The sequence below is a fragment of the uncultured Tateyamaria sp. genome, from assembly GCF_947504105.1.
In the GTDB taxonomy this organism is placed as follows: domain Bacteria; phylum Pseudomonadota; class Alphaproteobacteria; order Rhodobacterales; family Rhodobacteraceae; genus Tateyamaria.
The window spans coordinates 1-110,603 of record NZ_CANNGP010000009.1; the positions used below are offsets into that span (position 1 = coordinate 1).

General features: G+C 58.8%; 114 protein-coding genes, 2 tRNA genes and 2 pseudogenes (1 of these 118 running past the window's edge). 68 read left to right on the forward strand and 50 right to left on the reverse strand.

What is annotated here, in order from left to right; all coding sequences use genetic code 11:
- Positions 1–168 precede the first annotated feature (168 nt).
- Positions 169–1,902 (forward strand): thiamine pyrophosphate-binding protein, encoded by a 1,734-nt coding sequence (locus Q1A75_RS07975; RefSeq protein WP_299592058.1) that lies wholly within the window; start codon positions 169–171, stop codon positions 1,900–1,902.
- Between the two features lie 1,096 nt (positions 1,903–2,998).
- Here the strand turns inward: Q1A75_RS07975 and Q1A75_RS07980 are convergent.
- Together Q1A75_RS07980 and Q1A75_RS07985 are read right to left on the reverse strand one after the other, a co-directional pair.
- Positions 2,999–3,754: an aspartate/glutamate racemase family protein gene (locus Q1A75_RS07980; RefSeq protein WP_299592056.1), complete on the reverse strand. Its 756-nt coding sequence runs from the start codon at positions 3,752–3,754 to the stop codon at positions 2,999–3,001.
- Between the two features lie 25 nt (positions 3,755–3,779).
- Positions 3,780–4,442 carry a GntR family transcriptional regulator gene (locus tag Q1A75_RS07985; RefSeq protein ID WP_299592054.1) on the reverse strand — a complete coding sequence of 221 codons (663 nt, stop codon included), beginning with the start codon at positions 4,440–4,442 and terminating at the stop codon, positions 3,780–3,782.
- Between the two features lie 49 nt (positions 4,443–4,491).
- Between Q1A75_RS07985 and Q1A75_RS07990 the strand changes: the two genes are divergently transcribed.
- From Q1A75_RS07990 to Q1A75_RS08030, 9 genes and pseudogenes are all read left to right on the forward strand, one after another.
- Positions 4,492–5,832: an FAD-binding oxidoreductase gene (locus Q1A75_RS07990; RefSeq protein ID WP_366142187.1), complete on the forward strand. Its 1,341-nt coding sequence runs from the start codon at positions 4,492–4,494 to the stop codon at positions 5,830–5,832.
- Positions 5,833–5,876: 44 nt separating this feature from the next.
- Positions 5,877–6,857, forward strand: a complete 981-nt coding sequence (locus Q1A75_RS07995) for a TRAP transporter substrate-binding protein (protein WP_299592050.1) — start codon at positions 5,877–5,879, stop codon at positions 6,855–6,857.
- 121 nt (positions 6,858–6,978) lie between these two features.
- A complete protein-coding gene (locus tag Q1A75_RS08000) occupies positions 6,979–7,431 on the forward strand; it encodes a TRAP transporter small permease (RefSeq protein WP_366142188.1) in 453 nt (150 codons plus the stop codon).
- Positions 7,432–7,434: 3 nt separating this feature from the next.
- The gene (locus Q1A75_RS08005) at positions 7,435–8,763 is read left to right on the forward strand and encodes a TRAP transporter large permease subunit (protein WP_299592046.1); all 1,329 of its coding nucleotides are present in this window, start codon (positions 7,435–7,437) and stop codon (positions 8,761–8,763) included.
- A 74-nt stretch (positions 8,764–8,837) separates the two neighbouring features.
- A complete protein-coding gene (gene proC, locus Q1A75_RS08010; RefSeq protein ID WP_299592044.1) occupies positions 8,838–9,665 on the forward strand; it encodes a pyrroline-5-carboxylate reductase in 828 nt (275 codons plus the stop codon).
- A gap of 27 nt (positions 9,666–9,692) precedes the next feature.
- Complete coding sequence (locus Q1A75_RS08015; protein WP_299592042.1) at positions 9,693–10,103, forward strand: universal stress protein; 411 nt, start codon at positions 9,693–9,695, stop codon at positions 10,101–10,103.
- A gap of 367 nt (positions 10,104–10,470) precedes the next feature.
- Positions 10,471–10,643: pseudogene (locus tag Q1A75_RS08020) on the forward strand (transposase); the annotation flags it as partial.
- 57 nt (positions 10,644–10,700) lie between these two features.
- A pseudogene (locus tag Q1A75_RS08025) lies at positions 10,701–11,069 on the forward strand (transposase); the annotation flags it as partial.
- A 63-nt stretch (positions 11,070–11,132) separates the two neighbouring features.
- Positions 11,133–11,285 (forward strand): transposase domain-containing protein, encoded by a 153-nt coding sequence (locus Q1A75_RS08030; RefSeq protein ID WP_299592063.1) that lies wholly within the window; start codon positions 11,133–11,135, stop codon positions 11,283–11,285.
- A 217-nt stretch (positions 11,286–11,502) separates the two neighbouring features.
- On the opposite strand, the gene Q1A75_RS08035 is transcribed toward Q1A75_RS08030, so the two are convergent.
- The 4 genes from Q1A75_RS08035 to Q1A75_RS08050 form a co-directional block, all read right to left on the reverse strand.
- Positions 11,503–12,126 (reverse strand): LysE family translocator, encoded by a 624-nt coding sequence (locus Q1A75_RS08035; RefSeq protein WP_299592040.1) that lies wholly within the window; start codon positions 12,124–12,126, stop codon positions 11,503–11,505.
- A gap of 69 nt (positions 12,127–12,195) precedes the next feature.
- A complete protein-coding gene (locus Q1A75_RS08040; protein ID WP_299592038.1) occupies positions 12,196–13,665 on the reverse strand; it encodes a M17 family metallopeptidase in 1,470 nt (489 codons plus the stop codon).
- Entirely contained in the window at positions 13,665–14,687 is a 1,023-nt protein-coding gene (locus Q1A75_RS08045) for a hypothetical protein (RefSeq protein ID WP_299592036.1), read from the reverse strand. The genes Q1A75_RS08040 and Q1A75_RS08045 overlap by 1 nt, the downstream gene beginning before the upstream one ends.
- Positions 14,641–15,789, reverse strand: coding sequence for a radical SAM protein (locus tag Q1A75_RS08050; protein WP_299592034.1), 1,149 nt, complete (start codon positions 15,787–15,789; stop codon positions 14,641–14,643). The genes Q1A75_RS08045 and Q1A75_RS08050 overlap by 47 nt, the downstream gene beginning before the upstream one ends.
- 616 nt (positions 15,790–16,405) lie before the next feature.
- Here Q1A75_RS08050 and Q1A75_RS08055 point away from each other — a divergent pair.
- From Q1A75_RS08055 to Q1A75_RS08110, 12 genes are all read left to right on the forward strand, one after another.
- Entirely contained in the window at positions 16,406–16,804 is a 399-nt protein-coding gene (locus Q1A75_RS08055; protein ID WP_299592032.1) for a DDE-type integrase/transposase/recombinase, read from the forward strand.
- 347 nt (positions 16,805–17,151) lie between these two features.
- Positions 17,152–17,397 (forward strand): hypothetical protein, encoded by a 246-nt coding sequence (locus Q1A75_RS08060; RefSeq protein WP_299553192.1) that lies wholly within the window; start codon positions 17,152–17,154, stop codon positions 17,395–17,397.
- Positions 17,397–17,891 carry a hypothetical protein gene (locus Q1A75_RS08065; RefSeq protein WP_299553194.1) on the forward strand — a complete coding sequence of 165 codons (495 nt, stop codon included), beginning with the start codon at positions 17,397–17,399 and terminating at the stop codon, positions 17,889–17,891. Before Q1A75_RS08060 ends, Q1A75_RS08065 begins: the two co-directional genes overlap by 1 nt.
- 379 nt (positions 17,892–18,270) lie before the next feature.
- A complete protein-coding gene (locus tag Q1A75_RS08070; protein WP_299553195.1) occupies positions 18,271–19,803 on the forward strand; it encodes a terminase large subunit in 1,533 nt (510 codons plus the stop codon).
- The gene (locus tag Q1A75_RS08075; protein ID WP_299553196.1) at positions 19,794–20,153 is read left to right on the forward strand and encodes a hypothetical protein; all 360 of its coding nucleotides are present in this window, start codon (positions 19,794–19,796) and stop codon (positions 20,151–20,153) included. Before Q1A75_RS08070 ends, Q1A75_RS08075 begins: the two co-directional genes overlap by 10 nt.
- A 13-nt stretch (positions 20,154–20,166) precedes the next feature.
- Positions 20,167–20,505, forward strand: coding sequence for an HNH endonuclease signature motif containing protein (locus tag Q1A75_RS08080; protein ID WP_299553483.1), 339 nt, complete (start codon positions 20,167–20,169; stop codon positions 20,503–20,505).
- Entirely contained in the window at positions 20,483–21,772 is a 1,290-nt protein-coding gene (locus Q1A75_RS08085) for a phage major capsid protein (protein ID WP_299553197.1), read from the forward strand. The genes Q1A75_RS08080 and Q1A75_RS08085 overlap by 23 nt, the downstream gene beginning before the upstream one ends.
- On the forward strand, positions 21,772–22,350 hold the full coding sequence (locus Q1A75_RS08090) for an HK97 family phage prohead protease (protein WP_299553199.1): 579 nt from the start codon (positions 21,772–21,774) through the stop codon (positions 22,348–22,350). Before Q1A75_RS08085 ends, Q1A75_RS08090 begins: the two co-directional genes overlap by 1 nt.
- A 1-nt stretch (position 22,351) precedes the next feature.
- Positions 22,352–22,894, forward strand: a complete 543-nt coding sequence (locus tag Q1A75_RS08095) for a hypothetical protein (protein WP_299553202.1) — start codon at positions 22,352–22,354, stop codon at positions 22,892–22,894.
- Positions 22,891–23,940 (forward strand): hypothetical protein, encoded by a 1,050-nt coding sequence (locus tag Q1A75_RS08100; protein ID WP_299553205.1) that lies wholly within the window; start codon positions 22,891–22,893, stop codon positions 23,938–23,940. The genes Q1A75_RS08095 and Q1A75_RS08100 overlap by 4 nt, the downstream gene beginning before the upstream one ends.
- A gap of 3 nt (positions 23,941–23,943) precedes the next feature.
- The gene (locus Q1A75_RS08105) at positions 23,944–24,273 is read left to right on the forward strand and encodes a hypothetical protein (RefSeq protein WP_299553207.1); all 330 of its coding nucleotides are present in this window, start codon (positions 23,944–23,946) and stop codon (positions 24,271–24,273) included.
- A gap of 299 nt (positions 24,274–24,572) precedes the next feature.
- Positions 24,573–24,710, forward strand: coding sequence for a hypothetical protein (locus tag Q1A75_RS08110; RefSeq protein ID WP_299553210.1), 138 nt, complete (start codon positions 24,573–24,575; stop codon positions 24,708–24,710).
- A 53-nt stretch (positions 24,711–24,763) separates the two neighbouring features.
- Here the strand turns inward: Q1A75_RS08110 and Q1A75_RS08115 are convergent, their stop codons facing one another.
- A complete protein-coding gene (locus Q1A75_RS08115; RefSeq protein WP_299639482.1) occupies positions 24,764–24,973 on the reverse strand; it encodes a hypothetical protein in 210 nt (69 codons plus the stop codon).
- Between the two features lie 14 nt (positions 24,974–24,987).
- Between Q1A75_RS08115 and Q1A75_RS08120 the strand changes: the two genes are divergently transcribed.
- The 4 genes from Q1A75_RS08120 (at position 24,988) to Q1A75_RS08135 (ending at position 27,487) form a co-directional block, all read left to right on the forward strand.
- Positions 24,988–25,377, forward strand: a complete 390-nt coding sequence (locus Q1A75_RS08120; protein ID WP_299553213.1) for a hypothetical protein — start codon at positions 24,988–24,990, stop codon at positions 25,375–25,377.
- Between the two features lie 72 nt (positions 25,378–25,449).
- Positions 25,450–26,274 carry a hypothetical protein gene (locus Q1A75_RS08125; RefSeq protein ID WP_299553216.1) on the forward strand — a complete coding sequence of 275 codons (825 nt, stop codon included), beginning with the start codon at positions 25,450–25,452 and terminating at the stop codon, positions 26,272–26,274.
- Positions 26,274–26,477, forward strand: a complete 204-nt coding sequence (locus tag Q1A75_RS08130; protein ID WP_299553219.1) for a hypothetical protein — start codon at positions 26,274–26,276, stop codon at positions 26,475–26,477. Before Q1A75_RS08125 ends, Q1A75_RS08130 begins: the two co-directional genes overlap by 1 nt.
- A complete protein-coding gene (locus Q1A75_RS08135) occupies positions 26,471–27,487 on the forward strand; it encodes a tyrosine-type recombinase/integrase (protein ID WP_299553222.1) in 1,017 nt (338 codons plus the stop codon). The genes Q1A75_RS08130 and Q1A75_RS08135 overlap by 7 nt, the downstream gene beginning before the upstream one ends.
- Positions 27,488–27,574: 87 nt before the next feature.
- On the opposite strand, the gene Q1A75_RS08140 is transcribed toward Q1A75_RS08135, so the two are convergent.
- Positions 27,575–27,648 (reverse strand) — tRNA-Cys (locus Q1A75_RS08140).
- A gap of 164 nt (positions 27,649–27,812) precedes the next feature.
- On the opposite strand from Q1A75_RS08140, the gene Q1A75_RS08145 reads away from it, so the two are divergent.
- The 4 genes from Q1A75_RS08145 to Q1A75_RS08160 all read left to right on the forward strand — a co-directional run bounded on the left by Q1A75_RS08145 (position 27,813) and on the right by Q1A75_RS08160 (position 31,534).
- Entirely contained in the window at positions 27,813–28,466 is a 654-nt protein-coding gene (locus tag Q1A75_RS08145; protein ID WP_299553486.1) for a protein-L-isoaspartate O-methyltransferase, read from the forward strand.
- Between the two features lie 5 nt (positions 28,467–28,471).
- Positions 28,472–29,932 carry a TolC family outer membrane protein gene (locus Q1A75_RS08150; RefSeq protein WP_299553489.1) on the forward strand — a complete coding sequence of 487 codons (1,461 nt, stop codon included), beginning with the start codon at positions 28,472–28,474 and terminating at the stop codon, positions 29,930–29,932.
- A gap of 86 nt (positions 29,933–30,018) precedes the next feature.
- The gene (locus tag Q1A75_RS08155) at positions 30,019–30,915 is read left to right on the forward strand and encodes a hypothetical protein (protein WP_299553225.1); all 897 of its coding nucleotides are present in this window, start codon (positions 30,019–30,021) and stop codon (positions 30,913–30,915) included.
- An 88-nt stretch (positions 30,916–31,003) separates the two neighbouring features.
- Entirely contained in the window at positions 31,004–31,534 is a 531-nt protein-coding gene (locus tag Q1A75_RS08160; protein WP_366142189.1) for a cobalamin biosynthesis protein CobQ, read from the forward strand.
- Positions 31,535–31,589: 55 nt separating this feature from the next.
- Here Q1A75_RS08160 and Q1A75_RS08165 read toward each other — a convergent pair whose 3' ends face one another.
- Complete coding sequence (locus Q1A75_RS08165) at positions 31,590–31,910, reverse strand: DUF6280 family protein (RefSeq protein WP_039684470.1); 321 nt, start codon at positions 31,908–31,910, stop codon at positions 31,590–31,592.
- A 219-nt stretch (positions 31,911–32,129) separates the two neighbouring features.
- Between Q1A75_RS08165 and efp the strand changes: the two genes are divergently transcribed.
- The 5 genes from efp (at position 32,130) to Q1A75_RS08190 (ending at position 38,168) form a co-directional block, all read left to right on the forward strand.
- On the forward strand, positions 32,130–32,693 hold the full coding sequence (gene efp, locus Q1A75_RS08170) for an elongation factor P (protein ID WP_299553231.1): 564 nt from the start codon (positions 32,130–32,132) through the stop codon (positions 32,691–32,693).
- Between the two features lie 234 nt (positions 32,694–32,927).
- Positions 32,928–34,115, forward strand: a complete 1,188-nt coding sequence (locus Q1A75_RS08175) for an aminotransferase class I/II-fold pyridoxal phosphate-dependent enzyme (protein WP_299553233.1) — start codon at positions 32,928–32,930, stop codon at positions 34,113–34,115.
- Between the two features lie 10 nt (positions 34,116–34,125).
- Complete coding sequence (locus tag Q1A75_RS08180) at positions 34,126–35,088, forward strand: hypothetical protein (protein WP_299553236.1); 963 nt, start codon at positions 34,126–34,128, stop codon at positions 35,086–35,088.
- A 502-nt stretch (positions 35,089–35,590) separates the two neighbouring features.
- Positions 35,591–37,348, forward strand: a complete 1,758-nt coding sequence (locus Q1A75_RS08185; protein WP_299553238.1) for an ABC transporter ATP-binding protein — start codon at positions 35,591–35,593, stop codon at positions 37,346–37,348.
- A gap of 121 nt (positions 37,349–37,469) precedes the next feature.
- Complete coding sequence (locus Q1A75_RS08190; protein WP_299553240.1) at positions 37,470–38,168, forward strand: alpha/beta hydrolase; 699 nt, start codon at positions 37,470–37,472, stop codon at positions 38,166–38,168.
- A gap of 25 nt (positions 38,169–38,193) precedes the next feature.
- Here the strand turns inward: Q1A75_RS08190 and Q1A75_RS08195 are convergent, their stop codons facing one another.
- The gene (locus tag Q1A75_RS08195; protein WP_299553243.1) at positions 38,194–38,934 is read right to left on the reverse strand and encodes a folate-binding protein; all 741 of its coding nucleotides are present in this window, start codon (positions 38,932–38,934) and stop codon (positions 38,194–38,196) included.
- Between the two features lie 65 nt (positions 38,935–38,999).
- Here Q1A75_RS08195 and Q1A75_RS08200 point away from each other — a divergent pair, with 65 nt between their 5' ends.
- Positions 39,000–39,668: a TIGR04283 family arsenosugar biosynthesis glycosyltransferase gene (locus tag Q1A75_RS08200; RefSeq protein WP_299553246.1), complete on the forward strand. Its 669-nt coding sequence runs from the start codon at positions 39,000–39,002 to the stop codon at positions 39,666–39,668.
- Here the strand turns inward: Q1A75_RS08200 and Q1A75_RS08205 are convergent.
- The gene (locus Q1A75_RS08205; RefSeq protein ID WP_299553249.1) at positions 39,665–41,533 is read right to left on the reverse strand and encodes an ABC transporter ATP-binding protein; all 1,869 of its coding nucleotides are present in this window, start codon (positions 41,531–41,533) and stop codon (positions 39,665–39,667) included. The genes Q1A75_RS08200 and Q1A75_RS08205 overlap by 4 nt on opposite strands.
- 155 nt (positions 41,534–41,688) lie before the next feature.
- Between Q1A75_RS08205 and Q1A75_RS08210 the strand changes: the two genes are divergently transcribed.
- The gene (locus Q1A75_RS08210) at positions 41,689–42,897 is read left to right on the forward strand and encodes an aminotransferase class V-fold PLP-dependent enzyme (protein WP_299553252.1); all 1,209 of its coding nucleotides are present in this window, start codon (positions 41,689–41,691) and stop codon (positions 42,895–42,897) included.
- 58 nt (positions 42,898–42,955) lie between these two features.
- Entirely contained in the window at positions 42,956–43,696 is a 741-nt protein-coding gene (locus Q1A75_RS08215; RefSeq protein ID WP_299553255.1) for a methyltransferase domain-containing protein, read from the forward strand.
- Positions 43,697–43,733: 37 nt separating this feature from the next.
- Here the strand turns inward: Q1A75_RS08215 and Q1A75_RS08220 are convergent, their stop codons facing one another.
- Entirely contained in the window at positions 43,734–43,952 is a 219-nt protein-coding gene (locus Q1A75_RS08220; RefSeq protein ID WP_299553258.1) for a hypothetical protein, read from the reverse strand.
- A gap of 49 nt (positions 43,953–44,001) precedes the next feature.
- A complete protein-coding gene (locus Q1A75_RS08225; protein ID WP_299553260.1) occupies positions 44,002–45,105 on the reverse strand; it encodes a pyridoxal phosphate-dependent aminotransferase in 1,104 nt (367 codons plus the stop codon).
- A 102-nt stretch (positions 45,106–45,207) separates the two neighbouring features.
- Here Q1A75_RS08225 and Q1A75_RS08230 point away from each other — a divergent pair, with 102 nt between their 5' ends.
- Complete coding sequence (locus Q1A75_RS08230) at positions 45,208–46,002, forward strand: crotonase/enoyl-CoA hydratase family protein (protein WP_299553262.1); 795 nt, start codon at positions 45,208–45,210, stop codon at positions 46,000–46,002.
- 119 nt (positions 46,003–46,121) lie between these two features.
- On the opposite strand, the gene Q1A75_RS08235 is transcribed toward Q1A75_RS08230, so the two are convergent.
- Positions 46,122–49,256: a valine--tRNA ligase gene (locus Q1A75_RS08235; protein ID WP_299553265.1), complete on the reverse strand. Its 3,135-nt coding sequence runs from the start codon at positions 49,254–49,256 to the stop codon at positions 46,122–46,124.
- Between the two features lie 100 nt (positions 49,257–49,356).
- Between Q1A75_RS08235 and Q1A75_RS08240 the strand changes: the two genes are divergently transcribed.
- The 3 genes from Q1A75_RS08240 (at position 49,357) to Q1A75_RS08250 (ending at position 53,584) form a co-directional block, all read left to right on the forward strand.
- On the forward strand, positions 49,357–50,142 hold the full coding sequence (locus Q1A75_RS08240) for a DUF3592 domain-containing protein (RefSeq protein ID WP_299553268.1): 786 nt from the start codon (positions 49,357–49,359) through the stop codon (positions 50,140–50,142).
- A 75-nt stretch (positions 50,143–50,217) separates the two neighbouring features.
- Complete coding sequence (locus tag Q1A75_RS08245) at positions 50,218–52,515, forward strand: xanthine dehydrogenase family protein molybdopterin-binding subunit (RefSeq protein ID WP_299553271.1); 2,298 nt, start codon at positions 50,218–50,220, stop codon at positions 52,513–52,515.
- Positions 52,493–53,584, forward strand: coding sequence for a DUF2235 domain-containing protein (locus Q1A75_RS08250; RefSeq protein ID WP_299553274.1), 1,092 nt, complete (start codon positions 52,493–52,495; stop codon positions 53,582–53,584). Before Q1A75_RS08245 ends, Q1A75_RS08250 begins: the two co-directional genes overlap by 23 nt.
- Before the next feature lie 43 nt (positions 53,585–53,627).
- Here Q1A75_RS08250 and Q1A75_RS08255 read toward each other — a convergent pair whose 3' ends face one another.
- Together Q1A75_RS08255 and Q1A75_RS08260 are read right to left on the reverse strand one after the other, a co-directional pair.
- Positions 53,628–54,110 carry a PaaI family thioesterase gene (locus tag Q1A75_RS08255; protein WP_299553277.1) on the reverse strand — a complete coding sequence of 161 codons (483 nt, stop codon included), beginning with the start codon at positions 54,108–54,110 and terminating at the stop codon, positions 53,628–53,630.
- Positions 54,111–54,220: 110 nt separating this feature from the next.
- A complete protein-coding gene (locus Q1A75_RS08260) occupies positions 54,221–55,084 on the reverse strand; it encodes a methylenetetrahydrofolate reductase (RefSeq protein WP_299553491.1) in 864 nt (287 codons plus the stop codon).
- A gap of 94 nt (positions 55,085–55,178) precedes the next feature.
- On the opposite strand from Q1A75_RS08260, the gene Q1A75_RS08265 reads away from it, so the two are divergent.
- The gene (locus Q1A75_RS08265) at positions 55,179–56,084 is read left to right on the forward strand and encodes a LysR family transcriptional regulator (protein ID WP_299210506.1); all 906 of its coding nucleotides are present in this window, start codon (positions 55,179–55,181) and stop codon (positions 56,082–56,084) included.
- 60 nt (positions 56,085–56,144) lie between these two features.
- On the opposite strand, the gene Q1A75_RS08270 is transcribed toward Q1A75_RS08265, so the two are convergent.
- Complete coding sequence (locus Q1A75_RS08270; protein ID WP_299553280.1) at positions 56,145–57,182, reverse strand: NADP-dependent oxidoreductase; 1,038 nt, start codon at positions 57,180–57,182, stop codon at positions 56,145–56,147.
- 110 nt (positions 57,183–57,292) lie between these two features.
- Here Q1A75_RS08270 and Q1A75_RS08275 point away from each other — a divergent pair, with 110 nt between their 5' ends.
- Positions 57,293–58,078: an inositol monophosphatase family protein gene (locus tag Q1A75_RS08275; RefSeq protein ID WP_299553283.1), complete on the forward strand. Its 786-nt coding sequence runs from the start codon at positions 57,293–57,295 to the stop codon at positions 58,076–58,078.
- Positions 58,079–58,111: 33 nt separating this feature from the next.
- Here the strand turns inward: Q1A75_RS08275 and Q1A75_RS08280 are convergent, their stop codons facing one another.
- On the reverse strand, positions 58,112–58,495 hold the full coding sequence (locus Q1A75_RS08280) for a GFA family protein (RefSeq protein ID WP_299210500.1): 384 nt from the start codon (positions 58,493–58,495) through the stop codon (positions 58,112–58,114).
- The gene (locus Q1A75_RS08285; protein ID WP_299553286.1) at positions 58,492–59,226 is read right to left on the reverse strand and encodes a rhomboid family intramembrane serine protease; all 735 of its coding nucleotides are present in this window, start codon (positions 59,224–59,226) and stop codon (positions 58,492–58,494) included. Before Q1A75_RS08285 ends, Q1A75_RS08280 begins: the two co-directional genes overlap by 4 nt.
- A gap of 118 nt (positions 59,227–59,344) precedes the next feature.
- On the opposite strand from Q1A75_RS08285, the gene Q1A75_RS08290 reads away from it, so the two are divergent.
- Positions 59,345–59,731, forward strand: coding sequence for a DUF4345 domain-containing protein (locus Q1A75_RS08290; RefSeq protein ID WP_299553289.1), 387 nt, complete (start codon positions 59,345–59,347; stop codon positions 59,729–59,731).
- Between the two features lie 65 nt (positions 59,732–59,796).
- On the opposite strand, the gene putA is transcribed toward Q1A75_RS08290, so the two are convergent.
- Positions 59,797–63,210 carry a bifunctional proline dehydrogenase/L-glutamate gamma-semialdehyde dehydrogenase PutA gene (putA, locus tag Q1A75_RS08295; RefSeq protein WP_299553292.1) on the reverse strand — a complete coding sequence of 1,138 codons (3,414 nt, stop codon included), beginning with the start codon at positions 63,208–63,210 and terminating at the stop codon, positions 59,797–59,799.
- Positions 63,211–63,337: 127 nt separating this feature from the next.
- On the opposite strand from putA, the gene Q1A75_RS08300 reads away from it, so the two are divergent.
- The 3 genes from Q1A75_RS08300 (at position 63,338) to Q1A75_RS08310 (ending at position 67,767) form a co-directional block, all read left to right on the forward strand.
- Positions 63,338–63,793 carry an Lrp/AsnC ligand binding domain-containing protein gene (locus Q1A75_RS08300; RefSeq protein ID WP_299553295.1) on the forward strand — a complete coding sequence of 152 codons (456 nt, stop codon included), beginning with the start codon at positions 63,338–63,340 and terminating at the stop codon, positions 63,791–63,793.
- Between the two features lie 44 nt (positions 63,794–63,837).
- Entirely contained in the window at positions 63,838–64,392 is a 555-nt protein-coding gene (locus tag Q1A75_RS08305; RefSeq protein ID WP_299553298.1) for a tetratricopeptide repeat protein, read from the forward strand.
- A 798-nt stretch (positions 64,393–65,190) separates the two neighbouring features.
- The gene (locus Q1A75_RS08310) at positions 65,191–67,767 is read left to right on the forward strand and encodes a methyl-accepting chemotaxis protein (protein WP_299553301.1); all 2,577 of its coding nucleotides are present in this window, start codon (positions 65,191–65,193) and stop codon (positions 67,765–67,767) included.
- A gap of 227 nt (positions 67,768–67,994) precedes the next feature.
- On the opposite strand, the gene metG is transcribed toward Q1A75_RS08310, so the two are convergent.
- The 4 genes from metG to Q1A75_RS08330 form a co-directional block, all read right to left on the reverse strand.
- Positions 67,995–69,707: a methionine--tRNA ligase gene (gene metG / locus Q1A75_RS08315; protein WP_299553494.1), complete on the reverse strand. Its 1,713-nt coding sequence runs from the start codon at positions 69,705–69,707 to the stop codon at positions 67,995–67,997.
- A 60-nt stretch (positions 69,708–69,767) separates the two neighbouring features.
- Positions 69,768–70,991: an MFS transporter gene (locus Q1A75_RS08320; protein ID WP_299553304.1), complete on the reverse strand. Its 1,224-nt coding sequence runs from the start codon at positions 70,989–70,991 to the stop codon at positions 69,768–69,770.
- 67 nt (positions 70,992–71,058) lie between these two features.
- Complete coding sequence (locus tag Q1A75_RS08325; RefSeq protein ID WP_299553307.1) at positions 71,059–71,646, reverse strand: YceI family protein; 588 nt, start codon at positions 71,644–71,646, stop codon at positions 71,059–71,061.
- A 63-nt stretch (positions 71,647–71,709) separates the two neighbouring features.
- The gene (locus tag Q1A75_RS08330) at positions 71,710–72,351 is read right to left on the reverse strand and encodes a hypothetical protein (RefSeq protein WP_299553310.1); all 642 of its coding nucleotides are present in this window, start codon (positions 72,349–72,351) and stop codon (positions 71,710–71,712) included.
- Between the two features lie 124 nt (positions 72,352–72,475).
- Here Q1A75_RS08330 and Q1A75_RS08335 point away from each other — a divergent pair, with 124 nt between their 5' ends.
- Positions 72,476–73,519: an aldo/keto reductase gene (locus tag Q1A75_RS08335; RefSeq protein WP_299553312.1), complete on the forward strand. Its 1,044-nt coding sequence runs from the start codon at positions 72,476–72,478 to the stop codon at positions 73,517–73,519.
- Between the two features lie 117 nt (positions 73,520–73,636).
- On the opposite strand, the gene Q1A75_RS08340 is transcribed toward Q1A75_RS08335, so the two are convergent.
- Positions 73,637–74,578 (reverse strand): helix-turn-helix domain-containing protein, encoded by a 942-nt coding sequence (locus Q1A75_RS08340; protein ID WP_299553314.1) that lies wholly within the window; start codon positions 74,576–74,578, stop codon positions 73,637–73,639.
- A gap of 70 nt (positions 74,579–74,648) precedes the next feature.
- Between Q1A75_RS08340 and Q1A75_RS08345 the strand changes: the two genes are divergently transcribed.
- The 3 genes from Q1A75_RS08345 (at position 74,649) to Q1A75_RS08355 (ending at position 77,583) form a co-directional block, all read left to right on the forward strand.
- Positions 74,649–75,563 carry a 3-keto-5-aminohexanoate cleavage protein gene (locus Q1A75_RS08345; RefSeq protein WP_299553317.1) on the forward strand — a complete coding sequence of 305 codons (915 nt, stop codon included), beginning with the start codon at positions 74,649–74,651 and terminating at the stop codon, positions 75,561–75,563.
- Positions 75,564–75,700: 137 nt separating this feature from the next.
- Positions 75,701–76,114, forward strand: a complete 414-nt coding sequence (locus tag Q1A75_RS08350) for a lipocalin family protein (protein WP_299553320.1) — start codon at positions 75,701–75,703, stop codon at positions 76,112–76,114.
- Positions 76,096–77,583, forward strand: coding sequence for a carnitine 3-dehydrogenase (locus tag Q1A75_RS08355; RefSeq protein ID WP_299553323.1), 1,488 nt, complete (start codon positions 76,096–76,098; stop codon positions 77,581–77,583). The genes Q1A75_RS08350 and Q1A75_RS08355 overlap by 19 nt, the downstream gene beginning before the upstream one ends.
- 70 nt (positions 77,584–77,653) lie before the next feature.
- On the opposite strand, the gene Q1A75_RS08360 is transcribed toward Q1A75_RS08355, so the two are convergent.
- On the reverse strand, positions 77,654–78,514 hold the full coding sequence (locus Q1A75_RS08360) for a helix-turn-helix transcriptional regulator (protein WP_299553326.1): 861 nt from the start codon (positions 78,512–78,514) through the stop codon (positions 77,654–77,656).
- Positions 78,515–78,619: 105 nt separating this feature from the next.
- Here Q1A75_RS08360 and Q1A75_RS08365 point away from each other — a divergent pair, with 105 nt between their 5' ends.
- Both Q1A75_RS08365 and Q1A75_RS08370 read left to right on the forward strand, forming a co-directional pair.
- A complete protein-coding gene (locus Q1A75_RS08365) occupies positions 78,620–79,540 on the forward strand; it encodes a fatty acid desaturase (protein WP_299553329.1) in 921 nt (306 codons plus the stop codon).
- Positions 79,541–79,556: 16 nt separating this feature from the next.
- Complete coding sequence (locus tag Q1A75_RS08370; protein WP_299553331.1) at positions 79,557–80,459, forward strand: DMT family transporter; 903 nt, start codon at positions 79,557–79,559, stop codon at positions 80,457–80,459.
- On the opposite strand, the gene Q1A75_RS08375 is transcribed toward Q1A75_RS08370, so the two are convergent.
- Positions 80,456–81,151 (reverse strand): NUDIX hydrolase, encoded by a 696-nt coding sequence (locus Q1A75_RS08375; protein WP_299553334.1) that lies wholly within the window; start codon positions 81,149–81,151, stop codon positions 80,456–80,458. The two genes, Q1A75_RS08370 and Q1A75_RS08375, sit on opposite strands and share 4 nt — an antisense overlap.
- 39 nt (positions 81,152–81,190) lie before the next feature.
- On the reverse strand, positions 81,191–81,589 hold the full coding sequence (locus Q1A75_RS08380) for a DUF983 domain-containing protein (RefSeq protein ID WP_299553337.1): 399 nt from the start codon (positions 81,587–81,589) through the stop codon (positions 81,191–81,193).
- A 215-nt stretch (positions 81,590–81,804) separates the two neighbouring features.
- Between Q1A75_RS08380 and Q1A75_RS08385 the strand changes: the two genes are divergently transcribed.
- The 4 genes from Q1A75_RS08385 to Q1A75_RS08400 are packed head-to-tail and all read left to right on the forward strand — an operon-like array spanning position 81,805 to position 83,818.
- A complete protein-coding gene (locus Q1A75_RS08385; protein WP_299553340.1) occupies positions 81,805–82,251 on the forward strand; it encodes an EF-hand domain-containing protein in 447 nt (148 codons plus the stop codon).
- A gap of 57 nt (positions 82,252–82,308) precedes the next feature.
- Positions 82,309–82,896: an RNA polymerase sigma factor gene (locus Q1A75_RS08390; RefSeq protein WP_299553343.1), complete on the forward strand. Its 588-nt coding sequence runs from the start codon at positions 82,309–82,311 to the stop codon at positions 82,894–82,896.
- Positions 82,897–82,901: 5 nt separating this feature from the next.
- On the forward strand, positions 82,902–83,330 hold the full coding sequence (locus Q1A75_RS08395; RefSeq protein WP_299592021.1) for a hypothetical protein: 429 nt from the start codon (positions 82,902–82,904) through the stop codon (positions 83,328–83,330).
- 2 nt (positions 83,331–83,332) lie between these two features.
- Positions 83,333–83,818, forward strand: coding sequence for a periplasmic heavy metal sensor (locus Q1A75_RS08400; RefSeq protein WP_299553348.1), 486 nt, complete (start codon positions 83,333–83,335; stop codon positions 83,816–83,818).
- A gap of 138 nt (positions 83,819–83,956) precedes the next feature.
- On the opposite strand, the gene Q1A75_RS08405 is transcribed toward Q1A75_RS08400, so the two are convergent.
- Positions 83,957–85,372, reverse strand: coding sequence for a diguanylate cyclase (locus Q1A75_RS08405; protein ID WP_299553351.1), 1,416 nt, complete (start codon positions 85,370–85,372; stop codon positions 83,957–83,959).
- A 77-nt stretch (positions 85,373–85,449) separates the two neighbouring features.
- On the opposite strand from Q1A75_RS08405, the gene Q1A75_RS08410 reads away from it, so the two are divergent.
- The 5 genes from Q1A75_RS08410 (at position 85,450) to Q1A75_RS08430 (ending at position 89,847) form a co-directional block, all read left to right on the forward strand.
- A complete protein-coding gene (locus tag Q1A75_RS08410; protein WP_299553354.1) occupies positions 85,450–85,734 on the forward strand; it encodes a DUF3572 domain-containing protein in 285 nt (94 codons plus the stop codon).
- Positions 85,725–86,447: an HAD family hydrolase gene (locus Q1A75_RS08415; protein WP_299553357.1), complete on the forward strand. Its 723-nt coding sequence runs from the start codon at positions 85,725–85,727 to the stop codon at positions 86,445–86,447. Before Q1A75_RS08410 ends, Q1A75_RS08415 begins: the two co-directional genes overlap by 10 nt.
- Before the next feature lie 117 nt (positions 86,448–86,564).
- Complete coding sequence (locus Q1A75_RS08420) at positions 86,565–88,127, forward strand: trimethylamine methyltransferase family protein (RefSeq protein WP_299553361.1); 1,563 nt, start codon at positions 86,565–86,567, stop codon at positions 88,125–88,127.
- 98 nt (positions 88,128–88,225) lie between these two features.
- Entirely contained in the window at positions 88,226–88,813 is a 588-nt protein-coding gene (locus Q1A75_RS08425; protein WP_299553363.1) for a heme NO-binding domain-containing protein, read from the forward strand.
- Positions 88,810–89,847: a GGDEF domain-containing protein gene (locus tag Q1A75_RS08430; RefSeq protein ID WP_299553365.1), complete on the forward strand. Its 1,038-nt coding sequence runs from the start codon at positions 88,810–88,812 to the stop codon at positions 89,845–89,847. The genes Q1A75_RS08425 and Q1A75_RS08430 overlap by 4 nt, the downstream gene beginning before the upstream one ends.
- 228 nt (positions 89,848–90,075) lie before the next feature.
- Here the strand turns inward: Q1A75_RS08430 and Q1A75_RS08435 are convergent.
- From Q1A75_RS08435 to Q1A75_RS08455, 5 genes are all read right to left on the reverse strand, one after another.
- Positions 90,076–90,150: transfer RNA gene (locus Q1A75_RS08435), tRNA-Glu, on the reverse strand.
- Positions 90,151–90,252: 102 nt separating this feature from the next.
- Positions 90,253–91,992, reverse strand: coding sequence for a single-stranded-DNA-specific exonuclease RecJ (gene recJ / locus Q1A75_RS08440; protein ID WP_299553367.1), 1,740 nt, complete (start codon positions 91,990–91,992; stop codon positions 90,253–90,255).
- A gap of 96 nt (positions 91,993–92,088) precedes the next feature.
- Positions 92,089–93,057, reverse strand: a complete 969-nt coding sequence (gene glpX / locus Q1A75_RS08445) for a class II fructose-bisphosphatase (RefSeq protein WP_299553369.1) — start codon at positions 93,055–93,057, stop codon at positions 92,089–92,091.
- 34 nt (positions 93,058–93,091) lie between these two features.
- Complete coding sequence (locus Q1A75_RS08450) at positions 93,092–94,378, reverse strand: homoserine dehydrogenase (RefSeq protein ID WP_299553372.1); 1,287 nt, start codon at positions 94,376–94,378, stop codon at positions 93,092–93,094.
- Positions 94,379–94,459: 81 nt separating this feature from the next.
- Entirely contained in the window at positions 94,460–94,828 is a 369-nt protein-coding gene (locus Q1A75_RS08455; protein WP_299553375.1) for a hypothetical protein, read from the reverse strand.
- 21 nt (positions 94,829–94,849) lie between these two features.
- On the opposite strand from Q1A75_RS08455, the gene Q1A75_RS08460 reads away from it, so the two are divergent.
- Positions 94,850–95,434 (forward strand): TetR/AcrR family transcriptional regulator, encoded by a 585-nt coding sequence (locus Q1A75_RS08460; protein ID WP_299553378.1) that lies wholly within the window; start codon positions 94,850–94,852, stop codon positions 95,432–95,434.
- 60 nt (positions 95,435–95,494) lie between these two features.
- Here the strand turns inward: Q1A75_RS08460 and Q1A75_RS08465 are convergent, their stop codons facing one another.
- The 7 genes from Q1A75_RS08465 to Q1A75_RS08495 all read right to left on the reverse strand — a co-directional run bounded on the left by Q1A75_RS08465 (position 95,495) and on the right by Q1A75_RS08495 (position 100,730).
- Positions 95,495–96,406 carry a pirin family protein gene (locus tag Q1A75_RS08465; RefSeq protein ID WP_299553380.1) on the reverse strand — a complete coding sequence of 304 codons (912 nt, stop codon included), beginning with the start codon at positions 96,404–96,406 and terminating at the stop codon, positions 95,495–95,497.
- Positions 96,407–97,020: 614 nt separating this feature from the next.
- The gene (locus tag Q1A75_RS08470) at positions 97,021–97,461 is read right to left on the reverse strand and encodes a hypothetical protein (RefSeq protein ID WP_299553383.1); all 441 of its coding nucleotides are present in this window, start codon (positions 97,459–97,461) and stop codon (positions 97,021–97,023) included.
- Complete coding sequence (locus Q1A75_RS08475; protein ID WP_299553386.1) at positions 97,461–97,880, reverse strand: SRPBCC domain-containing protein; 420 nt, start codon at positions 97,878–97,880, stop codon at positions 97,461–97,463. The genes Q1A75_RS08470 and Q1A75_RS08475 overlap by 1 nt, the downstream gene beginning before the upstream one ends.
- A complete protein-coding gene (locus tag Q1A75_RS08480; RefSeq protein WP_299553389.1) occupies positions 97,877–98,197 on the reverse strand; it encodes a metalloregulator ArsR/SmtB family transcription factor in 321 nt (106 codons plus the stop codon). The genes Q1A75_RS08475 and Q1A75_RS08480 overlap by 4 nt, the downstream gene beginning before the upstream one ends.
- A complete protein-coding gene (locus tag Q1A75_RS08485; protein WP_299553392.1) occupies positions 98,194–98,601 on the reverse strand; it encodes a cupin domain-containing protein in 408 nt (135 codons plus the stop codon). Before Q1A75_RS08485 ends, Q1A75_RS08480 begins: the two co-directional genes overlap by 4 nt.
- Before the next feature lie 99 nt (positions 98,602–98,700).
- Complete coding sequence (locus Q1A75_RS08490) at positions 98,701–99,456, reverse strand: hypothetical protein (protein WP_299553395.1); 756 nt, start codon at positions 99,454–99,456, stop codon at positions 98,701–98,703.
- Positions 99,453–100,730, reverse strand: a complete 1,278-nt coding sequence (locus tag Q1A75_RS08495) for a hypothetical protein (protein WP_299553397.1) — start codon at positions 100,728–100,730, stop codon at positions 99,453–99,455. Before Q1A75_RS08495 ends, Q1A75_RS08490 begins: the two co-directional genes overlap by 4 nt.
- Positions 100,731–100,837: 107 nt before the next feature.
- Between Q1A75_RS08495 and Q1A75_RS08500 the strand changes: the two genes are divergently transcribed.
- From Q1A75_RS08500 to Q1A75_RS08510, 3 genes are all read left to right on the forward strand, one after another.
- Positions 100,838–101,296, forward strand: coding sequence for an MmcB family DNA repair protein (locus Q1A75_RS08500; RefSeq protein ID WP_299553400.1), 459 nt, complete (start codon positions 100,838–100,840; stop codon positions 101,294–101,296).
- A gap of 146 nt (positions 101,297–101,442) precedes the next feature.
- Positions 101,443–102,144, forward strand: coding sequence for a DUF6058 family natural product biosynthesis protein (locus Q1A75_RS08505; protein WP_299553403.1), 702 nt, complete (start codon positions 101,443–101,445; stop codon positions 102,142–102,144).
- Positions 102,141–102,278, forward strand: a complete 138-nt coding sequence (locus Q1A75_RS08510; RefSeq protein WP_299553406.1) for a hypothetical protein — start codon at positions 102,141–102,143, stop codon at positions 102,276–102,278. Before Q1A75_RS08505 ends, Q1A75_RS08510 begins: the two co-directional genes overlap by 4 nt.
- A 601-nt stretch (positions 102,279–102,879) precedes the next feature.
- Here the strand turns inward: Q1A75_RS08510 and dtd are convergent.
- From dtd to Q1A75_RS08535, 5 genes are all read right to left on the reverse strand, one after another.
- Positions 102,880–103,326, reverse strand: coding sequence for a D-aminoacyl-tRNA deacylase (dtd, locus tag Q1A75_RS08515; protein WP_299553408.1), 447 nt, complete (start codon positions 103,324–103,326; stop codon positions 102,880–102,882).
- Entirely contained in the window at positions 103,323–103,994 is a 672-nt protein-coding gene (locus Q1A75_RS08520; protein ID WP_299553411.1) for a nitroreductase, read from the reverse strand. The genes dtd and Q1A75_RS08520 overlap by 4 nt, the downstream gene beginning before the upstream one ends.
- Entirely contained in the window at positions 103,991–105,112 is a 1,122-nt protein-coding gene (locus Q1A75_RS08525) for a TFIIB-type zinc finger domain-containing protein (RefSeq protein WP_299553414.1), read from the reverse strand. The genes Q1A75_RS08520 and Q1A75_RS08525 overlap by 4 nt, the downstream gene beginning before the upstream one ends.
- A complete protein-coding gene (locus Q1A75_RS08530; protein ID WP_299553417.1) occupies positions 105,109–105,528 on the reverse strand; it encodes a hypothetical protein in 420 nt (139 codons plus the stop codon). The genes Q1A75_RS08525 and Q1A75_RS08530 overlap by 4 nt, the downstream gene beginning before the upstream one ends.
- Positions 105,529–105,688: 160 nt before the next feature.
- Entirely contained in the window at positions 105,689–106,231 is a 543-nt protein-coding gene (locus Q1A75_RS08535) for a hypothetical protein (protein WP_366142190.1), read from the reverse strand.
- Positions 106,232–106,252: 21 nt separating this feature from the next.
- Between Q1A75_RS08535 and Q1A75_RS08540 the strand changes: the two genes are divergently transcribed.
- Positions 106,253–106,849, forward strand: coding sequence for an L-rhamnose isomerase (locus Q1A75_RS08540; protein ID WP_299553423.1), 597 nt, complete (start codon positions 106,253–106,255; stop codon positions 106,847–106,849).
- A gap of 9 nt (positions 106,850–106,858) precedes the next feature.
- Here the strand turns inward: Q1A75_RS08540 and Q1A75_RS08545 are convergent, their stop codons facing one another.
- The 4 genes in view from Q1A75_RS08545 to Q1A75_RS08560 are tightly spaced (at most 20 nt apart) and all read right to left on the reverse strand, a layout consistent with a single transcriptional unit that may run on beyond the window.
- The gene (locus tag Q1A75_RS08545) at positions 106,859–107,962 is read right to left on the reverse strand and encodes an SPFH domain-containing protein (RefSeq protein WP_299553426.1); all 1,104 of its coding nucleotides are present in this window, start codon (positions 107,960–107,962) and stop codon (positions 106,859–106,861) included.
- Between the two features lie 20 nt (positions 107,963–107,982).
- Positions 107,983–108,996 carry a DUF2927 domain-containing protein gene (locus tag Q1A75_RS08550; protein ID WP_299639531.1) on the reverse strand — a complete coding sequence of 338 codons (1,014 nt, stop codon included), beginning with the start codon at positions 108,994–108,996 and terminating at the stop codon, positions 107,983–107,985.
- Positions 108,959–110,155 (reverse strand): toxic anion resistance protein, encoded by a 1,197-nt coding sequence (locus Q1A75_RS08555; RefSeq protein ID WP_299553432.1) that lies wholly within the window; start codon positions 110,153–110,155, stop codon positions 108,959–108,961. The genes Q1A75_RS08550 and Q1A75_RS08555 overlap by 38 nt, the downstream gene beginning before the upstream one ends.
- A 17-nt stretch (positions 110,156–110,172) precedes the next feature.
- A protein-coding gene (locus Q1A75_RS08560) for a 5-bromo-4-chloroindolyl phosphate hydrolysis family protein (protein ID WP_299553435.1) crosses the window boundary here: on the reverse strand, positions 110,173–110,603 show its 3' portion. It continues 469 nt past the right edge of the window; only the last 431 of its 900 coding nucleotides appear in the window; its start codon lies beyond the right edge, outside the window; its stop codon occupies positions 110,173–110,175.

Below are 110,603 nucleotides of genomic sequence, written 5' to 3' on the forward strand. Positions count from 1 at the left end.
CATCGAACTCGCAAATGCATTGGTCAAAGCAGACAGGCTATGGATGCAAAACCGTACTTGAACAAGACGGATACTCACTAAATTTTGCATATTGACCTGTCGAAAAGATTGAATATTGTGCTGTATACAATTTTGGCAGCAGTGTTTATCCATAGCAAGGGAAAGAGCGTGAGCGATTCAACCAAGGTGACCATGAACGGCGCGCAGATCATTTTGAAAATGCTTGAGCTCCATGGTGTAAGACACGTCTTTGGACTCCCTGGTGAAACCACGATCGGTTGGTACAAGGAATGGCGGGAGCATTCTGACATCGAATACGTGCTTACGCGGGATGAGCGTACGGCATCTTATGCCGCTGAGTCATATGCCAAGATATCCGGGCGGCCTTGTGTTTTGGAAGCCCCGAGCCCCGGGGTCACGCATTGTACGCCGGGGATCACCGAAGCCTATCTGAGTTCTGTTCCGGTCATCTATTTCAGCTCGGACATTCCGATCAATCAAGACAAAAAGCATGGCCTCACCGGTGTCGACCAGACGGCGCTCTACGCGAGTATCTGTAAGGAATCCTTTGTCCTGACGAATGCAAAGGAGATCCCTTTCCTGATGCGCCGCGCCTTCCGTGTTGCCACGTCTGGACGTCCCGCCCCGGTCCATATTCGGGTCCCGATCAATGTGTTCCTCGAAGAGGCAAAGATCGCGGACCTCTATGCAGAGAGTGATTATCAGAGATACCCTGCACACCGGCCGGTCGCGGATCACGGAAAGATCAGACAGGCCATCGACGCGCTTCTGAAAGCCAAAAAACCCGTGATCGTGTGCGGTCAGGGTGGATTGATCTCTGGGGCCTCGCAAATCCTGGTCGAATTGGCAGAGCTTTTTCAGATCCCGGTGGGCACGACGACGCCCGGTAAGGGCACCATTCCCGAGAACCACCCGCTGGCATTGCGGGTGATCGGGGGGCGCGGTGGAATGGAATATTCCAACAGTTATGTCCATGCGGCAGACACGGTCTTTTTCGTTGGGTCTAACACGGACAGCGCGGCAACAGACCATTGGAAGCTCTATGGGGATCCGGCGGCAACGACATTCCTTCATCTGGACATTGCCGAGGCCCATATCGGCAATAATTATCCTCTCAAGGTCGGCATGGTCGGGGACGCGCGTGCAACGCTGGAATACATGGTCGAGATCATCAAAGCGGAGCATCCCGATCTGACACGAGAGAAGGTGGACCTCAACCCGATCAAGAAGTCGGCGTTGGACAAGGTGTTCAAGTCGAATATTCCGATGCCCGAGGGCACGATCTCTCCTGTGAAGCTCACGCAGGCGCTGGACAGGATTCTGCCCCCAGATGCGATTGTCACGTCCGAACCGGGGGTGAGTGCCATCTACCCGTCGGCACTCCTTACCATCAAAGAGCCGGGGCGGCGCTACATCACCAATTACTCCATGGGCGCATTGGGGTATTCCGTACCCGCTGGCCTTGGCGCATCTTATGCGTCCGACGGCCCGATCATCTCCTTCACGGGCGACGGCTCCTTCGGGTTTGTCATCGGTGATATGGAGACCATTCGGCGGAGCGGGAAGAACGTGACAATCATCCTGACACGGAACGATACGTTCGGGTGGATCCGAGGCGAGGCGATCCTGCTTGATGATGTGGACGAACCTTGGTCAACAGATTTCGGGGCAGTCGACTATGTCAAGGTTGCCGAAGCGTTCGGTTTTAGCACGGCGCGCATCACGTCTGAGGATGATATCGATACAGTTCTATCCCAGGCGATCAACCATCAGGGCGCGAGTTTCATCGAAATGATGGTGCCGTCCCAGGATAAGATTGTCCCTTTCGTTCCCTCATGGGTGCGCGCGGCGAAGGCCAAGAATCTACCTTACTTCGAATAACTCTGGAGCTGATAGGACCATGGTGCGCGGTTCATTGGTCCCAAATGAGTTTCTTCTCGGGATCAAGGGAGGCGTGCGCGGTCGGGGTGCCACAAGCCTTGCGGGCGAGGGGACCAACGCTCGTAACTCTGACGGTCCGGAGCGTTCTGACCAACTTCAGCGATCATGCCCCTTTATCGGGCAATCATGCTGAATGTCTTGGAAGTATATCCAATTTTAATGGTTAAGATGTGTCTCAATGACTTGCCCGAGTGGGTCCGGCGCGGCAAGAGCTTTTGACCCTCGCGAGTAGGCAGATCACCCCCTTCTTTGAAGCCGTCTGTCTCCCTGATTATGATGACAAGGATATATCTTGAACGGGGAAGCACAATCTCGTGCTGGAGTATTCAAGGTGAGTGCTGAACTTCCACCCATCCCTTCGTCGAAGTTCAGCAATCGCCTGAGAGCAGGTTACCATTTTACATTGTAACTCAGTTCACATGAACCAACGTAGCCATTTTATGTACTGTCTGATTGACCCGGGGCCTGGGCCGGGTTCGAGGCGTCTTTGAAGAATTTCGCTGCTTTCGTCGAAGGTTACGTTACTCGCTTCAATAATCTGCGCTCCATCGCTTGAATATGTGGATGCGTTGATAGCGACGGACGAAAGGGCGAAACACCCAATTGTCAGAAGTGTCAGCGCGGCGGTGTTTGATCGTCTCTGCTTCTTCATAAAGAAGTTCCTTTCAATTTCGTGGCTTAGTTGCTGAGTAATGATCATTCATCACTTAATACATCTAGTGCACTGGCCTTATTTCCTGATACCCTGTTGATCAATGTCGTAAGTGAGATTGCTAAGAACAGGCGATTTACCGCCCAGGTTCACCCTAAGTTGGTTGTGCGTTACAAGTACGGTGCAACAAAACGCGAAGCGGACAACCAATAAAGTCACTGATGAATTGTGAACTGCGGCCACGGCATGGATAAATGGGGGGGCGACGTTGATTGCAGGCAGATGCGCCGCGTCAATCGGCGGTGCCGGACGTTCCAATGTCAATTGATCGACCATCAGAAATCGGGACGGTCGGGATATGTGAGCGTCGCTTAGGTCGATCGATCAGAGAAGGCCCGCTCTGGGATCATCCAGTTCAAGATTGAAGCGATCCGGGATCAGGCTCTCGTGGAACCATTTCAGGAAGGAGTAGATCGAGAAGACCGGTAATCCTGTCGCCTTTCGAACGTCATGGGCATACGGTGTCATATTGGTGCATTCCAACACGATGGCACCAACATCTCTATCGGTTGTGACGATCTCCTGCGCTGCATCAAGCATATCCTGCCGGCAATCCGCGAAATCTATGGATTCATGATCGTCCAGGATACAGCGCGTGAATGCACGCCCGCCATCGGTTCCATATATTGGAACACGGGTAGGGTCGGAAATGCCCGCTGCAAACAGATGCTCAGGTGTCAACGTCGCCTTGGAAATGGTAAGAATTGCGACCTTCTTCCCGGCCGGTAGAAGGGCTTGCACCATTGGTACCTGCATCAAAGACGAAGTCGCGACCGGAACAGGAACGGCATTTGATATCCTGTCTTGAGTCAGGGCGAGGAAGCCACAATTCGTGGTGATACCGTCACATCCCGCCGCAACAAGATCCTGAGCCGCATCGATAAATCTGTCTACCAACTCCATGGGATCGTGACGAACAACTCTATCAGGGCTTGCCCCTCGCACGACACGGTATTGCACGGGAAACGGCCACGTCGTCGCGTTACCGATATCACCTTGGATACGGGGGAACCTCGCTTCGAGCATCAGGATTCCAAGCGCGGCTCCGTAGACTGACTTTCCACCGTGTTCAACTGACATCCTAACTCTCTCTAATCAGTTCGGTTCAATGTCGTGGGACATAAATCTGTGAATAGGCTTTTTCGACGGTCTCGGTTGCCTCATCGACGCTGGTCTTGATGTGGGCGCGCATCCTGTGAGCCGCCCCCTCTGCGTCTCGCGCAGCGATTGCCTCGAAGATATGCATGTGAGCCGCGTGGGTGATGTCGATTTTCTCACGCATCGCAATCCAGCGAACATAGCGGATCCGCTCATATGTCAGCTCGATCATATTAAGCAATTCCGGGTTTTTTGCGAGCCTAGCGATCATCAGATGGAACTCTTCGTCGAGGGAAACGATGTCACGAGCTGGCGTCCCATCCGTGTAGTTCACGCCGGTCTCGATCAAAAATTGACGTAATCCCTCAAGCTCGTCATCCGTCGCCCGTTCGACAGCGGCCCGGACCGCTCCGATTTCCAGTGAACCACGAAGCTCATAAAGGTTTACCACGAGCTCGGGGTTCAGCGGTTGACAAAAAAACCCCCGCCCACCTTCAAATTTGAGCAAGCCTTCGGCAATCAGACGGTTCATCGCTTCACGCAATGGTGTCCGACTGGCACCGAGCTTACGTGACAGTTCACTCTCGTTAATACGTTCCGCCGGTTTGAACTCGAAATTCGCCGCCATGTGGCGCACCTGCTCATAGACCTGATCAACGCTTGTGTTCATTTTTGGTGACGCTCTCCCGTGGCCCTCTTCTTTATATACCACTCACGAATTGTCAATTATTTTGTGGACAGATTTAGATACTTATCTGTATACAGAATATGAAACCGCCCGGAATGCAGCGCCGAATTCGATTAAGGTACATATGTCCGCGAAAGAAAACATCGTCGTCGTAGGGGCAGGGATTGTTGGGGTATCAGCTGCGATCTGGCTCTTGAGAGCAGGCAAGGATGTGACGTTGTTGGACAGAACGGCACCGGGCGAGGGTACCTCCTATGGGAGTGCGGGCGTTCTGGCGAGTTGCTCCGTTGCGCCGGTCACCGCCCCCGGAATGATCACCAAAGCTCCAGGGATGCTGCTCAATCCGAATTTCCCACTGTTCTTGCGCTGGTCGTACTTACCGAAACTGGCTCCATGGCTACTGAAATACCTAAGTCATGCTAACGCACCTGAAACGCGCCGAATTGCGGCGGGGCTGGCGCCACTGACGACCGACAGCGTCGAACAACACGAAAGTTTGACAGAAGGCACCGATGCGGTACGCTGGCTGACAAGAACGGACTACTCATTCGCCTACAAAAACCGTTCCGCATTCGAAGGCGATGCGTTCACATGGGGTCTGCGTCGCGACGCAGGGTTCGAACCGGATATTATCGAGGGGCCCGCCGTTCAGGAGTTCGAACCGCTGCTTAGTAGCGATATGCAGCTTTTGGCTGTGATGCGACAGCACGGTGTGATCAGCGCTCCGGGGGCTTATGTGAAGGCCTTGGCCGACGAAGCGGAGAGACTCGGGGCACGGCTGGTTCGCGGCGAGATGCGTGACGTCGTGCTGATGGATAATAAGGTCGAGGCGATTATCACGGAGGACGAGACGATCCTTTGCGACAATGTCGTGATCGCCACCGGGGTTTGGTCAAAGCCTCTGGCTAAGAAGCTCGGTATCGACGTACCTCTCGAGACCGAACGTGGCTATCACATAGAGTTTGAGCCTGAGGATCGCGTGCTGCGTTCACCTATCATGGTGACCACCGGGAAGTTCGTTGCAACGCCGATGTTGGACGGCCTGCGTTGTGCAGGTGTCGTAGAATTTGGCGGCCTCGCAGCTCCCGCATCGAACAAACCACTCGCACTTCTGGAACGCACAGTGCGTGCGACGTTCCCTAGCCTGAGGTTGAAGAGGCGCGACACATGGCTCGGCCACCGTCCAGCCCCGTCCGATAGTCTTCCATTAATCGGTGAAATTCGGGGCAGCGGCGTATTCGCGGCGTTTGGACATCATCATATTGGTCTGACCGGTGGCCCGAAGACCGGCAGAATTATTGCAGATGTGATCGCTCATGGAGGGATCAATATGGATCTCACTCCCTACGACCCTAACCGGTTTGGAGGCTGATCCCCATGCAAATAGCAAACCTTAAACCCCAACAGGAGAGAATTATGACTTTCAAATTCAGAACATTGGTGGCGTCGGCCGCGATCATAGCCGCTGGGGCCGGTACCGCCCTGGCAACTGATTGGGATATGCCGATGGCCTATCCAGAAAGTAACTTTCACACACAGTACGGACATCGGTTCGCCGATGCGGTTCGCACGTGTACCGGTGGGTCCCTCAACATAACGATCCATTCCGGTGGCTCGTTGTTCAAGGGGAACGAAATTAAACGTGCCGTCCAAATCGGCCAGGCCCCTATAGGCGAGCGATTCCTGTCGGCTCATCAGGCGGAAAACCCGGTTTACGGCGTCGACTCTATCCCTTTTCTTGCGACATCTTACGAAGATAGCGACCGTCTTTGGGACGCATCGAAAGATGCGGTTGGTGCAGCGCTCGAGAAAGACGGGTTAGTATTGATCTATTCGGCACCCTGGCCAGCACAGGGGCTGTATTTCAAGCAGGAGATCAATTCCGTCGCGGATATGAAAGGTATCAAGTTTCGCGCCTACAACGCGGCGACATCTCGTCTTGCTGAGCTCGCTGGCATGAACCCTGTACAGATCGAGGCCGCTGACCTTGCGCAAGCGCTTGCCACGGGTGTTGCAGCATCCTTTATTTCATCTGGTTCCACCGGATATGACACCAAGATCTGGGAGCTGCTGACCCATTTTTATGACACACAGGCGTGGTTGCCGCGCAACGCTGTCTTCGCGAACAAGCCCGCCTATGACGCCTTGACCGAACAGGAGCAAAACTGCCTTCAGGCAGCAGGGGAGCTCACATCTGCGGCTGCAACGGCCCGTTCTGAACAGTTGGCAGGATGGTACTTGCAGCAGTTTGTCGACAACGGGATGACTGTGGCGGCTCCGAGCGACACGTTGCGTGACGAGCTGAAGGCCTTCGGCGCGACGATGACAGAAGAATGGTTGGCGTCGGCGGGGGAGACCGGGACTGCGATCATCGAAGCATATCAAGCTTCAGAGTAGACATGTCCGGGGTTCGAGCGATCGAACCCCGAACCAACATTAAAGGAGGGCTCTCATGGGTATGATCAGAAAATTGCTTGATGGTCTCTATTTTCTAGGCGGGGTTCTGGGAGGAATCTCCATGATCGCCATCTTGATACTGATCTGTGTTCAAATGGTGTCGAGGTGGTTGGGAACCTCCTTTCCGGGTGCTGCAAACTACGCTGGATACTGTATGGCTGCGTCTATCTTTTTCGCGCTCGCCTACGCGCTCAATCATGGCGCGCATATCCGTGTGACATTGATCCTCTCCGGACTTGGCCGAAGCCGGAAACTTGCTGAGATCTGGTGTTACGGATTCAGTGCCATATTGATCACGTTTTTCTTTTACGCCGCTTTCGAGCGTAACCATCAATCGCAAAAGTTCAACTTTCTGAGCCAGGGCCAGGACGAGATGCCGCTCTGGATTCCAGAACTTTCGATGACAATCGGCGCGGGCATTCTTGCCATCGCGCTCTGGGATCACGTCATCCGGCTGCTCTTCACGAGCTACGCAGGGATCGAAGACTTGCCACCGGAAGAGAGGACGGAATAGGCCATGGACCATTTTACACTCACCGCGATTTTCCTGATCGTCTTATTCTTTCTGTTAGGATCTGGGATCTGGATCGGGCTCTCGCTGATGGGCGTTGGTGCGATCGGGATCATGCTTTTTGACAAAGGGTTTGTTGGCGCAAACCTCACCGACAAGGCCTGGGAGAGCGCGTCCAGTTGGACGCTGACAGCACTTCCTCTGTTCATCTGGATGGGTGAGATTCTCTATCGAACCCGATTATCGGAGGATATGTTCAAAGGTCTTGCACCATGGATGGCACGTCTGCCGGGCGGACTTTTGCATACGAACGTCGTCGGCTGTACAATTTTTGCAGCTGTTTCAGGCTCTTCAGCAGCTACGCTCACGACTGTAGGCAAGATGTCGATCCCCGAATTACGCAAACGCGGCTATCCGGAGTTCATGACAATCGGCACATTGGCGGGTTCAGCCACACTCGGTCTGATGATACCACCCTCGCTCACTCTTATCGTCTATGGTGTGACCGTTAATGAAAGCATCACACAGCTGTTCATGGCTGGTATATTACCTGGCATTGTGCTCGCATCGATGTTTTCGCTCTACATAGTGTTCTGGTACTTTTTAAAGCGCGACCAGCGTCCTGAACCCGAGCCCACGATGACGTTCAGCGAGAAGGTTTGGAATTCTCGGTTCCTGGCCCCGGTGATCCTGTTGGTCCTGACCGTAATTGGTTCGATGTATTCCGGCATAGCGACGGCAACTGAGGCCGCCGCCTTTGGTGTGATCGGCGCGCTTGTTTTGGCGGCGTTTCAAAGGTCGTTAACTTTTGAAACGTTCTTTGAAAGTCTGATGGGTGCAACGCGTACGTCTGCCATGATCGCACTCATTTTGATGGGTGCTGCGTTTCTCAGCCTTTCGATGGGCTTTACCGGGCTGCCAAGGACGATTGCGGAATGGATCGGTTCGCTGAACCTGTCACCGACCGTGCTGATCCTGGCGCTGATGGTGTTCTACGTTCTGATAGGAATGTTTCTGGACGGCATTTCATCTGTGGTTCTGACGATGGCTGTCATTCTGCCGATGATCACCACTCCGGCGTTTGCGGAACTTGGGTTTGATCTGGTCTGGTTCGGTATCTTCATCGTCGTGGTAGTCGAGATGGCACAAATCACTCCCCCCGTCGGGTTCAACCTGTTTGTTCTCCAGGGCATGACAAAACACGAGATGGGCTACATCGCGCGTACCGCCGTTCCGATGTTTCTAATCATGGTCTTAATGGTCGTCATACTCATCTTGTTCCCGGAGCTAGCGACCTGGATGCCGGAAAACATGCGTGCGCGTGGTGGCGGGTAATGAATGAAATGCCTCGGCCAAACGCAGTCTTGCTGGCCGGGGCCACGATCCAATCAACTCTGAAAGCGTAGGCCGTGAGCGGAGAAAAAAGACTTGCTAAACTGAGCTTGTTACTCGTCGGTTGCGGCAAGATGGGATCGGCCCTCCTACACGGTTGGTTCGATCAGGAACTTCGACCCAGCCATGTCGATGTGCTCGACCCGAACCCTCCAGATTGGGTCGAAGAGATGGTTCCACTTGGGTTGCGTGTTAATCCACCCGACAGGCGTCTTTACGACGTTATCGTCGTTGCGACGAAGCCTCAGTATTTTCTCTCTGCAATTGAGTCGCTTGGTGACGTATCTCTTGAGAAGACACTGGTGGTCTCCGTTGCCGCGGGTGTTTCGATTCCACAGATAGAAGAGATGCTTGGCAAACGCGCCGCAATTGTACGCGCAATGCCAAACACTCCAGCCGAGATTGGGTGCGGGATGACCTGCGTTGTCGCGAACCGAAGAGGGGCGGGGACGCCTCTAAGTGTCGCCAAGCGCTTGATGGGGGCGGTTGGTGAGATCGCAGTCTTGAAGAATGAAGAACAGATGCACGCGGTCACAGGCGTCTCTGGGTCTGGGCCGGCGTATATCTTTGCAGTGGCCGAAGCGATGGAGGCAGGAGCGGTCGCCCAAGGGTTACCTAATGCGTTGGCCCGTAAGTTGGTCATTGAGACCATCCGAGGGGCGGGTCAGTTGATGGCTACATCAAAATCCACACCACCCTCCCTTCGCGAAGCTGTGACCTCACCAGGCGGCACAACTGAAGCAGCTTTAAGAACATTGCAGAGACCGCGTGACGGGCTCACCACCTTGTTCTGCGACGGTATCGAAGCCGCCACGGATAGGAGTCGTGAGCTTGCAAATACCTGATCAATTGATGCGTAGGAGGAAATCCAAATGAAACGAAATTCGATTCTGGTGCCGGTCTCAGTAAACCAGTTGGACATGGCCTCGAAAGCATTGAACGAGGCTCGTGAGATGCTGGCTGACGGTGGGACGATAACCGTTCTTAACTCACATGAACCGATCCCCGGACCGGCACGTCACTATCTTGAGAAAGACGCACTCAAGGATCGGGACGCAGAAATCCTAAGCACACTCCAAGCATTTGTCGGAGAGGATCCCAGATGCAAGATAGAGTTGGTCAGCGGTCGCGCCGGTGTGACGATCGTTGAATTCGCGCGCACGCACAGCACCGATTGTATTATTATTTCGTCACACCGGCCTGATCTGTCTGACTATCTGTTGGGTTCGACCGCATCACGTGTCGTCAGACATGCGCAGTGTTCGGTCTTTGTCCTCCGGTGATAGCTGGTGCACCGGCGTATCTGATCTGATCCATACCGTTCAACCGTTGATGCCATGGGTATCTAGTCGCGTTCGAGAAACAGCGCGATGCCCATGTGGAGTAGCCCCCTGAAAGTGGTCCAACAACTGGGATAGAACCACGAGATATGCCAATGGAGCAATACCACGCGCTCTACAATCTGGCAGAACTCGTTGAGCCGGTCAGGCGGCACTGTTCTACGAGTTCTCGCTGGAAGATCATGTGCCCCAAGATCACCTGCTGCGCTCGATTGATCGGTTCGTTGATCTGGAAGGTATTCGGGCGTATCTCGCAGACTTCTACAGCCACACGAGCCGTTCCGGCTGTGAGGCGATTGTCCAATCGCCATTGCCATCACATCCGATTGAACGCGGCAGGCCAGGACCAGGCCTGTTGGCTCATGTGTTGGTCAGCAAATATGCCGATCACCTGCCGCTCTATCGCCAAAGCCAAATCTATGACCGTGAAGGCATTGATCTGGATCGTTCCACGATGGCCGATGGGGTTGGCCGTTCAACGGCACTTCTTGAACCTTTAGGGGCTGGGCGCATGCGGATGAATGCTCTGGCTTCAACGGATTGTTCGGTGAGGACGAGGCGGATGAGATGGCCTGCATGGCACATGTGCGCCGCAAATTCGTTGATGTCTTCGCGTCCCAGAGCAACGCGACCGTCGAGCAAGCCATCCGCCGGATCGCGGAACTCTATGCTGTAGAGAAAGAGGCACGCGGCAAACAACCCGAGGAACACATTGCATTGCGCCAAGCGAGGGCCAAGCCCGTCTTCGATGAGCTCGAAGTCTGGTTGCACGCGCAACTGCCAAAAATATCAGGCAAGTCACCATTGGCTTAGGCCATCCGCTACGCCCTTGGCCGGATGCCGAAAGCGCGGCCATACCTTAAGCATGGCTATCTGGAACTCGACAACAACACAGCCGAACGTGCCGTGAAACCTGTAGCCACCAGCCGGAAAAACTGGACGTTCGCAGGTTCCGAAGGTGGTGGAAAAGCCATGGCCATCGCATTCACCCTGATCGAAACCGCCAAACTGAACGACGTTGATCCCCAAGCCTGGCTCACGTGGGTCCTGGGCCAAATCGCCGATCACAAGATCACACGTTTCGACGAACTCCTCCCCTGGCGTTACGCTGCAAAAGCAGCGTAACAAGACCACTTCCGGGACGATAGGGCGGGTTCAACGGACGGGCACCCTTAATCCGTGCGTTTGACTGATATTCTGAGCCTGTTGCCGAAGTCTCCCGGATCATGTACTCAGGCTGATTGATTTTGGATCGGTAGCCCACCGGGCTGCGGCGGGCCATAAGCCCCCGCCCGGTATAAGCGTAAGTGTGCCATGCAGTATGAGCAAAAGCGAATTTGCGTCAGCTCGTGCCGCTGAGGAGCATGTAAACTGCAGCGGCTCCAAAGAAAGACGCAAAGACTGCTTCAAAGCCTCGACGACCCTTCAGATACATGCCGGTCATTGTCTGACTAGAAAAGAGCAGTGCGTAGGTCGTAACAATCGTGAAGTTAATGGCGACACAGGTGCCAATGATCCAAAGGATCGAATGCACGTTACCGCCGGGTCTCATACCTATGGCAATAATGGAACCCCAAAATATCACAGCTTTGGGGTTTGTGAGGTGTATAAATGCACCCAAGCTCCAAGCCGCCACATGGGAGGCGACACCAGTATCTTTGACTTCTATTTCCTTTGCACGGGTCGCAGATCGTGCGGATTTAGAACTGAGCCAGAGCAAGTAACCTGCGCCAGCGTAACGAATAATTTCCACTAACCATTGGTTGGTGGCAAGGATCGCACCGAAGCCTAATGCCGCGAAAATTGCCCAAGACATTGAGCCTGTGGTGACACCCCATGCGAGTGCGAGGCCCAAGCTTCGGGTTCTCTGCATCGAGGTGCCTGCGATCGCGAGCGTCGCTGGTCCGGGTGTTAATCCTCCCAAAAGCGAAGCACCTATAACAATCCAGAAGTTCACGTATTCCATCGGGCACCTTCAAATCTGGTACATACGACATCAGTGATGCTATGGATGATATAGTCGACTTTCATTGCACTAAGCCGGTTTTTCCGTTCGCATAAGATCTAATAGCGTTAAAACGCCAGCGCCGCTCGCCCAACCGGGGCTTTCAGCAGTGCGTCTTGTGTTCATGCCGTTAGACCCAATGTCCATATGGATCCACGGTATCGAGCCAGCGAACTCTCGCAGAAACAACGCTGCTGTGATCGCTCCTGGCCCTTCGTAGCTGAAGTGCTTTAAGTCAGCACTTTCACTCTTCAGATGGGTCAGATAGCAGTCATCCAAGGGCATTTCCCAGACTTTCTCGCCTGCCACATGAGCACTCGCACGCAGAGATTCGCTCAACGCACGATCGTTTGAGAAGAAACCGGCGATATCATTGCCAAGGGCGGACAGCATCGTTCCCGTCAGGGTGCCAATGTCGATCATCGCTCGTGGCGGACTGTTGGCTGAGACCCAACTCATGATATCTGCCAAGATCAAGCGACCCTCGGCGTCCGTATTAGTGACCTCAACAGTCGTGCCATTACACATAGTCAAAACGTCAGCTGGTCGAAACGCATTCGATCCAACAACATTTTCTGCGACACCGATATAGGCGGATACGTTCCCCTTGGATTCGGTGATCGCAGCCGCCAAGACTGCGCCAACTGCAATAGCCCCGCCTGCCATGTCGCCCTTCATCTCATCCATCCCTTTCCCGGGTTGGATGCATAGGCCACCCGCATCAAATGTGACTGCCTTGCCAATAAGTGAGATTAGGTCGGGTTTTTCGCCTTCTGGCTTCCAGCGGAGCACGATCATACGCGAGGGCTCACAGGAAGCCCGGCCTACTGCGACAAACGCTCTAAGACCGAGTTCAGTTAGCTGCCTCTCGTTGTAGACCTGAATATCGAGATCAGGGATAGCAGCTGCCTTCTCTGCAACAGCTCTCTCAAAACCGGCAGGTGACAGGATATTTGGCGGCGCAGAAATGAGGTCTCGGACAAAGTGAACAATTTCAGCGATGAGACAGGCGCGCTTAACAGCGTTACGGTCAACATTGGAATGATGGGGGAGTGCGACGCTAATGCAAGGAATGGATCCATCATCCATCGAAGTAACCTTGGTCTGCCTGTACAAACCAAGAAAGAGACCAAGGAAGAAGGAAAATGTGCCATCATGATGATGTTCAAACTCGTTGACCAGTCCTGAGTTCAAGGCGATCTCGCAATCCTCAACCCTCTTTAGGATGGTTTCTGCACAGTTAGCCCCGAGACGACGCAACATGTCCGTGTCATCGTCACCTGCGATTGTGACAAAGGTATAAGTTGAAAGGCACGTTTCGTCGGGAACAGAAATGTCTTTCGCCGTTGTTTGACTAAAGTTCAGATTTGCTAACGGAAGAATTTCTGCGATTGATGAGCCATTATGAAGGTCTGCAAACTCATGTCCAGATGACGGCATGTGCAGCGGTACAATAGTTGTATGTGCGACGTCGCAAGGTGCGAACGAAATGTTCATCATTATTGTATTACTCCATATGCTCGAGGGTTAGTGTACCGCGACGTCTGCCCATACCCTGGTGTGAACATTGCTGGGTCGAACCCTGGTGATGGCTCCGCAGCGTCCACGACAGAAATGACGAGAATGTCGCGGTGGCGACTTGGCGCGGGAAGGCCGGCGCGATGCAAGCAAAGCTGCGTGTTTCCTACAAGTATACTACCTACTGGACCAACATGTTGTATCCAACGCGCATCTGGAAAATTGTCTTGAACCTCAAAATCTGCGTCCTCCCGTCCGTTAAATTCTTCTGACGAGAGCGCTTGTGCAGTATCTTTTCTTGAAAGGATCGAGAAGGGCCCATCGTCAAGTGTGACATCGCTGATATTGATAAATACCTTATGCAAATCACTGCGTCGTTGATCGCAATGCCACCAATTCGCATATACCTCGAAGTTGGCTTTCGGGGGTGGAGCAATCGTGCGGTAGCATTCGATGTCGACAATACGGACGCTGTTGCCAACACAACCTTCAATGACCGGCCAGAACTTCGCGTTCAAAATTTTCGGCAGTCCCGGCAGGTTTTCGGGATTTTCTATCCTTCTCCCAACTTCGCAGCATGGGAAGCGTTCACCAAGTAAATCCAGGTTGTCCCCGTGAGGTTCGGATAACGAAGGGTCCGCAACTGCAGACTGAAAGCCCGCTTGTAGCTCCTTCAAAGACCTTGCATCATGCTCAACGCACACGGTGCCATAGCCCAAACGTTTGTAATGCCTTGCTTGGTCAAGCTCAGCAGGTTTTTGACGGAGGCGAACGTATGACCCGTTCAGCCTCCCCAATATGTTCAGGGTTGCCGGTGTCGTGTTGCCGAAAACCTGGCGTCCAAGCTTGACGTCTTGATACCCCAGCCAGTTTGCCAACTTGGCTCCTAGGTACTTATCAAGTCCCGTGCGGTAATATTCGTTTCCAGAGCTGTGTTGTTTGAATCTTCCCATAGCCTTATGTTGAAGCTTCCAAAACTTGTTGCCGCCTGCGAACCGCGTCATCAACGTGCGTTACCAGCTTGAGAATGTCGCGACAGTAGACATTCGGGTTACGGAAACCCTTGGACAAAGAAAACCGTCCCGCCAAATCTCCACCGTTACACACGTGTGAGATCGCGCAACTTTCACAGACTGGCGCGATACTATCTGCTCCAAGGTCGACGAGGTAGGAATTGACGAGATCATAAGCGTCGTCTAAGCTATCCGTCGTGATGTTCAAACCAAGGTTGGTCAAACCATCTGCTGTCACTTTCAGCGCGTCGCCTATTTCGAGCGCGCCGTCTGTCTCAACTACAACTATGTTGCGCCCACTTTCCCCAAAGCTTTCTGTCGATGAGGCTCCACCATTCAAAAGATGAATAAGGGATTCAAAAACGACGACACGTACAGATGCCTCACTCTGGCTCCAACGCTTGAATGCCTCAATCAGCCAATCGCCCACTGATGTCTCTGGAGAGTCGGGCTCTTTCCAAGGCGGGTGATCATCGTGGGTGTATAGAGGAAATAAGAAATTGAGTGCAGGAGGATGAAATTTCGTTAGGTAGTCGAATGTGGCTGTTGCATCAGATGCCGGATCGAGAACACACAAGAACCCACTAAATGCGTCTGGGTGATGATCCATCAGGATCCCCACCCCTTCTTCAACGCGGCTTGCTGAGCCCAAACCTCTATGGTCCAGCCGAGCCTTGTCATTGACATCAGGTGTTCCATCGAGGCTAACGCCCACCCCGACGCCGTATTCCGCCAGAATGCCGCAGTTTACCTTGTTGAGCAGAGTTCCATTGGTCTGAATAGTGAGAGAGACATCGATACCGGTTTCCGCAAATGTCGCTCTGATAAGCGAACAAAAACGCCGGAGTACTTCATTGCCGATCAAAAGCGGTTCCCCGCCATGAAGGGCGATGTGTATCCTAGGAAGCTGCTTCTTCTCAGCGTACGCCCTTATTTCCTCGATGGTGCGTTCGAATGTGTAAAGATCCATCTTTTTTGGCTTTTTACGCCACGTGGTGTCTGACTTGTTGTACATGTAGCAGTACGTACAATTCAGGTTGCACCGGCTATGTATCTTGAGGACGAATCCATTGAATGCTTTGACGGGAGTCATGGCTTACATATCTCCGCTACAGTTAAATTAAAGAAGGGGAGATGCTTCCACCTCCCCGACCATCTTTTAGTCTAACGAACGTGCATGCCCTTCAGTTTGCAGCGAAAAAGCATGTCCGGCGAGCGAACGCGCATGGCCAGCTTCAATTAACCGTGCGGATCCCGCTTCGAGAGAGCGCGCGTGCGCTTCCGGTTTACTCAGACTGCGGGCATGTCCGGTGTCGGAAAATCCGGTTCCCGCAATAGCAGTGTCAAGGTTTGTGTACATTGTATTACTCCTTATTGGGAAGAAAAGGAGCCATCGATGACACAACCAAAGATAGCATTCAAGCATTCGATTCTCTACGTTTGGCTTCTTTGGTCGCAACTTTTCGCCGGTTTTTTGCGAAACTGTCTAGTTTGCCTGGCATTTAATCATGTTTCACTGATTGACACTCTTTGGTGTCCATCAATTAAGCAGTTCTTAGAAAAAACGTGTAATGACTGTCGAATGGTAAAGCTATTCGACCGTCAATCACAAGAAGGTCGAGCGGCTCTGGCGGGAAGAGGGATTACAGCTTCCGCAGCGCCACAAGAAGCGCAAGCGGCTCTACCACAAGGACAGCTCGATCATCCGATTGAGGCCAACGCATCCGAACCACGTCTGGGCCATCGACTTCGTCCACGACAAGCTCAGCAATGGGCGCAGTTACAAGATGCTGACGGTTCTCGATGAGTTCACGCGGCAGGCCTTGGCTGTTGTGGTCCGCACAAAGATGGGTGCCGACGATGTTCTCGAAGCACTCTATCCGCTCCTGCTGCGCCACGGTTCCCCAGAGTATACACGCGGAACCGCCGCAACTCGTTTGCTTAACGCAGGCCTGACACTTGCTGAGATCGCCAATTACATGGGGTGGTCTGTCCGCTATGCCGCTCAGGTCATCGAGTACTACGCGACTGTTTCGCCAAGTGAATCTGAGGCGGTTTTGGCCAAGCTAGAAGCCGCAGTGGAGCGAGAAAATGCGCTTTACTTGTAAACGCTATTGTAAATGCCCCCGAGGGGGCAAAGAGAGGAGACAGCTAAGTGCTTGAAATTAAATGGAGGCGAGTACCGGAATCGAACCGGTGTACACGGATTTGCAATCCGGCCTGCTATCCAAGGAAATCAACGGGCTACTGTTTCAAAAGAGGCCCCGACAAACCGTGAACTTTCCGCGAAAGTTTCAAGAGTCGAACTGACCGGCGCAAACGAAAACCCCGGCGCGACGGCAATCGCAACCGGGGCTAAAGATGTTGTAGAAGCTAGCTCACTTCCCCCTGTTGATAGCCCGGAATGGGCCGGAGCGCCAGCGATTATCCTGCGCCATTTCTGCGGGGTGGCGGCATGACTGACCAACCCAAAGCCCTTTCCCGGCAACAGCGGTGGCGCAAGCGCAACCCTAAATCCTACATCGCCCACTTGGCCGTGGGTGCTGCGCTGCGTCATGGCGTGATCGAGCGCCAACCCTGCGAACAATGCGGGGCGTCAAAGGCTGAGGCACACCACCCCGACTATGAGCGGCCCTATGACGTGGTGTGGCTTTGCCGCAAACATCACAAGGCTGTCCACGCGGCGGAGGTATCCGCATAATGGGACGCGATAAGCGCAACGAAAACCGGGCGGAGCATTGGACCAAGATGGTCCGCCCCACCATGCAGACGGACGCATGGCGCGCGCTGTCCAGCACGGCGCAGGCGCTTTATCCGTGGATCAAGTTTGAATGGCACGGTCCTAAGGCGAACAACAACGGCAAGCTGCGCCTATCGGTGCGGCAAGCTGCTGAGTGCCTTGGGTGCAATCCTAAGACCGCTGGACGTGCGTTCCATGATCTACAGGCCAAGGGCTTCATTGTGCAGACTGAGGGCGCTTGCCTGAGTGCAGGCGGTGACGCGCAATCCCCCAGCTATGAAGTGACAGAGATAGCGTTGCCCACGTCCAACACGGGGCGGCGTCTATACCGTGACTGGCAGGCAGGCCATGACTTCCCGGTCAAGATGGCAACTACCAACAACCCGGCGGGTGTGAACGGGCAGATGGTCACTGGCGTCACCAACGTGGTGTCTCTCGCGGGGGGCAAGCCATGACATATAAATCTAAAACCCCAACCCCATTTTGGGGACGGTCCTGTCCCCATTTTGGGGACGGTTATGGTATCCCCTGTCCCCATTTTGGGGACGCCCTGTCCCTATTTTGGGGACGGTTTAGCGGGTTTTTTGCCCCCCCCCGTGCCCATTTTGGGGACATCCTTAATAACCATACACCTAACAACCTGTCGCGCGGCCTTGGCGCTAAGCAGGCTGGACGGCAGGTAGGCCCCACACACCGGACGGACGGCCAGCCTGCGTGGTTGCAATATGTGCAAGGTCTGGGATTGGTCCCAATGCCCGCTTTTCAGAGTGGGGGTGTGACCCGGCGCTTAACTGTTCCTTTCTCTCTCCCGAAAAAAACTGGGGAGGAATTTGCATGGTAAGAGCATCGAAAGAGGCAACGGCGGCACTGCGTTTCCTTCCCAAGCTGGTGGTGCCTGAGGGGCGGCTTGCCGGTAAGCGGGTGAAGCTGGCAACGTATCAGAAGGAATTTGTGCGCGGTGCCTTTGCAAAGGAAATCGAGGCGGGTTGTCTTAGTATTGGCAGGGGGAACGCAAAAACGGCCCTGTCTGCGGGTTTGGCCTTGGGTCATTTGATGGGCGAAATTGCCCCCCAGCCCAAGCGCGAAATCATCTTTGCAGCACGCAACCGCGACCAAGCAAAAACGGCCTTTGGTTTTCTTCTGGGCTTTATCGAGGGTTTGCCCGAAGACGAACAAGAGCAATTCACGATCCGACGCGGGTCTAAGCTGGAAGTCGAAACGGACGGCAACGGCGGCGGGCTTGCCCGTGTTATCGCTGCGGACGGCAAGTCAATCCTTGGCGGTGCGCCAACGCTGGCAATCCTTGACGAACGGGCGGCATGGGAACGCGAAAAAGGCGATGCGCTTGAAAACGCAATCTTGTCTGGTCTGGGCAAGCGCGATGGGCGCGCGCTGATTATCAGCACCTCGGCACCGGATGACGCGAACACCTTTTCGCGGTGGTTGGACGAACCGCCCCCCGGCACCTATGTGCAGGAACACCGCCCGGACCCCGGATTGCCCCCGGATGATCTGGCATCCCTTCTCATTGCAAATCCCGGTGCGTCTGAGGGCATTGGCCCTTCTGCTGAGTGGCTGGTGGCGCAGGCACGGCGGGCGATTGCGCGCGGCGGGTCAGCCCTGTCCAGCTTCAGAAACCTTAACCGCAATGAACGGGTGGCGTCTGATGATCGGTCTGTGCTGCTGACGGTGGATGAATGGCTGTCGTGTGAAGTATCACCCGACGATCTGCCCCCGCGTGACGGCCCCGTCGTTCTGGGCATCGACCTTGGCGGGTCGCGTTCTATGTCGGCGGCGGCGCTTTATTGGCCCGACACCGGGCGGCTGGAATGTGTTGGTGCTTTCCCATGCAATCCGGGCCTTGCGGATCGTGGGCAAGCTGACGGCGTGTCTGGGCGATATGTTGAAATGCGCGACCGGGGCGAACTGGTGACGATGGGTGACGCGACCGTGCCTGTTGCCCGTTTCATGGCTGACGTAGTGGACAAGCTGGACGGCCAAGCGCCTGCGGCAATCGTGGGCGATAGATTCCGCCATGCTGAATTTATCGAGGCGTTGCGTGACGCCGGCCTTGAACGGGTGCCTTTCATCTGGCGCGGCTTTGGCTGGAAAGATGGCTCGGAGGACTGCGAACGCCTACGCCGTGCGGTGTTTGAAGGCGACGTTAAGGCCATGCCGTCGCTGCTGCTGCGTTCTGCATTTTCCGATGCAATTACGCTGGTGGACCCTGCGGGCAATCACAAATTGGCGGCGGGGCGTTCAACGGGCCGGATCGACCCGGTTGCGGCAACGGTCCTGGCCGTGGCGCAGGGCGTCCGTATGCGACGCGCACCCACACAAACCAAGGGGAGGCTGGCATGGGGCTAAAGCAAATTGCATCCCGGCTGATTAAGCAACACGGGCAAGCGGCAACATTGCTGCGCCCCGGTGAAGGCACGGACGATGGTTATGGCAACGTTATTCCCGGCCCTGATGCGCCTCATCCCGTCACCCTGTTGTCCGCGACATATGCAACCGAGTTACAGCTTATCGCGGGCGGTTTTTTGGACGTTGGCGATCAAAGGGTGCTGGTGTCAGTCGAAGGTCTGACGGTTGAACCCGCGACCACGGATAAGCTGTTGATCGACGGCACCGAATTTGAGGTGCGGCGGGTTGCCCCGCTTTCCCCGGCTGGTGAGGTCATTTTCTGGGAAATGCAGGTGCGCGACGATGACTAGGCGCAAGGAACATATGCGGCATTCTGCGAAGGTGACGCGCGGCCCCCGGTGGCGTGCATTGCGCTTGCAAGCGTTGGACCGTGACGGCTGGGCCTGCGTTCAATGTGGCACCCACAAGCGTCTTGAGTGCGACCATATCAAGCCCGTTAGGACGCACCCCGAACTCGCTTACACCTTGAGCAATTTACAAATGCTGTGCGGCCCCTGTCACACGCGCAAAACTCGAATTGAGGTCGGTTCAAAGGAACTGCCCCCAAAGCGCCGCGAATGGCGAAACCTGCTGCGACAAATGCAGCTCAACCCTGAAGTAGGAAAGGAGGGCCGCAGCGATGCTCCTCTCAAAGAAACTTGAACTGCGCCGGTCAGAAATCCGGCAATCCTTGGCTGAATTGGCAAACATCGAAAGCCCCTCTGCCGATGAAACCCGCAAGATGACCGAACTGGACGCGGAGTATCGCGCCAAAGAGGTTCAATATCGTGCGGCGCTGATCGCGGAGGATGAAGAACGCCGCGAGGCTGGTGCCGAACTTGAAACGCGCTCCGATAACGAATGGTCAACGCTGATCGGCGGCTTTGAAATGCGTCAGGTTGCATTGGCCTTGAAAGAAGGTCGGGCACTGGATGGTCAGACTGCGGAGGTTGTCACAGAACTTCGTTCGCAAGGCGGATTTACCGGCGTGCCGGTGCCTATCGAGGCGCTTGAAGTCCGCAACACCGTCGCCGCAGGCACGCCTGATCCGATTGCGACCCGGCCTATCATTGACCGATTGTTCCCTGACAGCGTTGCATCGCGCATTGGTGCGCAGATGATCAACGTCGGTTTCGGCGCAATCGAATGGCCGGTGGTCACGTCCAACGTGACGGTTGGATGGGCTGCAACTGAAAATGGCAATGTGGCGGACCCGACACCGTTTGAGACGACTGACCGCCCCTTGAAACCTGATCACTGCATGGGCGTGCAAATGCGGATCAGCCGCAATGCCATGCAGCAAAGCGGTGCTGCGCTGGAACAAGCAATCCGGCGCGACATGAACGCGGCGATGGGTCAGGAAATGGATCGGGCAATCTTGCAGGGTTCCGGTGCAGGTGGTCAGCCCTTGGGCATGATGACGGGCGCGGCCACCTACGGCGTCAACGTCAACGATCTGGGTGCTGCGCCAACATACGCTATGTTCCTGCAAGAGATCGTTGCTTTTATGACGGCGAACACAATCACGTCGCCTAATCAGGTGCAATTGCTGATCCGGCCTGAGTTGTTTGGCTGGCTGGAAGGTCAGGTGAACGCCGATCTGCATATGTCGGAATATATTCGCTGGGCCATGCTTGTGGCGGGCCGCAATGTGTCGGGGCCGTTCCCGAACAACATTACCACCACATCCAACGGCATTCCGGCACCTTCCGGTGATCCATTGTCAACATCGATGCTGATGACCACGCGCACAGGCGGCGTTGCACCTCTGTTCGTGGGGCTTTGGAATAACGGTGCCCTTGATCTGATCCGTGATCCATACACCGACGCACAAAGCGGTGGCCTGCGCATCACAGCACTGGCGAACATGGACGTGACGGTCGCGCGCCCGGTGCAGAGCCGGATCGTGACCAACATGCAGTTGTCGTAATGCTTTGGGGCGGTCATCAAGGCGGGCTTGAAGTCCGCACCTCTGCGGACGGGTCAACCGTCCTCAGGGGCCGCTTTCCCTATGCAATCCCGACCGTCCTTAGCGATGGTCGGGAAAAGCGCAGGGAAGTTTTCGAGGCGCGGGCGTTTGGCGCGTCTGTTGCCAATGGTGGCGACGTTCACTTGCTGGTGCATCACGACATGAACAAGCCTCTGGCATCCCGTGGGGCGGGTTCTTTGACCCTTGAGGACACCGACGACGCTTTGACGTTTGAGGCAACCCTTGCGCCTGAAATGCGGTCTGTTGGCTATGTCCAAGACTTTCTTGGCACTTTGGCGGCGGGTCTGGTGGGCGGTATTTCCCCCGGCTTTCGCGTCCCCCAGGGCGGCGACCGGGTTAAGCGTTCCGGCGCTGGCATTATGCGCGTTGTGCGGTCTGCTGACCTGATCGAGATTAGCGCAGTGACAAAGCCCGCTTATCCGGCGGCGCAGATTGAGGCCCGCAACTGGACGCCTGATCTGCAACCCGATGGGCTGGGCACCGGCTATCAGCGCACCTTGAACCGCTGGAGGGCCTGACATGACGGACCTATTGCAAGAACGTGAAGCGACCCCGGCAAGCTATCCGGCCACCCCGTCCGGGCTTTCCACCCCGGCGGCGGCGCTTGATGTTGAAATGATCTGGGAACGGATCGAGGCTTACACCCGGACCCGCTACACGGCCCGCGAATTGGTGTGGACTGTCGAGGGTGGCGAGGGTGAAAACTGGACGCCCCCACTATCGCCTGTCGTGTCACATTCAACTGAGAAATGGGAAAGCGGTGCTTGGGTATCCACGTCGTTACCTGACGGCCCCTTGGGGCTTTGCTTGCCGTCTGACGGCGTGTTCAAGGTCACGGCCCAAGTGGGCGCTGGCGACCCGCCTAAAGCCGTCTCTGAGGCGTTCCGGCGGCTTGCTGAATACATGGCCGACGACACCGACCGGGCGGGCGTGTCCAGCTATTCCGTCAACATGGGCGGGGCGATCCAAGAAAGCTATCAGCGCAGCGCGGCCCACGCGGCCCGTGCGCTTCAAAACAGTGGGGCGGCTGATCTGCTGCGCCCATATCGGAGGCAGAAATGATCTGGCCCTTTAAGAACAAGACCGAAAAACGTGCGGCATCCGACGCAGGATACACCGCACAGATGATCCAAGCCCGAACCGCTTACATCACGGGCACCAACGGGCGGGCCGAATTGACAGCAACGGTTCAAGGGGCGGTCACGCTCTGGGAAAATGGACTGTCTGTCGCTGATGTGGACGGCACCGACCTGTTGACCCGGCGAACGCTGGCAATCGCGGGCCGGATGCTGGCACTGCGGGGTGAGGTGCTTTTCTACATCACTGACGACACGCTTATTCCCGTGTCAGATTGGGATTTGTCCACCCGGCTTTCCCGTCCAACGGCCTATCGCCTGACCGTGCCCGAAGTGGGCGGCGGCAAGACCATGACGGCGCTGGCGGGCGAGGTGCTGCACTTTTGGATTGGTGCGGATGCAATTCAGCCTTGGTATGGGACGGCCCCCTTGCGACGGTCCAGCCTATCCGCTGACCTGTTGGAAATCATCGAGCGGGCGCTTGTCGAGGTCTATGGTGACGCGCCTTTGGGATCGTCCATTGTGCCTATGCCTGAGACGCCGGAAACCGACCTTGCGGACATTGCGCGGGGCTTTCGTGGTTCACGCGGCAAGGTGCTGGTGAGGGAATCGGTGCAGGTGCAAGCGGCAGGCGGTCCAGCTCCAGCACAAGATTGGCGGGCAAATGATCTGACGCCCGATATGTCCAAGGCGATGCTGGACAAGACCCTTGACCAAGCCCGCGACCAGATTAACGCGGCCTATGGTATCCTGCCCGGTCTGAACAACAAAGCGACCACGGGTCCGATGGTGAGGGAAGCGCAACGCCACCTTGCCCAATGGACCTTGCAACCGATGGCCGAACAAATGGCAGAGGAAGCCACAGATAAGCTGGGATCGGCGGTCACGCTGGACGTTATGCGACCCCTACAGGCGTTTGACATTGGCGGACGCGCAAGGGCGGCGGCGGGTATCGTGCAAGCCTTGACACAAGCCAAAGAGGCGGGCGTTGATCCGGCAACCGCTTTGAAATTTGTAGACCTGAAGGAGTAAGCCATGACCGAACAAGTAAACATCACTGGCCTGACCCGCGTTGCGAAACCTAAGGCGAACCGGGGCGGGTCGACTATCCTGGCGTACTTCGATTGTCAGGCGCGTGGCTTAAAATTGCGCGGTTGCGCTCTGGTGCGAACTAAGGGCGGCGGGCTAGTGGCATGGCCCCCAAACCTTGAGACTGAGGACAATCGGCGGTCAATTCGTATCTCTGACGACGCTTTGCGCCACGGTATGATGATGTATGCGCGGGAAGCCTATAGGGCGCTTGGTGGAACGGATGCTGAAACAATCGGCAAGTCTGTCCCCATGCGGCCCGTCGCGGTGTCTTAGGGCACCCACAAGGGCGCTCTTGATCCGACAACGGTTTAGAGGCATTATGTCGATGGGCCTAGAAACCCGGACGATGATAGCTGCAACACCTGACTAAGGTTTAATCCGTTGGCGCGGATGGCAGCGAATACGTGGACGCTTGGCGGCGCTTCACACCGGCACACTATGCCGGGGTGTTGGCGCTACATACAAGACCGCTTGCGGGAAAACGTCATGCCTCTCTCATCGGAGGTTTCTAGCCCCCGGCTCCAGCCCGTCGCTGGGAATGGCCCTAGAAAGCCCAAAAGATGAGAACTAACATGACAAGCAACAATGCCTTATTGGCTCACATTCAAGACTGTCAGGACAAAGCCTGCATTCTTGACGGCCTGATCCATGCGATTGAACGCCTTGAAGCCGATGCGCAAAACCGAAAGCAGGTAGGAAAGTCGAACTGACTTTGAACATCGGGGGCCACGCCTGCGGAGCTGGCCCCCGGATAGCTGCTAGGTTAAGCCCAAGGCCAGTGAGATACTGCCTTTTTCACCTCAAGGACGCAGTGACGGCACGAATATTCGAAATGACGGGCGATGACCTCATAAGTGGTGCCCGTTTCGTCCCACCTGAGTTTATCGCCCACCATTGGAATGAAAGTGTCGGTCTCTTCGTCAAACTCATGAAGCGGGGCAGGATCATAGGCACCGCCTGGGTTTTCAGGCAAGCTATGAGGCACACATGCGAGAAGCTGATCGCAAGTCCAAATTCAAATCGCAGCGGGGTATGAAATCTGAACTGCTATGGGCAGAACGTGAAAAATCCCGGATTGAACCGGCCCGCGCCTACTGGTCTGAGGTGGAACGCATTACGGCCCTATCAGGTATCGAGGACGCGCAAGCGACTGAGACAGCGGCACGGGACGCCTTGCGTGAATTAGTGGGGGCTATTCTGATCTTTGAGGAACAAAGCCCGATGGGTCTAGCGATCAAAGCACAAGCCCTTACCGCCTTCATTGAATTGCCGCCTTTCTGGCAAATGGCAAACCCTGACGCGCCTAAGTGGATGGCAGGATTAACTGCTACGTTGGCAAGGCAGGTAAACGCGACGCAAGTAGTGCAAAAACCGTAACCCCGCAACATGGGGCTTTACAAACCCCGCGCCGTGGTGTTTAAGGATAGCACCACGGCAAGGGACTTCGATATGACGGAAGATGAATTTCACGAACTGAATGGCGATCCGGTAATGCAAATGCTGGAAGCCAATCGCATTTGGACCCACCCGCAATTCCTTGTCGCTGACGTGTGCAAGATCACCGGCACCACGCCCAAGGCCCTTGAACATTTTGTCAGCCCCAAGCGCGATCTGGTTCGCTTGATCGGCCCACACGTCAATCCCGGCACCGGACGCCGCCGTGTGTTCACGGGTGGTCAGGTGCTTATGATTGCCGCCGCGTTCGCTATGACGCGGATCGGCTTCCCCCAACGGTGGACACGGTCGCTTGCTGACACCGTAGAGAGGCGCGCAATCGCCCGTGAAAATCCCTTCGGATATGGTCAGACTGGTTTGATGTTTGCGACCTTTCCGATGAACGAAGGGGACGACTGGAACGTCGTTTATCTCCACGATCAAATGGAAAAAGAGCCGGTGTTGCCTGTGGCCGTTCACCTTCTGGACGTGGACCGCCTCATTGACCAAGTGAAAGCGCAGCTTGAGGCCATGATTGCGGATGAAGAGGTGCCGGACTTCACGGTGCCGGACCCTAAGCCTGAGCCAAATCCATACAGCCCCGCGTCCAATTTCTTTCGTGCGTGGGATAAGTCAGAATCCGGGCGCTGGGTTTACGTTGGCCTGACCGAAGAAGAAACCGACGAACTGCTGGAAATGCAGGGCAGCGAAATCCAAGGCGACGATCTGGTTATCGTGAGCGAAGGGCGGCGCGGTGGTGAGCGTTTCCTTGAACTGCACGACAAGCACGAGCGCGAACGTCTCAAGCGTTGCGGGATGGGCTTGGAGGGCGACGACTAATGCCCGCGCCCACGATCCTCTTTGCCGGTGACAAGAAAGCCGCTGCGCTTCTGGATATGAAGCCTACGGAGTTTCGTGGGCTGGTGGACGAAGGTGTTTTGCCCAAGCCGACCAAGATCGGCGGCTTTGAGCGGTGGGACGTGGAACAACTGCAATCCATCGCGCGCGGCGATGCGGCTGAGGGTGGGCCTATCCAATGGTGAGCCGCAAGAAACTTCTTTGGCAGCACCCGGCGGGCCGCTGGTATGTCCGTAAGTATGTGAACGGCAAGATGATCTATCTGGGCCGGATCAAAGCTGAGGAAGGCACCGCCGAATTTGACCGCCAGTATTGGGAGATCGTGAGCGGCAAGAAAGCCGCCGCGAAAACGTCATGGGGCGCTCTGATCGAGGCGATGCGCGAGACGGACAAATGGGCGAATTTCTCGCCCCGCTACCGCAAAGACCTTGAGCCTGTTTTTGAATACCTCAAGGACAAGATCGGCCACCAAGACGTTGCGCGGCTGACCCAAGCTGACATTTACGACGCGATGGAAAAGAACCGGCACCGTGTCCGGTTTGCCAATTACATCCCGACCGCGATTAGCATGTTGTCCAAGCTGGCGATCCGCAAACGGTGGCGCAAGGACAACCCGGCAATCGACATTGAACCGCTCAAGGTTCCCAAGGCGCGTCAGAAACCGCACCTGCCGTGGGCAGATTGGGCGGTGGAGAAAATGCGCGACGAGGGCGAGCCGTTGCCGCTGCTAATCTTCGAGATCGGCGTGGGCAGCGTCCAGCGTCCCGGTGATTGGGTAGACTTCCAATGGGGCGACTATGACGGGGAAAACCTCAAGCTGCGCCAGAACAAGACCGGCAACGCGCTGGTTTTGCCCTGCACAAAGGCGCTCAAGGCCGCACTCGGCCGCGCCAAGGCTGATCTGGGTTTCGCACCTCACCCGTCGCGCCACATCCTGACCCGCGCTGATGGCTCTGCGATGGACTATCACGCGATGGCCCGCGTCATGGTGCGCGAGCGCAAACGGCTGGGCCTGATGGCCTACGATCAACACGCGCTGCGCTATCGCGGTGTGATGGAACTGGCGTGGGAAGGCTGCGACGACGACGAAATCGCCAGCTACAGCGGCCACACGTCCAAGGCGATGATCATCAAATATGCAGGGGAGGCGAGACAAATCATGCGCGCGCGCCAAGCGGCGGCAAAGCGCAAGTGACGACGAACAGAACGAGACCAGAACGAGAAACTGATACCTGAGGTGATACCCCAATGAGCAGCCACTTTGCTAACCCATTGAAAACATTGGAGGCGAGTACCGGAATCGAACCGGTGTACACGGATTTGCAATCCGCTGCGTCACCACTCCGCCAACTCGCCATCCGTGGTGTTTGAGCGGCGATAGACCATTAAAACGGGTCACGCAAGACCGTCCGGCAACGGTGCGCCGGAATATTGCCTCATGAGCCACGTGCCGCGTTGCCCACCCGCGCTGACTGTGGCACATGTATGCGAAAGAACCTGAACGAATGAGTTTAGCTGCAATGCCCGACTTCTCGACACGGCGCATCATGATGGTGGACACGCAAGTTCGCCCGTCAGATGTTACGAAATTCCCGATCATTGATGCAATGCTGACCGTCAAGCGCGAAGACTTTGTTCCTGTTGCGCAACGCGAAACGGCATATATGGGCGAAAACCTCGATCTTGGAGAAGGGCGGGTCATTCTTGACCCGCGCACGCTTGCCAAGATGCTTGATGCACTGGACATTGCGCCGGACGAGTTGGTGCTGGATGTTGGGGCTGCTCATGGCTATTCGGCGGCTGTCATTGCGCACTTGGCGCAGGCGGTCGTTGCTTTGGAAGACAACGATGCCATGGCAGCGGAGGCGCAGGATGCGTTGATGTCAGCAGGCATGGATAATGTCATTACTCATGTTGAAACGTTGAAAGCAGGTGCGGCAGAACATGGTCCTTATGACGTCATTGTCGTCGAGGGTGGTGTGACCCAAGTGCCCGAAGCACTATTATCGCAACTCAAGGACGGTGGACGCATCGCGGCGCTTTTCATGGACGGTGCATTGGGAGAGGTCCGGATCGGTTACAAGATCGATGGCATGATGTCTTGGCGTCGTGCTTTTAATGCAGGTGCCCCAGTGTTGCCGGGGTTTGAAAAACACGACGCATTCACGCTTTGACCGGAGTGGTACTGGGCGGATGGATCATCAAGAGGCAGGTTAAAATGATGGGCAAGTTGGCGCGCAGATTTCTGAGTACTACGGCAATGACTGCAACCTTGGTGTTGGGTATGGGTACGTCGCAGGCTACCGCAGACACTCTCGCGGATGCCATGATCGGCGCGTATACGCACAGCGGCTTGCTTGATCAGAACCGGGCCTTGTTGCGCGCAGCAGACGAAGATGTGCCGATCGCGCTGGCTGCATTGCGTCCGATCGTCAACTGGACTGGCAGCATCACACAGGACTTTGGGGACGTCACTACACAGACAGGTATTTCGACCAGCGCAGAGTCCACGGATGTCCTTTTGGGTCTGAATGCGTCACTGCAATTGTACGACGGTGGTGCCGATCGGGCGCGGGTCGAGGCAACAAAAGAGACGGTGCTCGCCACCAGAGCGACGTTGCTGAATGTTGAGCAGGCGCTGCTTTTGCGCGCGGCGGCGGCCTTCATCAATGTGGGGCGGCAGCAGAATTTTGTCGCTCTGAGCCAGAACAACTTGCGTCTTTTGCAACAAGAACTGCGTGCCGCCAATGACCGCTTCGAAGTGGGGGAGGTGACCCGCACGGATGTGTCCTTGGCAGAGGCCGCTGTTGCGCAGGCGCGCAGTAATCTGGCAGATTCGCAGCGCAACCTGATCCAGGCGCAGGCGGAATATACAAATGTTGTAGGCCGACGCCCTGGACGCCTGTCTGCGCTGCCGACGTTGCCTCTTACCGAAACGCGCGTTGCCGAAGCTCAGGCCGTCGCGGTGCGCAACCACCCTGATATGGAAGCCGCACGTCGCCAGGTGTCGGCGAATGAATTGCTGGTTACAGCAGCCGTGAAGGACACGTTGCCCGTTGTCACTCTGGATGGGTCATTGGCGGTTCAGGAAGATTTTGGTGACGAAGATGATGCCAGGACCGGGTCGGTTGGTATCAGTGTAACTGGGCCAATCTACCAGGGTGGTCGTCTTTCGGCGCTTGAACGCCAGGCAATGGCATCACGGGATGCATCACGTGGGAACCTGCACAATGTGCGTCACGGCGTGCAGCAAGACGTTGTGAATGCCATTTCGGATCTTGAGGCGGCGCGTGCCAGCCTGGCCGCATCCGAACGCCAGATTCGCGCGGCCCGCATCGCATTCCAAGGGGTGCGGGAAGAGGCAACCTTGGGTGCGCGGACGACGCTGGACGTTCTGGATGCCGAGCAGGATTTGCTGGATGCCGAAACCAACCGCATCGCAGCGCAAGCTGATCAATATATTGCCGCCTATTCGGTCCTTGAAGCCATGGGCCTGCTGACCGCGCAGCGGCTAAAGCTGCCGGTACAGCTGTATGACCCGGCGGCCTATTACAACTTGGTAAAAGACGGACCCGCCAAGCGGTCAAGGCAAGGTAAGCAATTGGACCGCGTGCTGCGCGCCCTTCAAGTAGACGATTAAGGTTTTCAGCACAGTATTGTGCGACCCTCACCCTCGGGGTAAGCTGAGGCCGAGGTTGAGAGTGGTACTTTGACATGTCTGATCCAATGACCAACACCGAGGTGGAGGACGTTTTGGCGTCTATTCGTCGTCTGGTGTCCGACGACAATCGCCCGGAAGCAGAGGATAAAACTGCGGCGTCGCCTGACAGACTGGTTTTAACTCCAGCGTTGCGCGTGATGGATGAACCAGATTTAGACGGTAGCGCGGATATTGTTGCTTCTGCGTCGGAAGACGATGCAGAAGATGTCGCGGACGAAGCCGTCTTGGGAGAACAGCAGGATTCGGTGGCTGAAAGTGCAGCGCCTTCATATGAAGAGGAACAGTGCGGGTCTGTTCCGGTTGATGACGAAACTGAACACCCAATGCCAGATGAGTCCGAGGCTGAACGCGACGTTGGAGATGATACCAGTGAGTTCGAAGAGCGGCCCATAGATCTGGATGCAGTGGATTTGGATCAGGATACACTCATGTCGATCCAGGATGCGTTTGCTGACGCCGATGAAGCTGAGCATATTGAGGACACCGCATCAGTAAACACCGATGCCAATGATGATGCGACCACGCTGAGCGCCAAGATTGCAGCGCTTGAGACATTGATTGCCGGTCAGACCGACGAGTTTGAACCGGACATGGCGGGGGATGGAGAGAATGCGGGCACGGAACCACCGGCGCTGGCATGGGAAGATGCGGACGGCGATGTGAGCGCTGCACCACAGCCATCGCTAGATGTCGAACGGGACGTGGACGACCCCGCACAAGATGGTGCGCAGGTATTCTCGAATGACGAGGATGTGTTGGATGAAGACGCACTTCGTGATCTGGTCAGCGATATTGTGCGGGAAGAGCTGCAGGGCGCGCTGGGCGAACGTATTACACGCAATGTCCGCAAGCTGGTTCGGCGCGAAATTCATCGGGCCCTCGCTGCGCAAGACCTTGAATAGGGGCGCAATCATTCACGCAATGCTCCGATCCTGATTGTCCGTGAACACGCCGGCTCACTTATTGGTTGGAGCTGCCGTATTCGGTAGATTGTCAGGTGCTCGGCTTCTTGCTGCTGCCTTCGCAGGAGCTGCCCTGCCGGATCTGTCACTCTATGTGATGTCAGGTGTATCCTTGTTTTTGCTGGGCATACCGCCCGACGTGGTCTTTGACGATCTTTACTTCTCGGACACATGGCAAACAGTATTCGCCATCGACAACTCATTTTTTGTGTGGGGTGCACTGTGCGGATTGGCCTGCTGGCATCGGTCGCCTTGGGCGGTTGCGCTGACCGGAGCGGCGTTACTGCACTTGCTTCTGGATTTCCCACTGCACCATGACGACGGACGCCCGCATTTCTGGCCGTTCAGTTGGTGGGTGTTTGAAAGTCCGGTTAGCTATTGGGATCGCGGGCACGGTGCTGCGTGGGTTGGACCGATTGAGGCGGTACTTGCAACGTCGGCGGCTGTGGTTCTGTGGCGCCGTAGGCTGCCAATGTGGGGTGGTGCCGCTGTTGCGTTTCTATTGCTTGCCGAACTATGGGTCGTACGCCAGTGGCTGTTTTTCTTTTCCAGCGGATGAACAAAAGAAAACGCGCCTCGTGGGGCGCGTTTTCCTTGTAGCAGCAATGTTTCGATCAGGCCGCTTCAGCCTGCTGTGCCGCATTGCGGCGTTCTGACTCTTCCCGGCTCAGCGCGACAGATGTGCGGACGCCTTTGCCCACAAATTCCATCAGGCCTTCTACAACCCGTTCGTTTGGGTCGATACCTGCGCAGCTCAGCACTTCACGACCATCGCGTGAACGAGCCCAGCGGGCAATCTGCTCTGGCCCGTTGCCATACTTTTTGTCATCGGCGATAGCATCGTCGAGTGCAGCCAACACAACGGCTGCGAATAGTTTGCGTGCACGGTTGCCTTGTTCATTGTTAAAGGCAGTGCCGTCAACGAAGTCTTTCATTCGTCGTCCTTCCTTTATTCTTGCTCTTGTCTTTCCGGCGTGACGCCCGTTATGGACGAACTGCTCCGATTCGGATACCCCGTTATTGCATGGCTGCCCTGCAAAAAATGCATAGCGCGCTGATGGTACAGCACAGCATTTCGTTGTCTTGCCGGGACCCTCTACGCGAGATATAGGGAGCATCAAATTTTCATCAACCTTTCGTCAAGGTTTTGCCACATGCCAAAAATCAATGGAAACGAGATCCGCCCCGGTAACGTGCTTGAGCACAACGACGGCCTTTGGGCCGCTGTGAAGGTGGATCATGTAAAGCCCGGCAAGGGCGGTGCCTTTGCGCAGGTTGAGCTGCGCAACCTGCGCAACGGATCAAAGCTGAACGAACGCTTCCGTAGCGCGGACAAGGTTGAGCGCGTGCGGCTCGAGCAAAAGGACCAGCAGTTCTTGTATGAGAACGACGGGATGCTCGTGTTTATGGACGCCGACACATACGAACAGATCGAACTGCCTGCAGAGCTGCTCGGCGATCGACGCCCGTTCCTGCAGGACGGCATGACAATCGTTGTCGAATTCTACGACGAAGAGGCCTTGAACGCGACCGTGCCGCAGAAGGTTACCTGCAAGATCGTCGAGACAGAGCCAGTGGTGAAGGGCCAGACAGCGGCGAACTCCTTCAAACCCGCGATCCTTGACAACGGGGTCAAGGTGATGGTGCCGCCTTTTGTCGGACAGGACGAAGACATTATCGTCAATACAGAGACGATGGAGTATGCTGAACGCGCGTGACGCCTCGTATGAAATAGCCTTTTGCCAAGGGTATTGCGCAGCGCTTCGCGTCCCGTTTTACATCACAATGATGTGCATCAACCTGCGTATAGAAGTCGTCCAGCGGCTGCGTGCGGAACAATTATCGTAAGCGCTCGGCGCAAACGACTGCGTCACTCATGCTTTAGGAATTTCGCGGACAAGCTGTTACGGACTACTCCGTGATGTGAAATCGAATGAAGTTGAGACTGCGAGATGGCCAAGCCGGTGTCGCCCCGAAAAATCCGTGACTTCGGCCTAGAGGTCTATTTCTCGAAGTGGGAGTTCAACGCCAAACACCATATGACGGCCTCAGACTTTGAGAGCATGCCGCTATCAGGTTTGCTGGCGCTGGCGTCAGACGAAGATCGGGTCGCGTTCGAAAATCTGTGGCTTGGCTACACCGAGACTTGGGGCGCCCCCGCGCTACGGCGCGAGATTGCCGCGACCTACGACACCATGAAGGACGAAAATGTCCTGTGTCACGCCGGCGCGGGCGAAGCGCTCTATGCGGTCCCGCGTGTGCTCCTGGGCAAGGATGATCATGTCATCGTGCCGACACCGAACTATCAGGGCGCCGAGAGCATACCCCTTTCCATATGTGACGTGACTGGCGTGCCCATGGACCACACCCCGGATCGAAACGTTAAAGGTGGCTGGCGTCTGGATATTGAACGGATCAAGCAAGCGATCCAGCCGAACACGAAGCTGATTTCGATCAACTTCCCCCACAATCCAACGGGCTTTCTTTTGGCACGGGATGATCTGGACGCGCTGATCTTAATGTGCCGCGAACATGGCATCTACCTACTAAGCGACGAGGTCTATCGTGGGGTAGAGATGGACCCGGCAGATCAGATGCCCCAAGTCGCCGACCTGTATGAAAAGGGAATCTCGCTGAATGTGATGTCCAAGGCATACGGTCTTCCAGGTCTGCGGATCGGTTGGATCGCATCGCAGGACACCGAACTTCTGCAGAAGGTTGAGCGGTACAAACATTACCTTTCAATCTGCAACTCCGGGCCATCCGAGATGCTGGCACTTATTGCGCTGCGTGCTCGAGACACGATCCTGACCCGGAACAGAGCAATCGTGATGGACAACCTTCTTTCCCTTGAAAACACGCTTCTTGAGTTTCCGGGGCTTTTTGAATGGTCGCGCCCGATGGGCGGCTGTGTTGCCTTCCCAAAGTACCTTGGCCCTGATGGTGGGGAAGAGTTCTGCCGCAAGCTTATCGAAGAAAGCGGCGTTTTGCTGCTTCCATCGTCGATTTATGCCAGTGATCTGAATGAGGTCCCAGCGGATCACTTCCGTATCGGCATCGGACGAGACACCGTGTTCAAAGACGGGTTTGTCGCATTTCATGAACACCTCAACAAATACTACTGCGACTACCGCAAATAAGGATCGCATCATGAAGATCATCCCGCTCGACGCCATCCAACGTGTCGTAACAGGACCGGATGCGATCGACGCGGTGCGCAAAGGGTATATCGCCTTTTCGGATGGGCTAATCGAACAGCCGGATCCGCTGCAAATCCTGTTCAAAGAAGCGGACGGCAGCTTTTTTGGTGACTGCCATGCAAAGGCGGCACAGGGGAGGGGGTTGCCATACTTCGTGATTAAGGTGGCTTCCGGGTTTTATCGTAATATAGAGAAACGTCTGTTACCCAACAGCGGGCTTGTGCTTGTGATGTCCTCAGAAACCGGCCATCCGGTTGCCGTCCTTCAGGATGACGGATGGCTGACCCAAATGCGTACGGCTGCGGCGGGCGCATTAGCTGCATCGATAAAACCCGTCCTCCCAACTGCAGCCCTAGGGGTCATCGGCACCGGCACACAGGCATTCCTGCAGGCGCAAATGATTACAGCCTTCACAGGCATCAAACCCGTCTTTGTCAAAGGACGGGGTGAGTTGGAAAGCGCTGCGTTCGCGGAGCGTCTGCAGACCGCCGGTATCGATGCGACACCGACAACGTCAGCGCATGAGATATGCGACAACGCGGCAATCGTGGTCACTGCGACGCCATCCTCCGAACCGGTGTTGATGTCAGACGATGTCATCGGTTCGATTCATATCATTGCCGTGGGGGCCGACAGCCCGGGCAAGCTGGAGATTGATCCACATCTGACCGCTCGAGCATCGCTGATTGCAACCGATAGCCATGTCCAATGTGTGCATCATGGCGATTTCGGTGCCGCCGTTCGCGAGGGGCTTCTTTCGGAAGACGCGGATGTATCATTTTGCGATGTTCTTGCTGGCAAACATCCCGACCTGGACTTCGCTGGGGCCGAAATTTCAATGGTCGACTTGACCGGCGTCGGCGTGCAAGACCTTGCGATCGCATCGTTGGTTGTAAACCAACTCAACGTGTGACCGCGCCAGATTTCCGCTTCACGAGGCACCGCGGGCTGAAATTTTCCGGCCTCCACCATAGATAAAAATGCTCATCCATTGGTTTGAAATCGGCGTTTGCGGTTCGCAAGACAGGACAAGCATGCAGTTCTCCGGAACTCGGCATCGGCGACTGTTCTTGAAAGGCAGGTTTTCCAGGACAGCACCAAGCAGGATTGCTGCGGAGGGGACGCAGCTTGCACGGGGCATGTATTGGCCGAAACTCGCTAAGGGCACGTGGTACTGAAGCATGACGCTTGACTTGAGCGTGTCACCGACCTTACGTGCTAATCAGGACACACATTGCAAGGAGGACGAACATGATTATCGCGACTCGTTACCTCCCGGGCAGCTTCCGTTTCGGAGTTCCCGTATCCTGACATTATTGGGCGAAATTCGCCCCTGACGTCAGCCGCAACAGTCCAATATCCGGACATTTCTACATTTAAAACCAAGGCACGGCGTATCTGCCCGTGATCGTTCCATGTCCCGTCTGTCCACCAAAGGCGCCTTTGCGCGCGTTCTCGCTTTCGCCATACGTCTCTGGGTCCGCAGGCCGGGTCTTGTTGCTGCGCTATTGCTGCTCGTATTGACGTCGACGGCTGCCGATATCACGATCCCTGTCGTTACCGGACGCCTTGTGACGGCTGTCTCCGAAGCCGCGTCTCCTTGGGGGGCGTTTGGCTTGCTCCTTGGTCTTGGGGCAGTGTCCATAGGCGCAAAGATCCTGAGCTACTTTACGATCATCGCACTTACCGTTCCGACCATGCAGATAGCCGAGGCCGAAGCATTCGCGCGCGTTCAGCGCCTGCCCGCTGACTGGCACGCCAATGCCTTCGCAGGATCGACTGTTCGGCAGATCACCCGTGGTGCATGGGCGCTTGATGACATGGCGGACGTATTGCTGCTCGCTCTCCTGCCATCGACGTTCGTTTTATTGGGAACGATCGGCACGCTCACGGCGTTCCGGTTGGAGGTCGGCCTTGTGGCTGCTTTGGGGGCCGCGCTCTTTCTCGGGCTGTCGCTGACGCTAACGCTGTTCTGGGTTGCGCCCGCCGCACGGCTGTCAAATGCACAGGACAGCCGCGTTTCCGGTGCGTTGGCCGACACGATCACGTCAAACGCCGTGGTGCGGGCGCATGCGGGTGAGGCGCGCGAGGATGAAAGGCTGGGGCAAGTCTTGTCAAAGTGGGCGCATCGGACGCGGCGCACGTGGCGGCGCGGTACGTGGTCCGGGCTGGCACAAGACGTGTCACTCTGGTGTCTGCGGGCTGCCGTATTGGGCGGCGCGTTGTTGGCATTTGCCCAAGGTTTGGCTGGCGCGGGCGAGATTGCTTACGTTGTCTCCGCCCTCGGGATGCTGGATGGCTATTTGCGACAGATCGGCAATCACGTAAGGACGCTTCAGAAATCAGTTAATGATGCCGAAGAGCTTGTGGAATTGATGTCTACCACTCCAGAGCGCGAGGTGGTTCGTCCTCCGGCACGTGCTTTGCCAGCACGCGCGGCTGCTTTGACCTTTGATCATGTCGATTATCGTTACACTGGGGCGTCGACGCCCCTTTTCACGGATTTGCACGTCACAATACCGGCAGGTCAAAAAGTGGGTTTGGTGGGGCGTTCGGGGTCTGGCAAGACAACTTTCGTCAAGCTGATCCAACGCATCCATGAAGCGACAGACGGTGCGATCACGTTGGGCGGTGTCGATATCGCACAGGTTCCGCTTTCTGAATTGCGCCGTCAAATTGCACTCGTTCCACAAGAGCCGATCCTGTTCCATCGTTCACTGGCCGAGAACATTGCCTATGCGCGCCCCGGTGCCACCCTAGCCGAAGTGCGCGAGGCCGCGGCGCGGGCAGGTGCTGCCGGCTTCATTGAACAATTGCCGAAGGGTTATGGCACTGAAGTTGGCGAACGTGGCGTGAAGCTGTCTGGCGGCGAGCGCCAGCGGGTGGCCATTGCGCGTGCCTTCCTCTCGGATGCGCCGGTTCTGGTCATGGATGAGGCGACATCATCGCTCGATTCCGAGGCTGAAGCGCGAGTTGCGGAAGCGGCTGAGCGGTTGATGGAGGGGCGCACGACGTTGGTCATCGCACATCGGCTGGCGACCGTCGAAAGGATGGACCGCATCTTGGTTTTTGACCAAGGCAGGATTGTCGAGGATGGTACACCCGCCGACTTGATGGCGCGCAAGGATGGTCTCTACCGTGCACTGCGGCAGCGTCAAACACTTGCAGCCTGAGGCTTTGCACGCAGTATACTACAATCAAGGAAGGCGCGGTCAAAGACGCTTAAAGCAACGGCCAAACACACGTAACGAGCATACTTCCAGCCATGTCTAAGCTATGCCACTCAAACTGTTCATGACGAGCAAAACGCATTCCACACTTACGTTGCTGCCAAGTCTTTGGCTGCACGGTGCCGGTCTGACTGACGCAACATGGCGGGATGTTGTCGTTGATATGCCGCTTGCCAAAACGCCTAACCTGCCCGGTACCGGAAACCCTGCGCGAGTAGAAAGATATGCAGACGCGCTTCAACACCTTGCGCCGGACGGAGCGGTGCTGGTTGGGCATTCTCTTGGTGGTATGGTTGCTTTGGAGCTGGCGGCCCGTACAAGGCCCGCGGCACTGGTTCTGATCGAGGCTGTGCCTACGGTTGTCGATACGTTCTTCGGGCGCATTGCAGGGCGTTTGCTTCCGGCTGTTCTAAGACGCATCTCTCCGGGTCGCCTTGCTGGCCTTGTCGGCCTCGGCGAACCCGAGATCGTCGCGAAGGAATTACGCGCGCAAATCCCTTGTTGGAGTGCCGAGGCGATTGCCGACCAGATGTGCGCCGCTGCAGTCTATGACGGGCGGTATCTGCTTAGCGCTATCGCAGCTCCGACGCTTTTGGTGGACGGGCAGCGTAACCGTGCGACGCGTCGCGGTATGGAAGCCTTTGAAATAGGAATCATCGGTTCGGAACTGCTGCGCCTTGATGGCGGGCACAACCTGCCACTGGAAATGCCTGATGCTTTGCGTGAGCATATCGATGACTTCCTGAAACGCAGACTTAATTAGCTTTCACCCCGACGGTAATGACACTTCAGCCTTCGCTGCGCGTCACGGTGGCATTCCCGGCCTGCATGCTTCCCACGGCGCGGTCAAAGCGCAGGTAAGCGATGGCCCGATCTCCCGCACGGGACAAAAGAGTGCCAGCGGCTTTGCCGTCGGCAACAATCTCAGTTCCCGTTTCGGCATCGCCGAGCACGTCGACCTGAGCCAGTCCCTTGCGCAAGGTCGTCTTGTGCTTCATCCGTGCGGTCACCTCTTGTCCCACATAGCAGCCTTTGCGAAAGTCGACGCCGTGCAAGGCCTCGAAGCCCACTTCAAGGATAAAGGTGTTGGGGGTGAGCTCTACACCGGTTTCCGGGATCAAGTGCTTAACACGCAAAGCTGTCCAATCTGTGTCATCGTCCGCTTGTGGTGTGTCGCGATAGGCACGCCAACCCAATTCAGTATGGCGTGGATCAGCAAACCCATCCTCGGGCGGATGTCCAAGCCCCCTGTGCATATGTCGGGCCGAATCCTCGAGCGTTACGTTGGCGCGCAGTTTGTACATACTAAGTCGTTGCCGCAGCATGTCGGCATGGTCAGCATGGGCATCCAGAAGAACCGCATCTCCATCAGGTGCCAGGAAGAAATCCGAGATGTACTTGCCCTGCGGGGTCAACAGAGCGGCATAAACCAGACCGTGGGCAAGCCCATCCACATCATTGGTCACAAGCCCTTGCAAGAAGCTATATGTATCAGACCCCGACAGCCGAAAGATATGACGATTGGACATTGGTGTTCCTTTTCGATCTTCCCCTTGTCATATAACAGCGCGAAGTCCATCCGAAAGGGCCCCAAGTGCCTGCGCCAATCTCTGTCATCGTCCCGACGCTGAATGCTGAAGCTGCACTTGGCTCCACCCTTGCAGCACTGATGGAGGGCGTTGAAGCGGGGCTGATCGCTGAACTGATCGTAAGCGATGGCGGTTCGACCGATGAGACACTTAGGCTAGCAGAGGCGTGGGGTGCTAATGTCATAGGCGGGGCCCCTTCGCGTGGCGGGCAATTGCGCCGCGGATGCAAAGCTGCGCGGGCGGAATGGTTTCTGGTTCTCCATGCAGATACCGTGTTGTCAGCCGGTTGGTCAGAGGCAGTGGCCGCGCATATGGGGCAGAGCGATGCGGCTTACTTCAAGCTGAGGTTTGATCGCGGTGGGCGCTTGGTTGCAGCATGGGCCAACTGTCGCGCAAGGCTGTTTGGTCTTCCATATGGTGATCAGGGTCTACTGATCCGTCGCGATCTTTATTCTCGAGTGGGTGGGTACCAGGATATTCCGCTCATGGAAGATGTTGCGTTGGTCCGCGCGGTTCGTGGACAGCTTGCCTTGCTGGATGCGATTGCCGTGACGAGTGCTGAAAAGTATCGGCGTCAGGGTTGGATGCGCCGAGGGTGGCGCAACCTGTGGACACTGATACGGTACCTCGTCGGAGTTGATCCCAAAGTACTCGCCGCTGATTATCGGAGCTAGCCGAACAGCCGGGATCTAAATCGCGTAAACAGGCCTCGCGACGAATTGTCTTCATCCCGGTCGCGTAGCACGTCTGATAGCGGCGCATCGATGATCGTTTTACCATCTTTGAACTGAAGACGGTACAGATCGGCGTAAATACCACCCCGATCCAGCAGTTCTTCGTGCGTGCCTGTATCCTTGACCTCACCCCGATCCATGACAATGATCTGGTCCGCGCCGCGAATGGTGGAAAGGCGGTGCGCAATCACAAGCGTGGTACGTCCTGCGGACAACCTATCAAGCGCGTCTTGCACGACCTTTTCCGACTGCGCATCAAGGGCCGATGTCGCCTCATCCAGCAGCAGAATGGGAGTGTTCCGCAGAAGGGCACGCGCAATGACCACGCGCTGCCGTTGACCGCCCGACAGGGCAGAACCGCGGGGCCCGACGGGCGTTTGCAGCCCTTCGGGCAGCGTTTTTACAAAGTCGGTAACGTGGGCGGCATCCAGCACTTCCTTCAGTTGTTCGTCACTGACGTCCGTGCGGCCAAGAAGGATATTTTCCCGCAAGGTTTCGTCGAACAGCAGGGCCTCTTGTGTCACGACGGAATACAGACCGCGCAGTGCCACAAGGTCCATTTCAGTCGTTGGGGTGTCGCCGATGAATACGGTGCCTGATTGTGGGTCGATGAGACGCGTCAGCACGTTGAAGATTGTGGACTTGCCCGCACCGGATGCGCCCACAAGGGCAGTGGTATGTCCCGGCCGCGCTGTCAACGATACACCTCGCAAAACCGGCGCATCACCATAGGACAGTTCCACGTTGTCCAAGCGGACTTCAGGCACACCGACGGGTGCAGGCCTGGCATTCGGTGGTGATGTCAGCGCGAGTGGTATGTCCATCAACTCCTTCACGCGTTCTATGGACGCCGCGGCCGACTGCCAAAGCCCGGAAATTGCACCGAGCCGCCGCATCGGGTCAAAGGCAAACCCCATTGCCGTAAAGAATGTCATGAACTGGCCGATAGTCTTGTCGCCCGAGATGATCTCGGACCCGCCGTACAGGATCACAGCCATGAACCCGACGCCCGAAATGATGTCAATCATCGCAGGGATGGCGGCCCCGCCAAATGCAGTCTTTGTCTGTGTCTTGATGAACCGACGTGTAAGCCCGCGATATTGCCGTGCCTGATATGCTTCAAGCGCGTTCAGCTTGACTTGAACGATCCCATGGAAAACTTCGTCCAGACGGGTCGAAAGACCGGCGCCCAGATCGCGCGACTTGCGGGCCTGTTTGCGGACGTAGCGCTGGGCCATGCCTGCCGGAAGCACCAGAACTGGAATGCCAATCAGCGCCAGCATGGCCCAGATCGGGTCGACGCTGATCGCTACGCCAAGAAGAACGATCAGTCCCAGGAAATCACGCCCCGCGCCGGTGATGATCGCGCGCCAGACATTACCTACAGCCCCAACATCACCTTGTACCCGCTGGATCAGATAGCCGGGTGGATGGGATTGGTGAAATGCGCCGTCTTGCAGCATGATCCTGTCCAGGAGGTCCATACGCAGAGCGGCCGATGTTTTCAGCGCGACCTGCGTCAGGATCAGCTTTTGGATAACCGATGACGTGGCCCGCACTATAAAGATGCCGACGACTAGAGCGCCGACCCAGACAAGCATGGCTGAATCACCCTCAACAAATACCTGATCGAACATGGGCTGCATCAGGTAGCTCAGGGCACCCAACATGGATCCTTCGATCAGCATGAACATAACCGCCACACTCATCAGGCCGCTGTGTTTCTTCAGATAGCCGCGCCAGATCCAGCGCAGAAGCTCGCGGGAATCCTCGGTCGGGGTGAAGGGGGCTTTGGGCTCTGTCACGCGTGGTGTCTGTCGGCGTTACGCCGTGCTCCGGTAAGGGACGTTGGGAGGAAGCTCTAGCGCGGCGCGCGCTGGGGGGCAAGCGCAGCAGACCGATTGACGCCGGGACGCTGCACGCTACGGTGCGCCGGTCAATTACATGGCGGAGAGCATTCATGACATCACCATTCAAAGGTCGTTCGGGGCGCGAATATCTGGCCATTCCCGGCCCTTCGGTGATGCCTGATGCGGTCTTGCAGGCCATGCACCGCGCTGCGCCGAACATTTACGCGGGCGAGATCGTGGATATCGCGGCCAGTCTGGTCCCTGACCTCAAAGCCGTGGCGCGGACCCAGGGGCACCTGGCCATGTATATCGGCAATGGCCACGCCGCATGGGAGGCGGCCCTGGCCAACGTGATTGCGCCCGGCGACACCGTGCTGGTGCCCGCGACGGGCCGTTTTGCGCATGGATGGGCTGAAATGGCCGAGGGACTGGGCGCAACCGTGCAAATCCTCGATTTCGGCAAGCGCGCACCGTGGAACATGGATCAGATTGCCGAGGCGCTGCGCGCAGACACAGCGCACAAGATCAAGGCGGTCCTGGCCGTGCATGTCGATACCTCGACCTCGGTGCGCAACGATGTTGCCGCCTTGCGGGGGGTGATGGATGAGGTCGGGCATCCCGCCCTGTTGATGGCCGACTGCATTGCGTCACTGGGGTGCGACGCATTCGAGATGGACGCCTGGGGCGCTGACGTGATGGTCGCGGGGTGTCAAAAGGGGCTCATGGTCCCGCCGGGCATGGCCTTCGTATTCTTCAATGATAAGGCTGACGCGGTGCGCCGCGCGATGCCACGTGTCAGCAAATACTGGGATTGGTCACCCCGGGCCAATCCCGAAGAATTCTACATGTATTGGAATGGCACCGCGCCCACGCATCACCTCTATGGTCTGCGCACCGCTTTGGACATGATCCATGCCGAGGGGATGGAGGCGATATGGGCGCGCCATACCAAACTGGCCCGCGCAATCTGGGCCGCATGCGAGGCGTGGGGCGAGGACGGCCTGCTTGAGCTGAACGTCGTGGATCGCGCGCACCGCAGCTGTGCCGTCACGGCCCTGCGGCTGGAAAGCCCACATGCCACCGCGCTGCGTGATTGGACCGAACAAAACCTTGGGCTGACACTTGGGATCGGGCTGGGCATGGCACCTCCCGGTGACCCGGCGTGGCACGGCTTTTTCCGCTTGGGCCACATGGGGCATGTGAACGGACACATGATCATGGGCCTGCTCGGCGGGATCGAGGCCGGGTTGTCGGCTCTGGGCGTTCCACATGGGCGCGGCGCATTGGACGCTGCGGCTGGAGTGATCGCTGACGTCTGAATGCGGACGCCCCGAGCAAAGTGTACAACAGCAACAGGCCGATGGTCAGGCAAAGCATATGGATGAACACTACAAGGAACAGACGCTCGTAGAGCTTTATGACACCGTGAACGCGTCGCGGAATGATTTTGATTTCTACCGCGCGCGGTTGCCCGCCCCGCCAAGCCGCATTCTTGACGTCGGATGCGGCACAGGGACGTTCGCGATCGAACTGTCGGCTGCGGGCTATGCTGTCATTGGCATCGATCCAGCTGGCGCGATGATTGCGGCCGCACGGACCAAACCGGGCGGTGACGATGTGCGTTGGGTGGTCGGTGAGGTGTCCGATCTGGATCCAGACATGCGCTTTGATGCCGCCGTCATGACCGGGCACGCGTTCCAGTGTCTGCTGCGCGACGATCAGATCATGGGCCTGTTTCAAAACATGGCGCAACGTCTGACACCGGGTGCTTCGTTTTGGTTTGAAACCCGCAACCCGGCGGCCAAGCCCTGGCTACGCTGGACCCCGGAAAATGCCGGGCCACCCAAGACACTTGCGGACGGGCGTATTCTGCAAGTTACCCATGATGTCCAATCGGTCGAAGGTGAGTTCGTCACCTTTTCCGAGAGCTACGCGTTCCAAAACGGGCACGAGGCGCTTTCCACGCAAAGCTGCCTGCGGTTTCTGTCCCTTTCCGCCATCAAGCGGCTGGCAGCGCGCGCGGGCCTGTCCGTTCATTCGGTCAGCGGGGATTGGAATGGGGGCACATTTGGCGACCGCAGCCCCGAGATCATTTTAGAACTAAAAAGGCTGGACTAGCCGACCCGGACAGCACGGCGCATGCGCTGCGCGGTCTTCAGATCTGTTTGCCTCTGCGGATGGACGCCGACTGTCGCTGCGCGGCCCAGACTTTGCCACGCTCAATCAGATGGTTCACACCCAGACCAAGCAGCATTGCCGCAATCAGGCCCCAGATCGCCCAGATCGCAACCAGGATCCACGTAATGTTCACCCCGAACATCACGATGCAGGCGTTTTTATAGTTGGGCGCGGTTCCGATGTTGTGATCGTCCATTGCGGCCTCCGGGTTCTCCCCGTCGATTATAATGCGGCAAACAGCCCTGTCAGCCCTTTCTCGCGTCATTGAGAGCGGCCGGGAGCGCCTTGGCAAAGGCATCAAGGTTTTCAGCCGTGCCGCAACTGACCCGGATGCAGCGGTTCTGGGGCGCGGCAAAGGGCATGCGAACAAAGATGCCGCGCGCGATCAGCCCGTCCAGAACGGCCTTGGCAAAAGCGCCATCCGCACCGCAATCAATGGCGACAAAGTTGGTGGCCGAGGGCAGAGTGGTCAGCCCGTTGTCGCTTGCGATCCGGGCAATGCGGTCGCGCGCTTCGCCAATCCGCTCCTGAACATGGCCCAAATGGGATTGATCCTGCAGCGCGGCCAGCGCTCCGGCCTGTGCGGCGCGGTTCATGCCAAAATGGTTGCGCACCTTGTTGAACGCATCAATCAGGGGGGCTGCCCCGATGGCATAGCCGACGCGCGCACCCGCAAGGCCATAGACCTTGGAAAAGGTGCGCATGCGGATCACGCGCGTGTCACCTGGATCGATCTCCGGCGCTGTGCCCGGTGGGGCGCATTCGATATAGGCTTCGTCCAGAACAAGAACACAGCCATCGGGCAATCGATCCAGCGCCCGTTCCAGCGTCTTGCCATCATGCCACGTGCCCATGGGATTGTCCGGATTGGCAAGGTAAACCAGCTTCGCGCCGGTCTCTGCCGCCTTGGAAAACAGCGCCCCGGGGCCTTCATGGTCGTCGCTGTAGGGGACGGTGTGCAACGTGCCGCCATAGCCCGCAACGTGGTAGTTGAAGGTCGGGTAGGCGCCCAGCGATGTCACGACATGGTCACCCGGCCCAACAAAAAGGCGCACGAGGTAACCCAGCAGGCCATCGATCCCTTCGCCCACCATGATATGCTGCGCATCGATCCCGTGACGTACAGCAAGTGCTTGACGCAGATCGTGATTTTCCGGGTCGCCGTATTTCCAGAGGTCCACTGCCGCCATGGCTTCGGCCACCTTGGGTGAGGGGCCAAAGACGCTTTCATTGGCGCCCAGCCGCGCCTCGAACGCGGCACTGCGTGCGCGCTCCTGCGCTTCGGGGCCGACAAAGGGCACGGTAGAGGGCAGGCTGGCGGCGAGCGGGGTCAGGCGAAGATCGGTCATATCGAGAGGGGTAGCGCGGCACGCCATGGCGGGCAATGCCCTTACGTTCTGCTGGTATGGGATGCCGGTTTGCGCTTCTCTCGCTGTCAAAGGAGATTGCCCATGTCAGATCGTGTATCCGTTACCTACGAAAACCACATCGCCCATGTGCGCCTGACCCGCGCGGACAAGATGAACGCGGTGGATCAGGCCATGATTGACGGGATCATCGCCGCCGGGAACGAGGTGGCGGCCAGCAACGCCCGCGTCTGCGTGATCTCGGGCGAGGGCAAAGGGTTCTGCGCAGGCATCGACATCGGCGGCTTGGGGGCCATGATCGGCAAGGACCCGGTTGACTTGATGATGCCGCGCACCCACGGGGACGGAACCACCAACCAGTGGCAAGAGGTGTCCATGGTCTGGACCCGCGTGCCCGTGCCCGTCATTGCGGCTGTGCACGGCGTGTGTTTCGGTGCCGGGATGCAGCTGGCGCTGGGCGCGGATATTCGGATCGCGGCACCTGATGCGCGGTTCGCGGTGATGGAGATGAAATGGGGCATTGTGCCGGATATGGGCGGCATGGTGTTGATGCCACGGCTGTTACGGTCGGATGTGATGCGCAAGCTGACCTACACGGCAGAGCCGGTTCCTGCCGAAAAAGCAGAGGCTTGGGGTCTGGTTACCGAGTTGGCCGATGATCCGTTAGCCGCCGCGATGGCGCTGGCCGAGACGCTCACGTTGAAATCGCCTGCGGCGTTGCGGGCCGCGAAGGCCCTGATCGGATATTCCGAGACCCATCAAGCGGATGACGTGCTGTTGGAAGAGAGCCGGATGCAGGCTGGTTTGATCGGCACGCCCGAGCAAATGGAAGTTATCGCGGCGCAGATGCAGAAGCGGGCGCCTGTATTCAAGGGGTGAGGCGCGTCTTAACGCAGCGCGCGTGATCTGGCGGACGCGCTTGCGCGCGACACCATTTACTTGTGGGTGGGGGCTCTGCCCCCAGACCCCCGAAGTTTAATTGGCAAGATGAAGACGGATCAAAGTTCCTTAAGGCGGGTGAGGGCCTCTTGGAGCTTGCTTTCTTCTTCTTCGCGTAAGCGGAGGTTGGCTTTGGTTTCCTCGACCACCTCTGCGGGGGCGCTTTCTGCGAATTTGGGATTCTTGAGCCGTCCGCGCAGTCCGCCCAGTTCCTTGGCGAGCTTGCCGAGGGTCTTTTCGAGCCGCGCGATTTCTTCGCCCACGTCGATGACATCTGCGAGGGGCAGGCCGAACGTACCGCCTGAGACAGCCAATGCGACGGTGCCTTTGGGGAAGTCATCGACGTCCGTGAGGCTTTCGAGCCGGGCGAAGCGGTGGATGAGAGCCTTGTTGCGCTCATAGGCGGCTTTGGCCCGCGGCTCGAACCCTTTGACCACGCACGGTACATAGGCGCCAGCGGGCACATGCATCTGGGCGCGGGCGGAGCGGATGGCTTCGATGAGACGGATCACCCAGTTGAGTTCGGCGTCGGCCTCTGCGTCGACCAGATCGGTGGTGTAGGTGGGCCAGTCGGCGTGGATCAGGCGTTTGGAGCGCTGTTTCTGCTGCCATAGCTCTTCGGTGATGAAGGGCATGATCGGGTGCAAAAGGATCAGGCATTGGTCGAGCGCCCAGGCGTAGGTGGCCTTGGTTTCCTCGATTTCTTCTGCCGTGCCTTCGTCGAAGATTGGCTTGGTGAATTCCAGATACCAGTCGCAGAACGTGTTCCAGGTAAAGGCGTAGAGGGCGCTGGCCGCGTCGTTGAAGCGGTAGTCGGTCAGGGCCTGGTCGACCGTTTCGCGGGTTTTTGAAAGTTCGCCTTTGATCCAACGGTTGAGGGGGTGCTTAGTGTCTGGCACTTCGGCGGAGTGGGGCAGGTCGAAGATGCCCCGCATCTCGCCGTAGCTGGCAGCGTTCCACAGCTTGGTGCCGAAGTTGCGGTAGCCCGCGATGCGTTGGGTGTCGAGTTTGAGCGTGCCGCCCAAGCTTGCCATGGCCGCAGACGAGAACCGCAGCGCGTCGGCGCCGTACTCTTCGATCAGGTCCAGCGGGTCCATGACGTTGCCGGTGGATTTCGACATCTTCTTGCCCTTGGCGTCGCGGACGAGGCCATGGAGGTAGACGGTGTCGAAGGGAATTTTGTCGGTGATCGCCAGTTGCATCATCATCATGCGGGCGACCCAGAAGAACAGGATGTCCTGGCCAGTGATGAGGTCGGAGGTGGGCAAGTATTTTTGTAGTTCGGGCGTGTCCTCGGGCCAGCCGAGGGTGCCGATGGGCCAGAGGCCGGAGGAGAACCAGGTGTCGAGGACGTCGGGGTCGCGGTAGAGCACAACTGCTTCCTCCTTGGGAAAGCGATTTTGATCGACGAGGTCTTCCGCAAACTCAATCGCCAAGTCATCCAGAGCCATGTTTTCTGGGAACGGGGTGACTGGCCAGCCTTTATTTTCCCGGCGCGCTTCCCAGTCGGCTTTGTATTCATCCCTTTTCAGTTCGACAAAGGTATGTTCATACCCTTGCTCAGAACCAGCGTAGTACTCTGCCGCCTGTTGAGCCGCCTGTTGGAAAGTTGCGCCACAGAATGCCACGGGCGACTTGTAGTCATGTGGCCCATTGTCGTTTCGTTCTGGCCCATACCAAACCGGGATCTGATGCCCCCACCACAACTGGCGCGAAATGCACCAGGGTTCGATGTTTTCGAGCCAGTGGAAATAGACCTTCTCGCCGCTCTCGGGCAGGATTTTGACGTCGCCGTTTTTGACCGCATCGAGCGCAGGGCCGACGATCTTGGCCGAGTCCACGAACCATTGGTCGGTAAGCAGGGGTTCGATGACCACGCGTGAACGGTCGCCGAAGGGCTGCATGATGGGTTTGTTTTCGACATAAGGGCGGGTTTCGGTGACGTCGTTGCCATCCTCGTCCTTTGCCGTCACGGTCTCCATTACCGCGTTGCCCTCTGCCGTGATGTCGGCGACGACGACCTTGCGCGCGTTCTCGCGCGACATACCGCGATAGTCGTCGGGGACGAGGTTCATGGCGGCGATCACGGACTCGTCCGGTAGTGACACGTCGCCATTGGCGATGGCTTGGGCGGCGGCGGCCTCTTCGGCGTAGGGTTTGCCGTCGGCGCGCATGTTCGCCTTGCTGTCCATCAGGTTGTACATCGGTATGCCGCCGCGCTTGGCGACCTGATAGTCGTTGAAGTCGTGCGCGCCCGTGATCTTGACCGCGCCCGAGCCGAAAGTGGGGTCGGGGTATTCGTCGGTGATGATCGGGATCAGGCGGCGGTGTTCTTTTGGTCCGACCGGGATTTCGCAAAGCGTTCGTTTGCCGTTTTCCCAGAGCGCTGTGTACCTTTCATCGGACGGATTAACCGCAACCGCGCCGTCGCCCAACATGGTTTCGGGGCGCGTGGTGGCGATGGAAATGTAGTCGCGCTCCTCTTCCAGCGTGACGTTCCCGTCCTCGTCCTTTTCGACATAGGTGTAGGTTTCGCCGCCTGCGAGTGGGTACTTGAAGTGCCACATGTGGCCGGGCACTTCGATGTTTTCGACTTCGAGGTCGGAAATCGCCGTCTCGAAATGTGGGTCCCAGTTCACCAGCCGCTTGCCGCGGTAGATCAGGCCCTGATTGAACATCTCGACAAAGACCTTGATGACGGCGTCGTGGAAGTTGCCTTCCTCACCCTCGGGTGCGCCGGGTGCGCCAGACATTGTGAAGGCCTCGCGCGACCAGTCGCAGGAGGCGCCGAGGCGCTTAAGCTGGTCACGGATGGTGCCGCCGGATTCCGCCTTCCATTCCCAGATTTTTTGGGTGAACGCCTCGCGTCCCAGTTCCGTGCGCGACGGTTGTTGGGTTTCCGCGAGCCGCCGTTCGACGACCATCTGCGTGGCGATGCCTGCGTGGTCCGTTCCGGGCTGCCAGAGCGTGTCGAAGCCGCGCATGCGGTGCCAGCGCGTGAGGATGTCCTGCAGCGTGTTGTTGAAGGCGTGCCCCATGTGCAGGACGCCGGTGACGTTGGGGGGCGGGATCATCACGCAATAGGTGGCCGCATCGGTGCGCGCGTTGGCCCCAGCCTTGAAACAACCCGCAGCTTCCCAGTCCGCATAGATGCGGGCTTCGGCCTCTTTTGCGTTGAATTTGCCCAGTGCCATGGTGGTGGCCCCCTTGATTGCTTGGCGCGTGAGATAGCGGGGTGGGGGTGTGAAGGGAAGGGGGTTTTGGTAACGCAATGTGTGGATTAGAGTTTCGCTTATGAAAGACTATTCAAACGGGCCAGCGCCGGGGTTTTGGCGGCTCTGGTGGAATGCGGGAGCATTCCTGCCTTTACTCTTCCTGCTTAGTTTTGGTGTCCTCGGCGTTGAGAGTGCGCGCGCCTTTTTTGCCCATCGTGACTTTGATGCGCATGGTGTCGAGACAGAGGCAGAAGTCATGTTCCGATGGGTGATGGGACAAGACGTCAAGGGCGAAGGGAGCGAACTCGATCTGCATTCCTCGGAAAACTTGTATGTTGTCCTCCGTTATCGGGTAGGCGACAGAGAGTTTCGTGAAGCAAGGAATGTATCGCCCGCTTTTTTCGAACGTTCGCTGCCGGGTAGCACCCACAGAGTGCGCTACATGCCAGGAGATCCAAGCGATTTACAGTTTGCGATTGGCGAGACTTGGGACAAGGTTGAAAACACGCAGTGGCTTGTACTGTTGGCCGGGGTGGCGTCGCTTGCCACTTTTGTTCCAACAGTTGTGCTCGCTATGGCTGCATTGCGAGCGCGGCGTTTTGGGCAGGTGGAACTTGCGCGCGTCGGCGGCGTCCAGACGTTTACCTTTAGAGGACTAACTATGTTTACGCTCGCGTTTTGTGGTGCGGACGGTAGGGATCACAGATCCCTTTCATCAATGAACCGTTCCCGTTACGCCTCCTATCCTCCCGGCGTTGAAGTCGAGGTCTATCGGGGTGCCAAAGGGCGCTTATGGTGGGTTGGCGACGTCGGCCCACGCGCGGCAGCCCCCACGGTGCCGGATGCAGGCAAATCCCGGTCGTAACTGGCGCTGGACACTGCGCGTTTACACGATAGGTTCGCGCATAACGATGCCCTTTGGCTGACAGGAGTTTCCCCCATGGACAAGTTCGGCAAATCCCAGCCCGTGAAACGCCGCGAGGATGTGCGGTTTCTGACCGGAGAGGGGCGCTATGTGGATGACATTGCCCCGGCGAATGCGTTGCAGACCTTCGTGTTCCGGTCGCCGGTCGCGCATGCTGTGATTACCGAACTGGATGTGAGCGACGCGCGCGACGCTGACGGAGTACATGCCGTCTATGTTCTGGCAGACCTCGAAGCGGCAGGCATGAACGTTGGAATGCAGGGTGCGACGGTCAAGAATCGCAACGGCACGGATGGTGCGGCACCTGAGCGGCCCATTCTGGCGCGCGGCCATTTGCGCTTTGTGGGCGAGCCCATTGCCGTTGTCGTGGCCGAAACACTGGCGCAGGCCCGTGACGCGGCCGAGATGATCATGCTCGACTATGACGATCTGCCCGCCAAGATGGATATGGCGTCAGGTGGCGAGGTGGTGCACGCCGAAGCGCCGGACAATGTGGCCTATGACTGGCATATGGGTGACGAGGCGGCGACCCAGGCGGCCTTTGACGCAGCGGCGCGCATCGTGTCGCTGGATGTGGGGGACAACCGCGTCATCGTGAACTCGATGGAGCCGCGCGGCTGCTACGCAGAGCCCGAAGGGAACCGCGTGCATGTGGCCATCAACGGGCAGGGCGTGTGGGGGCCGAAAGACCAATTGGCCAAGGCGCTGAACGTTCCAGCAGACGATATCCGCGTGACCAACCCGGACACCGGCGGCGGTTTCGGGATGAAGGGGATGATGTACCCGGAATATTTCGTCGTGGCCCATGCCGCCCGCGCCCTGAAGCGTCCCGTGCGCTGGATGTCCGAGCGGACCGAGGCGATGCTGTCGGACAATGCGGGCCGCGATCTGACTTCGCTGACCGAACTGGCCTTTGACGAAAACCATCGCATCATCGGCTACCGCGTGTTCACCGAAGCGAATATGGGCGCCTATAACTCGCAATATGCGCAAGCCATTCAGACGCAGCTGTTCAGCCGCGTGCTGACCGGGGTTTATGACATGCCCGCCGCGTATCTGCGCTCTGTCGGCTACTACACCAACACCACACAGGTCGACGCCTACCGGGGCGCGGGGCGGCCCGAAGCGATCTATATTCTTGAGCGTGCCATGGACCGGGCAGCGCGTGAATTGGGTGTGGACCCGCTTGAACTGCGCCGCATCAACTTCATCAAGCCCGCGCAGTTCCCCTATGACACGCTGGTCGGTGAAACCTATGACGTGGGCGATTTCGACAAGGTGCTGACCCGCGCCGAGGCAGAGGCGGATATCCCCGGCTTTGCCGCGCGCAAAGCTGCCGATGCGGCAGGGGGGCGCCTGCGCGGTCTGGGCCTGTGTTACTATATCGAAAGCATTCTGGGTGATCCTGCCGAAAGTGCGAAGGTTGAATTCACAGAAGAGGGCCGTGTGAACATTTATGTCGGCACCCAATCGAACGGGCAGGGGCACGAGACGGTCTATGCCCAGTTCCTTGCTGATCAGACCGGAATCCCGGTGGACATGATCGACGTGGTGCAAGGGGACAGTGACCGGATCAAGCAGGGTGGCGGCACGGGTGGGTCCCGGTCCGTGACCGTGCAGAACACCGCGACACTGGCGACGGTGGATGTGATGCGCGAGGCGTTTGTCGCGTTCCTGAGCGAGGAAGAGGGGGTGCCTGCCTCCGATATCTCCTTTGATGATGAGCAGTTCCGGATGGAGGGGTCGAACATGACGCCGACCATGCTCGAGGTGGCCGAGATGGCCCGCGAGAAGGGGCGCGAGGACCTGCTGGTGCATGAACAGCGCACCAAGCTCGAGGCGCGCAGCTTCCCCAACGGCTGTCATGTTACAGAGGTTGTTGTGGATCCCGACACGGGTGTCGTGGCCGTGGACCGTTATGCTGTCGTTGACGATTTTGGCAATCTTATCAACCCGATGCTGGCCGAAGGTCAGGTGCATGGCGGGGTTGTTCAAGGCATCGGACAGGCGCTGACAGAGCATGTTCAGTTCGATGAGGACGGCCAATTGCTCACGGCAACGTTCATGGATTATGCCTTGCCCCGCGCCGATGACGTTCCTTACATCGGGTTTACGTCAGAGCCGGTTCCGTCAACCGCGAATGTCATGGGCATGAAAGGATGTGGCGAGGCTGGCACGGTCGGTGCGTTGGCTGCGGTGTCCAACGCGGTGCAGGACGCGCTGTGGGAGCACGGCGTGCGGCAGGCGGATATGCCATTCACACCGATGAAGGTTTGGGACTTGATGAAAGATGCTCGGATCGCGGCTGAATAATGCCATCTCGAACTGGTTGAAGAACCGGTTCGGGGCAGGCTTGCCAAAAGTGGCCCCGCCGACGCGGGGCCGGACGATCCATGTTATCATCATTGATGGCACCATGTCGACGCTGGAACCCGGCGATGAAACCAATGCCGGGCTGACGGCCAAGCTGCTCGGAGAGATGGGCAGCGAGGTGTCGCTCTATTACGAGCCGGGCCTGCAATGGTCGCATTGGCGCAAGGCGGGTGACGTGATCTTCGGTCGCGGGATCAATCGGCAAATCCGGCGCGCCTATGGCTATCTTTCGTCGCGCTACCGGCCCGGGGACAAGGTATTCCTGCTTGGATATTCTCGCGGGGCTTATGCCGTGCGGTCGTTGGCGGGCATCATTGATCGTGTGGGGTTGCTGACGCCAGAGGCGGCAACGGAGCGCAACATTCGCGACGTCTACCGCCATTACGAGTGCAGCCCTGACGGCGATGCCGCGCGTATTTTCGCGCGAAACAATTGCCATGCGCAGGTCGAGATCGAGATGATCGGGGTGTGGGATACCGTGAAATCCCTTGGGCTGAACATGCCGTTCCTGTGGCGGCTGAGTGCGCCGCGCCATGCGTTTCACAACCATCAACTGGGCAGGTCCGTGAAACACGGGTTTCACGCGGTGGCCCGGAACGAAACCCGCGTCGCCTATGCCCCCGTGATGTGGGACACCACCCAGGATTGGGACGGGCATCTGATCCAGATGTGGTTTCGCGGTGTGCATGGCGACATTGGCGGGCATCTCTCGGGGCGGCGCGCATCGCGCCCGCTGGCCAATATCCCGCTGGTCTGGATGCTGGAACAGGCGGACGCCTGTGGCTTGCCCTTGCCCGAAGGGTGGGCCACGCGGTTCCCGCAAGATGCCGAAGCGCCATCCATGGGGACCTTTGCGGGCTTCGGCAAATGGTTTGTCACCCGAAAACCGCGCCGCGCTGGGCTGGACCCGTCAGAGCGTGTTCACCCCTCTTTGACGCAGGCCCCACCACCACGATCCTGGTCGGAATGGGTGGCCGATCTGCGTGGAACGGGGGCCGACGCTCTTTGATCCTGAGCGGATCAAATTCGCCCCGCCCACCGTCCCAGGTGGGTCAGCGCATTTTCATGATGATGCAGGTTGTGGAGCCCGTGGCATAAAGCTTGCCATCGTCGACACCGCGAATTTCGCCCGTCGCGACACCTGTGCTGCGCCCCGCGTGATCGACACGCCCAATACACGCGATTTCCATGCCCAATGGGATGCCGCGCGTCAGATTGATCTTGTATTCAAGCGTTGTGTAGACCGATCCGGCGGGCACCTTGGTCATCACGGCGCAAGCCATCGCACTGTCCAAAAGCGTGCCGTACCAACCGCCATGGACAGTTCCCATCGGGTTGGTCACGTCGAATTCCGGCGTGCCGCGGAAGGTGACCAGGCCGTCCTGTACTTCATGTAGGGCATATCCCAACGTGTGGCCGATGGGTGGTCCGGGAACGGTGCCGTCCAGAATGCCCTGCATGAAGTCGAGGCCAGACATCGACAGGAGCTCGTCCTGGCTGGGCAGGTCCGTGATGCTTTGGGCGAGGCGGGGCATGTCTGTCTCCGGCTTGTTTGCCGGGACGGTAGTGCGATCAGACCGATTGGTCTAGTGACAAATGAGCGAGGCGGTCAGCCTCCGGGGTTTACTTGGCAATATGAAGTCGATCAGGCGACGTTGCGCATTTGCCTGGGCCGAACGAGGCCAAGGGCGCGACAGACTTTGAGCGTGAGGTCGGGACGATTGAGCGTGTAGAAATGGAGCTTGTCCACACCTTCGGTGATGAGCGTATCGCACAGATCGGCGCAGTGGGTCAGGGCAAAGAGTTGTGCCCGGTCTTCGCGGTCGGCCCGGTCAAACGCGGTTGCAGTCGCCACCGGAATGGGCGTGCCGCATCTTTCTGCAAAGCTGCGCGCGCGCGTCCAGTTGGCCACGGGGAAGATACCCGGCGTGATGGGCGCGGTGATGCCGGCAGCCGCGCAGGCATCACGGAAGCGCAGGAAGCTGTCGGCCTCAAAGAAGAACTGGGTGATCGCTTCGGACGCGCCTGCCTCAATCTTGGCCTTCAGCCAGTCAATGTTTTGCTGGGCCGAGGCCGCGTCCGGGTGGCTATCGGGGTAGGCGCCCACGCGGATGGTGAACTGGCCCATATCCGACAAGGCGCGGATCAGATCGACACTGTCCGTAAAGCCGTCTGGGTGCGGTGCGAAGGCGCCGCCGCCCTGTGCATCGCCGCGCAGGGCCACGATGTCCTTAACCCCGCTGGCCGCATATTTCTCTGCGGTACGCAGAACGTCGTCGCGGCTTTGACCCGTGCAGGTCAGGTGCGCTGCAACCGGCAGGCCGGATGTCTTGCGCAGGGTCCGGGCGGCTTCCTGTGTCAGCGACTGTGTCGTTCCACCCGCGCCATAGGTCACGGATACAAAGCGCGGGTTCAGGGGGGTGAGCGCCTGCACCGTGTCCCACAGGTGGAATGAAGCGTCGAGGGATTTGGGCGGAAACGTCTCGAACGACAAGGCGACATTGGGCATGGGCATGCGGCAGGCTCCTTTGGGCTTGTTGTACAATGCCCTGACGCGTATCTTGAGGCAAATTCATAACTCTCAAGATAAACATGAGTTCCGTATGCATATCGAGTTTCGCCATCTGCGCACGATCAAGGCCATTCACGAAGCCGGTGGCTTGGCACGTGCCGCGGATCAGTTGCACATCACCCAGTCGGCGCTGAGCCATCAGATCAAGGGGCTGGAGGATCAGGCCGGTGTGGAGCTGTTCGTGCGCCGCTCGAAGCCATTGAAACTGTCAGCGGCCGGACTGCGCTTGCTGCGGTTGGCCGAACAAGTCTTGCCGCAGGTCGAGGCAGCGGCAGCGGAGTTTTCCTCCTTGCGCGACGGGTCGTCGGGTCGCTTGCATATCGCCATCGAATGTCACGCCTGTTTCGAGTGGCTGTTCCCGGTGCTCGAAATGTTTCGCAAAAGCTGGCCGGATGTGGATGTCGATATTCGCCCGGGCCTTGCCTTTGATGCACTGCCCGCGCTGATGAAGGAGGAGGTGGATCTGGTGGTGTCTTCGGACCCTGAAAATCTGCCTGGGGTGACCTTTGTCGAACTCTTTGATTACGCGCCGGTTTTTGTAGCTGCATCATCCCACCCGCTGGCACAGAAACCATATGTTGATGCGGCGGATTTTCGGGATCAGACCTTGATCACCTATCCGGTGGAACGCACCCGGCTGGACGTGTTCAGCCAATTGCTGATCCCGGCCAAGGTGGAACCTGCGGCGGTGCGGCAGGCCGAGTTGACGGCGGTGATTTTGCTGTTGGTGGCGTCAAATCGCGGTGTTTCTGTATTGCCCGATTGGGTGGTGCGCGAGGTGAAGTATTCGAGCGACTACGTTACTCGTCCGCTGACCAAGGAGGGGTTGACCCGGCGGCTGTATGCGGCGGTGCGGGATGATGATCTGGGCAAACCGTATATGGGTAAGTTGCTTGATCTGGCGCGCGTTGAAGCGCGGAAGCTTCAGGCGGCGTGAGGTCGGGGCTGGCACTGTTTGCTGCGCAAATGCGCCCACCCACCAACCCAACAATCCGTGTCACACAAGTTTGACGATCTGTTTGCCGACATTTTTTCCTTCGAGCAGACCGATGAAAGCCGCAGGCGCGTTTTCCAGCCCCTCGGCGATGTCTTCAACAACTTTGATCTCGCCATTCAGGACTTTGGGGGTGACTTCTTTCAAAAAGCTTGGCAGCCGGTCCCAATGGTTTGAGATGATGAAGCCGTTGACGGACAGGAATTTGACAAGGATGGGCCGCCAGAGTGCGGGTGCGGACAGCGGTGTGTCGGCCCCGGCGCCCAAGCCCCCGGCGTTGTACCACGAGATCATGCCGCAGACCGGGATGCGCCCATGTGGGTTCATCAATGGCATGACTGCTTCCAGAACCTTGCCGCCCACGTTTTCGAAGTAGATGTCGATGCCCTTGGGTGCTGCGTCTTTGATCGCGGCGCGGAGCGAGCGGGCATCTGCGTGACCGCGGTGATCGATGCAGGCGTCGAAGCCGAACGTGTCAGTTGCGAGTGCGCATTTACCTGCGCCACCTGCAATGCCGACGGTCCGAAGGCCAAGAGATTTGGCAAGCTGGCCGACCATGGAGCCGACGGGGCCTGTGGCGGCAGCGACCACGAGCGTTTCGCCCTGTTTGGGTCGCCCGTATTCCATCAGTCCGTGCCATCCGGTGAAGCCCGGCATGCCAAGGACACCGAGGGCTGCGGTGACCGGGCCCATGTTCGGATCCAACTTGCGCAGCATCTTGGCGTCAGCCACCGCATGGGTGGCCCAGCCGAACATGCCCAAGACCATGTCGCCGGGCGTAAAGCCGTCAGCGTTGGACGTCAGCACTTCGCCCACGCCGCCGCCTTCCATCGTGCCGCCGATCGGTACAGGCGCCGCGTAGGACTGGGCGTCGTCCATGCGACCACGCATGTATGGGTCCAGTGACATGTAGTGGACGCGGACAAGAACCTCGCCTTGCGCAGGCTCCGGGATGGGGGCAGTTTCGAGGGCGAAGTTGTCTGGTGTCGGGGCACCTGTGGGGCGGCTGGTGAGTGTGATGTGCTGCATTTGGTCGGGCATTGTGTATCCTTTCCTGTTGGCATCAGTCGATCAGTCCCGTGCCCCCTTGGCAACCGTGTATCCGCGGCGTATAGCGCGCCCTTGATCTTTCCCATCTCCGGAGCATCCCGATGCAAGGCAGCGCAAATCTCAACATCATGATGAAGGCCGGGCGCAAGGCAGGCCGTTCGCTGGTCAAGGACTTCCGCGAGGTGGAAAACCTGCAGGTGTCGATGAAGGGCGCGGGCGATTTTGTGTCCAAGGCCGACCTCGCCGCCGAAGAGATCCTGAAGGAAGAGCTGCGCACCGCACGTCCGAACTATGGCTGGTTGGCCGAAGAGGGCGGCGAGGAAGACGGTGAAGACCCCACGCGCCGCTGGATCGTGGACCCGCTGGATGGCACCACGAACTTTCTGCACGGTCTGCCGCATTGGGCCGTATCCATCGCGCTTGAACACAAGGGACAGGTCGTGGCGGGCGTTGTCTATGACGCCGCCAAGGACGAGATGTTCTTTGCCGAAAAGGGCAACGGTGCCTTCATGAACGACAGCCGGTTGCGCGTGTCGGGGCGGCGACAGCTGATCGAGAGCGTGTTTGCCACCGGGCTACCCTTTGGCGGGCGGTCCGATCTGCCCGAGACACTGAAGGAACTGGCACGCCTGATGCCCACTTGCGCCGGGGTCCGTCGCTTTGGCTCGGCAGCGCTGGATTTGGCCTATGTCGCGGCGGGTCGCTATGACGGCTATTGGGAACGGCGCCTGAACGCGTGGGATTTGGCCGCTGGCTTGCTGATCGTGCGTGAAGCGGGTGGGCTGGTCGAGCCCCTGACCGAAGGCGGCAGCATCCTAGAAGATGGCGAGATCATCTGTGCCAACGAACACATGTTCGCACCCCTGGCCAAGATCATTCGCGTTTAAGACTTTAAAGTCGCGCGTCGATCGGACCTCAGTCTAGCGGCTCTCCGGCTTCTTATCCGGAGCCGCATCCGACGGGTGATTCACCCCATCATGCCACGGGATCGGTTCGTGGTCCGCCGGGTTCACCCCGTCAAGCGCACCCATGTTCACCCCGATCTCGTCCGGGTTCGAGCGGCGGTTGTGGTACATGTATATGCCGCAGACATTGCAGAAGTGGTGCTTGGCCGTCTTCGTACCCCACTGATACGTCGTCAGGTTCTCCGCGCCCCTTATGATCCTGACGCCATCCTTGGGCGCGGTGACGGCGGGCGCGGCCCGGCGGCGGCAAAAGGAACAATCGCACCGCCCGGCACTCGCCAAACCGTCGCTCAGCGTGACCTCAAGCACAACGGCACCGCAATGGCAGGACGCTCTCATCGCCGCACCTTGGGGATGCGAGACATGGCGTAGCGGGCCTCGGGATGGGGCGGGTGCCCTGCGGTGCGCTGCCAGAATGCGGGCCCCCCGCGCCTGAGCCAGACCGGAATGGTCAGAAGTATGCCCGCGACAAAGCCGCCCGCATGCGCCCAATACGCCACGCCACCACCGTTCGGATCACTGCCGACGCCGCCCACAAACTGCATGCCGAACCATATGAGCAACATGATCCAGGCGGGAATGGGGAAGATGCGAAAGATGATGATCAGGATCAGCAGAATGTCGACACGCGCCTTGGGAAAAAGCAACAAGTACCCGCCCATCACACCGGCAATGGCCCCCGACGCACCCACAACTGGCACCACCGACCCCGGGGCAGACAGGATGTGGATCCCACTCGCTGCGATCCCGGTAGTCAGGTAGAAGCCAAGGAAGGGCATATGCCCCATCTCGTCCTCCACATTGTCGCCAAAGATGTACAAAAACAGCATGTTGCCGGCCAGATGCAACCAACCGCCATGCAAGAACATGGAGGTGAGTAGCGTCGAAAACCCGTCTCCGGACAAGATGCGCGCGGGGATCGCGGCATAGTCGAAAAAGAAACGGTTCAGCGCGCGCTCATCTGCGAACAGGCCGACGTAACTCAGAAATACCACCAAGTTGATCGCCATAAGGGCGTAAGTGACATAGGGTGTTCGGCCAGAGGGATTGTGATCGCGGATCGGAAACATAGGGGCACAGTTGTGCTTGGCGCAGCATGCGTCAAGCACTGACGGTACCGTATCCGTGATTTGCAAGTGATCCGAATTTCGCAATGTTACGTGCCAGCAGCGAAAGGGATGTCCGAAGATGAAACTTGGGTTGCAGATTGTCGTCGGGATACTGAGCCTCATCCCGGGCCTCTATGGCCTCGTGAACACGTGGGTAGGCGCGGCCCGGTTTCTTGAACCTGATGTGGTGAACGCCGCGATCGATAGCCAATTCCGGTTCCAGTCTGGTATCTATTTTGGTTTGGCCATCATGATCTGGTATGCGATCCCGCGCATCGACCGAGCGACAACTCTGTTTCGTATGATTGCATTGACCATTTTTGTTGGTGGTTTGGGGCGTCTGTTGTCTTGGCTCACCGTTGGTCAACCGGATGCGATCATGACGGGCGCCATGTTCCTCGAACTCTCAGTGCCCGTTCTAATCCTTTGGCAGAATGCCATTCGAACGGATCGTATGTCCGCGTGAAGGATGCGCTGACGCCGGAAACCCTGACGGTTTCCGGTCCGTTTTTTGTTCCTGCTGCGTTGTTGTCAACTGGCCGCGCCAAGCAGTGCCGCGTTCCCGCCTGAGGCAGTGGTGTCCACGCACACGTGCCGTTCGACGAAGACATGCGCTCTGTCCGGTTGACCCGTAATCAAGGGGATGATCGGCCCATTGCGTTTGGCAAGTGCCTTTTCCAATTTGGCGCTCACTGCGTCAACCTCACCCCACCAGATCACACCACCATAGGCGGGGCCATCGGTCAGCCGTTGTGGATCAATATCGCCTGTCGCCATCACAGCGGTGCCGCCCAGCGCCGTCACAACGGCCATCTGCGCTGCCGCCGCCTCTGGTCCGGGACCGGCACAAAGCAATGCGGGTCGCGGGTGGCGGCTGTGCACGTTGGATTCGCCTGTGGGGCCGGGAAGTGCTGTGCTGTCCTGTAGCGTTTGGGAGGTTTGGGGTAGTGCTGGCAATGCGGCGGGTTTGGCCCACGACCCGGATGATGTCGCGCGTGTCTTTGCCCGGAATCGTAGCAGGTAATCCGGTCCGCCTGCCTTGGGTCCGGTCCCAGACAAACCATGCCCACCGAATGGCTGACTGCCCACGATGGCCCCGATCTGGTTGCGATTGACATAGATGTTGCCCGCCCCGATGCGGTCCGTGACATGCTGCACTCGGTCGTCAATGCGCGTGTGTAGTCCAAAGGTCAGGCCATAGCCTGTCTTGTTGATCGCATCGATGACTGCGTCCAGCGCTTGGGCCTTGTAGGTCGCGATGTGCAGAACGGGTCCGAAGATTTCGCGCTCGATGTCGTCGATCCCCTCGACGCGGATGAGGGCCGGTGCCACGAAATGCCCCTCGGTCGAGGTTTTGAGCTGGTGCAGCAGGCGCCCCTCGGTTCGCGCTGTCGCGACATGGGTGTCGATGCCTGCCTGCGCTTCTGCATCTATGACCGGGCCCACATCGGTGGCCAGGTGCCACGGCGCGCCAATCCGCAAAGCGTCCATCGCGCCGATCAGCATCTCGGTCAGATGCGGGGCGATGTCCTCTTGCACATAGAGGCATCGCAGGGCGGAGCAGCGCTGACCCGCAGATTGGAATGCACTTTCAACGATGCTGCGTACGGCTTGTTCGGGGAGGGCGGTGCTGTCGACAATCATCGCGTTCAGCCCCCCGGTTTCGGCGATCAGAGGTGTGCCGGGTGCTGCATGGTCGGCAAGGTTTGCCCGTATGCGCAATGCGGTCTCGGTCGAGCCTGTGAAGGCAACGCCGTTGACATCCGGGTGCCCTGTGAGCGCCGCACCGACGTCGCCAGCCCCAAGCAGCAACTGCAGGCTGGCGCGTGGAACCCCGGCCTCGTGCAACAGGTCGATGGCGCGATATGCGATCAGTGATGTCTGCTCTGCCGATTTGGCGAGAACGGCGTTGCCAGCGCTCAGGGCTGCCGCGATCTGGCCGGTAAAGATGGCCAATGGGAAGTTCCACGGGGAAATACAGACAAACGTACCTGCTGGCGACAAGCCGTCTGCTTGCGTTGCGTAGTAGCGCAGGAAATCCACCGCTTCGCGCAGCTCGGCGACGGCGTCTTGCAGTGTCTTGCCCGCCTCGCGGGCGAGAAGCGCGAACAGTTCGCCAAAATGCGCTTCGTAAAGATCGGCGGCGGCGGTCAGGATGCGGGCCCGGACTTCGGGTGGTGCGGACCACTGTTCCGCGTCAGCAAAAGCCTGATGCACCATGTTTGGTTTGGCCCATATCGCGTTGCCCACCACGTCCTGTGGGTCCGCGGGGTTAAGAATCTGCCTTGGCGCGCCATCGCAGACGCTGACGGTGAGCGACCTTGCATCCCATTGATGCCCGGCAAAGCCCTGACGGGCCTTTTCGACCCCTGCAAGGGTCGGTGTGTGCGTCAGGTCGAACCCTTGGGAATTGCGACGTTCCGGCGCGAACAGGGCAGGCCCGTCGGGGATGGTGATCGCGCTGTCTGCCAGCGCTTCGAACGGATCGGCTGCGACAATTTCGGGCGGCACATCCTCGTCTACAATCTGGTTCACGAAGCTGGAGTTGGCACCATTCTCCAAGAGCCGCCGCACAAGGTAAGCCAGCAGATCCCGATGTGCCCCCACAGGCGCATAGATCCGGCACCGGGTCCTGTTGTCGCGCAGCACCATGCTGTGCAGTGCTTCGCCCATCCCGTGCAGACGTTGGAATTCAAAGGGTTGTTCATCGGCCATATGCAGGATCGCAGCGACCGTATGTGCGTTGTGCGTGGCAAATTGCGGATAGATGCGGTCCGTCATACCCAGCAGTTTGCGGGCATTGGCGATGTAGGACACATCCGTCGCCGCCTTGCGTGTAAACACGGGAAAGCCTTCAACACCTTCGACCTGCGCGCGCTTGATCTCGGTATCCCAATAGGCGCCTTTGACCAGCCGCACCATCAGCTTGCGGTCGTGGCGTGTGGCCATGTCATGGATCGCGTCGATGGCCGTGCCTGCGCGGGGACCATAGGCCTGAACCACGATGCCGAACCCGTCCCATCCGGCCAGTGCATTTTCTCGCAGGACCGCATCAATGACCTGAAGGGAAAGCGACAGGCGGTCCGCCTCTTCCGCGTCCACGTTCAGTCCCATTCCCGCCGATGCAGCCAGCAAGGCCAGAGAACGCAGGCGCGGTACGAGGTCACGCATCACGGCGGCCTCTTGCGCGCGCTCATAGCGCGGGTGCAGAGCCGAGAGCTTGACCGAGATGCCGGGGTTCTCACGGATGTCCGCGCTGGTGCAGGCCCGCGCGATGCCCGAGATGGCGCGCGAGTAGCTGAGATGGTAGCGCCGTGCATCCGCGTCTGTCAGCGCCGCCTCGCCCAGCATGTCGTAGGAATAGGTGAAACCCTCGGCCTCCATTCCGGCGGCACGGTCCATCGCGCTGTCAATGTCTTCGCCCAGCACAAACTGTCGGCCCATCTCTTTCATGGCGCGGGATACGGCAGCGCGGATAACCGGTTCGCCCAGACGCTTTATGGCCCCGCGCAGGTGGCCGATGGGCCCCGGTTGGTCATCGTCCAGCACGCGGCCCGTCAGCATCAGTGCCCATGTCGACGCATTCACCAGTGACGATGTCGAATGACCCAGGTGCTTGCCCCAGTTCGATGGCGCGATCTTGTCCTCGATCAACGCGTCGATCGTATCGGCGTCCGGCACGCGCAAGAGCGCCTCGGCCAGACACATGAGCGCGACACCTTCGTCGGTCGACAGACCGTATTCGGCCAGAAATGTTTCCATCAATCCGGGTGCTGCCTGGGTGCGGATGCCTGTCACCAAGTCGGCGGCGCGCGCGCAGATCGATTTGCGGTCTGCAGTGGACAAGTTGGCCGTCCGGATCAGGTCGGCCAGAACGGCATCGGGGTCCGCATACATACCCTCATCAAGCGATGCGGATTGCTCAAGGTTCATTTCACGTACCATGGCGCTTTCCTTTTCCATTTAGATAAGTATATCACCGGTTGGCCGGTCAGAATGATTGAAGTTGGCAAAAATGACAGAACAAATGAATAGTTTTGGCACAAGCATACAAACCAAGGGACCGAAGGCGTTGGACAAGCTTGACCAATCGATTCTGACAGCCCTTGCCGAAGATGGTCGCATCAGCATCACGGATCTTGCGACCCGGATTGGTCTGTCGAAGTCTCCTACACAGGCAAGACTGCGACGACTGGAGAAGGCTGGGATCATCATGGGGTATCGCGCACTCCTTGATCCGATTTCACTGGGATTGGATCACGTTGCCTTCGTCGAAGTGCGTTTGAGTGATACCCACGAGGCTGCGCTGCGCGCTTTCAATACCGCCGTTCAGCAGATCCCCGAGATTGAGCAAGCGCATATGATTGCAAGCCATTTCGACTATCTTTTGAAAGTCCGCACCCGGAGCATGGCGCAGTACCGCCAGTTTCTGGGGGACGTGATTTCGAGCCTGCCGCATGTTGCCTCTACGTCGACCTATGTAGCAATGGAAGCCGTCAAGGAGGTTATGTTGCCCGGGCTTGACTGATTATTTGGCTTGACCGTTCAGCTCTGTGCATCATCCTTGCGTTGATGAGATATGTGATCGCCGTCCTTTTGTTTTCCACCCCTGCATGGGCCGAGACCTGCCCGCCAGCGCCCGATATCTCGGTCGAGTTGGAGGTTCTGATTAACGAGGCCAACGCTGCGCCCGACGAACGCAGCGGGCAAGCCGTGTCAGACAGGATGTGGCAGCTGTGGTTACGTGCACCGGATGCTGCGGCGCAGGACGTGTTGGACCTTGGGATGCGCCAGCGTGGCAGCTTCGACTTTGCGGGCGCGTATGACAGTTTTGACACTTTGGTGCGCTATTGCCCGGACTATGCCGAAGGCTATAACCAGCGTGCCTTTATCAGCTTTCTGCGGGAGGACTTCGGCGCCGCGCTGACCGATCTTGACAGTGCGCTTGAGTTGTCCGCGAACCACGTAGGCGCGCAGTCGGGCCGCGCACTGGCACTTATGAACCTCGGCCGTCGGGACGAGGCGCGCGATCAGCTTGAGCAGGCGTTGGAGAACAATCCGTGGCTGTCCGAGCGCCATTTGCTGGCGGACGGTGCACCCCTGGGCCCTGAAGGTCAGGAATTGTGATCGCAGCCTGAAAGGTGAGCACCGCGCGCACTGGCTTCTTAAGTCTTAGTATGTGCATCCTGCACTGTCGCAGCGCGAATAAAACTTGCGACTTCAATGAGAAGGCTGCTTTTGCGACAGGGTGTGACGTCAGATGAACAGCATGGCAATCTTGAGCGAAACCACCGTGGTCAACGCCATAAATCTATGGCAACGTCCCGAACAGATGCGGACGTGGTGGAATCGGTAGACACAAGAGACTTAGACCATGTTTTGAGTGCCTCGGGGGAAACCTCGGGAGTAGAACTGCTCAAATTCGGGGAAAGCTAACGGCCAAGCACGGCCCATGCCAATCCCGAGCCAAGCCGATCAAGGGGTCGTCCCTGTCGGAAGGTGTAGAGACTAGACGGGCAGCACCTAAGGCCGAGCAATCGGTGATGGTGAAGGGATAGTCCAGACCACAAACGGCGCGATTGCGTCGGCGGCGAAAGCCGTAGCAGGTAAGAAAATCTCTCGATCGTATGATCGTGCGGGTTCGAGTCCCGCCGTCCGCACCAATAAGTGACAACCGTTTCTCCTTGTCTTCTGCCCAAGCTTTGCATCGGAGAAGTGCACCCTGAGCGTGCTTGGACGTGCAAAGGACCAGAACGAAACATGGTACAGCGCCATTTCTGCTTCGGGCTCGTTCAAATTTTCCACAATTTAGGGATGGAGTTGCCTGCCAGCATTAAGGCCGAGGTAAGCGCCGTGACTTAAGGACATGGTTCAGTCCACGTCGCGGCAGTAGGCTTTGCCGCGCGCAATGCTAAGGATCATGTCATGCAAATCACTGGTCGTAGCCTGCCTGTTCTGCCTCGCTTGAATACTTTGATGGCGAAGGCGGTGTTCATGACGGCCTTGGTGACGCTCTCTGTTCTTGCGGCGATGGTGTCATTTGACTATTCGGCGCAGCGCAAGCTTTTGCATTCTGAACTTTCCTCCCGCGCGCAGAATGTGACCGAACTCTTGGCCATGCAGATGGGCGGTTCAATCAAGTTCGGAAACGATTTCGCCGTTGCTCAAATCACTGAGAGTGTCATCGCGGCTGCTGAACCTGAGGTGCAGGGGGCATTGGTTGTGGACTCCGCTGGAGCACTAATGTTCGGAAGTCCGGGGATGGAAGTCCTCGCGCCGGATGCGATGCAACTTGCCATCAGTGCGATTGAGACCGGCGAAGTGTCCATATCTGCAGATGGGCTTGTGGTCGCATATCCGGTCAAATTCGGGCCCGAAGACGCCGTAGCAGGGGCGGTGGTCTCAGCTTGGGATGACGCTCAGATAGTGACACTTCTTGCGCGTAATCAGATGATGGCGGTCGCCGTCGCAACCGCTGTCTTCGTTCTCGCGATGGCCCTTATAATCACATACACTTGGTATGATGCATCGCGCCCGTTGAATGGGTTGGCCGAGGCAATGTCGGCGATTGCTCGGAAAGAATACAAGACCGATGTACCGGGCACCAAGCGTGGTGATGAAATCGGCAATATGGCGCGGCGGCTTGATGGATTCAGATCGACATTGGCCAAGGCCGATAAAGGCCAGCGTGAAAGCGCATTCAAGGGTGCAGCGTTCGAGGGATCAACTGCGCCGATGATGATGGTGGATGAGAACAATAAGATCATTTTCGTCAATCCTGCCTGCACCACTCTTCTGAACAGCCTGTTGCCGGATCTGGAGGCGCTGTGGCCGGGTGTGCGGCACGACACATGGATGGGGGCTGGGCTTGGCGAGATGGATGGCCTTGCAGGCCTGCTGAGTGACTTGAGCAACATCGGTCGCCCCGATGACAACAGCACCGTTTTGCGTATTGGTGAGCGGCATGTGCGTATCAATCTGAGCCAGGCCACAGATCATATGGGCAGAATGATTGGTGCTGTTGTTGAATGGTCGGATCAGACGATTGCGCAACGCGATGCCGCATTGTTGGGAGGAATAGACAGCACGCAGATGCGTATCGAGTTCGACGGCGGCGGTCGCTGCTCTGGTGTTAATGGCGTGGCTGCCAAACGCCTTGACGTCGATCCTGCCGACCTGTGTGACGTAACATTGGCCAGTTTGGTTGCTGCAGATCAACCTGATCCGAAGATTCCAGACAATGTTCTTCTTGCTATGACAGAAGGAGAGAGCGTGCATGGCAAGATTGATCTGACCCGAGCAGATGGACGACGGCTGGTCATAGATGGCGGTTTCGTATGTGTGCGCTCCGAGGAGGCAATAATCGAACGCTGCATCTTGATCGGCACGGATGTGACTGAAGCCGAGTTGGAGGTCCGGGATGCAAGAGATCATCAAGCGCAAATCGCGCACGAGCAGGCCACTGTTGTCGCGGCCTTGGGGCAAGGTTTGAAATGCTTGTCGGAGGGGGATCTGACACTTGAGCTGACCGAGCCGTTTCCCGAGGATTACGAGAAGCTGCGGTTGGATTTTAATGGCGCATTGCTCAGCTTGCGCCATGCCATGACAACTGTGATGCAGAACGTGGATTCAATTCGCAGTGAGACGACAGAGATCACCAGCGCGGCTGATGACTTGTCGCGCCGTACGGAAAGGCAGGCTGCCACCCTCGAAGAGACGGCTGCGGCATTGGACGAACTGACATCTTCCGTGCGCTCGGCTGCTGAAGGAGCAGATGCAGCAAGCAAAACTTCCGAAGATGCGCAGCGCAATGCGGAGCAGGGTGGCGACATTGCGCGCCAGGCCGTGATTGCTATGGGCGGGATCAAGGCATCGTCGCATGAGATTTCCAAGATCACCTCCGTGATCGACGACATCGCTTTCCAGACTAACCTGTTGGCGCTGAACGCGGGAGTGGAAGCGGCTCGTGCCGGTGAGGCCGGTCGCGGTTTTGCTGTGGTGGCGACCGAGGTGCGTGCTCTTGCACAACGATCCTCTGACGCGGCGCGTGAAATCAACATGTTGATCTCCACGAGTGGTGAACAGGTGCAGCATGGTGTCGAACTGGTGGACCGGACGGGGACGGCCTTGTCGACAATTGTGTCATCTGTTGCGGATATCTCTGAACGCATGGCCGAAATTGCAGCCTCTGCGCGTCAACAATCGGCTGGATTGAACGAGATCAACGCCGCTGTGAATGAGCTTGATCATGTCACCCAGCAGAATGCAGCGATGTTTGAGGAAACGACGGCGGCAAGTCACGCACTGACCGGTGAGGCGGACGCACTTGCAGATGCCGTTGCGCAATTCAAAATCGGTATTGCCCGTCTTGAAAATGTTCAAAGTGCAACAAGCGCCGCTGCACAGCCAACCGTGGCACAGGCATTGGTCGTGAATGGTGCCCTAGCGGTTGAATTGCCGACCGATGATGTGGCCGAGTCAACGGGATGGGAAGAGTTCTAAATTCTTTTTGCCCGCCGTGGTCTGTATCGAGCCACGTGATGGAGTGTGGTCAAAGACGGTGGTTCCGGCCCGCCGGAGAGAGTAATTTCCACCGCAACATGCGCCGCACTCTTATCCAAGCTTTGGCCCGTTTTAGAGCATGTGTCCGATGAATTTCCATCCAGCACAACTACAGGACACAAGGGTTCAACCACGCGTCCTTTGCACGTCGGCCGCGCGAGTCGTCTTTACGAACGGACCCCAGAAAAGCGGTCTTGCCAGGCTTGCCTGTCGTCGTCGCTTATCTTGGCAAACAGGTTTTCGGGAACGCTGAAACAGTGCCCATGCGGCAAGCTGTCAAGAGCATCTGACGCACGGCCCGGCCATTGCGTGTCTTCAAACTTCAAGGCGGCTTGCATCTGCGAAGCCGCATCTGGAATGAAGGGCGCGGACAGCGTGGCATAAAGAGCAATCAGGTTCAGACCAAGCCTGATCTGCATGGCGGCTGTCTCGGGGTCTTCCTTGATGGTGGTCCAAGGAGCGGCTGCCTGCAGGTATTCGTTCCCTGCCACCCAGATGGCGCGCAGCTCTTGTGCCGACTTGCGCACCTCCATGGCCTCCATCATCTGGGCATAGCGCGCGATACGGGTATCCAGTTCTGTGATCAACGTATCTTCCCGGGCGCCATAAGCCCCACCTTCGGGTACGACTTCTCCGAACTTTGAGCGGCAAAACTTTGTGACGCGGCTCACGAAATTGCCAAGTACGTCCGCGAGGTCCTTGTTCACGCCTTGTTGGAACAGTTCCCATGTGAATTCGGAATCTGATGTTTCCGGGCAGTTCGACAACAACCACCAGCGCCAGTAGTCGGCCGGCAAGATCTCCAACGCTTGATCCATGAACACACCACGCCCCTGGCTGGTTGAGAATTGACCGCCATCATAGTTCAGGTAGTTGAACGACTTGAGGTGATCGACCATCTTCCACGGCTCGCCCGAACCAAGGATGGTGGCAGGGAAGCTGAGCGTGTGGAACGGCACGTTGTCCTTGCCCATGAACTGGGTATAGCGAACATTCTCTGCGCCTTTGTCGGTCCGCCACCAGCGCTCCCAGTCCGCCCCCCCCTTCGCATCCGCCCATTCGCCGGCGCAGGCTATGTACTCGATGGGGGCATCGAACCAGACATAGAACACCTTGCCTTCCATCCCGGGCCAATCTGCATCGCCGCGACGCACGGGAATGCCCCAGTCCAGGTCCCGTGTGATCCCTCGATCTTGCAGGCCATCACCATCATGCAACCATTTTTTGGCGATTGAGGTTGTCAGAACGGGCCAATCGGTTTTGCTGTCGATCCAAGCGTCCAGATCATCCTTGAGCGCCGATTGGCGCAGGTAGAGATGTTTGGTCTCGCGCACTTCCAGGTCGGTGGAGCCGGATATGGCGCTGCGCGGATCGATCAGGTCGGTTGGGTCCAGTTGTTTCGTGCAATTCTCGCACTGGTCGCCGCGCGCCTTGTCATAGCCGCAATTGGGGCACGTCCCCTCGATGTACCGGTCGGGAAGAAAACGGCCATCGGCGTTGGAATAGACCTGCTTTTCGGTAACCTCACGGATCAGTCCAGCGTCGGCCAGCCGCCCGGCAAAATGTTGGGTCAACGCATGGTTCTGAGCCGAGGACGACCGCCCGAAATGGTCAAAGGACAAGCGAAATCCTTTGGCGATCTCGGCCTGGATTGTGTGCATTTCAGCGCAGTATTCGGCCACCGGTTTTCCGGCCTTGGCTGCGGCCAGCTCTGCCGGGGTGCCGTGCTCGTCGGTCGCGCACAAGAACAGAACCTCGTTTCCACGCGCGCGCTGGTAGCGGGCATATAGGTCTGCGGGCAACTGGCTGCCCACGAGGTTGCCGAGGTGCTTGATTCCGTTGATGTAGGGAATCGCGGACGTGATCAGATGACGCTGCATGATGGGCCTTTGCATGATTGCGGCCCATGTAGCAGCGCGATGCCCGGTGGAAAAGGCCTGTTACTTGTTGTCGCGACTGCGCCCTGTCAAACGACCGATCAGGAAGGATGTGCGCGGCGCGTAGATATAGCGTGTGCGCTCGGTCGGTGCGGCGCGGGCGCGCATCCGGGCGAGCCCGAATACGATCAGAACACCGTGCCCCACCGCGATCATCGCAAAAAGCGCAGGCGGGCCGAAGGCGTCGATCAGGGCCGAGGCCGTGAGAGGGGCGGCAATGGCCCCAAGTGCGAAGTAGAACATCAGTGCGGCTGACAGCTCAACCCGTTCCGATGCGTCGGCAAAGTCGTGGGCGTGCGCTGCTGCAACCGAGTAAATAGGAAAGGTTGTCAGGCCAAAGAACCCAGCCGTCAGCATGATGCCCGTCGTATCTAGGCCGGTGGCCAGAGCTGTGATGGCGCAGCTGCCCACCGCTGTTGCCGACAACCAGATCAGTACCCAGCGGCGGTCGTATTTGTCAGCGAGCCATCCCACGGGGTACTGCGCAAGGGCTCCCCCAAAGACAAACGCCGCCATGAACCATGCGATTTGCTGTGCGGTCAGTCCAACCTCTTGACCGTAGATGGGGCCGACCATGCGGAAGGATGCGCTCGACAGTGCGGCCACCACGACCCCGGCGGCAGCAAGTGGCGAGCGCTCGATTGCCAGCATGGGGCGCAGGCGCGGGGCGCTGGGTGTCTCAGGTTGTTTCACCTTGGTCAGGGTCAGTGGAAGGAGCGCTGCGCAGCATACGATGGCAAGCAGATTGTAGCTGACGTAGCTTGCCGGTTCGAGAATGCCGATCACCAGCTGTGCGGCCAGTGACGCGCCCATATCCATCACCCGGTATACTGCCATTGTCCGGCCGCGCGTGGTGTTGGTGACCTTGGATTGCAGCCATGCTTCGATCACGGTGTAACAACCCGCAACACACATGCCGGATGCGACCCGCATGACCGCCCACGCCACCGGATCCACGATCATCATGTGGGCGATCAACCCTATGGCCCCGGCGGCGGTAAAGGCAGCAAAAGCGCGGCTGTGTCCCACGCTGCCCATCAGGCGCGGCGCCCACCAGCACCCTATGAAGAATCCCAGGAAGTGGGCCGACCCCAGCAGACCGATCTCTTGTCGTGTGAAGTCGAGTGCCAGACCCGAGAGCGCATCAAGTGGACCCAAGGCGCCCGAGCTGAGTTGCAGTAGAATGACCGACAGAAACAGGGCCGCGAAGGAGATCAGCATACGCATTGCCTGCTCCTTGTGGCGCGAGTCGGGTCACATGCCTAGCGGGTATTCGACCGGCCCGCGTCGTTTTTTAGCCAGCCACTGCGATTTCAGCGAGGATGTCGATGCCCACGCTGTTTTCGACAAGATCGGCGTAGCCTGTCGCGCCAAAGTCGCGCCGGTCGACACGGCCTCTGAGCATGACTGTAAGAGCACTGAAGTCCTCCGCAGTACTGTCACGGGCGCGGAACAGGCCTGCATCGAAGCGGACCGGGCGCGTGACACCACGCAACGTCAGGTCGCCTTCGAGCGCGGCGCCGTTTGAGAGACGTCCGCCCGGTCCCAGTGTGACGCGGGTGGATCGAAAGCGGGCGGTGGGATGGGTATTGGCGTCAAGAACGGAGGGGGATTTCAGGGCTTCGGTCGCGAAGATCAACCCGGTGCGGGCGCGTCGCACGTCGGCGCTGACAAGAGCGGTTGACTTGCCCAGATTGCTGGGGTCGACGGTCAGATCAGCTTGGCTGACGGGGACCGTTCCTTTGACCGGTGCACCGTTCAGCGTGAATGTGTAGGTGATCGTCGCGCCGCCGGGACCAAGGCGATAGGGGGTGGGGGCGGCCCAGCCAGCGCGTGGGGTTAGTGTGGCGAGGGCACAAAGCAGCAGGTGGCGGCGATTCATGGTCATGTCCTTTGCAGGTCTCTTGTGCAAAGGTAACACGCCGACTTCCGGTTTATTCGCGACTCACGCAGCCTTGATCGATCCTGAGATGCGGGGCAGGGCATGACCCGAATGGTGATTGATTTCCCATGTCTGTTCGGGGGCGGCGCGTGCACGCAGCCGTGTCAGTCGCCAACGACCTTGGCTGCCCCGGTGATCAGGGGCAACGTGCCAGCGGCTTTCAACCCCCTGTGCGCCGCCCATACCAGGTGTCAGTAGCAGCCCTAGCGGGGTGATGCCTTTGCCTATCCCCCCGTTTTCAGCCGCCAGATGCATGCGCCGGACAGGTGTCAGTCCCGGAAGACCGGGCATATCCGCGACAGCAAGGGGGGCGATGCCTGCGCGCAACACTTCTTCCATACTCCAGAGCATATCGTCCGTTTGTTTTGCGTGGACCATGATCAGCCGTGTCGGATCGATAAACGGCATCATGCCACATGGGTTCAGATGTTCCGTGCTCCAATCCGGGACAATCCAGATCACCGGTCCTGTGGTTTGTGCCACCAACCATAGGGCAAGGCGGTGGCGGGCGGGGCCGCACGCCTCATGCACCCGGCCCATTTCCAACCCGTGCCCAAGCCCGTGTTGTGCCCCTTCGGACAGCAGTGGCAGGCAGGTGCGCGTGCGTGATTGGATGCGGTGGGCAAGTGACGTGGGCAAGGGCATATCTATACGGTAGCGTGTTCTTGCTATGTTCTCAATTCTGATCTGCATAAATCACGTTGGATTTTTGACTTGTTCCCAAGGTTCCGGCCGCTAGGGTCGGTCAGATGAAACTGGAGGGTCCGACATGGAACGACGCAAGCTTGGCCGTACGGAGATCGAAGTGTCGGCCCTATGCCTGGGGTCGATGACCTGGGGTACGCAGAACACACCCGACGAGGGTCACGCCCAGATTGATCGCGCGCTTGCGGCCGGCATCGACTTTGTCGACACGGCCGAGATGTACCCAGTAAACCCCATAAGCGCTCAAACCGTGGGCCGGACCGAGGAAATCATTGGTCTGTGGTTCGAGCGCGGCGGTGCGCGCAACGACATGATCCTTGCAACAAAGCACTCCGGTGCAGGTATGCGCCACGTTCGGGATGGTGCTGACATCACCGGAGCCAGTATCCCGGAGGCAATTGAAGGGTCGTTGCGCCGTCTGCAAACCGATTACATTGATCTGTACCAGTTCCACTGGCCGAACCGCGGCAGTTACATGTTCCGGCAGAACTGGAGCTACGATCCCTCCGGGCAGGATCCGGCAGCTGTGCGCCAGAACATGGCGGATTGCCTTGGTGCGCTGCAGCGGGAGGTGGATCGGGGCACCATCCGCGCATTTGGCCTGTCGAATGAGAGCGCATGGGGCACTGCCGCTTGGCTTGCTGCTGCTGAGCAAACGGGTGGGCCGCGGGTGGCATCCGTTCAGAATGAATATTCGCTCATGTGCCGTCTATATGACACCGATCTGGCCGAACTCGGAGTGAATGAGGACGTGGGACTTTTGTCCTTCTCGCCTTTGGCAACAGGCCTTTTGACCGGCAAGTATCAAGGGGGTGCCGTACCCGCCGGATCGCGTCTGAGCCTGAACGCCGATCTTGGGGGGCGCAAGACCGAACGCGCCTTTGAAGCGGTGGAAGCCTATCTGGCCGTTGCCCGCAAGCACGGTTTTGATCCCAGCCAGATGTCTTTGGCTTGGTGTGTGACGCGTCCGTTCATGTGCTCGGTTATCTTTGGCGCCACGACTTTGGAGCAGCTTGAGGTAGCTATTGGTGCGGCTGAATTGAAGCTAAGCGACGAGGTGATGGCTGATCTGGATGCCGCACACCGCGCGCATCCAATGCCGTATTGATACCAGCGCGCTGACGCGTTCGACTTTCGGTGACCCCCAACCTGGCCTTCCCCTCGGGGAAACGGAACGCGGTGCGAGCCAACCCAGTTGTTCAGTACGGCGGGTGTCTTAGCCGAGTTACGAGGCGAAGTGACGTGTAGCACGTGTCTTGCGTGGGCTTTTCCCGTACATGTTCGTATGTGCTCGGGCAAGGCTGGATTGAGACCCGAACCCAGTCATGAGAGCAATGCTGTGAAGCGGTGCGTCCGTATGTTTGATCAGCCGATGCGCTTCGGCCAACCGAAGAGTGAGGTAGTGCGTTTTAGGATTAACTCCAAGCACTTGGCGGAAGTGCAGTTGCAGACTGCGGGTGCTGAGTCCCAGTTGCTTTGCAATCGCCGGGATGGGCAGCGGTACGTCTAGCGCGTTTTCCATCATTGCATGTGCCCTGCGCGTCAGCGCGCTGTGCTGGCGTATATCAGGGTGCCGGATCTGAGGATCGGTCGCGGACGGGGCACGGGTGTGGATGAACCCAGCGGCCACCCTTGCAGAGAGCGATGTGCCGTGCTGCACCTCGATTAGTTGCAACATCATGTCGAGGGTTGGCGCCGCGCCACTGCTCGTCCACCTGTTGCCCGATGTGACAAACCGTGCGTTCTGCAACGTGACGTCTGGAAAGCTTGCGGTGAATTCGGCCAAATCCTCCCAGTGAGTTGTGGCTGTGTGACCATCGAGCAAGCCAGCTTTCGCTGCAAGCCATGCGCCACCATCAATGGTCATCAGTACCGTCGCAGGCGTGGTGAGCCGTCGAATGCTGGATAGCAGGGATGGCGTGGCCTGAGCGAGCACGTCGAAGCCAGCCACAAGGATCAGCAGGTCGCATGGTGTGATCCGTTGCAGCGGGGCTGCAGGCACCATCAAGCCGCTGGTCAGGTGCACGTCCTCATTTGCCGGTGTCGCGAAGCTCCAATCATAGAGCGTTTTCTCTGACTGCCTGTTGGCGGCGCGCAGTGGATCCACTGCGGCGGCAAGAGACAAGGTGTTTGTGTTCTGCAGTGCTAGAACTACGGTTTTTGTCATCTGGATTCGCTTTTTGACAAGTCTTGTTCCCAAAGAATGGCAGAGTGCACGCGAATGCAAGGAGGGACACATGCCGCTGACCATGAACCGTGAGGTTTTCATAACCTGTGCCGTCACCGGATCGGGCGCCACGCAGGACCGTAGCCCTCATGTACCGCGCAGTCCTGAAGAGATTGCGACCAGTGCGATCGCTGCGGCCAAGGCCGGTGCGGCCGTTGTGCATTGCCATGTGCGCGATCCCGAGACCGGGGTGCCGAGCCGTAAACTCGAGTATTATCGCGAGGTTACGGATCGCATCCGGGATGCGGATGTTGATGTTGTCCTGAACCTGACGGCCGGAATGGGCGGTGATATGGTATTTGGGAATACCGAGGCCCCGCTGCCGCTGAAAGACAACGGAACCGACATGATCGGGGCCTCTGAACGGGTTGCGCATGTGGCGGAATGCCTGCCAGAGATTTGCACTCTGGATTGCGGCACAATGAATTTTGCCGAGGCTGATTATGTGATGACCAACACCCCCGGCATGCTGACAGCCATGGGTCGGATGATGACAGAACTGGGTGTGAAGCCCGAGATCGAAGCCTTTGACACAGGCCATTTATGGTATGCAAAACAACTGGTTAAGGATGGTGTTCTGGATGCGCCCGCGCTGGTGCAGCTGTGTATGGGCGTGCCTTGGGGCGCGCCGGATGATCTGAATACCTTTATGGCGATGGTCAACAACGTGCCGGATGACTGGACGTTTTCCGCTTTCTCGCTTGGGCGGAATCAGATGGCCTATGTCGCGGCGGCGGTACTGGCGGGCGGCAATGTGCGCGTGGGTCTTGAGGACAATCTGTGGCTGGGCAAGGGGGAGCTGGCGCAGAACTGGCAGTTGGTCGAACGGGCGGGCACCATCATTGAAAACATGGGCGCGCGAGTCATTGGACCAGCCGAAGTGCGCGAGAAACTGGGGCTGACAAAACGGGCGCCGAAAGGGTGATGACAGGGTGTCACCCCCCGTGCACCAGGCGTGCACCCCCTGTGCACCCCCAACGGACGCTTTGGCTCCTGATCATTAACCTTTGCGCAATAGGGTGGTTGGCTGCCTGTGCGCCTGCGCCTTCGAATGATCCTCAATTGCTGCGCAACCCGACCGTGCCAATCGGCGCCATCAGCCGGTTCGAAGAGGCGCGGTTTGACGGGCGGTGGCAGGTCGAAAGGGCGGGCGCTGGGGAGTGGGCGCTGGCAGGGTTCGAAGTCGCGGATGGTCTATGGCAGGAGTTGAGCGAGACGGGGGTAACACGCGACGGGCGCGTGAAGCCACTTGGGCGCGGTATTTTAGAGATCACCTACGAAGACACGACCACGCGCGATCTGTGGGTCGTATGGATCGACCCTGATCACAACACGGCGGCATTGGGGAACCCCGACGGACGGTTCGGTTTTGTGGTGACGCGCGTTGGAAAACGGCGGGCAGATCAGATCCGCGCGGCAGAGCAGGTTTTGGACTTTAACGGATATCGGACAGAAACATGGGCAACGGTGCAGTAAGAACAGCGGCGATCATCGGCGGCGGGGTGATTGGTGGCGGCTGGGCCGCGCGGTTCATTCTGAACGGGTGGGATGTGCGGGTGTTTGACCCTGATCCGAACGCCGAGGCGACGCTGGCCCCGGTGTTGGCGCAGGCACGGCGGGCGTTGCCGAGCCTGACGGATGTGGCCTTGCCCCCCGAGGGGCGGCTGACCTTTCACGCTGATCTGGCCGAGGCGGTCGCTGACGTGACGTGGATACAGGAAAGCGTGCCGGAACGGTTGGACATCAAGCACAAGGTGCTGGCGGATCTGCAAGCGGCGTGCCCTGCGGATGCGATCATCGGCTCGTCGACCAGTGGTTTTAAACCCAGCGAGTTGCAGGAGGGCGCGGCACGGCCCGCGCAGATCATGGTCTGTCACCCGTTCAACCCTGTTTACCTGATGCCGCTGATCGAGGTTGTGCCGTCGCGGGCGACGGACATGGCGCTGGTCGAGAAAGCCGAGGGTATTCTGCGGTCCCTTGGGCATTACCCCTTGCGCGTGCGCAAGGAGATCGACGCGCACATTGCGGATCGGTTCCTTGAGGCTGTCTGGCGCGAGGCGCTGTGGCTGGTCAAGGACGGTGTTGCCACAACCGAGGAGATCGATGAGGCGATCCGCATGGGCTTTGGCATCCGCTGGGCGCAGATGGGGCTGTTTGACACCTACCGCACCGCCGGTGGCGATGCCGGGATGCGTCATTTCATGGCGCAGTTTGGTCCGGCTCTGCAATGGCCCTGGACCAAGCTGATGGATGTGCCGGAGTTTACTGATGAGTTGGTGGATCTGATTGCTGGTCAATCGGATGCGCAATCGGGGCATATGACCATTACCCAGATGTTGAAGGCGCGGGACGACAATCTTGTTGGCATGATGCGGGCGCTCAAGGTCAATGATTGGGGCGCGGGTGCTGTGATGAACGCCCACGAGGCGCAGTTGCGCGAGGGCACTGTTCTGGCAGCGCATGCCGACGATCTGGAGGATGTGTCCGCACCTATCCTGACCGTACACAGGGCCGTGCCGTTGGATTGGACCGACTATAACGGTCACATGAACGAGGCGCGGTATCTGCAGGCCTTTGGCGACGCAACGGACCGTTTCATGGAGATGATTGGCTGTGATGCGGAGTACATTGCGACAGGCGGCAGCTACTTCACGGCCGAGACGCATATTCGTCATGTGGATGAGGTGCATGCGGGCACGGTGATCGAAGTGCGCACACAGATTCTGGCGGGCGTCGGCAAGAAGCTGCATCTGTTCCATGAGATGTATGAGGACGAGCGGCTTTTGGCGACGGGAGAGCATTTCCTGCTGCATGTGAGCCTTGAGACCCGCCGCCCATCCGAACCTGCGGTTGGGATTGTTGCGGCGCTGGAGCGTCTGGCTGCGGCTCATGCGGATTTGCCTGTGCCGGAGGGGGCAGGGCGCGCGGTGGGCCAACGGCCCTGACGGGGTTATCGTCGGGCGGCTCTGTTTGCCTTTGGCAAAGACGCCCGCCCGCCGACCCGGGGGTGCCGCGCTAGCGGATCAAGCTGCGCAGGCTTTCTAGGTGATCGGGCAGGGCGCGGGCCGTCATGGCGGCTTGCCTAATCAGCGTGTCGAAGTGCAGGGACAGTGTTTCGATCCGCTCACGGTCGCGGAAGGCCATGTAGTGGCCGCCGGTGTAGATCACTGCGAGCAGAGGGCCGAAGATGGTGATCGGTGCCGAGTAGAGCTTGCGCTGGTCAAAGAGGTAGATGCGCAGCCTTGGGTAGAGCTGGGTGCTTAGGTCGTGCAGCTGGTCGAGCTGGCTGTGTCGTGTGTCTGTCGGCAGGTCTGCGTAGTAGCCGGTCCCTGCGGCGAAGCTGTGCAGCTCATACAGAGGCAGCGCGATTTCGTAGTCTGATTGTGCCGCGCGCATCCAGTTCAGCCGATCACGGGAGGCGTTGATGGCTTGCGTGGTGGTGCGCCCGAGGTGGGGGCCGTATTCCCATTCTAACATCTCTTGGGTCTTGAGCATGTCCGGCAGGCCCGCAGGGACGTGCCGGATCTTGTAACCTGCCGCTTCCTGGTGCCATGAGAAGATGCGTTCGTCGATCAGAGCGCGGGGGGCTTCAGTCCACGTAAGGGCGGCCGCTGTTAACGCTGCTGCGCTTTCGGGGCGATCGGAGAGGCCAAGCAGCCAGTCGGCGGATACGCCAAGCGCCTGGGCGCAGGCGCCGACCACCTGGGCGCCGGGCAGCCGCGCGCCATCATCACCGAGGGCCTGGCTAATGGTGGATCGGTCGGTGCCGATGTGACGGGCCAGCGCGCTTTGCGACATGTTCTGGTCCTGCATGGCGCGGGCCAAGCGGGTGCGGAATTGGGATGCTCGAAGGCGTTTGTCGAGAATTTCAGGCATGTTGTGATAAATATCAACGATTGGCAAAATTGTTAACTTAATTCGGAATTCGCGGCGGTACGGGATCACGATAGCGTTCGGCATCACTTCCCGGAGCCTCTGCCAATGCCCTCACGCCGGTCGTCCCGACGCTTGCCTTTTGATCGCCCGATGCAGGTCGAGTGGATCACTTTGGGGCTGTGGGTGGTGTGTACGACGCTTTGGGGACTGGCCCTTCTGACATTGCCTGTTGGGTGGGCATGGGGCGTTCTGGTGTTCGCCCTTGTTCTGCATGCATCGCTGACCCATGAGGTTCTGCACGGCCATCCGTTTCCGTCCCGATTGGCAAGCGAGGCCCTTGTGATCGTCAATCCGGGGCTGTTTATCCCGTACCTTCGTTTTCGTGACACGCATCTGGCCCACCATCAGGATGCGAACCTGACCGATCCGTATGATGATCCCGAAACAAACTATGTTGATCCGGCAATGTGGAGGCGGATGCCACGCCTCTTGCGGGGTGTGCTTGCGCTGAACAACACACTTGCAGGGCGTATGCTGTTGGGGCCGGTCGTGGCGCAGGTCAGTTTCATGCGAGAGGACTGGCGGGCGATCCGGGCTGGTGATGTGCAGGTGCTGCGTGGGTGGTTGGTGCATCTGCCGGGCGTTTTCGCAGTTATGTGCATCGTTTGGTTGAGCGCCATGCCGATCTGGGTCTATCTGACGGCCTGCTACGCAGCGGTGTCCGTGTTGAAAATCCGCACCTTTCTTGAGCATCAGGCGCATGAGCGCGCACGGGGCCGCACGGTGATTGTTGAAGATCGCGGACTGCTTGCGTTCTTGTTCCTGAACAACAACTTCCACGTCGTCCACCACATGCACCCGCGCGTGCCGTGGTACCGGTTGCCCGCGCTCTACCGGGCCAACCGTGATCGGTACCTGTCCTGCAATGAGGGGTATTGCTATGCCTCGTACAGGGACGTGTTTGTACGGCACTTCCTGCGTGTAAAAGATCCGGTGCCGCATCCGCTCTGGTCCTCGGACCGCTGAGCCGCCATAGAGGGCCATGGCCCTTTGGATCCCCATTTCTGTCGTCGCGGCGATGTTTCAGACGCTGCGGTTCATGTTGCAGCGGCAACTGTCCCTTGGCACCCTGAGCGCGTCGGGCGCGACGCTTGCCCGTTTCCTGTATTCCGCTCCGCTCATCGCCGTTCTGATTACGCTTTACATGCGCAACACTGGCACGATCTGGCCTGCGTTTGGACCGCAGTTCTGGACGTTCGCAGCCGTTGGGGGGCTGGCGCAAATCCTTGCGACTGTGGCCACGGTCAGCCTGTTCAAGGCACGCAACTTCGCGGTCGGCATCACGTTCAAGAAAACAGAGGTTATCCAAGCCGTCCTGGTGGGTTGGATCGTGTTGGGGGACGCGGTCAGCTGGATGGGCTTCGCTGCCATCGGTCTGGGCCTTGTCGGAGTTCTGCTGCTGTCCGCCCCGCCTGAGCCTGTGCGTTGGGACTGGCGCGACATGGCCAACCGGGCGACCGGGCTGGGACTGGCTGCAGGTTTGCTGTTTGCCGTGTCCGGCGTCAGCTACCGGGGGGCGTCGCTCAGCCTCGGGCTGGATGATCCGATTGCGCGGGCGGGTCTGACGCTGACCGCCGTGACTGCTATGCAAACGGTTGCTATGGTTCTTTGGCTGCGGTGGCGTGATCCGGGTCAGGTCCGGGCCGTTTGGAACGCGCGCAAGGTTGCCGTCTGGGTCGGCTTGATGTCGATGGCCGGATCGTTTTGCTGGTTCTTTGCCTTCACGCTGCAAAGCGCGGCTTACGTCAAGGCGGTCGGGCAGATCGAACTGGTGATGAGTGCGCTGGTCAGCGTGTTGCTGTTCCGAGAGGCGATCACGTCTCGGGAGTGGATTGGCATGGCCGTTCTACTCAGCTCCATCCTGTTGCTGGTGCTCGCGATCTAGTCCGTCATGGGACGGCCGCGCAGGCGAAGGAACAGGCTCTCTTCATCATTGTTCTTGAAGTATGGCACACTTGCCGGTGGAGTGGGGTCCGTCACGCGAGCCGCGATTTCGGCCAAAACCACTTCGGTGATGAACGGCATGTCAAAACCACGGACATCGTCCAGGGCGATCCATTGCAGATGTGAAAGTTCATCCGAGGCGGAGCCGAAGTCGTCAAGGTCCGAGGCAATGTCCTGTGCGTCGATCAGAAAAAACCGAGCGTCAAAGCGGCGCGGGCGGCCTGGCGGGGTCAGCGCGCGAAAGACGAATTGTAGCGGGGCTGCATGCGGGCGATAGCCTGCGGATGCGAACTGTGCCCAATCATGGGGCGCATCCGGCCAGTTGCCCTGTTGTCCGAGGATCTGCCCGGTTTCTTCGAACAGTTCGCGTATCGCCGCTGCGGCGAGGGCTGGGCCGAGATGCGGTTCACCATCTTCTGCGAGACGCGTGTCATTCGGCGACAAGAGCGTCGACGCGAGCGGTATGGCGTGGTCACCTGCATCGACCGCACCACCTGGAAAGACGAATTTGTTGGGCATGAACGCTGCATTGGCGCCGCGCTGTCCCATGAGGATACGGGGCGTTGTCATCCTGTCACGCAGCACGATGACTGTGGATGCATTCCGAATTTGGGTCTTGTCGATTTTGGTCATATCACCCCTTTGGCCGATGTCGGCGCCGGGGTGCAGGTGCTACCCGGCGCGGCCGAAGCCGCCCATCGACCGCGCCCACTGAAACCCGACGATGGCCCCTTTGAGCCTTGGCAAAAGGTAGAGGGACAAGCCCACACAGCCAACTGCAAAAATCGTGAACAACACCAGCGGCTCGGGCCGCCATGTGACAAAGACCACGTGCAGGAGCGGCGCCATGAGGTGTCCAACCAGCAGGATTGTCAGGTATGCTGGCCCATCATCCGCGCGCGCGTGGGTGTAGTCGAGCTTGCACACGGGGCAGGCGCTCGCGACTTTCAGGTACCCTTTCAACAGCCGACCGTTGCCGCAGCGTGGGCATTTCCGCTGCCAGCCACGCATCAGCGCTGGTCGCATGGGCCGTTGGACTTCTTCTGGAATCGTTGTTTGCTGGGTCTGCATGGCATCTGCCTTTCTGGACGCTCGCAGAACATGGGGGCGCATCGCGCAAAACGGAATGCCGCAATCTGTCCTTGCGTCCCGATGTCGCGTTCCGCGTTACGTGCGACTCGGCGGTTGTGTATTTTTTTCGACGGAATGTGTCTGGTTTGCCGTTTGACGCTGCATAGGGCGGCGAAATCAAACAGCCGCGCCTGAGGCAAAACGGAGTATGACATATGAAACGCAGTACTTTTATTGCAGCCATCGCCGCCGGGGCGGTCGGATTGACCACATTGTCGGCGATGGCCCGCGACCGCGGTCCGGACTTTTCCGCCCTGGATGCCGATGGCAGTGGCGAGGTGACCCTGCAGGAAATGCAGGCGAGCGGCCAAGCCCGCTTCGAAGCCACGGACACGGATGGCGATGGGTTCCTTTCGGTGTCCGAACTGGAAGCCAGCGTAAACGAGAATGCCAAGGCTCGGGCCGAGCGCATTCTGGCCCGTATGGATGCCAATGAGGACGGCAAGCTGTCGCCCGAGGAATTGCAGAACAATCGCCGCGACCCGGCCCGGATGTTTGATCGGATTGATACCGACAACAGCGGTGGGATTTCGGCGGAAGAATTCGAGCAGGCCCGCGCAGAGATGCGCAAGCGTGGCCGCAAGTCGCGCGACAATAACTAAGGGTGTACGGCCCCGCCCCTTGTTTGCAGGGGTGGGGCCGGGCAGGTTGTCGGAGTTATGACGATGCCACTTGACGCACGCCCGGATGAGGACGACGCTACATTGCTCGCCCGTTATGCGCGTGGAGATGCAGGTGCTGCGCGTGCACTGACCGTGCGTTTGGTTCCGCGCGCCCATGCGCAGGCTTTTCGCATGCTGGGGGATGTTGCCGAGGCAGAGGATGTCGTGCAGGACGCGATGCTACGTCTATGGCGCATCGCGCCTGATTGGCGAACGGGTGAGGCGCAGGTGTCGACCTGGCTGTATCGTGTTGTGTCCAATCTATGCACGGATCGGTTGCGAAAACGTCCAAGGACAGGTGTGGCGCTGGACGATGTGGCCGAACCGGAAGATCCTGTGCCCGGTGTGGAAGCACGTCTGCAGGAGCAAGCGCGCCACGCCGCACTGCGTGAAGCCATCGCTGAACTGCCAGAACGCCAGCGTCTGGCGCTGACATTGCGCCATTTCGAAGAGGCGTCGAACCCGGAAATTGCGGACCGACTGGGGGTCAGCGTAGAGGCAGTTGAAAGCCTGACCGCACGGGCAAAGCGCGCCCTTGCAAAGGCCTTGAAGGGGCGGGTGGCCGCCCTTGGATATGAAGGATGATGGATATGAAAGTCGCACCCGAACAGTCCGATCCCGACGGGATTGACCAGATGCTGGACGAGCTTGCCGCATTGCCGGCGCCCGATCCATCTGGCGATCTGGCGGCCCGGGTGCTGGCCGATGCCGAGATGCACATGCCTGCGCCCGATCCATCTGGCGATCTGGCGGCCCGGGTGCTGGCCGATGCCGAGATGCACATGCCTGCGCCCGGGGGGCGTCCCGCTAACATTCCGTGGTGGCAGCAGATCGTGCGTGGCATCGGTGGGTGGGGTGCTGTGAGCGGCTTGGTGGCTGCGACCGCAACCGGTTTTGTTATTGGTCTTGGCGCGGTCGGCGAAACGGGTGTCGATACGCTTTGGACCCTTGGGTATGATACGTATTACGACACCGATGTGGGGCTTGATGCCTTTGGCTGGGCGTTTGAGGAGGGCTGAGCATGGCGGAAACACGAATGGAACGCCGGTGCCCGCTTTGGGCAAAGATCGTGCTGGGCCTGTCCCTGGCGGTCAACCTGGGCATTGTGGGTCTTGTGGGTGGGATTGCGCTTCGGGGTGAACCCTTGGGTGGAAAGGGGCCGGGTATGGGCTATGCGATGCCATACGTGTTGGCCCTGCCGCATGAGGACCGGCGCGCTGTGTTCGGCGCCGTTCGGGACAATCGGGATTTGCCTGGGCGTGGCGCGCGGCGTGCAGCCTATCAGGACATGGTTACGCTGCTGAAGGCGGGCACGTTTGATGATGTTGCCGTCGCAGCCGTTTTGGAACGTCAGTCCGAGGGCGTTGCGCAAGTTCAGAAAGTGGCGCGCGCCGTATGGTTGGACAGGGTGGCTGCAATGTCTGGTGATGAACGTACCGTCTATGCTGATCGTCTGGCCGAGGTGGTTTCCCGTGGTGGGCGTCACAAGCCGGGTAAAGGCGACTGAGGTCAGGAGAATTGCAGGGTTGCATCTACCTCGTGGGTTCAGGCTGCTGTTGGATGCGGCCCCGGCGAGCGCGATTTGTGGGTGACAGCCTCGCAATAATCATCAGAAAAGATCAATCAGCCGAAAGGACAATGGCGCCTAAGCCGCCGGGCGACTGAGCGTGACACAGTTGCGGCCCTTGGCCTTGGCCCCGTAAAGCGCCTTGTCAGCCCGGTCCAGCAACGCCTCGGGGGTTTGCGATTTTGTCGAATGGGTGCCGTTGACGGGATCCACGACTGTCATCCCGATCGAGATTGTGGCGTTGACCGGCGTTGCCTGCTCCGGCACTTCGAATGGTGTGCCTTGGATGATCTGACACAGTCGCTTGGCCGCTTTCCGGGCATTGCCAAGGCCGACGCCGGGAAGCACGATCAGAAATTCTTCACCACCGATCCGTGCCACGAGATCAACGGCGCGCAAGTTTTCACGCAACCGTCGCCCAGTTTCGATCAGAACGGCATCTCCCGCTGCATGGCCAAGCGTATCGTTGATCCGCTTGAAATGGTCCATGTCGGCAACCATCACTGCATAGGGTTTGCCCGTGCGCGTCGCACGTTCGGAAATTCTTGACAGGTGAGGCATGGCATAGCGGCGATTGTGCAAACCCGTGAGGGGGTCAATCACCGCGGCTTCGATGCCTGAGCGCACAGTGTCGCGCAGCGAATCCGTCACCATCTTTCTGCTCAGCAATGCCTCCAGACGAAGTGCCAATTCCTCGGACGATCGGGTGGAGCGCATCAAATCGTTGGCCCCCATGTCCAGCATCTGCGCGCCAAGTGTCGTATAATCGGCGTCAAGCACTGTCAGAATTGCGCAATGGCGGGTGTTTGCTTGACTGCGCACTGTTGCCAGGAGTTGCAGCATTTCAGGCCCTTCGTCAGGACCAACCACCAGTACAAACGCATCCGGTGTGCGTCCGGGTTCAACATCGGCGACTGCCGCGGACGGTTTGGCGAAGACAATTCTCGCGCTGAGCCGGTCAGACAATGCGGTGATCCAAGGTTCTGCAGCTGCCCCGTCGTCGGCGATTATGCGGACCGTCTGCTCGGGAGAAAATGCCGTTGCGGCCTCTCCAAATCCGAGCGCTCTCGACGTGCCCTCGCGCAAGGTCCATTCGCTTGCAGTGGCGTAGGCCCGGATGATCGACCGGGTTCGCGCCAGAAGCAGCGCGTCGTTGATTGGCTTCTGCAATACGTCGTCGATACCCCCGGCAAGCAGGCGTAGCCGTTCGGAATCACTTTCGCCGCAACTCAACGCGATGATTGGTACCTTGCCTGCCAACCCCATCTTCCTGATGCGTCCGAGCAGCCGCAACGGATCGCCATCGGGCATTGTGGCGGCGCACAGGATCAGATCGGGCACACTCTGGGCCAGCACCTGCATTGCATCCGCAATCGATCCGGCCTGGATCATGTTGTAATGGCTGGCGGCCAGTTTGACGCGCAGCACAATGCGGTTTGTCGCAATTGGGTCGATAACGAGGACCTTGCCATGCATGAGGCGCTTCCAATTCATTACAAAAGCCGTGTATTCGGTTCTTGATCGTTTAGGTTAACAAAGCGTTTCCAACAGACTGCAAAGGCACAAACGTGATGTCCCATTCGCAAGAATCCGCCGAAGTGGTAGGTTTGAAAGCAATTACCTGGATGGCCGGAAACGAAGAGCTGCTGCCCGTCTTCCTTGGTGCCACCGGTGCCAGCGAAGCCGATATGCGGGCAGGGATTGGTGATCCGGCCTTTCTGGGCGCATTGTTGGATTTTATCATGATGGATGATGCGTGGGTGGCGGCGTTTTGCGATGCACAAGGTTTGCCCTACGACACACCGATGCGTGCGCGTATGCAATTGCCGGGTGGCGGAGACATCCATTGGACGTGATTGTATCTGCCTCGCCGGTCCGTGGGATTATCTTCGACAAGGACGGCACGCTTTTCGACTTTTCCACCACATGGGAAGCTTGGGCCGCTGCGTTTTTGCGCCGTGCGGCGCGTGGAGACGAAGCACGTGCGCAAAAGGCAGGCGCTGCGATTGGCTTTGATCTTGGCTGCGCAAGGTTCTTGTCCGACAGCATTGTGATTGTGGGTACTCCCACTGAGATTGCGGCAAAGTTGCACGCCTATTTCCCGCACCTGTCCCCTGATAAGATGGTTGCGCTTTTGAATGACGAAGCGGCTCATGCACCCCAGGCTGAGGCTGTTCCGCTCAAGCCTCTGCTGGCCGGTTTACGCAAACGCGGTCTGGTGCTGGGTGTCGCGACCAACGATGCGGAAGCGCCTGCGCGCGCGCACTTGCATTCTGCAGGAGTGGACCGGTTTTTTGACTTCATAGCGGGTAGTGACAGTGGGTTTGGGGGCAAACCGGGACCCGGTCAGTTGCTGGGCTTTTGTGCCGATACCGGCATAGCCGCGGAAACCGTGGTGATGGTGGGCGACAGCACCCATGACCTGCATGCCGGACGCGCGGCCGGGATGCGGACCGTCGGCGTTCTGACAGGCATGGCACCAAGGGATGTGTTGGCCCCGTACGCCGATATTGTTCTACCCAACATTGGTGCGCTGCCGGAATGGCTGGATCAGCTAGTCACTGTCTGACGATGTAAAATCATCCCTTCAACTAGAAAAAACGACAAAGCCCGTCGCAAACGGAGATGTACAGGGCGGCCTGCTGCGGTGTCGTGTTTTGCACAAGCAAATCGAAAGGGCGATACGATGGCAGACACAGCGACACGGCGCAGGACGCGTGGCGGTGGCCGGGCCGGGGCTGCCGCTCGACGAGGGGCAGCTGTGATCGAACAGATGCCCTGGAACCCGCCGGTCATTATCGACCCACCGGTAGAACCCTTACGCCCGGAAGGCGTTGAAGCACTTCACGATGGTGCCATGCGGATCCTTGAAGAGATCGGCGTTCAGTTTTTGAACGAAGAGGCGTTGGGTATCTTGCGCGAGGCGGGCTGTCGCGTTGACGGCGATATTGTCCGCATGGACCGCGATTTCGTAATGGAAATGGTAGCGAAGGCGCCGTCCGAGTTTACCCTCACTCCGCGCAACCCCGACCGTGCCATCACTGTTGGCGGTAAGCACCTGTTATTTGGCAACGTGTCGTCACCGCCCAACTATTGGGACATGGAGATCGGCACCAAGGTGCCCGGTACGCGTGAGATGTGTGCAAACCTTCTGAAGCTCACCCAGTACTTCAACTGCATCCATTTTGCCGGGGGTTATCCTGTCGAGCCCGTCGATATACACGCAAGTGTACGCCATTTGGACGTCCTTTATGACAAGCTCACACTGACCGATAAGGTCATGCACGCATACTCGCTGGGCAAAGAGCGCGTCGAAGACGTGATGGAGATGGTCCGTATAGCAAGCGGGTTGAGCCACGAAGAATTCGACGCGGCGCCGCGCATGTATACCAATATCAACTCGACCTCCCCGCTCAAGCATGATCAGCCCATGATTGATGGCTGCTTGCGGTTGATCCGGCGCGGGCAGGCTGTTGTGGTGACGCCATTTACGCTGGCCGGCGCGATGGCGCCGGTTACAATGGCGGGTGCTGTGGCCCAGTCCCTCGCAGAGGCTCTTTGTGCCATTGCGCTCTTTCAATACGTGGCTCCAGGTGCGCCCTGTGCCATCGGCACGTTCACTTCGAATGTCGATATGAAGTCGGGTGCACCAGCATTTGGGACACCCGAATACATGCGCGCCACGCAGATGACGGGTCAAATGGCGCGGTTCTATGGGTTGCCGATGCGGTCGTCGGGTGTATGTGCCGCAAATGTGCCGGACGGACAGGCGATGTGGGAAACGTCAAACAGCCTTTGGGCGGCGGTACAGTCAGGGTCCAACATGGTGTATCACGCTGCGGGATGGCTTGAAGGCGGACTGATCGCGAGTCCCGAAAAGTTCATTATGGACTGCGAAATCTTGCAGCAGATTCAACGGTATATGGACCCGTCAATTACGGGCACAGGTACTGATGACATCGCGCTGGACGCCATAAGATCGGTGGGCAACGAAGGGCATTTCTTTGGAATTCAACACACACAGGACCGCTACAGTACCGCCTTTTATCAGCCCTTCCTGAGCGACTGGAAAAATTACGAAGGCTGGGAGGCAGCCGGTGCCGTATGGACGCCAGAACGGGCGCACCGGATGTTCAAAGACATCATTGGGAGTTTCGAAGCGCCTGCGATCGATGACGGTATTCGTGAAGAACTGGCTGATTTTGTTGCGCGTCGTAAGGCTGAGGGTGGCGCACCCACGGACTTCTGAGCCCTGTGGGCCCAATAACTACGTCAAATTGCATCTGTTATAGGATTGTTTAGAGCTGCTTGCGCATGGTGTGCCCGTGGAAATGGGAATGTCGTGCAATGCATGGGCTGATCAATCGGGCAATTCAATGTTTCGTGACAGACAGTTACGGGACGGACAAATGGGTCGAAGCGACCCGTTTCGCGGATCTCGACTTTGTCGAGTTCGAGGCGATGCTCATTTACGACGACGACATTACCCCGGGTCTGTTGAACGCCATTAGTCAAATTCTGGGCCGTCCGAGAAGCGACGTGATGGAAGATATGGGCACATATCTGGTGTCCCATCCCAATGTTGAAGCCCTGCGGCGGTTATTGCGTTTTGGCGGCGTCACTTTTGTCGAATTTCTGCATTCGCTGGATGATCTACCGGATCGTGCCCGCCTTGCAGTGTCGGATCTGAACCTGCCGCGCATCGAATTGCGCGATCACTCACCCACACATTTCAGCTTGATATGCGAAAGTCCGATTGACGGTTACGGGCATGTGATGATGGGAATTCTGCGGACGATGGCGGATGATTACGGCGCGCTTGCCCTTCTCGAACATACGGGACGGGGCAATGGTATTGAGACCATTTCAGTCACCCTCGTTGAAACCGAATTTGCTGAAGGGCGTGTGTTTGATTTGGGGGCGCGGGCGTCATGATGGATCAGGCTGCCCTCATGGAGGCAATGGATATCCTCTGTCCTATGCATCTTCTACTCAGTCCAACGGGTCATGTGCTGCATGCAGGGCCCACGTTGCAGAAGCTGCGTCCAAACACTCCAATGGTCGGTCGACGGTTTCTCGAAATCTTTGACTTGAAGCGACCACGCGCGATCACTTCGATTGATGGTTTACGGGCGACGGCTGGCACCAAGCTGCACTTGCAATTGCGCGATGCCCCCAAGACTGAAGTCAAGGGACTGTTGGTTGCCGGCCCCGAAAAGGGGCAAAGCATAGTGAACCTGTCGTTTGGTATCTCGGTGGTTGATGCCGTGTCCGATTATGCCCTGAACAGCGCAGATTTCGCTGCAACCGACCTCACGATCGAGATGTTGTATCTGGTTGAGGCAAAGTCTGCAGCGATGGAGGCATCTCGTAAACTGAACCTGCGTTTGCAGGGGGCCATGATCGCAGCTGAGGAACAAGCATTCACGGATACACTAACGGGACTAAAGAACCGTCGTGCGATGGATCATGTGCTTGCGCGTCACACGGATTGGGGCACACGCTTTGGCTTGATGCAGATCGATCTGGACTGGTTCAAGGCGGTAAACGATACGCTTGGCCATGCAGCCGGAGACCATGTACTGCAAACGGTCGCGCGGGTGATGGTCGAAGAAACGCGAGAGAGCGATACTGTCGCACGCGTTGGTGGTGACGAATTCGTAGTAATTTTGCCCCACGCAAAGGATGGTGATGCGATGGGTGGTATTGGTCGCCGAATCATTCAGCGACTGTCACAACCTATTCCGTTCCAGGGGGACGTGTGCCGCATCTCGGCCAGTATCGGGTCCGCCATATTCGATCCAGCTTCGGACCAGTCCGTGGCAGATGTAATGGACGATGCTGATGTGGCTCTCTACGCGTCCAAACACGGCGGTCGTGGACAGCAGACCCACTACATACCGTCTCTGCGGCACAATGCTCAAAACCTTGCACCGCCTACGGGGCGGGATGCCGAGAGCAGCGCCTGATCTATCTCTTTCAGGACCAAATGTGTTCCAAAGAGGTAATGTAGCTGTTTACACTCGGGGAAGCAGGATGCCGTGTTTTGGGCGAGGTTCCAGCTCAACACGTATTGCTTGGTAAAAAGCCAAGGCCCATTGCGAATTTCGGCTTGGAATGTCGCGCTGAATAAACATCCATAAACATGTCAACGCGCATCAGCTTGATCAACAAAGAGAACGTTGGATGTGAAGAACTGGCAGCCCGTAGGGGAATCGAACCCCTCTTTCCAGGTTGAAAACCTGGCGTCCTAACCGATAGACGAACGGGCCAGCGCTGATGTGAGCGCTCAGATAGGCAATTCGACGGTTGTGCGCAAGCGGAAAAAACGTCTGGGCGAGGATATTTCTATCGAAATTTGCAGGCCGTTGATGTCATGCCCGTGCGGCATCTTCGAGCCTAAGTTGCACTGACTGCCGCCCCCGGAATGAATTGATTTCAATACGTCCTGCCAAGTGGAATGGCGCGCCACCGTGATCAACAAGCGCTTGGCCTAACGGACTGTCGAAAGCACCGAAAGCGATGGCATCAAGACGCGGTCCTCCCGGCTCTCCGAAGGTAAGCTTAAGATGCGCTTCGCCCACCCGCCGAGCCTGTAAAATACGCATCCCGGTAAACACGTAGCGCGGCGCAGACGCGCCCGCTCCAAACGGGCCTGCCGCGTCGATCTGGTTCAACAATTCGACCGTGGCCGCGCCGGGCATCAATACGCCATCCAGGCGCAGATCAGCCGGGCCAAGCGCATCGGCACCTTGCTTGGCCAAGAGTTCTGACAGGCGTTCCATGGCTGGCTCGATCTTGTCCGCTTCGACCGTGAGACCCGCGGCCATCTTGTGCCCGCCCCCCTTGATCAACAATCCTTCGGCGGCCAGTCGCTGGATTGGTGCACCAAGATCAATGCCCGTGACTGAGCGACCTGACCCTTTCCCGATTCCATCCTCGACGCCAATGACGATGGATGGCCGATTGGTTGCCTCTTTGACACGCGATGCGACGATACCAACCACGCCCGGGTGCCATCCGGGACCCGCGGCCCATGCCAGCGCACCGTCCGTACCGTGCGTTTCGCATTGCGCGATCGCTTCGGCCCGAACGTGCGCCTCGATTTCTCGCCGCTCGGCGTTGAGCGTGTTGAGTCGTTCGGCCAATGCTGCTGCCTCGTGCGGGTCAGTTGTCGCCAGAAGGCGGGCACCCAGGTCAGCCTGTCCAATCCGGCCACCCGCATTGATCCTTGGCCCGAGCAGGTAGCCGAGGTGATACGGTGTCGGTGCCGTATCGAGGCCCGCGATATCTGCCAGGGCGACCAGTCCCACGCGATCACGTCGGGCCATGACTTTGAGTCCCTGCCGGACAAACGCGCGATTGACACCAACCAGGGGCGCGACGTCCGCGACAGTTGCCAACCCCACAAGGTCCAGCATTGCCATCAGGTCGGGACCGTTCGTTCCAGCCTCGCGCAATTGGCGTCCTGCTTCGACCAGGGCCAGAAAAACGACAGCAGCGGCGCACAGATGTGCCAATGCCCCGTCTTCGTCCTGTCGGTTCGGGTTCACAACTGCATAGGCATCGGGGAGAGTTTCTGCACCCAGATGGTGATCCAGTACGATCACGTCTGCACCTTTTGCCGCAGCGATCGGGCCATGCGACAGTGTTCCACAGTCAACGCAAATGATAAGGTCATGCGACGCCGCAAGCCGGGCCATCGCCTCGTCATTGGGACCATAGCCCTCGTCAATGCGGTCAGGCACATAAAGCGTCGCCGATGTGTCCATGGCTCTGAGCCATGTGATCAGCAAGGCTGCGGAACTGCCTCCGTCCACGTCGTAATCTGCGAAGATGGTGATGTTCTGACGCTTTCGGACCGCATCTAAAATCCGTGTGGCCGCGGTCTCCATATCTCGCAAGGATCGCGGATCGGGCATCAGGTCGCGCAGAGTCGGCGAGAGGTAGGTTTCTGCCGCGTTGGGGGGGACCCCCATGCGAGCCAGGATCTGACAGACCGGACGGGGCAATTGTGTGAACTGTGCCAACGCTTCGGCCGCGCGTTCGGTCGCGACATCCGGGCCGATCCAGGCCCGGCCGGCCAGCGACCGTTCAATCCCCAAGAATGCCACAGAGACCTCCCCCTTCGCGCAACACGGCGCCAGTGTAGGCGCGCGCGCACCTGTGGCAACAACATCGTAAGGCGGACGTGTCGTCCGCCCCGCTCGTCAAACGGTATGTGTTGGCGTTCGGTAGTTGATGCGGCGAACCGATCCGGTTCTGGAACGCATCAGCAATGTCTCGCAGGTCAACCATCCTGGTTCCCGTTGTACGGCGTGCAAGAGCGACCCGCTGGTGACACCTGTAGCGGCAAAGATGACGTCTTGGGTCACCATTTCGTCGCGAGTGTAGATGCGGTTCAGGTCGGTGATCCCGGCCTTGGCCGCGCGGCCTTTTTCGTCATCGTTGCGGAACAGAAGACGGCCATAGATCTGTCCACCCATACATTTCAGGGCTGCGGCTGCCAGAACACCTTCCGGTGCACCACCTTCACCCATGTACATGTCGATGCCGGTGGTGGGGTCGGCACAATGCATCACGCCCGCGACGTCCCCGTCGGTAATAAGGCGGATCGACGCGCCGGTGCCACGTACTGCTGCGATCACGGCTTCGTGGCGTGGGCGTTCCAGGATGCAAACGGTGATGTCAGACGTCGAGCATCCCTTGGCCTTGGCAAGAGCTTCGACCCGTTCGGACGGGCTCATGTCCAGCGTGACCGTGTCCGGGGCAAAGCCCGGGCCGATCGCCAGCTTGTCCATATAAACATCGGGTGCATGCAGCATGCTGCCGCGCGGACCCATCGCAATGACCGTCAGTGCGTTGGGCATATCCTTGGCCGTCAGGGTCGTGCCTTCGAGCGGGTCAAGAGCGATGTCCACGCCGGGGCCGGTGCCTGTACCGACCTCTTCACCGATAAACAGCATCGGCGCCTCGTCACGCTCGCCTTCGCCGATGACGACCACGCCTGCGATATCGAGCATATTCAACTGTTCGCGCATGGCATTGACGGCGGCCTGGTCTGCCGCTTTCTCGTCCCCGTGGCCGACAAGTCGGGCCGAGGCAAGTGCTGCGGCCTCAGACACGCGGGCAAGGCCCAATGAAAGCATGCGATCCTGGAATTGTGCGGTGGCTGTCATCTTAGTAAATCCTTTGGGGGGAGAGTATGATGTGTCAGACGGACTCGATGCGAAGAACAACGGGGTCCGAAGCAAGGACACCGGTGCCCTGCATTGCCTTGATCGCCTCGTCGACGGCGGCACGTGTACAGGTGTGGGTTACAATCAGAACTGGGGCGGTTGTGTCGCTATGGCCGTATTGCCGCATCCGGTCGATGCTGACACCGGCCTCTCCCAGAACGGTCGCGATCTTGGCAAGCGCCCCGGGTTTGTCCACCAGCGCCATGCGCAGGTAGTAGGGTGCAGGCAAGACCGAGGCCGCCCGCGGGGCAGTTTCGAGCGTCCCGGATGGCTGACCAAAGACAGGCAGTGTTAGGCCGCGCGTGATATCGCACACATCACCCATCACGGCGGATGCGGTGGGACCTTCGCCTGCGCCGGGGCCGCGTAGAACAATCTGTTCGACTGCATGCCCCTCGATCGCCACCATGTTCGTGCCGCCCTGCAATTGTCCGAAGGGCGAAGTGTCAGGCACGAGGCACGGCATCATGCGCTGTTCCAGCCCGCGCCCTGTCTTTTGCGCGACACCCAGTAGCTTGATCTTGAAGCCCATATCGGCCGCATGCCGGATGTCTTCGATGCTGATGCGTTCAATGCCCTCAAGCTCGATCCCATCGAAGTCCACGCGAGTGCCAAATGCGATTGAGGACAGAATGGCCAGTTTGTGCGCTGCATCTATGCCCCCCACGTCAAGCTGCGGATCCGCTTCGAGATACCCAAGCCCATCTGCTTCGGCAAAGACCTCTTCGTAGGTCAGTCCAGCACTTTCCATGCGGGTCAGGATGTAGTTGCAAGACCCGTTCATGACGCCGACGATGCGTGTCACTTCGTTCCCTGCCAGCCCTTCGGTCAAGGCCTTGATCACTGGAATACCGCCTGCGACAGCAGCCTCATAGCGGAGGCTGACGCCCTTGGCTTCGGCGGCTTCGGCGAGGGTCTGGCCGTGAACTGCGAGCATCGCTTTGTTCGCCGTCACCACGTCCTTGCCGACGGCGATGGCCGCCTCGACAGAGGCCTTGGCAGGGCCGTCCGTGCCCCCCATCAGTTCGACGTAAATGTCGACATCGTCCCGGGTCGCCAGCGCAACAGGATCATCTTCCCATGCATAGCTGTTCAAAGGCACACCGCGGTCCTTGTCGCGCGATCTGGCGCTGACAGCGCTGATCTCGATTTTGCGACCTGTGCGCGCTTCCAACAGTGCGCTGTGCTGCCGAATGATCTTGACGACGCCGACCCCGACGGTGCCCAACCCTGCAATGCCAAGCCGAAGCGGTGCGTTCATGTCGGGATCCTTTGAGCGATGGGTCGTCGCAGGCGATGTAGCGGGTTCCTTGGGCAGGTGCAATTGTCCTTGATTTTGGGCTCAGCCCCAGCGCGCACGCATCCTGGCCCGCGTGGCAGGATCAACAATACTGCGTTGCTGCAGCGCGCGTGCGCGCGCTCTCAGGGCGGCAACGCGTGCTTCAAGCGTTTCGGTTGTTTGAACGGGGTCACTCACAACAGGTGCGGATGCTGCCAAAAGCGGTTCCAGCGGCACAAGCGCCGGGAACTCCGATGCTTCGACCGCGGGTGAGACTGTATTGTCCAGGTCCGGAAACTGCGTGCAAGCAGTCAAGGTCAGACAAAGAAGGGCCGTCGCTGCGCGCATGGTTGAGATGTTCCGCAAATCCTGTGTTGCCCATGTGATGCACCAAGCCCATGCATGGCGCAAGCGTGCCTTGGTTTTGAACATATGTTCAGATAAATCTCGCCCATGGCTCGTACCATCGGCTCACATTCCGATATCACCGGTCCGCGTGTTCGCGCTGCGGCGCTGCGTTTGTTTGCGCGTCACGGCTATGCTGCTGTTTCCATGCGCCAAATTGCGGGTGAGGTAGGTGTGCAGGCCGGAGCGCTATACAATTACACGCCAGACAAGCAGAGCCTTTTGTTTGCCCTGATGCGTGATCATATGGTCGAATTGCTCGACGCTGTGCCCATCATAGATACAGACGCCCCAATCGATCAGCTTCAAGCATTTGTGCGCTTTCACATCGGGTTTCACCACGCGCGACCGGATGCCGTGTTCATTGCGTATATGGAGTTACGCAATCTCGAAGCACGGAATTTTGCTGAGATCGAAGTCCTGCGGGGGCGTTACGAAGCCGTGCTGGAACGTATTTTGCGGGACGGCGCCGGGTCCGGCATGTTCGATGTCGTCGATCCCAAGATCGCGACGCTGGCCGTGATTGCGATGCTGACTGGCGTGACGACATGGTTCCGGGACGAGGGTCGTCTCAGCCTTGCGAATGTGCAGGACCAGTATTGGAACATGGTGCGCAAAGCTGTCGTGGCGTGACGGTGGGTCGGACGCTCTTTGCCGTTGGCAAAGTCGCCCCACCCACCGTCCCGTTTGGCTCTAGTGTGCAGGTTGGATGAATGTGCCATTGCGCAGGTCACGCATGGCTTGCATCAGTTCCTCTTGCGTGTTCATCACGATGGGGCCATGCCATGCGACGGGTTCGTTGATCGGTGCACCTGAAACCAGCAGGAAACGGATGCCGCCAGGGCCTGCCTGTACAGTTACTTCATCTCCGGTGCCGAAGCGGATCAAGGTGCGATCACCGGAGAGGTCGCGGATGTTAAGCTCTTGTCCGGAAACCTCTTTTTCCAGCAGGATACCAGACGGATCGGACGCATCGGCGAATGCGCCCGCGCCCTGGAAAACATATGCGAAGGCGCGGCGATAGGTATCGATCTTGAACGATTTCTTCACCCCGGCGGGGATTGAAATATCGAGATATTGGGGGTCGGCCGCGATACCGTCGACGGGGCCTTTCTTGCCCCAGAATTCCCCTGTGATCACGCGCACGCGTGTCCCGTCATCGTCAATGATTTCCGGGATGTCTGAACCGGCAATGTCCTGATATCTCGGTGCCGTCATTTTCTGGTCCGAGGGCAGGTTGCCCCAGAGCTGGAAGCCGTGCATTTGACCGCGTGCGTTGCCGTGCGGCATCTCTTGGTGGAGGATGCCGGACCCGGCGGTCATCCATTGTACGGATCCCGCACCCAGCGTGCCGGAATTGCCGAGGGAGTCGCTGTGTTCGACCGTGCCTTCCAGCACGTAAGTGATTGTTTCTATTCCTCTATGTGGGTGCCATGGGAACCCTTTTTCGAAATGCGCGGGGATGTCGTTTCGGAAGTCGTCAAACAGCAGAAACGGGTCCAGTTCTGATGGGTCCTGGAAGCCGAATGCGCGGTGCAGGTGCACGCCTGCGCCTTCGAGTGTGGGTTGGGCCTGACGGGTTTCGAGTGTCGGTCTCAGGGACATGGTTGTCTCCTTTCATCTGTGCGTTGAGGCAAAGATAGGCCCGGACGTAAAGCGCGCAATCCGCGGCCACGAACCGGTGCTGTGCGCAGGTGCAGCGCAAGATGTTGGGGTAAGGTGACGGGACCACCACAACCGTTTGGTTCTCTCATTCCCGAGGACCTGTATATACAGGTGGGCGCCAGGTAACCGGACCAGGGCCCGGACAGAGCCAGCTCCCTCGGAATTGCTTAAGGCCACCGGAATGCAACCTGTCACGAGAAGGGCAGAACCCGCCACCGCGCTACATAGGGGTGTGTGGCGTCCGGGACAAGGTGGATGCGGCCGGTGTCTTGGCTGATCGACCCTTCGGGGAGGATTTTTGGAAACAGGGAAGGTGGATTTGCGCGTTTGGAACGTGCGCTGCGTTAATCGTGGGTTCGGGCGCCGTTTCGCGGCGGATTTGGGGCCGCGCATTGGGCAAACTGCGATGTTTGGGGGGCAAACTGCGTATTTTTGTCGGGTCAAAACGGAGGTGTTTTAGGCCGGTTTTGGCAAAGTGCACATTTTGAGCCCGAAAATGCGCATTTTGGTCCGCGCGCCGGATTTGAGGCGCGCGGACGGGTTAACGCGATACCTTATGCCGCAGGTTGGCTGGTCTCGGGCCGGGCTGTTTCGCCGTTCAGGTGGTCGCGCAGGCTGTCTTCGAAAAAGTGTTGCCAGCCGCGTTGGCAGATGTCGAAACAGGCGATCTGTGGCGAGAGCCCTTCGTGGGTCAGCGTGACCGTGCTGCCGCCCGGGGCGGGGGCGATCCGCCAGACAAGGCGGGTGCCTTTCCATTCGCCCGGATCGTCCACACCCTCCATGATCATATGGGCGTCGGTGCAGGTCCAAGTGAAGCTTTGCGCCGTGCTGCCGGGATCGATGGCAAAGGTGGCGTGGCTGGTGTTGAAGCGGATGGTGAAGCCGCTCGGCCCGCGGTCCACGCGGGTGGACCACCAGAGTTCAAGATCGTCGGCAATTTGACGCGCCGCCTGTTCGGGTGGCGCGCTGGTGGTGATCGTGGCGGTGTAGTCCATCAATCCTCTCCATGGATGTCGTTGCGCATGCGCATGAGGTGTTCATCCCAGCCGTTGTCGAGCGAGAGGATGAGGCCGAAGGCGGCTTCGCCCTGGGGCAGCCCTTCATGTGTCAGCGCCAGTTGCGTGCCGCCCGGGACGTCCGAGAGCGTCCATTTCACCGTGCTGACCGCATCGCCCATCGGGCCGACGGTGAACGTGTATTCGAGGTAGTCGGGGGCGTCGGCCTTGATCACCTTGCCCCAGATCAACAGGTTGCCGCTGGTCGTGCCGTACATTTCCAGCTTTTCGCCCTCTGCCATGGGGGTTTGGGGGGCGTGGAACCATTTGGCGAGATGTTCGGGCTGGGTGAGATAGTCCCACACCATCTGCCGCGGTGCTTTGAGAAAGATGGTTTTCTGCAGGGTCGTGTCGGTCATTGGAGGTCCTTTTCGATGGCGGTTTTAAGATCGGACAGGCGGTCATCCCAGAAGCGGTCGAAGACTTCGAGCCACGACAGGACCGCGGCGAGCCCGGCGGGATTGAGCGTGTTGATGCGTTCGCGGCCGCGCGCCTCGACCGTGATGAGGCCGCCGTCGCTGAGCACGGTGAGGTGTTTCTTGACGGCGGCGCGTGTCATGTCGAAGCGGTCGGAGACCTGGGCAATGGTCATGTCCTGTACCGACAGCATGCGCAGGATGTCGCGCCGGGTCGGGTCGGCGAGGGCGCGGAAGGCGTTTTGGGTCTGGTCCGTCATTGCGTCACCGGCAGGAAGTCGAACGCGCCGTCCTGGTAGAGCATCGTGATGCAGGGGCTGTCCGAGACGCAGGCCGAGACGTGGGGCATGTTTGCGGGCACTTCGTAGTAGCCGCCGGGGCCAACCGTGGTGGTGGCATCTGCGCCGAGGGCCGTGTGCGTCATCTCGCCCTCGATCATCACGCCGTACATGTTGAAGGTTTTGACGTGGGGTGGGCTGGTCGTGCCTGCGGGCAGTTTGACCATGGCGAAGTAGGCTTCGGTCCAGCGGTCACCGGAGAGGGCGGCAAAGGCGACGCCTTCGGGTGTGGTTTCCCAGTCGAGCGCGCCCGCTGGGGTGAGGGTGATTGCGGGGTCAGCCAGCGCGGGGGTGGCGGCGAGCAGGAGGAGGGCGAGGGGTTTCATCGGGTGTCTCATATATGATGCCATTTGGTATCATATATGAGACACCTTTTGGTATCATGTCAAGCTGCTTAAATCCGTGCGCAGGTTGGGCGCGCTAAGCTATTCAGAAGATTGCGTAAACCCGTATGTCTCAAGTTCCTCCGGCAGGAGGACATAGATCTGGTCGGGTGGCGTCGACAGGGCGTGTTGCATCACAAGCGGGTCGATTCCCATCTCGTTGAGGTAGGTCATCACCTCAGCCTGGCCGCGCTGGATGTCTTCGACCGCGAAGACGGCGGGCAGGAAGGTGTTCTGGCCGAAATAGTGTTGGTGCACGCCGACCGATGCCGCTTCGTCGATGGTTCGTATCGTCCCAGCCGCCAGCAGGTAGGGGCAGGCGGAATAACAGAATTCGCCTGCGAGCATTTGGGTGCCGATCCCTTCACGCCGGATCACGCGCCCCAGTGCGAGCGCATCATGGACCGACCCTCCGGGGCTTTGCAGGATCAGCGTTTTGGCGGCGGGGTCAGCTTGCGCGATAAGGTCCGCGAGCCGGTCGGCGTCGCCTGCGCTGATCTCGCCCTCGAGCCGGTAGGTGGTGTCGCTGGACTGTGTCAGCACCAGTCGGTTGGGCAATTCGCCGGGATCGCGGGCGGGTTGGGTGACGGGGCGGTCGCGGTCGGGGTGGAAGGTGCGTCGTTGGTCGCCGGGGCGCACGGGTTCGGTGAGCCGGGGCGCGTCGGGGCCGAAGGAGGGCAGGCGCAGCCCCTGCATGTCGCCAACAATGAGCAATGCGCCGATGCCCAGTTGGAAGATCAGCACCCCCATGAGCGTGCGGGCAATGGGGTTGCGTTGTTTTTGCGTGGCGGTCGTCATTCGGCGACCCGTTTGGGTGGGGTTGGGGCCTTCACCGGCTCGGCCGGGGCGGTCATCGTGGTTTCCACGTCGCGCAGGGCCACCATGGCTGCGCGCAGTTCTGCCAGTGTCAACGTGTCCTCGACCGCCGCCCCTTCGCGCCCGCCGCGGATGGCGGATTGGGTGATGGCGAGGATAAAGACCAGCACAGCCGGCAGCAGGTCGATGGCGATGGCCCCCGCCCAGGAGGGCACGAAGTTGCGCGCATAGAGGATGACCGCGTCGGCGGAGGAGATCGGCGTGTAGGTCACATCCGTGGCCGGTTCCAGCGCCTGCACGGTCTGGGCGGCGCGTTCAAGCGTGGTGGCGCGTTGGGCCAGCACTTCGAGCACCGAGGTGATGGTGGCCGCCTGATCGGTGCGCCCCTGTTCGGTTGTGCTGTCAAGCTCGGGCAGGACAACCGAGGCGGCAAGGTCCTGGGCTGCGCGTTCCACCAGGGGGGCGACGGAGAGTTGGCGTATTTGCGTGATGAGGCCCGCGAGCCGTACCGCCTGTTCCGAGAATTCGACGCTGCGCGCCTCGACCGGGCCGGGTTCGACTGTGAGCGCGCGCATGCGGGAGAGGATCACGTTGCCCTCGGCAAAGGCGCTTTCGACAAGCGGGGTTTGGGCGCTGATTTGGGCCTCTAAACCCGACAGTTCGGCGGCTTTCTGACGGAGCACGCGGAAGACAGCCCCACGGCCCGCGAGGCCGGAGAGCGCGCCGGCGGCTTCCTGTTCGGAGAGGTCCTCGAACGACTGGCGGACGCGGGCCACGTCGCGTTCGAGGGATTGGCCGGTCAGCGCCACTTCGTGGGCGCGTTCAAGGCTGTTCTGGTAGTCCTGCACCGTTTTGGCGAGGTGCTGTTCGACGGCTGCTGATCCGGCGAGCGCTGCGGCGTTGAGCCAGGATGACATGGCCACGATGGCAAGTGATCCGACGCCCATGGCCACGATCAGCCCGGTGCGGGCGCGGGCCGAGCGGACGGCGGGAAACAGCCGCATCATGTAGGACCAGAAGACGAAGATGCCCACCGATACGGCGACCGAGTAGGCGATGGCGGCAAAGACCGACATGGCGCCGTTTTCATCCAGAAGGGACGAGACCCCGAGATAGGTGTAGATGCCCGACGCGACGGCGAGCACGCCAAGTGCCGTGCCCGAGAAGGTGTCGAGCCAACTGAGGTGCCCCTCAAGCTCGCGGGCGTAGCGGACCCCGCGGGCCTGCCCTTGGGTCAGGCGTGTCTCATCACTCATGAACGGTCCCTTCGTGCTGTCGGCTAAAGGTAGGCGCAGGACAGCGGAGCGCCAAGGGGAAAGCCCGCTCTTGCGTTTGTTCAGGTTTTGTTCATATTCTCGATCTTATGCAAACCACACTTGATCCCGCCACGATGATGCCCGGCCAGTTGCTGGCCCGGGGTGTGTCGCGCCATCTGGCCAGCCTTGGTCTGGCGGCGGTCGAGGAGCTGGTGCCCGCCCGTGGTTTGCGGGTCGATGTGATGGCGTTGGGGACGAAGGGCGAGATCTGGGTGATCGAATGCAAATCCAGCCGCGCGGATTTCATGTCCGACCACAAGTGGGAAGGGTATCTGGAGTGGTGCGACCGTTTCTTTTGGGCCGTGGACGGGGATTTTCCTGTTGATCTGCTGCCGGAGGGGACCGGGTTGATGATCGCGGATGCCTATGACGCAGAGATCATCCGCATGGCGCCCGAGGATAAACTGGCACCGGCACGGCGCAAGGTGATGGTCCAGAAATTCGCCACCCACGCGGCGCGGCGGTTGCAGGCTTTGCGTGATCCGGGGGCGGGGTTGGGGTGGTGAGGTTGGGTTAGGCCGCTTCAACCGATGCTGCAGATTTTTTGAAGGTCGGCAATAAGCCCTCTTTGACCAATGCTGCGCGAGCAACCAATGGCAGCTTTCGTTCACACTTCGATCCAGAACGAAGCATTTGAGAGGCGGGACTTGCTATGGACCTGCGAACAACCACCATCAAGGGCCGTCCCATGCTATTGAATTACCTTTACACAAATTTCTTTGAGGAAACGCAGTTTGCGGATGCCGTCGGCACGACGACCGAAGACCTTCACGAACTAATCGATGCAAAGGTCTTTCCAGCCCCATCTTATGTCTATGATGGCAAAGGCCGGTCGGTATCGTTTGTCGCGGATTTCACAGACCAGCAAACGTATCGATTTCACCTACGCGGGCATACCGATTGGTATCGTGATATCACCCAACTCGGCCTTTATACTCAAGCTCGTGCACGGGATCATTTCTTCAACCGATATGACCATGCGAAAGCCGCATTCCTTACCAGCCCCCTTGGCGTCGAGTTTCTGGCACAGGCTCCTGCCGTCGCGGAGCAGTTCGATGATGAACACGCCAACTCGACCTGGGGTCATTTCCTGAATGGCGTATACGGCGTCTGCACCCGCGATGGTCGGCCTGAGTCTGTTTTGCTAAAGCAGGCAGGTGTGATGTTCATTGAACAGATGATCGGTGATAGTCCCGGCAAGCTGTCACGTGAAAAAACGGAGTTGCTTCGCCGTGCTGTCGACTTTCTTGATGGTGTAGAGTCCGACTTTGCTCCTCATGAGGCACCACAATCATCACGTCAGCGTTGTATTGTAGATGTAAGGGATCAATTCTTTGATATGAAATCTGCATGAAAGAAGGGCCAGACATTGCCAGAATTGCCGCACTGATTGGTGATCCAGCACGCCCAAACATGCTATCGGCTTTGATGAGTGGAAAGGCTCTGACCGCTGCCGAGCTGGCAGCGGATGCGGGCGTTACGCCATAGACTGCCAGTGTGCATCTAGGCAAGATGACAGAGGCCCTAATTCTTCAGAAGAGAAAGCAGGACCGCCACCGTTACTACGCAATAGGCGGCGAGAACGTAGTTGATGCTATTGCTGGTTTGATGGGCCTCGCTGAAAAAGCTGGCCTCACACGAACGCCAACCGGGCGGAGGGACGCCGCTCTGCGAACAGCACGGAGCTGCTACAATTATCTTGCGGGTGATATGGGGGTACGACTCTTCGATGCCTTGTATGGACGAGGCTATTTATCGAGGTCGGGTGAGGATCTTCGGCTAACCGATTCAGGATGCAATTTCCTCACAGATTTTGGCATCGACTTTTCAGTCCTTGATCAGAAAACATCCCCGATGTGCCGGGAATGTTTAGACTGGAGCGCATGCAGATCCCATCTATCCGACAATCTTGGCCGTGCGATCCTTGACAGGTTGATAGAGCAGAACTGGGCGGCTCGTGACACCAACAGCAGAGCAGTTATCTTCTCGGAAAGAGGCAAAGCCGCATTCATCGACATATCTGGATAACGGGACATTTGCGCGGCCGCAGCGAAAGCTCTGCTTGTCTCGCACCGAAGACGTTTCCAAGCTAACCCGCTTCCGTGTCCAGCCAAATTGTCACGGGTCCGTCATTCGTTAATCTCACGGACATGTCTGCCCCAAATCGACCCGTTTCCGTTTCGATCCCAAGGTCACGCAGCGCGTGCGCAAATTGCAGGTAGAGCGTTTCCGCCTCATCCGGCTTGGCTGCACCCGAAAACCCGGGACGGTTGCCGCGTGACGTGTCTGCGGCCAGCGTGAACTGGCTGACTACAAGGGTGCTGCCGCCTGATTGCAGGATCGACAGGTTCATCTTGCCTACCTCGTCCTTGAATAGCCGCAGCTTGGACACTTTGGCCGCCAGCGCCTTGGCCGTGTCATAGGTGTCGCCGGGCATGGCGCAGACGAGGATCAGGAGGCCTGAGCCGCATCTGCCAATGGTTTCGCCGTCCACTGTGACGGACGCCTCGGTCACCCGTTGCAGGAGCGCCCTCATTCCTTCCACTCCATGACATCTGCCACATCCGTACGATCCGTGCGGAAGCTGTTGGCCGGGTGATCCGTATCGGCATAGCCGAAGGAGATGGCGCAGAGGATCTGGCGATCATCGGGAATGTCGAAATGGCTGCGGACAAAGGGCGCTTGTGCCGCGATTGCCGCCTGTGGGATCGTGGCGACGCCCAAGGCCTGCGCGGCAAGGCAAAAGGCTGTGACGAAGCCGCCCGTGTCCATGGCGCCATAGGGGCCGAGCACCTTGGGGCTGGTCACGATGGCGACATGCGGCGCGCCGAACAGGCGGTAGTTTTCCATCATCTGTGTGGCAGAGGCCGCGCGGTCCCCCTTTTCGATGCCGACGGCATCATAAAGCTGGAAGCCGCAGGCGCGGCGGCGGTCGCCATAGACATCCGGGTATCCTTCGGGCCAGGGCATGTCGGGGGCCGGGGCGGTTGTGCTGGCCGCGACATAGAGCGCGTCGCGGAACCGATCTGTTTCGGCGCCCGACGTGACGATCAACTGCCAGGGTTGCGCGTTGCACCAGCTTGGCACCTTTTGCGCGGCAGAGATGATCCGGGCAACTGTGTCTTGTGGGACAGGGTCCGCCAGAAAGGCGCGGCACGAAAAGCGGTCCGACAGAATGTCGTTCAGGGTGTCGTATTGGGTCATTGTTGGAGGGCCACCACTGCGCCGATGGTTGCGGCAACGATCAGGCCCACGATCACCGCGACGGCGATCTTGCCCGCCGACCATGGCCGTTCACCCTGCACGCGGCCCGTGCGCCCGTTGACGACGAAGCGGTAGGTTTCGCCGCGATATTTGTACGCGGCGAGCCAGACGGGCAGCAGGATATGCTTGAACGTCACGGCCCCGAGTTTCGTGTCGATGGAATGGATGCGCTGGCGGTCGCCGCCGATGTCAAACTTCACGTCGCGCGCGATGACCCGGTCCATGCGTGCGCGTGCCTCTTCAAACCCGTCTTCCAACTCGACCGCGTAACCTTCGGCACGGAAACCGGCGAGAAATTCGGGCGCATAGGGTTCAAGCGCGCCGAGGTCCCATGGCTCAAGCGCGTCGGTGAACCGTTTGGGCAGGGATTTCGAGGCCAGCACAAGCACGTCGTCGAAGAAGCGGGCCACCTTGCCCCGTGTGCGCCGCCAGCGCACCTTGGTCACGCGCACCTGTTGGCGCTTGCCGTCCCGCATCACGGTTTTGGTCTCGTGATAGACGGTGCCGCGTTCGCCTGTATAGGCGCTGCGCGTGTCGGCGTCGAAGGTCCAGTAAGGCACGTAGATGCCCTGTATCGCGCGGCCCTTGCGGGCATAGTCCTGCAGCCCGTTCGGGGCAAACCACAGCCCACCCAGCCAGTCGGTCATGGCCTTGCGCGCCTGCGCTTCGGTCATGGCGAAGGGCAGAACGCCACGCGGTTTGATATGCCGATGCGCCCCGGTGTCCGTCACCACCGGAGTGGCACAGAACGGACATTCAGTGGCGTGGATGTCGGCGTTGAATTCGACTTGTGCCGCGCAGTTGGGGCATTTCGAGACGCGCGTTTCCTCAATCTCTGCCGCGGGCAGGTCGGCGTTCAGGGCGGCACGGTAGTCCAGTTCGGCAATGGGGGCGATTGTTCGGGGGGCGTTGCTGTCCATGTCTGCAGTGTTGCCGCAATGGTCGCAGACCAGCTGCCCCGCGCCGGGATCAAAGCGGAAGTCCGCGCCGCAATTGTCACAGGGAAAGCGGTGGTCGGCGAGGCCGGCGGGGCCGCTCAGGTCGTGAAGATCGGTCATAGCAGTTTGTGCATTGATGTTGGTGTCATCCGGCGCAAGGCCTCATCGCCGAGCGCTGTGTGCCGCCAGAGGTGAAAGATGGCGTGCAGGGCAGAGGCCGACATGAGGTAGAAATAGAGGTTGGGCAGGGATGGACCTGACCACGTGCCACCCAGTTGCGACCACGCGGTGAGCGCGGCCACGATGCCAAGGGCGGCGTACATGGCGCGGCTGAGCCATGGATGTGCGCGGCGCAGGGCCCCTTCGAGTTTTGGACCGGGGCCGTTCATCACCCCCAACGCCACGGCCAGCAGGCACATGGCCAAGCCGGACAGGGCAAAGGCCCACGCCACGACGGGGATTGGCCCGCCCGCCACCAGCAGGATCAGCAGCACCAAGGTGAGCCAGTGAAGCGCAATCGTGGCCTTTCGGCGCATGTCTGTTCCTTCAAGTGGAACGGTGCATGGGTGGTGCCATCAACCGTTCGGTGTTTCACGGCCAGCGTAATGCTGCCGGATCAGGAACGCTACATGCAAGCGGCGTTCTGTCAGCGAAAGTTGCTGCGAGGCCTTAGGGAATGGGGCCTGTGTTACCGGCCTAGTGCCCGTCGACACGGTTGGACCACCTGCGCGCGTAGGCGGCGTGATCCTTGGACGCGGATATGGTTGGTTCTTCCTGCAACGCTTCGGTCGGGCCGTCCGTCATGCGGGCCAGCAAGGCCGCCCCTTCGCTGGTGCCGGTGGTGCTGGTCATGGCGTGCACGGCTGTTCCGGTCGCCGAGGCCAGCATTTTCAGGTAGCTTGTATTTCTTGCGAACGGTCCTTCGACGAACACCGACCCTTGGTGTCCGGTCAGCGTCAGGCAGTGGGAGGTGACCAGTGCCAGGTAGAAGCTGACACAGGCGCTGCGCAGGCCCGTTCCGGGCGCAGGCTCTGTGCCGATCCAGCGGGCCGACATGCCCTGGAACGGGCCGGTGTCGGAGACGATGGCAGGCAGCAACATGGGGCCTTCGTTGAGCGCGGTCGCGATGTCTGTGTCATCCGGCTCAACGCTGTTGCCTTGCATCAGGATGTCGTGTTCGCGCCCGCCCATGAACCGGGCCGAGGGCACTGGGTCGCCAAGGGCGTTTACGTTGACCAGCGTGCAGCGTCACACAGCAATATGCACGACGCGGTGAAATCGAAGCTTTTTAGGATTGGGGTCGAGGCGTGCACTGTCGGTAGCTACGAATTCTATCTGGGCTATGCGATCCGTAAGGGCATGTTGCTGTGTCTGGATATGGGGCACTTTCATCCTACCGAGAACATTGCCGACAAGCTGAGTGCGGCGGCCTTGTCGCTGGATGAAATCCTGCTGCATGTGTCGCGCCCGATGCGGTGGGACAGTGACCATGTGATCCTGCGGAACGACGATATCCTGACCATGGCGCATGAACTGGTCAGTGCCGACCTTTTGGGGCGGACGCATATCGGGCTGGACTTCTTTGATGCCACGATCAGCCGGACGGCGGCTTGGGTCATTGGCACACGCAACATGCAGAAGGCGCTGTTGCGTGCGCTGCTGACGCCTTTGGACCGTTTGCGGCAGGCCGAAACCGCGCTTGACTTCACGGCGCGGCTGACCATGACCGAGGAATTCAAGGACCTGCCATTTGGCGATATCTGGTCCGAATTCTGTTGCCGCAGCGACCGCCCAACCGGTCTGGGTTTGATCCGCGAACTTGATTCCTATCAAGCTCGCGTTGCCGACCGCGGCTAGGACCGTTTCTTACGCGCCGGGCGGAGGGGGCGGGGGCAGAATGGTGAAGAGTTGGGCAAGCTCGGTCACGTCCTCGGCCTTCATCCAGCCATCCTGACCTGCGGTCCAGACATAGGTCTCGCGGCTCAGCTCACCTGCAGCCGCCATGCGTCCCAACTGCGCCTTGGAAAACGGACCCTTCGTTTCGCCATTTTCGGCGACGTGCCAGACATGTTCGACCGGCGGAGGGGGAGGTGTGGCCGTAGCAGGTTGGCGCGCGCCCCAAGGGCCGCTGGATGCCATATGACCCATTTGCATTCCCATCGCCGCGCCCAAACCGGCCTGCATCGCGCCGCTGGCATCGCTACCTTCACGGCCCAACGCTTCCGCTGCTTGGAACTGCATGTATTCGTTCAGATTTCCGATCACCCCCATGGAGGACCGCTTGTCCATCACCTCTTCTACCGCCGGGGGGAGCGAGATGTTTTCGATGTAAAGTTCGGGCAGTGCCAGCCCGTATTCAGCGATCTGTGCGCTGATTTCCTTGGCGACCAGTTGCCCCAGCTCGCGGGTGTTGGCCGCCATGTCGAGAACCGGGATGCCCGATTTCGCAAGGCTGCGCGACATTTCCTGCACGATGATGTTGCGGATCTGGAAGCTGATCTCGTCCATGGTGAACTCACCATCGGTGCCGACGATTTCCACAAGGAAGCGCGCAGGGTCCGCCACCTTGACCGAATAGGTGCCGAAGGCGCGCAGGCGCACGGGGCCGAATTCAGGATCACGGCAGATGATCGGGTTCTTGGTGCCCCATTTCAGGTCGTTGAACCGGGTGGTGTTGACGAAATACACCTCGGATTTGAACGGGCTTTTGAAGCCGTGATCCCAGTGCTGCAGCGTCGTCATGATGGGCATGTTGTTGGTCTCAAGCATGTAGAGACCGGGGGTGAAGACATCGGCCAACTGCCCCTCGTGGACAAAGACCGCCGATTGCCCTTCGCGCACGGTCAGCTTGGCGCCGTACTTGATCTCGTGGCCCTCACGCTCGAACCGCCAGACCATGGTGTCGCGGCTGTCGTCCACCCAGTGGATGACGTCGATGAATTCGCCAGAGAGGAAGTCGAAAATGCCCATGATGGGTCTCCTTTAAATCTTCAGGACGGGCCCTGGTTGGTGGCCTCGCGGGCGAGGGTGCGGACGATGGTCCGCGCCTCGGTCAAACTGATGCCGGGGCGCAGACGGTTGTCGTAAAGCATCCCCAACAGGTGTTCGTCATGGTCGGTGAGCAGGGCAAACTCGTCATCATCATTGAAGATCGATGGACGTGCATCCGGGCTGTCATTGGCAAGGCCCAGCCCCTGGGCCAGCTCCTCGTGAATGCAGGACAGGCGCAATAGGTCCGGGTTCTCGGACCGGATCACCGCCACGGCAGCGGTATAGGTAGACCGTTCTGGCCCGCTGGCATAGGCCGCCACGGCACAGTAAGCGTCATTGGGCAGGTCGCGCACAGGGGCCAGGTTGACGCGGTTCACGCCGGACAGGCCTGTCGCGCGGGCGTTCAGAGTACTTGTCCGGTCATCTTCGGATACAAAGAACACCAGGAAATTTGGATTGTTGGACACTGAAACAGGGTGCCCTGTTGCCTGCGACAGCCGCCGGGCATAGGCGATCACGTCATTTGTGTCGCGTGTTCGCTGACTGGGCGGCACTGATGCGCCGAACTCGATCCCGATGCGCACCGGTCCGGACCACCGTCGCAACGCGCTGGAGGTTCCCGGACGTACTCCGGGGCCAGCATATTCATTGAAGAACACGATTTCTTCAAAGTTTCGCGCCAGCATGTCGGAAGTAAAGGGGGTATCGGGTCCACCCCCATCCTGTCGCAATAGGCCGGCTGTCAACTGGCTGGATTGCACCTGCGTAAGATAGGCGCGCAAGGCAGCGCTTTCCTGCGATGTGGCCTGTACGTTCGGTACGGGCGGCGGCACCAGACCGGCAGGCCGAACCCTGGGTGTCAGAACGGGTTCCACGGGCATGAACATGTCACAGGCCGCAAGCAGGCCCAGGGCGACAAGGCCGCCCCATGCTCCGATCCTGCGTTTGGTTCGTGCCCCCAACATAGCCGTCTGATCAGCCCGGAACGGCGGTGCCAGCGTTGTCGCCAACACCGTCTTTGCGGGCCTTGGCCGAGGCCAGCGTGTCGCGCAGTTCAGTCTCCATCTTCTTCAACTCTTCCTCGGCTGCGGCGCGCTTGGCCTTGCCTTCGTCAGCGATCTGCAGCGACTCTTCGATGGTGCCGATCAGGTCCGCGTTGGCCTGCTTGACGGCTTCGATGTCGAAAACGCCACGCTCCATCTCTTCGCGGATCATCTTGTTGCTTTCGCGCAGGTTGGCCGCGTTGGCGGTCAGCAATTCGTTGGTCAGGTCGTTGGCGTCGCGCACGGCGGCGGCCGCTTCGGCGCTGCGCTGGATCGTGACGGCCTGTGCCAGCTGTGTTTCCCACAGTGGCACGGTGTTGACGAGGGTCGAGTTGATCTTAGTCACCAGCGACTTGTCGTTTTCCTGTACCAAGCGGATCGAGGGCAGGGATTGCATTGTCACTTGCCGCGTCAGCTTTAGGTCATGCACCCGGCGCTCCAGATCGTCGCGGGCGGCGCGCAGGTCGCGCAGTTCCTGTGCGACCATGACCTGGTCATCCTCGGCTGCGGCCTGCACATCGGCCTCTTTCGCAGGGATGATCGTGTCGTCCAGTTCCTTGATCTTCTCTTCGCCCGCCGCGATGTAAAGCGCCAACTCGTCATAGAATTGCAGCGTCTTTTCATAGAGTAGGTCGAGGGACTTGATGTCCTTAAGGAGCGTATGTTCATGCGCCAGCAGGTCATCGGTGATGCGGTCGATCTGGTCCTGCACGGTTTCAAACTTGGCGGTGAATTTGGCAAAAGGTGCCGCGCGACCGATCAGCTTTTCCCAGAAGCTGCGTTCGCGGCGCACGTCCAATTCGGATACGGAAAAGCCGCGGATGGTGGTGACGATGTTGCGCAAGCTGTCGCCTGCCGGACCGACATCCTTGTTGCGCACATCCTGCAACATGGCCTGGCTGATTTCCTGCAGCTCGGCCTGGGCGGCGGACCCGAAGGACACGATGGATTGCGTGTCCTCCATGTCGATCTCGTCCATACGGGCGCGGATTTCTGCACCCACGGGCGCGTCGGCCTGTTCCAGCGCTACGATGGCGGTGGCCTCGGCCGGTTCAGGCAGCACGACGGCTGTCACCTCTTCAACCTGCGCAAGTGCGGCTTCGGCTTTTTGACGGACTGTTTCGGACATGTATGCCCCCTTTGGTTTTATATGTCATCGGCGGGCGACACGCGCACGCCTTCGCGCTGCAAGCGGTCGCGCAGCACGTCGATTTCGATGGTGAGGTCGGTGCGATCCTCGGTGAGAAGCTTGCGCGTGCGCGCCGCGAAATTTTCCTCGAGATCGTCCAGAAGGGCCGCATAGTCGACGCGAGCCTGCGTGTCGCGGCTGCGGCCGTAGATATCGGCAAACTTCACCGTCGCGTCACGCGCGCCGATCAGGTAGACGCCCAGATATTTGCGGGCGGCGGTCAGGTCGCGGGGGTCTTCCTCGACCGTTTGGATGAGGTCGCGCACGGTGGTCTGGAACTGGTCCAGGCGCAGTTCCATCTTGCGATCTTGTGCGCGTTTCATCGCATCGCGCATGTCGGTCAACAGCTCTTCGGCGCCATCGACGACCCGGGCCACGCGGTCCTGCT

Excerpts from the sequence above, each read along its gene's own strand:
- Q1A75_RS07980 (WP_299592056.1), bottom strand. The coding sequence starts at position 3,754 with ATGTCAGTTGAACACGGTGGAAAGTCAGTCTACGGAGCCGCGCTTGGA.
- Q1A75_RS07985 (WP_299592054.1), bottom strand. The coding sequence starts at position 4,442 with ATGAACACAAGCGTTGATCAGGTCTATGAGCAGGTGCGCCACATGGCG.
- Q1A75_RS07995 (WP_299592050.1), top strand. The coding sequence starts at position 5,877 with ATGACTTTCAAATTCAGAACATTGGTGGCGTCGGCCGCGATCATAGCC.
- Q1A75_RS08000 (WP_366142188.1), top strand. The coding sequence starts at position 6,979 with ATGATCGCCATCTTGATACTGATCTGTGTTCAAATGGTGTCGAGGTGG.
- Q1A75_RS08005 (WP_299592046.1), top strand. The coding sequence starts at position 7,435 with ATGGACCATTTTACACTCACCGCGATTTTCCTGATCGTCTTATTCTTT.
- Q1A75_RS08015 (WP_299592042.1), top strand. The coding sequence starts at position 9,693 with ATGAAACGAAATTCGATTCTGGTGCCGGTCTCAGTAAACCAGTTGGAC.
- Q1A75_RS08030 (WP_299592063.1), top strand. The coding sequence starts at position 11,133 with ATGGCCATCGCATTCACCCTGATCGAAACCGCCAAACTGAACGACGTT.
- Q1A75_RS08035 (WP_299592040.1), bottom strand. The coding sequence starts at position 12,126 with ATGGAATACGTGAACTTCTGGATTGTTATAGGTGCTTCGCTTTTGGGA.
- Q1A75_RS08040 (WP_299592038.1), bottom strand. The coding sequence starts at position 13,665 with ATGATGAACATTTCGTTCGCACCTTGCGACGTCGCACATACAACTATT.
- Q1A75_RS08045 (WP_299592036.1), bottom strand. The coding sequence starts at position 14,687 with ATGACGCGGTTCGCAGGCGGCAACAAGTTTTGGAAGCTTCAACATAAG.
- Q1A75_RS08050 (WP_299592034.1), bottom strand. The coding sequence starts at position 15,789 with ATGACTCCCGTCAAAGCATTCAATGGATTCGTCCTCAAGATACATAGC.
- Q1A75_RS08060 (WP_299553192.1), top strand. The coding sequence starts at position 17,152 with ATGACTGACCAACCCAAAGCCCTTTCCCGGCAACAGCGGTGGCGCAAG.
- Q1A75_RS08065 (WP_299553194.1), top strand. The coding sequence starts at position 17,397 with ATGGGACGCGATAAGCGCAACGAAAACCGGGCGGAGCATTGGACCAAG.
- Q1A75_RS08070 (WP_299553195.1), top strand. The coding sequence starts at position 18,271 with ATGGTAAGAGCATCGAAAGAGGCAACGGCGGCACTGCGTTTCCTTCCC.
- Q1A75_RS08075 (WP_299553196.1), top strand. The coding sequence starts at position 19,794 with ATGGGGCTAAAGCAAATTGCATCCCGGCTGATTAAGCAACACGGGCAA.
- Q1A75_RS08080 (WP_299553483.1), top strand. The coding sequence starts at position 20,167 with ATGCGGCATTCTGCGAAGGTGACGCGCGGCCCCCGGTGGCGTGCATTG.
- Q1A75_RS08085 (WP_299553197.1), top strand. The coding sequence starts at position 20,483 with ATGCTCCTCTCAAAGAAACTTGAACTGCGCCGGTCAGAAATCCGGCAA.
- Q1A75_RS08090 (WP_299553199.1), top strand. The coding sequence starts at position 21,772 with ATGCTTTGGGGCGGTCATCAAGGCGGGCTTGAAGTCCGCACCTCTGCG.
- Q1A75_RS08095 (WP_299553202.1), top strand. The coding sequence starts at position 22,352 with ATGACGGACCTATTGCAAGAACGTGAAGCGACCCCGGCAAGCTATCCG.
- Q1A75_RS08100 (WP_299553205.1), top strand. The coding sequence starts at position 22,891 with ATGATCTGGCCCTTTAAGAACAAGACCGAAAAACGTGCGGCATCCGAC.
- Q1A75_RS08105 (WP_299553207.1), top strand. The coding sequence starts at position 23,944 with ATGACCGAACAAGTAAACATCACTGGCCTGACCCGCGTTGCGAAACCT.
- Q1A75_RS08110 (WP_299553210.1), top strand. The coding sequence starts at position 24,573 with ATGACAAGCAACAATGCCTTATTGGCTCACATTCAAGACTGTCAGGAC.
- Q1A75_RS08120 (WP_299553213.1), top strand. The coding sequence starts at position 24,988 with ATGCGAGAAGCTGATCGCAAGTCCAAATTCAAATCGCAGCGGGGTATG.
- Q1A75_RS08125 (WP_299553216.1), top strand. The coding sequence starts at position 25,450 with ATGACGGAAGATGAATTTCACGAACTGAATGGCGATCCGGTAATGCAA.
- Q1A75_RS08130 (WP_299553219.1), top strand. The coding sequence starts at position 26,274 with ATGCCCGCGCCCACGATCCTCTTTGCCGGTGACAAGAAAGCCGCTGCG.
- Q1A75_RS08135 (WP_299553222.1), top strand. The coding sequence starts at position 26,471 with ATGGTGAGCCGCAAGAAACTTCTTTGGCAGCACCCGGCGGGCCGCTGG.
- Q1A75_RS08145 (WP_299553486.1), top strand. The coding sequence starts at position 27,813 with ATGCCCGACTTCTCGACACGGCGCATCATGATGGTGGACACGCAAGTT.
- Q1A75_RS08155 (WP_299553225.1), top strand. The coding sequence starts at position 30,019 with ATGACCAACACCGAGGTGGAGGACGTTTTGGCGTCTATTCGTCGTCTG.
- Q1A75_RS08165 (WP_039684470.1), bottom strand. The coding sequence starts at position 31,910 with ATGAAAGACTTCGTTGACGGCACTGCCTTTAACAATGAACAAGGCAAC.
- efp (WP_299553231.1), top strand. The coding sequence starts at position 32,130 with ATGCCAAAAATCAATGGAAACGAGATCCGCCCCGGTAACGTGCTTGAG.
- Q1A75_RS08175 (WP_299553233.1), top strand. The coding sequence starts at position 32,928 with ATGGCCAAGCCGGTGTCGCCCCGAAAAATCCGTGACTTCGGCCTAGAG.
- Q1A75_RS08180 (WP_299553236.1), top strand. The coding sequence starts at position 34,126 with ATGAAGATCATCCCGCTCGACGCCATCCAACGTGTCGTAACAGGACCG.
- Q1A75_RS08185 (WP_299553238.1), top strand. The coding sequence starts at position 35,591 with ATGTCCCGTCTGTCCACCAAAGGCGCCTTTGCGCGCGTTCTCGCTTTC.
- Q1A75_RS08190 (WP_299553240.1), top strand. The coding sequence starts at position 37,470 with ATGACGAGCAAAACGCATTCCACACTTACGTTGCTGCCAAGTCTTTGG.
- Q1A75_RS08195 (WP_299553243.1), bottom strand. The coding sequence starts at position 38,934 with ATGTCCAATCGTCATATCTTTCGGCTGTCGGGGTCTGATACATATAGC.
- Q1A75_RS08210 (WP_299553252.1), top strand. The coding sequence starts at position 41,689 with ATGACATCACCATTCAAAGGTCGTTCGGGGCGCGAATATCTGGCCATT.
- Q1A75_RS08215 (WP_299553255.1), top strand. The coding sequence starts at position 42,956 with ATGGATGAACACTACAAGGAACAGACGCTCGTAGAGCTTTATGACACC.
- Q1A75_RS08220 (WP_299553258.1), bottom strand. The coding sequence starts at position 43,952 with ATGGACGATCACAACATCGGAACCGCGCCCAACTATAAAAACGCCTGC.
- Q1A75_RS08225 (WP_299553260.1), bottom strand. The coding sequence starts at position 45,105 with ATGACCGATCTTCGCCTGACCCCGCTCGCCGCCAGCCTGCCCTCTACC.
- Q1A75_RS08230 (WP_299553262.1), top strand. The coding sequence starts at position 45,208 with ATGTCAGATCGTGTATCCGTTACCTACGAAAACCACATCGCCCATGTG.
- Q1A75_RS08235 (WP_299553265.1), bottom strand. The coding sequence starts at position 49,256 with ATGGCACTGGGCAAATTCAACGCAAAAGAGGCCGAAGCCCGCATCTAT.
- Q1A75_RS08240 (WP_299553268.1), top strand. The coding sequence starts at position 49,357 with ATGAAAGACTATTCAAACGGGCCAGCGCCGGGGTTTTGGCGGCTCTGG.
- Q1A75_RS08245 (WP_299553271.1), top strand. The coding sequence starts at position 50,218 with ATGGACAAGTTCGGCAAATCCCAGCCCGTGAAACGCCGCGAGGATGTG.
- Q1A75_RS08250 (WP_299553274.1), top strand. The coding sequence starts at position 52,493 with ATGCTCGGATCGCGGCTGAATAATGCCATCTCGAACTGGTTGAAGAAC.
- Q1A75_RS08255 (WP_299553277.1), bottom strand. The coding sequence starts at position 54,110 with ATGCCCCGCCTCGCCCAAAGCATCACGGACCTGCCCAGCCAGGACGAG.
- Q1A75_RS08260 (WP_299553491.1), bottom strand. The coding sequence starts at position 55,084 with ATGCCCAATGTCGCCTTGTCGTTCGAGACGTTTCCGCCCAAATCCCTC.
- Q1A75_RS08265 (WP_299210506.1), top strand. The coding sequence starts at position 55,179 with ATGCATATCGAGTTTCGCCATCTGCGCACGATCAAGGCCATTCACGAA.
- Q1A75_RS08270 (WP_299553280.1), bottom strand. The coding sequence starts at position 57,182 with ATGCCCGACCAAATGCAGCACATCACACTCACCAGCCGCCCCACAGGT.
- Q1A75_RS08275 (WP_299553283.1), top strand. The coding sequence starts at position 57,293 with ATGCAAGGCAGCGCAAATCTCAACATCATGATGAAGGCCGGGCGCAAG.
- Q1A75_RS08280 (WP_299210500.1), bottom strand. The coding sequence starts at position 58,495 with ATGAGAGCGTCCTGCCATTGCGGTGCCGTTGTGCTTGAGGTCACGCTG.
- Q1A75_RS08285 (WP_299553286.1), bottom strand. The coding sequence starts at position 59,226 with ATGTTTCCGATCCGCGATCACAATCCCTCTGGCCGAACACCCTATGTC.
- Q1A75_RS08290 (WP_299553289.1), top strand. The coding sequence starts at position 59,345 with ATGAAACTTGGGTTGCAGATTGTCGTCGGGATACTGAGCCTCATCCCG.
- putA (WP_299553292.1), bottom strand. The coding sequence starts at position 63,210 with ATGGTACGTGAAATGAACCTTGAGCAATCCGCATCGCTTGATGAGGGT.
- Q1A75_RS08305 (WP_299553298.1), top strand. The coding sequence starts at position 63,838 with ATGAGATATGTGATCGCCGTCCTTTTGTTTTCCACCCCTGCATGGGCC.
- Q1A75_RS08310 (WP_299553301.1), top strand. The coding sequence starts at position 65,191 with ATGCAAATCACTGGTCGTAGCCTGCCTGTTCTGCCTCGCTTGAATACT.
- metG (WP_299553494.1), bottom strand. The coding sequence starts at position 69,707 with ATGCAGCGTCATCTGATCACGTCCGCGATTCCCTACATCAACGGAATC.
- Q1A75_RS08320 (WP_299553304.1), bottom strand. The coding sequence starts at position 70,991 with ATGCGTATGCTGATCTCCTTCGCGGCCCTGTTTCTGTCGGTCATTCTA.
- Q1A75_RS08325 (WP_299553307.1), bottom strand. The coding sequence starts at position 71,646 with ATGAATCGCCGCCACCTGCTGCTTTGTGCCCTCGCCACACTAACCCCA.
- Q1A75_RS08330 (WP_299553310.1), bottom strand. The coding sequence starts at position 72,351 with ATGCCCTTGCCCACGTCACTTGCCCACCGCATCCAATCACGCACGCGC.
- Q1A75_RS08335 (WP_299553312.1), top strand. The coding sequence starts at position 72,476 with ATGGAACGACGCAAGCTTGGCCGTACGGAGATCGAAGTGTCGGCCCTA.
- Q1A75_RS08340 (WP_299553314.1), bottom strand. The coding sequence starts at position 74,578 with ATGACAAAAACCGTAGTTCTAGCACTGCAGAACACAAACACCTTGTCT.
- Q1A75_RS08345 (WP_299553317.1), top strand. The coding sequence starts at position 74,649 with ATGCCGCTGACCATGAACCGTGAGGTTTTCATAACCTGTGCCGTCACC.
- Q1A75_RS08355 (WP_299553323.1), top strand. The coding sequence starts at position 76,096 with ATGGGCAACGGTGCAGTAAGAACAGCGGCGATCATCGGCGGCGGGGTG.
- Q1A75_RS08360 (WP_299553326.1), bottom strand. The coding sequence starts at position 78,514 with ATGCCTGAAATTCTCGACAAACGCCTTCGAGCATCCCAATTCCGCACC.
- Q1A75_RS08365 (WP_299553329.1), top strand. The coding sequence starts at position 78,620 with ATGCCCTCACGCCGGTCGTCCCGACGCTTGCCTTTTGATCGCCCGATG.
- Q1A75_RS08370 (WP_299553331.1), top strand. The coding sequence starts at position 79,557 with ATGGCCCTTTGGATCCCCATTTCTGTCGTCGCGGCGATGTTTCAGACG.
- Q1A75_RS08375 (WP_299553334.1), bottom strand. The coding sequence starts at position 81,151 with ATGACCAAAATCGACAAGACCCAAATTCGGAATGCATCCACAGTCATC.
- Q1A75_RS08380 (WP_299553337.1), bottom strand. The coding sequence starts at position 81,589 with ATGCAGACCCAGCAAACAACGATTCCAGAAGAAGTCCAACGGCCCATG.
- Q1A75_RS08385 (WP_299553340.1), top strand. The coding sequence starts at position 81,805 with ATGAAACGCAGTACTTTTATTGCAGCCATCGCCGCCGGGGCGGTCGGA.
- Q1A75_RS08390 (WP_299553343.1), top strand. The coding sequence starts at position 82,309 with ATGACGATGCCACTTGACGCACGCCCGGATGAGGACGACGCTACATTG.
- Q1A75_RS08395 (WP_299592021.1), top strand. The coding sequence starts at position 82,902 with ATGAAAGTCGCACCCGAACAGTCCGATCCCGACGGGATTGACCAGATG.
- Q1A75_RS08400 (WP_299553348.1), top strand. The coding sequence starts at position 83,333 with ATGGCGGAAACACGAATGGAACGCCGGTGCCCGCTTTGGGCAAAGATC.
- Q1A75_RS08405 (WP_299553351.1), bottom strand. The coding sequence starts at position 85,372 with ATGAATTGGAAGCGCCTCATGCATGGCAAGGTCCTCGTTATCGACCCA.
- Q1A75_RS08410 (WP_299553354.1), top strand. The coding sequence starts at position 85,450 with ATGTCCCATTCGCAAGAATCCGCCGAAGTGGTAGGTTTGAAAGCAATT.
- Q1A75_RS08420 (WP_299553361.1), top strand. The coding sequence starts at position 86,565 with ATGGCAGACACAGCGACACGGCGCAGGACGCGTGGCGGTGGCCGGGCC.
- Q1A75_RS08425 (WP_299553363.1), top strand. The coding sequence starts at position 88,226 with ATGCATGGGCTGATCAATCGGGCAATTCAATGTTTCGTGACAGACAGT.
- Q1A75_RS08430 (WP_299553365.1), top strand. The coding sequence starts at position 88,810 with ATGATGGATCAGGCTGCCCTCATGGAGGCAATGGATATCCTCTGTCCT.
- glpX (WP_299553369.1), bottom strand. The coding sequence starts at position 93,057 with ATGACAGCCACCGCACAATTCCAGGATCGCATGCTTTCATTGGGCCTT.
- Q1A75_RS08450 (WP_299553372.1), bottom strand. The coding sequence starts at position 94,378 with ATGAACGCACCGCTTCGGCTTGGCATTGCAGGGTTGGGCACCGTCGGG.
- Q1A75_RS08455 (WP_299553375.1), bottom strand. The coding sequence starts at position 94,828 with ATGTTCAAAACCAAGGCACGCTTGCGCCATGCATGGGCTTGGTGCATC.
- Q1A75_RS08460 (WP_299553378.1), top strand. The coding sequence starts at position 94,850 with ATGGCTCGTACCATCGGCTCACATTCCGATATCACCGGTCCGCGTGTT.
- Q1A75_RS08465 (WP_299553380.1), bottom strand. The coding sequence starts at position 96,406 with ATGTCCCTGAGACCGACACTCGAAACCCGTCAGGCCCAACCCACACTC.
- Q1A75_RS08470 (WP_299553383.1), bottom strand. The coding sequence starts at position 97,461 with ATGGACTACACCGCCACGATCACCACCAGCGCGCCACCCGAACAGGCG.
- Q1A75_RS08475 (WP_299553386.1), bottom strand. The coding sequence starts at position 97,880 with ATGACCGACACGACCCTGCAGAAAACCATCTTTCTCAAAGCACCGCGG.
- Q1A75_RS08480 (WP_299553389.1), bottom strand. The coding sequence starts at position 98,197 with ATGACGGACCAGACCCAAAACGCCTTCCGCGCCCTCGCCGACCCGACC.
- Q1A75_RS08485 (WP_299553392.1), bottom strand. The coding sequence starts at position 98,601 with ATGAAACCCCTCGCCCTCCTCCTGCTCGCCGCCACCCCCGCGCTGGCT.
- Q1A75_RS08490 (WP_299553395.1), bottom strand. The coding sequence starts at position 99,456 with ATGACGACCGCCACGCAAAAACAACGCAACCCCATTGCCCGCACGCTC.
- Q1A75_RS08495 (WP_299553397.1), bottom strand. The coding sequence starts at position 100,730 with ATGAGTGATGAGACACGCCTGACCCAAGGGCAGGCCCGCGGGGTCCGC.
- Q1A75_RS08500 (WP_299553400.1), top strand. The coding sequence starts at position 100,838 with ATGCAAACCACACTTGATCCCGCCACGATGATGCCCGGCCAGTTGCTG.
- Q1A75_RS08505 (WP_299553403.1), top strand. The coding sequence starts at position 101,443 with ATGGACCTGCGAACAACCACCATCAAGGGCCGTCCCATGCTATTGAAT.
- Q1A75_RS08510 (WP_299553406.1), top strand. The coding sequence starts at position 102,141 with ATGAAAGAAGGGCCAGACATTGCCAGAATTGCCGCACTGATTGGTGAT.
- dtd (WP_299553408.1), bottom strand. The coding sequence starts at position 103,326 with ATGAGGGCGCTCCTGCAACGGGTGACCGAGGCGTCCGTCACAGTGGAC.
- Q1A75_RS08520 (WP_299553411.1), bottom strand. The coding sequence starts at position 103,994 with ATGACCCAATACGACACCCTGAACGACATTCTGTCGGACCGCTTTTCG.
- Q1A75_RS08525 (WP_299553414.1), bottom strand. The coding sequence starts at position 105,112 with ATGACCGATCTTCACGACCTGAGCGGCCCCGCCGGCCTCGCCGACCAC.
- Q1A75_RS08530 (WP_299553417.1), bottom strand. The coding sequence starts at position 105,528 with ATGCGCCGAAAGGCCACGATTGCGCTTCACTGGCTCACCTTGGTGCTG.
- Q1A75_RS08540 (WP_299553423.1), top strand. The coding sequence starts at position 106,253 with ATGCACGACGCGGTGAAATCGAAGCTTTTTAGGATTGGGGTCGAGGCG.
- Q1A75_RS08545 (WP_299553426.1), bottom strand. The coding sequence starts at position 107,962 with ATGGGCATTTTCGACTTCCTCTCTGGCGAATTCATCGACGTCATCCAC.
- Q1A75_RS08555 (WP_299553432.1), bottom strand. The coding sequence starts at position 110,155 with ATGTCCGAAACAGTCCGTCAAAAAGCCGAAGCCGCACTTGCGCAGGTT.